General features: G+C 62.7%; 83 protein-coding genes (2 of these 83 running past the window's edge). 45 read left to right on the top strand and 38 right to left on the bottom strand.

The window, feature by feature from the left end:
- On the bottom strand, positions 1–597 hold the 5' portion of the coding sequence (ilvC, locus tag HAHE_RS01470; protein ID WP_338687940.1) for a ketol-acid reductoisomerase. 450 nt of this gene lie to the left of the window's left edge; the window shows 597 of its 1,047 coding nt (coding positions 1–597); its start codon is at positions 595–597; its stop codon lies off the left edge, out of view.
- Positions 598–714: 117 nt separating this feature from the next.
- Here ilvC and HAHE_RS01465 point away from each other — a divergent pair, with 117 nt between their 5' ends.
- Positions 715–1,263, top strand: a complete 549-nt coding sequence (locus tag HAHE_RS01465; RefSeq protein ID WP_425510998.1) for a class I SAM-dependent methyltransferase — start codon at positions 715–717, stop codon at positions 1,261–1,263.
- 97 nt (positions 1,264–1,360) lie between these two features.
- Positions 1,361–2,311 (top strand): bile acid:sodium symporter family protein, encoded by a 951-nt coding sequence (locus HAHE_RS01460; protein ID WP_338687936.1) that lies wholly within the window; start codon positions 1,361–1,363, stop codon positions 2,309–2,311.
- On the opposite strand, the gene HAHE_RS01455 is transcribed toward HAHE_RS01460, so the two are convergent.
- The 12 genes from HAHE_RS01455 to HAHE_RS01400 all read right to left on the bottom strand — a co-directional run bounded on the left by HAHE_RS01455 (position 2,312) and on the right by HAHE_RS01400 (position 20,139).
- Entirely contained in the window at positions 2,312–3,037 is a 726-nt protein-coding gene (locus tag HAHE_RS01455; protein ID WP_338687934.1) for a lysophospholipid acyltransferase family protein, read from the bottom strand.
- A complete protein-coding gene (locus HAHE_RS01450; protein WP_338687931.1) occupies positions 3,034–4,017 on the bottom strand; it encodes a phosphatidate cytidylyltransferase in 984 nt (327 codons plus the stop codon). Before HAHE_RS01450 ends, HAHE_RS01455 begins: the two co-directional genes overlap by 4 nt.
- Positions 4,004–4,699 carry a CDP-alcohol phosphatidyltransferase family protein gene (locus tag HAHE_RS01445; protein WP_338687930.1) on the bottom strand — a complete coding sequence of 232 codons (696 nt, stop codon included), beginning with the start codon at positions 4,697–4,699 and terminating at the stop codon, positions 4,004–4,006. Before HAHE_RS01445 ends, HAHE_RS01450 begins: the two co-directional genes overlap by 14 nt.
- Entirely contained in the window at positions 4,696–5,052 is a 357-nt protein-coding gene (locus HAHE_RS01440; protein ID WP_338687929.1) for a hypothetical protein, read from the bottom strand. Before HAHE_RS01440 ends, HAHE_RS01445 begins: the two co-directional genes overlap by 4 nt.
- A 146-nt stretch (positions 5,053–5,198) precedes the next feature.
- Positions 5,199–8,720 carry a WD40 repeat domain-containing serine/threonine protein kinase gene (locus HAHE_RS01435; RefSeq protein ID WP_338687926.1) on the bottom strand — a complete coding sequence of 1,174 codons (3,522 nt, stop codon included), beginning with the start codon at positions 8,718–8,720 and terminating at the stop codon, positions 5,199–5,201.
- Positions 8,721–8,859: 139 nt separating this feature from the next.
- Entirely contained in the window at positions 8,860–9,291 is a 432-nt protein-coding gene (gene ndk, locus HAHE_RS01430; protein ID WP_338687924.1) for a nucleoside-diphosphate kinase, read from the bottom strand.
- Positions 9,292–9,373: 82 nt separating this feature from the next.
- Complete coding sequence (locus HAHE_RS01425; RefSeq protein WP_338687921.1) at positions 9,374–15,484, bottom strand: hypothetical protein; 6,111 nt, start codon at positions 15,482–15,484, stop codon at positions 9,374–9,376.
- Between the two features lie 198 nt (positions 15,485–15,682).
- On the bottom strand, positions 15,683–16,315 hold the full coding sequence (locus HAHE_RS01420) for a PqiC family protein (RefSeq protein ID WP_338687918.1): 633 nt from the start codon (positions 16,313–16,315) through the stop codon (positions 15,683–15,685).
- A 28-nt stretch (positions 16,316–16,343) separates the two neighbouring features.
- Positions 16,344–17,990: an intermembrane transport protein PqiB gene (locus HAHE_RS01415; protein WP_338687917.1), complete on the bottom strand. Its 1,647-nt coding sequence runs from the start codon at positions 17,988–17,990 to the stop codon at positions 16,344–16,346.
- Positions 17,987–18,613, bottom strand: a complete 627-nt coding sequence (locus HAHE_RS01410; RefSeq protein ID WP_338687916.1) for a paraquat-inducible protein A — start codon at positions 18,611–18,613, stop codon at positions 17,987–17,989. Before HAHE_RS01410 ends, HAHE_RS01415 begins: the two co-directional genes overlap by 4 nt.
- Positions 18,610–19,293 (bottom strand): paraquat-inducible protein A, encoded by a 684-nt coding sequence (locus tag HAHE_RS01405; RefSeq protein ID WP_338687914.1) that lies wholly within the window; start codon positions 19,291–19,293, stop codon positions 18,610–18,612. Before HAHE_RS01405 ends, HAHE_RS01410 begins: the two co-directional genes overlap by 4 nt.
- A 33-nt stretch (positions 19,294–19,326) precedes the next feature.
- Complete coding sequence (locus tag HAHE_RS01400; protein WP_338687912.1) at positions 19,327–20,139, bottom strand: hypothetical protein; 813 nt, start codon at positions 20,137–20,139, stop codon at positions 19,327–19,329.
- 43 nt (positions 20,140–20,182) lie between these two features.
- Between HAHE_RS01400 and HAHE_RS01395 the strand changes: the two genes are divergently transcribed.
- The 3 genes from HAHE_RS01395 to smpB all read left to right on the top strand — a co-directional run bounded on the left by HAHE_RS01395 (position 20,183) and on the right by smpB (position 21,463).
- Positions 20,183–20,578, top strand: coding sequence for a DUF3147 family protein (locus tag HAHE_RS01395; protein WP_338687910.1), 396 nt, complete (start codon positions 20,183–20,185; stop codon positions 20,576–20,578).
- A gap of 179 nt (positions 20,579–20,757) precedes the next feature.
- On the top strand, positions 20,758–20,964 hold the full coding sequence (locus tag HAHE_RS01390) for a DNA-directed RNA polymerase subunit omega (RefSeq protein ID WP_338687909.1): 207 nt from the start codon (positions 20,758–20,760) through the stop codon (positions 20,962–20,964).
- 40 nt (positions 20,965–21,004) lie between these two features.
- Positions 21,005–21,463, top strand: a complete 459-nt coding sequence (gene smpB, locus HAHE_RS01385; protein ID WP_338687906.1) for an SsrA-binding protein SmpB — start codon at positions 21,005–21,007, stop codon at positions 21,461–21,463.
- An 11-nt stretch (positions 21,464–21,474) separates the two neighbouring features.
- Here smpB and HAHE_RS01380 read toward each other — a convergent pair whose 3' ends face one another.
- The gene (locus HAHE_RS01380; RefSeq protein WP_338687904.1) at positions 21,475–22,719 is read right to left on the bottom strand and encodes a hypothetical protein; all 1,245 of its coding nucleotides are present in this window, start codon (positions 22,717–22,719) and stop codon (positions 21,475–21,477) included.
- 111 nt (positions 22,720–22,830) lie between these two features.
- The gene (locus tag HAHE_RS01375) at positions 22,831–24,033 is read right to left on the bottom strand and encodes a reprolysin-like metallopeptidase (protein WP_338687901.1); all 1,203 of its coding nucleotides are present in this window, start codon (positions 24,031–24,033) and stop codon (positions 22,831–22,833) included.
- Between the two features lie 157 nt (positions 24,034–24,190).
- Between HAHE_RS01375 and HAHE_RS01370 the strand changes: the two genes are divergently transcribed.
- From HAHE_RS01370 to HAHE_RS01350, 5 genes are all read left to right on the top strand, one after another.
- Complete coding sequence (locus HAHE_RS01370; RefSeq protein WP_338687898.1) at positions 24,191–25,387, top strand: 1-acyl-sn-glycerol-3-phosphate acyltransferase; 1,197 nt, start codon at positions 24,191–24,193, stop codon at positions 25,385–25,387.
- Entirely contained in the window at positions 25,387–26,088 is a 702-nt protein-coding gene (locus tag HAHE_RS01365) for a TrkA C-terminal domain-containing protein (protein ID WP_338687896.1), read from the top strand. The genes HAHE_RS01370 and HAHE_RS01365 overlap by 1 nt, the downstream gene beginning before the upstream one ends.
- A gap of 64 nt (positions 26,089–26,152) precedes the next feature.
- Positions 26,153–27,586: an aldehyde dehydrogenase family protein gene (locus HAHE_RS01360; protein ID WP_338687894.1), complete on the top strand. Its 1,434-nt coding sequence runs from the start codon at positions 26,153–26,155 to the stop codon at positions 27,584–27,586.
- Between the two features lie 186 nt (positions 27,587–27,772).
- Positions 27,773–28,030: a 30S ribosomal protein S15 gene (gene rpsO, locus HAHE_RS01355; RefSeq protein WP_338687892.1), complete on the top strand. Its 258-nt coding sequence runs from the start codon at positions 27,773–27,775 to the stop codon at positions 28,028–28,030.
- Between the two features lie 184 nt (positions 28,031–28,214).
- Positions 28,215–30,356 carry a polyribonucleotide nucleotidyltransferase gene (locus HAHE_RS01350; protein WP_338687890.1) on the top strand — a complete coding sequence of 714 codons (2,142 nt, stop codon included), beginning with the start codon at positions 28,215–28,217 and terminating at the stop codon, positions 30,354–30,356.
- 283 nt (positions 30,357–30,639) lie between these two features.
- Here HAHE_RS01350 and HAHE_RS01345 read toward each other — a convergent pair whose 3' ends face one another.
- The 5 genes from HAHE_RS01345 to sufT all read right to left on the bottom strand — a co-directional run bounded on the left by HAHE_RS01345 (position 30,640) and on the right by sufT (position 34,206).
- Complete coding sequence (locus HAHE_RS01345; RefSeq protein ID WP_338687888.1) at positions 30,640–30,765, bottom strand: hypothetical protein; 126 nt, start codon at positions 30,763–30,765, stop codon at positions 30,640–30,642.
- Between the two features lie 18 nt (positions 30,766–30,783).
- Positions 30,784–32,004, bottom strand: a complete 1,221-nt coding sequence (locus HAHE_RS01340; RefSeq protein ID WP_338687886.1) for an RsmB/NOP family class I SAM-dependent RNA methyltransferase — start codon at positions 32,002–32,004, stop codon at positions 30,784–30,786.
- Positions 32,005–32,091: 87 nt separating this feature from the next.
- Positions 32,092–33,411, bottom strand: coding sequence for a UDP-glucose/GDP-mannose dehydrogenase family protein (locus HAHE_RS01335; RefSeq protein WP_338687885.1), 1,320 nt, complete (start codon positions 33,409–33,411; stop codon positions 32,092–32,094).
- An 83-nt stretch (positions 33,412–33,494) separates the two neighbouring features.
- Positions 33,495–33,656: a hypothetical protein gene (locus tag HAHE_RS01330; RefSeq protein ID WP_338687883.1), complete on the bottom strand. Its 162-nt coding sequence runs from the start codon at positions 33,654–33,656 to the stop codon at positions 33,495–33,497.
- A 4-nt stretch (positions 33,657–33,660) separates the two neighbouring features.
- Positions 33,661–34,206 carry a putative Fe-S cluster assembly protein SufT gene (gene sufT / locus HAHE_RS01325; RefSeq protein WP_338687880.1) on the bottom strand — a complete coding sequence of 182 codons (546 nt, stop codon included), beginning with the start codon at positions 34,204–34,206 and terminating at the stop codon, positions 33,661–33,663.
- 75 nt (positions 34,207–34,281) lie between these two features.
- Here sufT and HAHE_RS01320 point away from each other — a divergent pair, with 75 nt between their 5' ends.
- Positions 34,282–35,913 carry a hypothetical protein gene (locus HAHE_RS01320; protein ID WP_338687877.1) on the top strand — a complete coding sequence of 544 codons (1,632 nt, stop codon included), beginning with the start codon at positions 34,282–34,284 and terminating at the stop codon, positions 35,911–35,913.
- Positions 35,914–35,920: 7 nt separating this feature from the next.
- Here the strand turns inward: HAHE_RS01320 and HAHE_RS01315 are convergent, their stop codons facing one another.
- Positions 35,921–36,496, bottom strand: a complete 576-nt coding sequence (locus HAHE_RS01315; protein ID WP_338687875.1) for a hypothetical protein — start codon at positions 36,494–36,496, stop codon at positions 35,921–35,923.
- Between the two features lie 108 nt (positions 36,497–36,604).
- Between HAHE_RS01315 and HAHE_RS01310 the strand changes: the two genes are divergently transcribed.
- The gene (locus HAHE_RS01310) at positions 36,605–37,069 is read left to right on the top strand and encodes an NUDIX domain-containing protein (RefSeq protein ID WP_338687874.1); all 465 of its coding nucleotides are present in this window, start codon (positions 36,605–36,607) and stop codon (positions 37,067–37,069) included.
- Here the strand turns inward: HAHE_RS01310 and HAHE_RS01305 are convergent.
- Positions 37,059–37,631 carry a pseudouridine synthase gene (locus HAHE_RS01305; RefSeq protein ID WP_338687873.1) on the bottom strand — a complete coding sequence of 191 codons (573 nt, stop codon included), beginning with the start codon at positions 37,629–37,631 and terminating at the stop codon, positions 37,059–37,061. The two genes, HAHE_RS01310 and HAHE_RS01305, sit on opposite strands and share 11 nt — an antisense overlap.
- A gap of 118 nt (positions 37,632–37,749) precedes the next feature.
- Here HAHE_RS01305 and HAHE_RS01300 point away from each other — a divergent pair, with 118 nt between their 5' ends.
- Positions 37,750–38,571: a hypothetical protein gene (locus tag HAHE_RS01300; protein ID WP_338687872.1), complete on the top strand. Its 822-nt coding sequence runs from the start codon at positions 37,750–37,752 to the stop codon at positions 38,569–38,571.
- On the opposite strand, the gene ffh is transcribed toward HAHE_RS01300, so the two are convergent.
- From ffh to HAHE_RS01270, 6 genes are all read right to left on the bottom strand, one after another.
- The gene (gene ffh / locus HAHE_RS01295; RefSeq protein ID WP_338687871.1) at positions 38,568–39,986 is read right to left on the bottom strand and encodes a signal recognition particle protein; all 1,419 of its coding nucleotides are present in this window, start codon (positions 39,984–39,986) and stop codon (positions 38,568–38,570) included. The genes HAHE_RS01300 and ffh overlap by 4 nt on opposite strands.
- A gap of 81 nt (positions 39,987–40,067) precedes the next feature.
- Entirely contained in the window at positions 40,068–41,150 is a 1,083-nt protein-coding gene (locus HAHE_RS01290) for a polysaccharide deacetylase family protein (protein WP_338687870.1), read from the bottom strand.
- A gap of 87 nt (positions 41,151–41,237) precedes the next feature.
- Complete coding sequence (locus HAHE_RS01285; protein WP_338687868.1) at positions 41,238–43,463, bottom strand: hypothetical protein; 2,226 nt, start codon at positions 43,461–43,463, stop codon at positions 41,238–41,240.
- 13 nt (positions 43,464–43,476) lie between these two features.
- Positions 43,477–45,471 (bottom strand): BatA domain-containing protein, encoded by a 1,995-nt coding sequence (locus HAHE_RS01280; RefSeq protein WP_338687865.1) that lies wholly within the window; start codon positions 45,469–45,471, stop codon positions 43,477–43,479.
- A 16-nt stretch (positions 45,472–45,487) separates the two neighbouring features.
- Positions 45,488–46,378, bottom strand: coding sequence for a DUF58 domain-containing protein (locus HAHE_RS01275; RefSeq protein WP_338687863.1), 891 nt, complete (start codon positions 46,376–46,378; stop codon positions 45,488–45,490).
- Positions 46,379–46,436: 58 nt separating this feature from the next.
- Positions 46,437–47,540 carry an AAA family ATPase gene (locus HAHE_RS01270; RefSeq protein ID WP_338687861.1) on the bottom strand — a complete coding sequence of 368 codons (1,104 nt, stop codon included), beginning with the start codon at positions 47,538–47,540 and terminating at the stop codon, positions 46,437–46,439.
- 111 nt (positions 47,541–47,651) lie between these two features.
- On the opposite strand from HAHE_RS01270, the gene HAHE_RS01265 reads away from it, so the two are divergent.
- The 8 genes from HAHE_RS01265 (at position 47,652) to HAHE_RS01230 (ending at position 55,197) form a co-directional block, all read left to right on the top strand.
- Positions 47,652–48,299 carry a DUF1080 domain-containing protein gene (locus HAHE_RS01265; RefSeq protein WP_338687860.1) on the top strand — a complete coding sequence of 216 codons (648 nt, stop codon included), beginning with the start codon at positions 47,652–47,654 and terminating at the stop codon, positions 48,297–48,299.
- 156 nt (positions 48,300–48,455) lie between these two features.
- The gene (gene rpsM, locus HAHE_RS01260; RefSeq protein ID WP_338687859.1) at positions 48,456–48,824 is read left to right on the top strand and encodes a 30S ribosomal protein S13; all 369 of its coding nucleotides are present in this window, start codon (positions 48,456–48,458) and stop codon (positions 48,822–48,824) included.
- Between the two features lie 32 nt (positions 48,825–48,856).
- Positions 48,857–49,450, top strand: coding sequence for a 30S ribosomal protein S11 (gene rpsK, locus HAHE_RS01255; protein WP_343218194.1), 594 nt, complete (start codon positions 48,857–48,859; stop codon positions 49,448–49,450).
- Between the two features lie 22 nt (positions 49,451–49,472).
- Entirely contained in the window at positions 49,473–50,084 is a 612-nt protein-coding gene (gene rpsD / locus HAHE_RS01250) for a 30S ribosomal protein S4 (protein ID WP_338687857.1), read from the top strand.
- Positions 50,085–50,216: 132 nt separating this feature from the next.
- The gene (gene zwf, locus HAHE_RS01245; RefSeq protein WP_338687855.1) at positions 50,217–51,749 is read left to right on the top strand and encodes a glucose-6-phosphate dehydrogenase; all 1,533 of its coding nucleotides are present in this window, start codon (positions 50,217–50,219) and stop codon (positions 51,747–51,749) included.
- Between the two features lie 15 nt (positions 51,750–51,764).
- On the top strand, positions 51,765–52,850 hold the full coding sequence (locus HAHE_RS01240; protein WP_338687854.1) for a glucose-6-phosphate dehydrogenase assembly protein OpcA: 1,086 nt from the start codon (positions 51,765–51,767) through the stop codon (positions 52,848–52,850).
- A 137-nt stretch (positions 52,851–52,987) separates the two neighbouring features.
- The gene (locus tag HAHE_RS01235; RefSeq protein ID WP_338687852.1) at positions 52,988–54,712 is read left to right on the top strand and encodes a diflavin oxidoreductase; all 1,725 of its coding nucleotides are present in this window, start codon (positions 52,988–52,990) and stop codon (positions 54,710–54,712) included.
- A 59-nt stretch (positions 54,713–54,771) separates the two neighbouring features.
- On the top strand, positions 54,772–55,197 hold the full coding sequence (locus tag HAHE_RS01230) for a hypothetical protein (protein ID WP_338687850.1): 426 nt from the start codon (positions 54,772–54,774) through the stop codon (positions 55,195–55,197).
- Positions 55,198–55,201: 4 nt separating this feature from the next.
- On the opposite strand, the gene HAHE_RS01225 is transcribed toward HAHE_RS01230, so the two are convergent.
- Positions 55,202–56,080, bottom strand: a complete 879-nt coding sequence (locus tag HAHE_RS01225; protein WP_338687848.1) for an alpha/beta hydrolase — start codon at positions 56,078–56,080, stop codon at positions 55,202–55,204.
- Positions 56,081–56,235: 155 nt separating this feature from the next.
- Complete coding sequence (locus tag HAHE_RS01220; RefSeq protein WP_338687846.1) at positions 56,236–56,769, bottom strand: hypothetical protein; 534 nt, start codon at positions 56,767–56,769, stop codon at positions 56,236–56,238.
- Positions 56,770–57,340: 571 nt separating this feature from the next.
- Between HAHE_RS01220 and HAHE_RS01215 the strand changes: the two genes are divergently transcribed.
- The 9 genes from HAHE_RS01215 to HAHE_RS01175 all read left to right on the top strand — a co-directional run bounded on the left by HAHE_RS01215 (position 57,341) and on the right by HAHE_RS01175 (position 73,803).
- On the top strand, positions 57,341–59,935 hold the full coding sequence (locus tag HAHE_RS01215; RefSeq protein WP_338687844.1) for a glycoside hydrolase family 2 TIM barrel-domain containing protein: 2,595 nt from the start codon (positions 57,341–57,343) through the stop codon (positions 59,933–59,935).
- Positions 59,936–60,002: 67 nt separating this feature from the next.
- Positions 60,003–62,249: a hypothetical protein gene (locus tag HAHE_RS01210; protein ID WP_338687841.1), complete on the top strand. Its 2,247-nt coding sequence runs from the start codon at positions 60,003–60,005 to the stop codon at positions 62,247–62,249.
- Entirely contained in the window at positions 62,246–63,067 is an 822-nt protein-coding gene (locus HAHE_RS01205; RefSeq protein WP_338687838.1) for a heme-dependent oxidative N-demethylase subunit alpha family protein, read from the top strand. The genes HAHE_RS01210 and HAHE_RS01205 overlap by 4 nt, the downstream gene beginning before the upstream one ends.
- Before the next feature lie 222 nt (positions 63,068–63,289).
- Positions 63,290–65,800 carry a DUF1588 domain-containing protein gene (locus HAHE_RS01200; RefSeq protein WP_338687835.1) on the top strand — a complete coding sequence of 837 codons (2,511 nt, stop codon included), beginning with the start codon at positions 63,290–63,292 and terminating at the stop codon, positions 65,798–65,800.
- A 63-nt stretch (positions 65,801–65,863) separates the two neighbouring features.
- On the top strand, positions 65,864–67,267 hold the full coding sequence (locus HAHE_RS01195) for a DUF1552 domain-containing protein (RefSeq protein WP_338687832.1): 1,404 nt from the start codon (positions 65,864–65,866) through the stop codon (positions 67,265–67,267).
- A 123-nt stretch (positions 67,268–67,390) separates the two neighbouring features.
- Positions 67,391–68,809, top strand: a complete 1,419-nt coding sequence (locus HAHE_RS01190; RefSeq protein ID WP_338687829.1) for a sialate O-acetylesterase — start codon at positions 67,391–67,393, stop codon at positions 68,807–68,809.
- Between the two features lie 81 nt (positions 68,810–68,890).
- Positions 68,891–69,481, top strand: coding sequence for a LysM domain-containing protein (locus tag HAHE_RS01185; protein WP_338687827.1), 591 nt, complete (start codon positions 68,891–68,893; stop codon positions 69,479–69,481).
- A gap of 174 nt (positions 69,482–69,655) precedes the next feature.
- Complete coding sequence (locus HAHE_RS01180) at positions 69,656–73,120, top strand: hypothetical protein (RefSeq protein WP_338687826.1); 3,465 nt, start codon at positions 69,656–69,658, stop codon at positions 73,118–73,120.
- Between the two features lie 14 nt (positions 73,121–73,134).
- Complete coding sequence (locus HAHE_RS01175) at positions 73,135–73,803, top strand: hypothetical protein (protein ID WP_338687825.1); 669 nt, start codon at positions 73,135–73,137, stop codon at positions 73,801–73,803.
- Between the two features lie 9 nt (positions 73,804–73,812).
- Here the strand turns inward: HAHE_RS01175 and HAHE_RS01170 are convergent, their stop codons facing one another.
- Positions 73,813–75,228: a sulfatase-like hydrolase/transferase gene (locus HAHE_RS01170; protein WP_338687823.1), complete on the bottom strand. Its 1,416-nt coding sequence runs from the start codon at positions 75,226–75,228 to the stop codon at positions 73,813–73,815.
- A 42-nt stretch (positions 75,229–75,270) separates the two neighbouring features.
- On the opposite strand from HAHE_RS01170, the gene HAHE_RS01165 reads away from it, so the two are divergent.
- From HAHE_RS01165 to HAHE_RS01145, 5 genes are all read left to right on the top strand, one after another.
- Positions 75,271–76,989, top strand: a complete 1,719-nt coding sequence (locus HAHE_RS01165; protein ID WP_338687820.1) for an arylsulfatase — start codon at positions 75,271–75,273, stop codon at positions 76,987–76,989.
- Positions 76,990–77,007: 18 nt separating this feature from the next.
- Positions 77,008–78,483: an alpha/beta hydrolase fold domain-containing protein gene (locus HAHE_RS01160; RefSeq protein ID WP_338687819.1), complete on the top strand. Its 1,476-nt coding sequence runs from the start codon at positions 77,008–77,010 to the stop codon at positions 78,481–78,483.
- 204 nt (positions 78,484–78,687) lie between these two features.
- Positions 78,688–81,597 carry a hypothetical protein gene (locus HAHE_RS01155; RefSeq protein WP_338687816.1) on the top strand — a complete coding sequence of 970 codons (2,910 nt, stop codon included), beginning with the start codon at positions 78,688–78,690 and terminating at the stop codon, positions 81,595–81,597.
- Positions 81,594–83,087 (top strand): arylsulfatase, encoded by a 1,494-nt coding sequence (locus HAHE_RS01150; protein ID WP_338687813.1) that lies wholly within the window; start codon positions 81,594–81,596, stop codon positions 83,085–83,087. The genes HAHE_RS01155 and HAHE_RS01150 overlap by 4 nt, the downstream gene beginning before the upstream one ends.
- Before the next feature lie 14 nt (positions 83,088–83,101).
- A complete protein-coding gene (locus HAHE_RS01145; protein WP_338687811.1) occupies positions 83,102–84,358 on the top strand; it encodes an SGNH/GDSL hydrolase family protein in 1,257 nt (418 codons plus the stop codon).
- Between the two features lie 95 nt (positions 84,359–84,453).
- Here the strand turns inward: HAHE_RS01145 and HAHE_RS01140 are convergent, their stop codons facing one another.
- Both HAHE_RS01140 and HAHE_RS01135 read right to left on the bottom strand, forming a co-directional pair.
- Positions 84,454–85,902, bottom strand: coding sequence for a DUF1501 domain-containing protein (locus HAHE_RS01140; RefSeq protein ID WP_338687809.1), 1,449 nt, complete (start codon positions 85,900–85,902; stop codon positions 84,454–84,456).
- A gap of 1 nt (position 85,903) precedes the next feature.
- Positions 85,904–88,939, bottom strand: a complete 3,036-nt coding sequence (locus tag HAHE_RS01135) for a PSD1 and planctomycete cytochrome C domain-containing protein (RefSeq protein WP_338687808.1) — start codon at positions 88,937–88,939, stop codon at positions 85,904–85,906.
- Positions 88,940–89,016: 77 nt separating this feature from the next.
- Between HAHE_RS01135 and HAHE_RS01130 the strand changes: the two genes are divergently transcribed.
- Positions 89,017–89,778, top strand: a complete 762-nt coding sequence (locus tag HAHE_RS01130) for an AraC family transcriptional regulator (RefSeq protein ID WP_338687807.1) — start codon at positions 89,017–89,019, stop codon at positions 89,776–89,778.
- A gap of 4 nt (positions 89,779–89,782) precedes the next feature.
- On the opposite strand, the gene HAHE_RS01125 is transcribed toward HAHE_RS01130, so the two are convergent.
- Both HAHE_RS01125 and HAHE_RS01120 read right to left on the bottom strand, forming a co-directional pair.
- Positions 89,783–90,784: a hypothetical protein gene (locus tag HAHE_RS01125; protein ID WP_338687806.1), complete on the bottom strand. Its 1,002-nt coding sequence runs from the start codon at positions 90,782–90,784 to the stop codon at positions 89,783–89,785.
- Between the two features lie 13 nt (positions 90,785–90,797).
- Positions 90,798–91,871 (bottom strand): substrate-binding domain-containing protein, encoded by a 1,074-nt coding sequence (locus tag HAHE_RS01120; RefSeq protein ID WP_338687805.1) that lies wholly within the window; start codon positions 91,869–91,871, stop codon positions 90,798–90,800.
- 164 nt (positions 91,872–92,035) lie between these two features.
- Here HAHE_RS01120 and HAHE_RS01115 point away from each other — a divergent pair, with 164 nt between their 5' ends.
- On the top strand, positions 92,036–92,842 hold the full coding sequence (locus tag HAHE_RS01115) for a hypothetical protein (protein WP_338687803.1): 807 nt from the start codon (positions 92,036–92,038) through the stop codon (positions 92,840–92,842).
- Positions 92,843–92,994: 152 nt separating this feature from the next.
- Complete coding sequence (locus HAHE_RS01110) at positions 92,995–97,221, top strand: Ig-like domain-containing protein (RefSeq protein ID WP_338687800.1); 4,227 nt, start codon at positions 92,995–92,997, stop codon at positions 97,219–97,221.
- A gap of 154 nt (positions 97,222–97,375) precedes the next feature.
- Here the strand turns inward: HAHE_RS01110 and HAHE_RS01105 are convergent, their stop codons facing one another.
- Entirely contained in the window at positions 97,376–98,722 is a 1,347-nt protein-coding gene (locus HAHE_RS01105; RefSeq protein WP_338687797.1) for a sulfatase family protein, read from the bottom strand.
- Between the two features lie 181 nt (positions 98,723–98,903).
- Between HAHE_RS01105 and HAHE_RS01100 the strand changes: the two genes are divergently transcribed.
- Together HAHE_RS01100 and HAHE_RS01095 are read left to right on the top strand one after the other, a co-directional pair.
- Positions 98,904–102,284 carry a PVC-type heme-binding CxxCH protein gene (locus HAHE_RS01100; RefSeq protein ID WP_338687796.1) on the top strand — a complete coding sequence of 1,127 codons (3,381 nt, stop codon included), beginning with the start codon at positions 98,904–98,906 and terminating at the stop codon, positions 102,282–102,284.
- A gap of 27 nt (positions 102,285–102,311) precedes the next feature.
- On the top strand, positions 102,312–103,016 hold the full coding sequence (locus HAHE_RS01095) for a DUF1080 domain-containing protein (protein ID WP_338687795.1): 705 nt from the start codon (positions 102,312–102,314) through the stop codon (positions 103,014–103,016).
- A gap of 9 nt (positions 103,017–103,025) precedes the next feature.
- Here HAHE_RS01095 and HAHE_RS01090 read toward each other — a convergent pair whose 3' ends face one another.
- Positions 103,026–104,210: a DNA-binding transcriptional regulator gene (locus HAHE_RS01090; protein WP_338687794.1), complete on the bottom strand. Its 1,185-nt coding sequence runs from the start codon at positions 104,208–104,210 to the stop codon at positions 103,026–103,028.
- A gap of 482 nt (positions 104,211–104,692) precedes the next feature.
- Here HAHE_RS01090 and HAHE_RS01085 point away from each other — a divergent pair, with 482 nt between their 5' ends.
- The 5 genes from HAHE_RS01085 to HAHE_RS01065 all read left to right on the top strand — a co-directional run bounded on the left by HAHE_RS01085 (position 104,693) and on the right by HAHE_RS01065 (position 113,368).
- Positions 104,693–106,132, top strand: coding sequence for a C1 family peptidase (locus HAHE_RS01085; RefSeq protein ID WP_338687793.1), 1,440 nt, complete (start codon positions 104,693–104,695; stop codon positions 106,130–106,132).
- Between the two features lie 396 nt (positions 106,133–106,528).
- Complete coding sequence (locus tag HAHE_RS01080) at positions 106,529–110,260, top strand: hypothetical protein (protein WP_338687792.1); 3,732 nt, start codon at positions 106,529–106,531, stop codon at positions 110,258–110,260.
- Between the two features lie 8 nt (positions 110,261–110,268).
- Complete coding sequence (locus HAHE_RS01075; RefSeq protein ID WP_338687791.1) at positions 110,269–110,958, top strand: hypothetical protein; 690 nt, start codon at positions 110,269–110,271, stop codon at positions 110,956–110,958.
- Positions 110,959–111,009: 51 nt separating this feature from the next.
- Positions 111,010–111,927, top strand: coding sequence for an amidohydrolase family protein (locus tag HAHE_RS01070; RefSeq protein WP_338687788.1), 918 nt, complete (start codon positions 111,010–111,012; stop codon positions 111,925–111,927).
- Between the two features lie 259 nt (positions 111,928–112,186).
- Positions 112,187–113,368, top strand: coding sequence for a M24 family metallopeptidase (locus tag HAHE_RS01065; RefSeq protein WP_338687786.1), 1,182 nt, complete (start codon positions 112,187–112,189; stop codon positions 113,366–113,368).
- A gap of 10 nt (positions 113,369–113,378) precedes the next feature.
- Here HAHE_RS01065 and HAHE_RS01060 read toward each other — a convergent pair whose 3' ends face one another.
- On the bottom strand, positions 113,379–115,343 hold the 3' portion of the coding sequence (locus HAHE_RS01060) for a family 78 glycoside hydrolase catalytic domain (protein ID WP_338687784.1). It continues 813 nt past the right edge of the window; only the last 1,965 of its 2,778 coding nucleotides appear in the window; its start codon lies off the right edge, out of view — the gene reads right to left on this strand; it ends in the stop codon at positions 113,379–113,381.

Below are 115,343 nucleotides of genomic sequence, written 5' to 3'. Positions count from 1 at the left end.
GACGACCTGCTCACCGAAGAGATCGGTGACGGTCTCTTCCTTGAAGTTGGTTTCGAATACGCCGGCGCGGGTGCAACCAACGCCGCGGGCCCATGCGAGGGCGATCTTCTTGGCGTTGCCGGTCGCGTCGTTGTGGATGGCGATCAGGCCGGGCACGCCCTTGCCATCGACGAACTGCGAACGAACGGTGTGGCCCGGGCCCTTCGGCGCGACCATGATCACGTTGACGTCGGCCGGCGGCTCGATCGTCTTGAAGTGAACGGCGAAGCCGTGGGAGAAGAGGAGGGTCTTGCCCTTGGTCAGGTTGGGCGCGATGTCCTTGTTGTAGACTGCGGCGATCTTAGTGTCGGGCACGGCGACGAAGATCACGTCGGCGGCCTTGACGGCGTCGGCGGTGTCCATCACCTCGAAGCCGAGCTTCTTGGCCACTTCGCGCGACTTGGACTTCGCGTAGAGGCCGATGATGACCTTCATGCCGCTGTCCTTGAGATTGAGGGCGTGGGCGTGGCCCTGGGAGCCGAAGCCGATGACGGCAAGCGTCTTGCGCTTGATGGTGGCAAGGGACGCGTCCTTGTTGCTGTAGATTTTCGCGGCCATGGATTGGAGTCGTAAGTGGTTGGTGTCGCCCGCTTTTCCGCGCGGGCGGGGCCGCAGGCTGGACAAGAAGTCCCAAGTTTCAAGTTTCAAGTTTCAAGACCTTGACTAAGCGGCAGGATGGGGCCTGTGAAACGACCGACCCAATTGGCCCACGAGGTGATCGCGGCGGCGGTCGGCCCCGGTGACACCGTGGTCGATGCGACGGCGGGCAACGGCCATGACACGCTGTTTCTGGCAAGGCTCGTCGGGCAGGGCGGCAAGGTGGTTGCGTTTGATATCCAGGAGGAAGCTGTTGAGTCGACCCGCCGGCGGCTGGGGGACGCGGGAATGGAAGGGCATGTCACGCTTCACCGGGAGTCTCACACCGCGATGACGTCGAGGCTGGAACCGGGGGCGGCGGCTGCGGTGATGTTCAATCTCGGCTACCTGCCGGGCGGGGATCACGCACTGATCACGGAGGCCGGGGAAACCATCGAGGCGCTCGAGGCTGCGATGACCGTGCTCCGTCCTGGCGGGCTGATCACGGTGGTGTGCTATCCGGGGCATGCCGGTGGTGATGACGAGGCCGCGGCGGTCGTCGGGTGGGCGAAGCGGCACGGAGGGGTGCTTCACCCGCAGGCGCGGGAAGGGGCGCCGTTTCTGGTGGTGGTGGAGCGCCGGTCATGAAGCCGGCACCATTGGAGAGCTGCGGAAAGCCGGTTTCATAACCGGCGCTCCATTTCGAATGAATTGCGTGGGTCGTTGATCTCGGCTGGGATCGGGGATGCGGAAGTTGTGCCAGTGGATCGCGGCGGCGTTTCCTTTGTGGATCGTGCTCGGTTGCGGCTGGGCGTGGTTTCAGCCGGCGGCTTGGACATGGTTCCGTCCGTGGATCGAACCGGGGCTCGGTGTGATCATGCTGGGCATGGGGCTGACGCTTCGCTTCGCCGATTTCGCCGAGGTGGCGCGCCAGCCGAAGACAGTGGGCGCGGGCGTGGCGGCGCAGTTCCTGATCATGCCGGCCGCCGGATGGGTGGTTTCGAAACTCTTCGCTCTGGAGCCGGCGCTGGCTCTGGGGTTGATCCTTGTCTCATGCTGTCCCGGCGGAACGGCGAGCAATGTGATCTGCTACCTCGCGCGGGCGAATGTCGCTTTGAGCGTGCTGATGACGATGGCCTCGACCTTCGCGGCCATCGCGTTGACGCCGATCCTGACCAAGCTGCTCGCCGGGAAGGTGCTGCCGGTCGACGCGTGGGCGCTTTTCCGTTCGATGGTGGTGGTGGTCCTGATTCCGCTGGCGGTCGGGATCGCGGTGAACTCGGCAGTCGGTCGCACGCGGAGTCCCGAAAGAATCCGGGCCTGGGTCCACTCGATCGGGCCGGTGCTGAGCGTGGCGGTGATCGTGCTGATCGTCGGCTGCATCGTGGCGCTGAAGAAGGAGTTCATCGCCGCGGCGGCGGTGCCGTTGTTCGTGTCGGTCTTCGTGCTGCACGCCCTCGGATTCGGAGTCGGCTACGGAGTGATGAAACTCCTGCGGAGGAATGAAGCGATGTGCCGGACGGTTTCCGTCGAGGTCGGGATGCAGAACAGCGGACTCGGGGCGGCGTTGGCGACCAAGCACTTCGCCGAGTTCGCACTCGCTCCGGTGCCGGCCGCTATCTCGGCGGTGTATCACTGCATCATCGGCAGCGCTCTGGCGGCGTGGTGGGGGAGGAAAGCGCCGAAGGCGGAGTGATCAGTGGCTCGTGTCGCCGAGCTCACGGACGTCGTCCTCGAGGGTGTGGGCGATGTCCCGCCAGTCGGCCGCGGTGTTCGAGTGATGGGGAAAGGTTCTGGGCTGACCGATTACGAGTTGTAGATCGCCGTGGGAGGGCAGGCGCTTGCTGGAAGGCCAGGCTTCGAAGGTGCCTCGGATGTGGCAGGGGATGACCGGGATGGGGGTTCCGGCAACCAGCGTGCCGATCCCGGGCTTGAAGTGTCCCATGACGCCGGATCGCGAGCGGGTGCCTTCCGGGTAGATGAGGAAGCACTGGTCCTGCGATTGCAGGCACTCGCGGAGTCGGAGGAGTCCGTGGGGACCGCGCTGGTGACGCCAAAGTGGGCGGAGATTGAGGAAGCGGGAGGAGATCCACCCTTGGGTCGGGTTGGGGAAGAAAGTGTCGCCGGCGGCAAGTGGAGACAATCGGGCTCTGAGCGATCGTGGCACGGCTGAAGCGAGAAGCAGTGTGTCGAGGTGCGAATTGTGGTTGGCGACCATGACCACCGGTCCGCTTGCAGGAATGTTATCGGTGCCACGGATCGCCAGTTGGAACCGATGGGTGACTCCGAACCGGACGAAGGACCACGTGAGATGGTGGAGGACTGTTTCCCAGCGGCGAGGAACGCGGTCGGGCGGAACGAGGTGTTCGATCCACGAGGCGGGCGGAGTCGGCCGGGCGAGAGTGCGTGAGGCGGCGATCATGGCAACGGGTTGGTGAGGGGTCCGAATGAATCGAGCATGGCCAAGGTGATGGCGATGACGGGCGAGGCGAAGATGAGGCTGTCGCAACGGTCCAGCATCCCGCCGTGGCCGGGTAGCGAGTGCGACAGGTCCTTGAGGTGGAGGTCGCGTTTGATGGAGGAAACGACCAGGTCGCCGATCGTGCCGGAAAGCGACAACACGACACCGAGCGGAACGAGGATGGCGATTCTTCCGAGACCTTGGCCGTGGAAGAGGAGGTGACCGCTGAGGACGACGAATCCGGTCGTGAGAAGGATGGCTCCGAGGAGACCCTCGCGGGTCTTGCCCGGGCTGGTGTGCGGGCAGAGCTTGGTGCGTCCGAAGGCCTTGCCGGAAACGAAGGCGAAGACGTCGTTGAGTTCGATGCTGAGGATGAACCAAAGGGCGATGGTCGCGTTCGCGTAGCCGGTGCCGAGAAAACCGAGGTGTCCGGGCCAGAGACCGCAAAGCATGAAGCCGAGATTGGTGACGGCCAGCTGTCGGAGGTAGCCTTCGGGGCGGTCCTTCAGGAGGGCCGTGGCGGCGGTCAGGACGGCGACCACGGGGGCACTGAGAAGCAGCAGCCGGTGGTCGTGCCTGAGGATCGCGATTCCGATTGTGGCGAGTCCGGCGATGACGCAAAGCGAACGAACCGGATCCGCGTCGACACCGCAGGCTCGCGAGAGTTCGCGGAAGCAGACCCATCCGAGAATCACGATGGCGCAGGCGATACCGGCGGGGCCGATCAGGATCGGGATGACGGTTGCAGGCGTGATGATGGCCCAGGTGCGGAGCCGCAGCATCAGCTCGCGGTGCATCTTGTCGGACGTCGTGCCGAGACGATGGAGCGTCGCCGACACAACCCATCCGAGGGCGATGGCGGCGCAGGCGATGCCGGCGATCCAGAGCTGGCGGGGATCGATCGACTCGGCCGCCGATGCCATCCATTCACTCGCATTCATCGGGGCCGATGGTTTGGATTTCAGCGGCGGCGTTTCGCAGGCGCACGATGGTGGTGAAGACGGTGCCGCAAGTGATGAGCGTGAGAGAGGCGCCGATGATTCCGAATCCGCCGGAGCCGGTTGGCCAGACACCCGTCGGCAGGAAGGCGAGGAAGGCGGCAGCAAGACATAGGATCACCATCCGCGCGGGCTTGGCCATGGGTCCGCTGAAGTCGGCGGGCGCTCCGGCGAGGTGGACCTGAACCCGGGTGTAGGCGGTCATCAGCGACCCGAGTGCGGCGGCCATGCCGAGCATGGGATGACCTCCGACGGCGAAGCCGGCTCCGATGAAGATCGCGATGTCCGAGATGCGGTCGGGCACCTCGTTGTAGAGAAGCCCGACGCGGGAGGCGCGCCCGGTTTCCACCGCGAGCACGCCATCGAAGATGTTGCAGGCGCCGCGCAGAACCACGAGCAGGATGGCGCCGAGAAGCAGGAGGCGCTGGGAGACGGCTCCCGTTTCGTATCCCGAAGTCAGGGCCAACGCCACGCCGGCGCCGATGCCGAAGACCACACCCAGCACCGAGATGTGGTTCGGGGTGACGCGGCTGGCGGCGAGGCGCTTGAGCAGCCAGTTCCAGCAACCCAACTGACGCAAGGCGAGCGGGCGGCGGCTTTCGGTTTGTTGTTGGACCGTGATCATGACTTGCCCATGAGGAAGATTCCGGAAACGAGAAGGACCATCCCGGCGATGTTCACCGGCCGGATCGGAGTGCCGAAGGCGACGAGAGAAATGGCCGCGGCGAAGATGAAGGTCGTGGCGTAGACCGGGTAGAGGACCGTCAGGGCGCCGCCCTTGCGGAAGGCGGCGACGAACAGCACCATCACCGCGATGTAGCACGCGACGCCGGCGAGCAACCGGAGGTTGGTCAGGTAGCCCAGCGGTGTGTTGCGGCCGAGGGCGGCTCCGGTCTTGTAGAGAAATGATCCCGTGGCGCCGCAAGCGGACGCGGTCAGGATCATCAGGACGGAAAGGGGATGGGTGGTCTCGTGCATGGCTCGGCTTCCTACCCGTATCTTCCGGGTCGGATCGCCGAGGTTACATGCGGTTGGGAAGAGAGTTCGGGATTCGCCGTTTCAGCCCGGAACGACGTTCGGCACGGCCGGTTGACCGTTTCGAAGGGAGGAACCCGTTTCGACCGTCAGGGCTGGACGATGACCTTGAACAGGATCCGCATGTCGAGCGGTGTCTTGAACTTCTCCATGTTGGTCCAGTCGATCCCGAGTCTGTCGAACTCTTTGCGCACCGCCCGCAGGTCCCAGATGTAGAGTAACCCGTCGTGCCCCTCAGTGCCGATGAGGGCGCCATCGCTACTGATCGCCAGCGGCCACTGACTGTCGAAACTCGGCATGGTCAGGACATCCATCGGCGACGTGCGCGGATTGCGAACCTGCAGTTTGTCTTCCTCGTAGGAGAAGGCGACAGCGGTGCTTCGGGGGCTGAAAACCATTCGCGGCGGGCGCACATACATCTCGTTCGGGATCGTCAGTTCCGTCCTCTCCTTGAAGTTGTCATTGACGCTCCAGAAGCGGTAGTTCTTCGAGTCACCGGTGGCGAGCAGCACCCCGTTTCCCTCCATGTCGGGGGAAAACTCGACCACCGTGGTTCCCGGGGCATCTAGGAACTTGAACGGCTTGCCGTTGTCGGCGGACGCATCTCCGCTCGCGGGCAACGGATAAACGCTGACTCCGTTGGCAGCCTTGCCGTCAGCGATGGCGAGCCAGTGGCCTTCCGAGTCGATGTCGAAACGGGTGTCCGGGGGAGCGTTGTCGATAAGCCGTTTCGTTTCGTCACGGGTGTTGACGACCCAGATCCCGGTGTTGCTGGCGGTGACAAGGAATCGCCCGTCCGGAGTCAGGTCGAGTTGACGGCAGCCTTCAAGATCACTGAACCGTTGTTTCGGTCCGACATGCATCACGCAGGGGGTGATGCCGAAAGCCCGGTATCGGTTGAATGCATCGAGTTCGCGGCCGCCGAGCATGGAGGCTGTCAGGTCGGTGGTCGACAGGCTTCTGCGTACGATTCCTTCCTCCCCGGCGATGTAGAACTGCTTCTCGGAGAAGGCGAGACCCGCAGGCTTGGTCACATCGTTCTTGAAGGTGGCGAGGGGGGTTCCATCACGGCTCCAGATGATCACGGAGTCGTCACCGGCGGTGGCGAAGGCGAGACTGTAGTGGTCGTTCTTCTTATCAGTGCTCCTCGGCGACACATGGGAGTCCCACGCGGAGGCCACGATGCCTCCATGGCCACGATGGCCGACGGCGTGGTGGCAAACCTTGGAGTTGCGTATCGCCAGGGTGAAGAGTTCGCGGTTGGCCACCACCGGGCCGAGCCGGGTTGCGTCCGATGCGAAAGAAAAGTTTCCGGCGAGAGCATTGTGGGAACAGAGCTTCTGCCAGTGGCAGGTGTCCCATAGCATGATTTTCCGGTCCGACCGGGTTCCGGTGGCGAGATGACGTTCTTCCGGACCCCAGGCCATCCAACAGATTCGCGTCTGGTGCCCCGTCAGCGGTTCGTCGCTATTCGGCACGTCGGGTTCGCAGACCACCAGGGACTTTTCAGCGTCCGCGATGGCGAGATACTTTCCTCTCGGACTCCATTGAAGCAGCCAGGGTTCGGTGCAGGATCTGCTGCGTGGCTGCGAAGTTTCGTAGGGGGGATTGAAGATCGAGAGGCTTCCCTCCGGGACTTCGCCGGAAGGGCTGCTGAAGCCGACTGCCAGTTGTCCGGTTGCCTGGCTCAGGGAGAGCGAAAGGGGAGGTCTGGAAAGTGGAAGTGGTTCGTCCACCGGCTCGCCGGTCCAGTCCACGAACATGAGGGAGTCGGGCTTCCCTATCACCAGGCCCCGGTGCCCGGGCAGCAGGTCGTAGGAGTGGTGGGCGATCTCGGTTGCGGGGAGGGATACCTCACCCGATTGGAGATCGATGACTTCCAGCTTTGGATGAAGCGCGGGGTCCGTGGCAATGATGAGGTAGCGATCCCCTTTGCCCGCGAACGTCAATTGGCTGTTCCTGATGGGAAGCCCGGTCGAAACGGTGCCGACCAAAGATGGAGCGGACTTTTCTCCATCGGATCGCCGGAGGATCTCGATCTGCTCATTGCTGCGGGCGACCGCGATGAGCTGATGGTCTCTACTGAATGTCACAGGAGTCTGCGGGTTGGCGAGATCGACCCCGAGGTCGTTCTTCTCCATGTCGGTGCCGGCCAGGCAGGCCAAGGCCTCGTTTCGGAGATCTTCACCGAGTTCGATCTCCGATGCCTGCCGGATGCCGTCGAGAGCATCCCGAAGCCAGCCCTCGTCGCGTGCGGTCCGGTTGTTCCTTGCGGATAGGATGAGCTTCTCTCTCAACTCCCTCTTGATCTCGTCCGCCCTTTCCGCCGCTTCTCTGGCGAGGCGTTCGTTCTCAATCGCCTTCTCGGCAGCCTCTTTTGCGAGGCGTTTGTTCTCAAGGTAGGCCAATCGCTGGGCGACAGTGCCGACGATCAGGGCGAGGATGGCGAAGCTGGCAACGAGTACGCCGACCCGGTGTCGCCGGACGAACTTTCCGACTCGATAGCTGGTGCTTGGCGGCCCGGCGGTGACCGGCAGGCCTTCGAGGTGGCGGCCGGTATCCAGGCCGAGGCCTTGCGCGGTTTCATAGCGACGGGTCCGATCTTTCTCGACGGCTCGCATGACGATCCAGTCGAGGTCGCCCCTCAGCCTTCTTTGGAGTCGCGGCCCGTCGGTGTCGCGGCGCTTTGCGACCGCATCCCGCTTCTCCGGATCGAGAGTCGCCACATAGCTGGAAGGTCGCGGGGGTTCCTGTTCCCGGATCCGGCGGCACATCTCGTCGTAGCCGCCTTTGACCAACTGGTCGCGGCTGAGGGGAGCGGAGCCGGTCAGCAGTTCGTAGAGGATGGCGCCGAGTGAGTAGATGTCGCTGCGGGTATCGACATCGACCACGTTGAGCTCCGCCTGCTCGGGGCTCATGTATTCCGGGGTTCCGACAAGACGGCCGAACATGGTGAAGAAAGTCTGCTCGGTAAGCTCGATACCGATCGCCTTGGCCACTCCGAAGTCGATGATCTTCGGGCAGGGCTCACCGCTGTCGTCGGGATGGACGAGGATGTTGCTCGGCTTGAGGTCGCGGTGGATGATGCCTTTCTGGTGAGCGTGCTGCACGCCGCCGCAGATCTTCACGAACAAGCGGAGACGATCACGGATGGAAAGGCGGTGCCGGTCGCAGAAGGTTGTCAGCGGGAGGCCTTCGACCATTTCCATGGCGAAGAACGGGCGGCCGTAGTTGGTCGTACCCGCGTCGTAGACCTTGGCGATGTGGGGGTGGTCCATCAGGGCGAGTGCCTGGCGTTCGGCCTCGAATCGGGCGACCACCTCCCGGGTGTCCATGCCGGGCTTGATGACCTTCAGGGCGACCGTGCGCCGCACGGGTTTGTGCTGTACGGCGCGGAAGACGACACCGAAGCCACCTTCGCCGATCTCCTCGACCAATTCGAAGCGCCCGATCGTGTCGCCCGGCTTCTCCGCGATCTCGTCGATTGTTTCCTCCTGGGGTTCATCGAGCCCCTGGAGCCCGACAGCGAGACTGCATGCCGGACAGAAGTCACCCGATGGTGAGGACTGGCGCGGCGATCCGCAATCGGGGCAAACGGACGCGGCTTTCATAGGTTCCGGACTCTACGGAAGCCCCGGGGCCGACAACAAGGCCTAGAATCGGGTCGCAGCGGGTGCACGAAAAAGGCCGCTCCCGGAAGAGAGCGGCCTTTTGGAGAGATTGGCGTGCCGATCCGGGACCGGCGCGGCGTCAGAAGACCTCGCCGTCGTTGAAGAAGCGCTTGAGTTCGGCGGCGGCCGCTTCGGGGCCGTCGGAAGCGTGGCAGACGTTGCGCATCTTGGCGTCGCCTTCCTTGTCGCCGAAGTCGCCGCGGATCGTGCCGGGTGCGGCTTCCTTCGAGTCGGTCGGACCGAGAAGGTCGCGGACCTTGCCGATGACACCTTCGCCTTCGAGGGCCAGGGCGATCACCGGGGTCTCCTGCATGAAGGAGCGAACGTCCGGGAAGAAGGGCTTGTCCGCGATGTGCGAGTAGTGCTCGGCGAGGATTTCGTCGCTGAGGGCCATCATCTTCAGGCCGCGGATCTTGAAGCCTTCCGTTTCGAAGCGGGCGAGGACGGTGCCGACGAGGCTTTTGGACACGGCGTCGGGCTTGAAGAGAATGAGGGTGGTCTCGAGAGCCATGGGCGGGGAGGTAGGTGGCGGGGCCCCGGCTGGCAAGCCCTTTCGGGTGCCCGGGCGGGGGCGATTTCGGATGCGTCGGGCCTCAGGGGCGGGTCTGGACGGGGCCGAAATCCTGCCGCACATGGAATTTCTCGACGGTGACATCGGCCCGCAGCTGGCTGCTGTAGCTGCCGCCCGAGCCGATAAAGACCGAGTAATTCTTCTCCTTCATCGCTTCCGGAGCCATCCAGCGGACCGGGCCGATGCCGCTCGATTTGGTCTGGCCGTCCGGGTCGAGCAGCAGCGGCTCACCCGCTTCATCCTGATCGTAGCGCTCGAGCACGGCGCCGGTGTTGGAGGTGAGTCCGAGACCAAGGTTGATCTTGATGCCGCGAAGATACCCCGGCGTCTGCCTCGACGAGGTGTTCATGGGGTAATAGTAGGTCCCGTTGCGGGTGGAGATGCAGTGTTTGAAGCCGCCGTCGTCGCAGACGAACGTGAGTGCCGCCGAGAGTTGGCCGGTGCCATTCGGGTCGTCGAGTTCCTGCACCGCCGTGGTTCCGTCATAAACCACGGAGGTGGTCACGGGAGGAAGGCCGTTGACGTTGTCGTATTCGGTGCGCGTGGAGAGACGGCCGAGGGCGTCGTAGGTGTAGCCGACAATCGGGGTGCCGACGGCAGGATCGTTGAGGGCGACGAGGCGGCCGTCGTTGTCGCTGTCGAAATCGATGTAGTCGGGGCCGTCACCCAGCAACGTCAGGCTGCCCCGCTCGTCCCATTCGAGATTGCCGCCGGGCCACGTCGTGTACTGGCCCGCCTGATGGTCACCGGGCGGGTTGGCGGAGTCTTGGGTATAGCTGCCGGAATACCGTCCGCCCGTCGTGACGAGGCGACGGCCCGCGGTATCGAGAGTGTACGAAATATCGCTCTCGGTCTGGACGGCGCCGCCGAGTGTTTCTCGCCGCTGGGTGAGTGCGCTGGTGAGTCGTCCGAGTCCATCGTAGCCATAGGTTCTCGTCCGGGACGGGCCGGTGACATCGGCCGAGAAGAGGGTATGGGCTTCGGTGACGAGCTGGTCGGGCGAGTGCTGGATGAAGGTGTCGGCCAGGGTGGTGGTGCCATGGACCGCGGTCACCCGGACACAACTTCCGTAGGACGCGTCGCCGGGCGGCGAGGTGTCGCCTTCTCCTCGATAGGAGTAGGTGGTGATGACGCCGTTGGTTTGCTCCGTCTGGTAGATCCGTGTGCCGACGTAGCGGATCAGGTTGCCGCCGACGTCGGTCAGTTGCCCAAGTTCGTTGCGGGCTTCGCTGACCGAGGTCGAGTCGGGATAGGTGACGCCGGTGCGGCCGCGATGGTTGAAGGTGCGTGAGACGGTGAGGCCGTTGCTCGTTTCGCTGGTCGGATTGCCGATCGAATCCCAAGTCATCGTCACCAGCGACGAATCCTGTGACGCGCTGACGAGGCGGCCCAGGCCATCGTATTCGTAGAAGATGTCGCCGCTTGCGACGACGCCGGGAGGGGGGCTCGTGTGGCTGATCCGCTTGATGTGGGTCAAAGGATCGGAGAGCGGGTTGGTCGTGCTGCCGTCCCTGTGGCGAATGCTGCTGAGGATGCCCCGCGAGTCATAATCGAACTCCTCGTAGGTGCCGTCGGGGTAGTCGCAGCGGGTCAGGCGGTCGAGGCCGTCATAGGTGAAGCCGCCGGAGTAACCGTTCGAGTCGGTGAAGCTCAGCGGGACACCGGCGCGAAGGACGTAGCGCCCGTTTTCCCGAACCGCGCCGGTGTTGTCGATGTCGCATGCGGAGACCACGGTGTAGTCGCCAGTCGCGTCGGTGCCATCGTAAGCGAAGGTGACAGGAGCACGGCCGGGTGCGGTCTCGGAGGTGACGCGCCCGAGAGAGTCGTAGGTAAAGGTGCTCGCATTGCCCGCGCCATCGGTGACGGCTGTGACTCTGCCGAGAGCATTCCGGCTGATGGTGTGTACCAGTGCCATGTTGGGCGGAGGAAGGGTGACCTTGATGACATTGTTCACGGTACACAGCACGATGTCTTCCCGCCCATCGCGGTTGAAGTCGACCGTGCGGGCCGAGTTCGAGATCGAACTCAAGGCACCGTTGCTGTCGTAGGTGAAGGAGTCGAGCAGATCGCCGTTGAGCGTGACGTTCATCAGGAGTCCGGCGGGAGACCGGTCGAGCACAAGCGTTTCGGTATCGAACGGCGGGCTGTCACCGGGCGAGAAGCGTTCGGTCTCGATCACGTCGTCCTCCTGATAGACGTCGAAGAAGGCCCGGCAGGAGCCGTCACCGCAGCGGAAGGGTCGGTCGCGGGGGCAGGGTCGGGCAACGGTCGGCATCCTGTAACCGCTGCCGTCGTCCTTCTTCCTCGATCCGCTCACGTCTACCAATCGCCGGACCTCGGCCTTGATTCCCCGGGCTATGAACCTTCGCCTCAAATCGGTTCCGCCGCCGAAGTCCCAGTTCTCGTTGTTGCCGTATTCCGCGGTAGTCCGCGCCAGCAGCGTGTTGTTGGTGCTTCCCGGAACGTCGCTGGTTTCGCCATAGATCGAGGTCGTGATCCGGCCACCTTCGTCATAGCTGAAGACCGCTTCGTTGCCCATCGCATCGGTGACGGACGAACGACGATGGTAGCCGTCGTAGCCGTACAAGGTTTCCCCTCCGTCGGGGGCGAGGCAGGCTTCGCGGACGCAGGCGCCGAGCGTGTCGTAGTCGTATTCGGTGGTCACCGCGTCGGGGTTGCCGCTGCCGCCGGCGATCACGTGGTGAAGCAGTCCGCGTTCGTCATAGGTGAGGTCGACGGCGGAATCGGTGGCTTGGCCCCGGTTCGCGGCCGGGGTGCTGGCACGCCGGAGCTGGCCGGCATCGTCGTAGGTGAAGTCCGTCAGGGCGAAGCTGTCGACCGTGAGCGGGTCGGGCTCGAGGAGGCCGGTGTTGTCGGTGGGGCGATCCTCGTCCGCGATTCGAGACAGTCTCCCGCGGGAATCATAAACCCAGAAGGTCGAGTAGGCGGGGTTGGTGGGATCGAGAGCTCCGGTCGAGTCACGGTGTTCGATGTCGCACCGGACCAGCCGGCCCGACGCATCGTAAACGAAGTCGGTGGCGATGCGCTGTCCGGCGACGGGCGGTGACTGCGTCTTGGTGCAGACGTCGAGGGCGCTCCAGTCGAGCAACCAATCGTCGTTCATCGGATCCACGATCCGCGTGCAGCGACCCAGCGCATCGTATTCGAAAGCCGTGACGAGATTCCTGCCACCGGCGGTGCTGTCTTTGGTATACGACTGGAGGTAGCCGTCCGGTCCGTAGGTCAGTGTGTCGTGGAATTCGCCCGTTGCTCCGTTGCCGATGGTGATTTCGGTCAGACGGCCCAGCCCGTCGTGGAGGTAGATCGCTCCTCCTCCCGTGACCGGCGACTGGGCGGCGATGCAGTTGCCATTGGCATCGTAGGCCCACGTGAAGGTCTGACCGTGCGAAGTGGTCAGGCTGCTCAGCCGGGAGTATGGACCGGAGGTCTGGGTCCACGTGAACGTGTCGATCGGGCTGTCATCGACCGAACCGTCGCAGTCGTCGTCGACGTGTTCGGAAAACGCTCCGGCAGGCCCCATGTCGGCTCTAACCTGGTAAGCATCGTAGCCTTTCTTTCCGGCGTATAGGGAAGGGGAACCGAAGTCGTATCGGTTGGCATCAGGGTCGCCTTGCTTGTTCGACTTCAGCACCTCGACACGGCGTCGGGTGGAGTGACCGGGCGTAGCCGTGCCGAAGTCGTAGCGGTTGGCGTCGGGGTCGCCTTGTTTGTTTGATTTCAGAACCTCGACCCGGCGGCGGGTGGTGTGACCGGAGCTGCCGAAGTCGTATCGGTTGGCATTCGGATCACCCTGCTTGTTCGACTTCAGCACTTCGACGCGGCGGCGGGTGGTCGTGCCGGATGCCGAACTTCTTCCCGAGTAGTTTCCGCCGGGGTTCTTGCCGACCTTGATGTTGAGTCCTCCGATCGGATTGCCGGGGCGGCACGAGGGGCTGCTTCCCGGGTTTCTGCCTCCCTTGACCAGAAGCCCGCCAATGGGGTTGCCCGGCCGGGCGCACTCCGGAGTGCCGAAGCCGGGCTCGTGTCGCATGGTGATGCTGCGCTTTTCGCCAAGCGAGGAAACGAGCGTCTGAACGCGTGCGTTGCCGCGTTCGATGACCGGGCATCGGGGATTGAGATCCTGTTCGTAGGTGGTGAGCATCCCGGAACCGTCGGCAGCGATCATCGAACTGACGTTCGAGTCCGCGTTGTAGGTCCAGGTGGTTTCAAAGAACTCCGGGTCCGAACTGCGGAGCTTGCCAGGGAGCGGGAAATCAGAAGGGGCGACCGCGCTGCCAGGAGTGGGGTGAAAGCCGGTGTGCGACCGGCAGACGAGCGGGCGATGCAGGCGGTCGAAGTGGACCTCGGTGACGCGGCCGAGTTCGTCGTTGTCATAGACCACGTGGCGACCCGCGACGATCGAATGGCTGATCTCGGTTTTGGCCGGCAGCACATGCGCGCTGTGAGCAACAACCGAGTCAAACTCAAGCGCCCGCGAGTTGGCGGTCGCCGCGTAGGTGAATGATTCCAGTACCCGTCCGGCACCATCGGTGATGGACAGCAGGTTGTGATCAAGGCGGGAAATGCCCGTGCCGGTGGAGTAGGTAAACACGGTGTCGCCGGCGAGAGGGGCAAGCCCGGATTCCGTCGGGCAACCGATCGACTTCAGATCTCCTTCCGATCCGCCGCTCTCCAAGGCGCCGTAGTAGGTGAACGATACGCTCCGTCCGGTATGATCGGTGATCGAGATGATCCGATTCCCGGACCAAGCGACGCCGAGATCACGGCCGAAGCCGTCTTCGACCTCCTTGATTTGTCCGGAGGGGTCGTAGGTGCAGGTGAGTGTGTTGCCATTGGGGTCCGTGATCGTCTCGATCTTCCCGCTGGTCGTGGAGCCGTCGACGGGATGGAAAGTCCAGGTGCCACCGTTTGCGAACGTGAGCGTGAAGACATCGCCGACGAACTCGCCAACCCGCGAAAAGCCATCGGCGCTGTAGGTGCCGTCGTTCGCCCGCCGGAACTCGTCGTTGCGGCCGCTGCCGTCCCGCACCCGGAGAACCGGCGCGACGTTTGAAGTGGCGTCGATCGAGATGTTGTAGGCGAAGTCCCAGCCTGATCCGTGGCCGGAGCTTACTTCCGCCATCGAGCGATAGCACATCATCCAGGAAACCGGTGGCCCTGCCGGGCTTACGAGCGTGATGGCGTCATATTCGAGCGAGACCTCACCGGGCATTCCGTTCTGGCCCGGGCGCAATCGCACGGCGGACGAGTATTCCGGCGCGGTGAGGATGCAGTCGCCGTCGTCGTCCTGATCGCGCCGGGCATTCCCCCCGCTGCCCTTTTTCACCACCACGCCGACTCCCGGTACGGGGATCGAGGCGGCGAGCGGATTCAGTGACGTGTCGTCGAGTCCGTCGCAGTCGTCGTCCACGCCGTTGCGGGCGGCACTGTTTCCCGGGTGCTTCTTGATGACGACCCCGACACCGGGGACGGGGATCGATGCGCCCATCGGGTACGGCGCCGCAGGTGGCAGGGTATTTGGTGGCGCGTCGGAAGCGAAGCCGGTCTCGGTGATCGTGATTCCGATGTCCACGGGCGCGAGCACACTGCCGCCGCCATCGATGATCTCGGCCGAGAGAACGAGGGCGCCCGGCGCATAGGGACCGGGAAAGGTCGCGATCCATTCACCGGCACCATTGGCGACAAGCGCTGCCGAGGCCAGGCCGAGTCCGTCGATGTCGAGGGTGAGGAAGGAATTGTTGGGGATGCACTGGCCCCGGATCACGAGCGCTCCGCCGGTTGATGCAAGGATGGGCTCGGCAATTGAAAACACCTCGGCCTGCGGTTGGACGATTCGGTAGAAGGCCCGCGTTTTCGTCGGCAGCGGGTCGGTCCACTCACTCGATGCACCGGTCGAATCGACAATCGCGACCACGCTCCAGTCGCTTCCCGCTCCAAGAACCTCCGAGCGCTCGATCGAGTAGCGGAGGCCTGCTTCGGATGCCCAGCCCAATCGCACCTGCTGGCCCGGGAGTCCGCTGGCGAGTTGGAGGACGGGCGGGGAGGTGGAAGTGTCGCCAAGAGCACAAGAAACGAGAGTGGCGGCGATAAGCGCGCGCAAGTGGGGCTTCATGGATGGAGGGGGTTTATTGCCCCCACGGCTCATTGCGAACGTTTGCCGGATAAGGCGAACGGCGCATGGAGAGCTATGGGTATGACTCGCTTGTAGACCCAGCCGATTCGGCGGTCAATGGGACTGTTTCGAGCCACCGGCGCGGGGCGGTTGAAATCCGCTCGGCACTGGTCATGGCGCTTGAAAAGCACCACTCCGTTAGAGCGACGCAGCGATCTGGCTGGCGAGGCGGGCGAGAAGGCGTGACTCGGCGGCGGCGAGGGCATCGTAGCCGTCGGCCTGCATCGGTTCACGGCCCGACCAGGTCTTGGTGGTCGTCATCCGGCGGTCGGGCAGCGAGTAGACGCGCCACGCGGCTTCGATGAAAGCATCTCCGTCAGGCGTGCCGTGGAGTTGGCGGATGTCGATGCTGATCTGGTATCGCAGGTCGCTGTCGTCGGCCCACGGATAGCTGCGGACATTGCCGGTATTCATGCGGCGCCCCAGATTGGCGGCGACCACCGATGAGATGTTGTCCTCCAGATCACCAGCCCAGCGATGGGACTCGGCAAGCGCGAGTTGGTTGCCGCCTTGCTGGAAGACCATGTTGGGACGGTCGAGGTAGGCAGCGAGCGCCACGGGTCCGACTCCGATGCCGGTTCCGCCGCCGGATGGCGCGGGTCCTTCGGGAGTCAGAAGGTAATACTGCTTGGCGGGGGCGCAGGCGCTCAGGAAACCGAGCGCGATGAAAAGGGCGCAGCAATTTCCAATGACCAAGCAGCCATGCCAAAACGAAGAAATCCGGGCACTGGCGGGTTTGGAGTCGGAGCGGCTCGTTTTGGAACTTGGCATTGGAAATTGGATCATTGGGCGAGGAGCGTCAGCGACGAGCCTTCGGGATCGGGTCACCGGATGAGTCGCGTCCGAAAAGCAGCGAGTTCGGTTTCTCATCGATCGTGTTGGAAAGGGACTCGAAGGAGCGCAGGGCGGCACGCAGTTCGTCGAGCGTGCGGCGGAGATCGCCTTGGACCGCACCGCTGGGCCCAAGGGACTCGATCGATGTCTTCAGTTCAGCAAGCGTGTTGCTGAGGTCTTCGGGAAGTTGCTGGGTGGAATCAGCGGCTACGAAGGTCTGGATCTCGCCAAGTGTCTCCTCAAGCTTCGCAAGGCTCTGCCGCGACTCCGCCAGCGTCGTTGCCGCTTCGTCCGCGGCATTGCCGAACTTCGTAAGCGTGTCGTCGAGAGGAAGCGCTTCAATCTTTGCGAGGATGGAATTCAGCTTCGCCTCCAACTGGGCGAGGCCGGACGAGAGCGTCGGGATCACGTCATACTCGCCGCGTTTCTCGAGTTTGGCAGGTTCGGCGTCCGGGAAAATGTCGAGGTCGACGTAAAGCGCTCCTGTAATGAGGGAGCCGGTTGCCAGGCGCGCCCGAAGTCCCGCTTCCACGGCTTTGGCAAAGTCGATCGCATCGTCGGGCAAGCGGGCGGATGCCTGCCGGAATGCTTTGGTGTCGAGCTCGATCAGCACAGGAATCCGCTGGTCGCCGGGTTCGGCCAGGGCGAGCGGAATGTCGACCACCCGGCCAAGAGGGATGCCTCTGAACTCGACCGGAGCGTCACGTTGGAGGCCCCGCACGGATTGGTTGAACAGAAGCAGCAGCCTGCGGTCCGGTTCGAAGGTGGAATCGATGGCTGCCTTCTCGTCCGGATGGAGGGTGAAGACAGCACCGTTCTCCACCGGGGGAGTCGCGAGCAACTCGGTCGGAGTCGAGAAGCTGGCGCCTCCGCTGACGAGCGCCTGGACCGACGGGGTCTTGAACTTGAAACCCTCCGCGCCGGCGCTCACGTCGAACCCGCTGGTGTTCCAAAATCGGGTTCCGGTGCGGACCAGCGGAGCGAAGGATTCGCGGATGAAGACGTCGAAGCGGACCCGCCGGGCATCGACATCGAGGCTGCTGCGCTCGACCTGGCCGACGACGAATCCGCGGTAGTAGATCGACGAGCCGACGCTCAGCGACCCGGCGTCCTTGGCGACGAGGCTGAGGCGGAGTCCGGGCACGTTCGCGCCGGTGACCGGCGGCTCCTCGAGGCCGGTGAAGAATTCGGCGGCAGCTCCGCCTTCACCCGGGTCCAGTTCGATGTAGGCACCGGTGATGAGGGTTCCGAGGCCCGAGACCGTGCTGGTCGATACCCGTGGTCGCACGACCCAGAATCGGGTGCCGTCGCGCAGCAACTCGGAGTAGGTGGGCGCGATACGGAGATCCACGTCGACGCTTCCGAGGTCATCGGCGAGACGGACGTTCTCGACCATGCCGACCTTGACCGACCGGCAGCGGACTTCGGTCTTGTTCGCCGAGATGCCTTCGGCGGTTTCGAACGAAACGATGGCGAGTGGTCCGAGGTCGGATCGGTTCTTCCAGATCAACCAGCCTGCGAGACCGAGCGCGACAAGCGGCACCAGCCAGACACTGCTCAGACGGCGGCGCTTGCGGACGGTCGCTTGGAGTTCGTTGGAGGACTCGCTCATGGAGTGGGGGTGGCGCGGCGTTGGTCCCAAAGCAACCGCGGGTCGAAGGACATCGCCGACAGCATGGTCAGGATCACCACGGCCGCGAAGGATAAAGCGGCCGGGCCGGGAGTGATGGTCATGAGATTGCCGAGCCGGACGAGGCAGGCGAGGATGGCGACCACGAACACATCGACCATCGACCAGCGGCCGACGAGTTCGGTGATGTGATAGGTGAGCGCCATCTTTTTGTGAGTGCCGCTGAAGCGGCCGGTCGCTGCGAGACAGAGCCAGGCGAGTGCCGCGATCTTGAGGATCGGGATCAGCACGCTCGCCGTGAAAATGATGATCGCAACCGGATAGGAGCCCATTTCCCAGAAGGTGACGACGCCCGATAGGATCGTGCTCTGCTCACCGCCACCGAGTCCGCTGACGTTCATCACCGGGAGCGACATGGCGGGGATGTAAAAGGCGATGGAGCCGAGGAGGAAAGCGAGCGTGCGCGCGAGGCTGTCGGGTTTCCTGAGGTGCAGGCCGCTTCCGCAGCGCGGGCAATGCCCGGACTTCACCGGACTGAGCTTCCCGCAGGTGTGGCAGGAAGCGAGCCCGAGGTCGGCGGCGAAACGGACCGGTTCCGACTTCATCCCGCTCGGTCCACGGGTTCGGGTTTTGGAGCGGGATCGACGGCCAACTCGAGCCGGTCCCACAGTTCGCGGCGGTCGATGCCGGCGGTCGCGCCGGCGATGCAGATCACGAGGGCGACCAGTGACCAGAGGCCGATGTTGAAATGGATCTCGGCGAGGTGTCCGAGCTTCAGTAGCGAGACGATGAAGCCTAACAGGAAGACCTCGAGCATCGCCCAAGGCTCGGAGCGCTGGAACCAGCGTGCGATTTGCAGGGCGCCGGGCAAGGCGCGTCCGTAGAGCAGGGGAGCGCTCATGTAGAGAAGGCTGCCGACGAGGGCGAGAGGGGCGATGATCGTGAAGAAGATGCACAGCCAGGAAAGGAGCACGTCGCCATCGTGCGAGAGCGCCCGCGCGCAGCGGATCAGGCTCAGCTTGGTACTCGCGCCCGCCGCCGACATCGTGAGGAAGGGAAAGCTGTGGGCGAGCAGCATGAAGATCAGGGCCGCGATCGAGAACCCGGTCGCGCGCGACAGCGATCTCGGGCGGTTCTGATAGAGAAGCTCGCCGCAATTGCCGCAGTAGGCGCCTTCGCCTTCCCTCAACCGCGGCGCGGGCTGCACGGCATCGCAGAACTCGCACGCGACCTGCTCGTCGCGGTCCCTGCGGGGCCAGGGGAGTCCATGGTGGTGGCGACGCATGCTAGCCTGGAACTTTGAGCGAAGAGCTCGGAGTCAGAGAGATCGGGCGTAGGTATCGCAGCGGTTGTGCCAGCCCGCACGCCAGCGGGACTCGCCGCGGGCGGGAGGGGAGTTGGCGATGCGGCGGTCGAGCGCGCGTTTGGAGGAGGCCGCGAACTCGGCGGCGGCCGCTTGGCCCGACGGGACGTTCTTCATGCCCTGAAGCACCTGCAGGAGCCCCCAGCCCTGGCCGTTGTAGCGCTCGGTCGTATTGGTGCCGTCGCCCTTGAAATTGACGTAGTCGATCAGGGCATAGGTGCCGTTGGTGGTGGTGGCGACCTTTTCGTAGTTCGCCTTGATCCGGGCCCGGTCGGCGGCAGGGGCCGCGGCGAGGATCTTCGGCAGCGCAGCCTGCGAGCGGGCGATGATGAAGTCGGTCTGCAGCGTGACGTTCGAGGCGAGCCAGCGGCGCAGGCCGCTCATCTCGGCACCGTTGAATTGGGCCTGGAACTGCGCCTTGGTCGACCAAGGGGCGTCGGCGCGGGTGCCGATCTCGGGCACTTGCACGCCGTGTTTCCGGGCGTAGGCGACAAATTGCGGCCACGACTCGGTCCAGCGGCCGTTGAAGCCGGCGGGATACCAGATGAAGTGGCCGATGCCGAGCGACGGGAATTCCTCTCCGGCATTCCAGGTGGTGAGTCCATCGACCGTGCCACCGCATTCGTTCTGCCAAATCTTTTTCCCGATCGCGTTCTTCTGGGCGGCACTGAGCGAACTGCTGGCGGCCGGCGGGGCCTCGGGAGGAGCGGCGGGTCCGCACGAGGCGATGCCGAGCATGAGCAGGCAGGAGAAACGAAGCACTTGCATGCCTAACGCTTATCCGCAGGCTGGGGGGGTCGCAAGTAGGACCATGAGCAAGATTCCCTGGGAGAAAGTTTTCAGCTTCAGCGCGATGGATGTGGTGAAGCTGCTCGTCACGGCGCTGGTCATCCTGTTCGTCACCAAGATCCAGGTGGTGAACGACCGTCTTTCGGCCCTGCTGATCGCGCTGCCGTTCACCTCGCTGATCGCGATGGTCTGGATGAATGTCGAAAAGCAGTCCTCCGACCGCATCGCGAATCACTCCGAGGGGACCTTCTGGTTCGTCCTGCCGACCCTGCCGATGTTCCTGATCCTGCCATGGATGCTACGCTCCGGTTGGGGCTTCTGGCCGGCGCTGGGAGCCAATTGCCTGATCACGATCGGCTGCTTCTGGCTGACGGTGGTCATACTGCGCCATTTTGGCACGGATTTGATGCCAAAGTGAGGGTGAGGTCTGGAATCTCGGATTTCTGAGGATTAGGACCGGTTTCGGCTTGCCAAAAGGCTGGTTCTCTGGTTTCTCGCGCCCTCCGGTCGTGGAGGACCGGACGGCGCGGCATGTCTCCAGACAACATCATTCCCATCGAGCAGCCGAAGCCCCATTCCCGGTTTGCAGGCACACCCATGAAAAGCGATCTTGTCGAGAAGGCATCCGAAGTCGTCAGTGACCCCCTTGTTCTCATCAACATGGTTTCCAAGCGGGTCCGCCAACTCAACAGCGGCCGTTCGCCGCTGATTCCGACCGTTCCCAGCATGGGAGCCGCCGATATCGCGCTTCAGGAAATCATCGAGGGCAAGATCAAGCTCTCCGGTGAGGGCGTGAACATGTGAGCGGGTCAATCCGCGAAGCCCCCGAGGGGCCATCACGGCGATGAGCAACGAGATCGCCAACAACCGCAAGGCGCGTCGCGATTTTCATATCGGCGACACCTACGAGGCGGGCGTCGAACTCAAGGGCACCGAGGTGAAGTCGGTCCGTGCCGGCAAGGTGAACATTGCCGACGCCTTCGCCCGTCCCGAGGGCGGGCAGATCTTTCTCTACGGCTGCCACATCCAGCCGTGGGAGACCGCGGGGGCTTTCTTCCAGCACGAGTCGCGGCGCCCCAGGCGGTTGCTGCTCCACAAGAAGGAGATTGAAGCCCTCGAGCACGCGCTTCAGGCCAAGGGTTCGACGTTGCCCTGCCTGCGGATGTATTGGAAGAACGGCCGGGTGAAGGTCGAACTCGGTGTCGGCAAGGGCAAGTCGCATACCGACCAACGCCACGACCTGAAGAAGCGGGTCGAGCTGCGTGAAGCCCAGCGTGAGGTCGCGCGGTTCAATCGCCAGTAAGGCCGCGACGGTCAGTGACCGCCGCACTCGCAGCCCTCGACCCAGCGGGGCGCGACCGTTTCGGTCCGGATCTCGTCGTCACCGGCTGCCGCCAGCATCGCAGGTGCGGGAAGCGTGACCGCGGCTGGCGCCGGGTAGGCGGTGTCGGTCATGCGGTAGAAACAACGTCCTGAGGGTGGTGACGGGTCGGTCCAGGATTGCACGGAGCCGTCGCCATCGAATGCCACGGTGGTGGCCGATCCGAAGTCGAGATCCGTGCTCTTTTCAACCACGTAGGAGCGAAAGCTGGAGCTCGGCCAGTTGATCTGAGTGCCGGCCGGGCCGAGGGAAGGGTAGGTCGGACCGAGTGGCGGTTCAACTTGCCAACCGATGTCGACGAGGGCGGCGAGGTCGAGGTCGGTCAGGACCGTCAGAAGTCCCCCGGATGTCGTCAGCGACGGGCGCATGAGCACCGGGGTGGATGAACCGTGGGGCGTCGCGAACGAGCCGAAAGCGGGCTTGTTGGTGACACTCTGGTCGAAGTGTCCGTTGCCGGACTGCACGGCCGGCATGACTCCCGCCGCCCGCAGGGAGGCAGGGCCGGTGAACTGACCGCTGTTGATCAGGTTGTCCCATGAATCGCAGATCCCGATGCCCAGCACGTGGCCCAACTCATGGAGGGCGACCGAGACATAGTCGGTTCCGGACAGGTTCTGGGTCGTCGAGTAGTTGTAGTCGGTCGTGATGTCGAAACTGAGGAAGCCGACGTGCGGCGCATAGTCCGTGATCAGCTCGGCATCTGCTGAGGAATAGTCAGCGCCGGGATTTCCTCCCCGAGCCCGGATACGAGAGAACCAGGAGCTGAAGCCACTCCCGCTCCACCCGGCGTTGCCGGCTTGGCCGCGAACCGTGCCTCCGAGTTCACGGGCACCAGCGAAAACAACAATGGTATCATCCGGGACCACGAAGTTGGGAAGCGAGACGGTATTCCCGGTCTGGGGGTTCCTGACCGAAACCGTCCAGGTCGAACCGGGGAAATCGGCCGGATCGATTCTCAGCAAGGTGTCGGTCAGGATGGTCTCGTAGAGCGACGCGACCTGCTCGAGAATCGCCTTTCGTTCGCCGACCTCGAACCAGTCGTTGGTGTCGTAGGTGTAGTCGAACTCGATGGTGATGGCCGAAGCGCAACCCAAGGCGGGCAGGCATCCTGAGAAGAAACGGAGGGCCCGGAGAGTTCCCAGCCCCTGCTTGCGAAGTCGGTTGAAGATGCGTGCCATGGACTTTAATCCGGAACTTGGGTCACATTTCGGAGAAGGAAAATGGAAATACGGGGATCCGAATCAATTGCCACGAACTGTCGTTTTGGGAGTGGCCGGGTCCATTCATGATCAGGGAGCGACCGCGGCTTGGCAGCCGCACCCGCCGGTGGCGCAACTGGAATAGACCCGTTCGGGCGCCTCTGGTGGGGCAACACTCGCAACGGTTGCGGCGGCGATCTCGGGGATTGAAACGCCGACCCGCAGGAATGCCGAAGGCGCCCCCGAGTTGAGCCGGACCGAGACAGCGTCGGTGGTGTCGAAAAGGACCGTGCTCCCGCTGCCGTTGCTGCCGGCGGGCAGCCAGCCATCGAGTGTTGGCGACGTCTCGATCTCGAAGTCGAAGCCGTCTTCCACCGCGAGCGGGTTCTTCGCGAGGCTCCAGACCGGACCCGCGGCGGTGGCAACCGGTGGAGGGAACGAGTTCGGAGAGTTGGGCAGGGTGCCGTTCAGGAACTCGAAGGCATTGCTCAGTCGGTCGCCATCGTCATCGTCGTCGGGACCGCCTTCGATGCCGAAGCCGTCGGCCCATACAACGAAGTTCGACTCTTCAGGGATCACCTGCAGCATGTCGTAGCCGTCGAGCCACCAGTTGTTAGTGAAGATGGTGTTCTTCTGGCTCTCGATCAAACGCTCCCCGCTTCCGGAACCGCCGTACATCAGGTTGCTTGAGCTTGATGAGTAGTGGGAGAGACCCAGGCAGTGCCCGATTTCGTGCGCGATCACCGCGGCGGCGACGTCGCGCCCGCCATTGGTGTAGTTGTAGGGGCCGTCGGCGACGAGAAACGCACCGACGTGGATGGCGCTGCCGTTGTCGTCGACGAAGGCGAGACCGTTCGCGGCGTTGTCGGGTGTTTGGGAGAAGCCCGGAACGATTTCGACGAAGAACAGGTTGAGGACGATCGAGTCCGGATTCTTCGGTGGAGTCCCGGCATTGTCGACGATCTGGTCGAGGTGGCTCTGCGGTCGCGAGTTGCTGCTGTAGTTGTTCGGGGATCCGTCGTAGGCAAAGTTGTTGGTATAGCTCACCGGCGCCAGCCATGAGATTTCCACGCCGACCTGGGCCCAAGCCTGATTGATCCGGCCCTTGATGTAGGCTTCCGAAGCAGTATGGCCCATGAAGACCGCGGTGGCTCCGTTGGTCTTCGAGACAATGATCGGTTGGACCTCGACCCGGTGGGTGATGGCTTGGGGCGGATTGACCGTGAAGGCGCCATGCGACGACAGAATCGTGACGACTGAGCCCCCTACGGCACAAAGCAGAGATCTAAACATCGGATTTCCTGATGGTGAACGTTACTTTATCAATCGGGACCGGGGGCCGCGATTTCAAAAATGCACGCTAGGGGGTGGGGGTCGGTCCCGCTTTTCAGGCGCTTGTCATCCGCTGTTTTGGATTTCTCACGCGTGTCGTGTCGGCTAGTTAGAAGGGATGCGGCGACTGCGGAACGACCTTCCCTACACCTTCCGACCACCGAAGGTGCGATGGTGGGTGCGGCCGTTCCTGCAGTGGGCGAACCGGCGGCTCCTGCTTGAGAAGAAGTACCGGATCGGTTCGATCGATGAACGGGGCTTCGGGAAGGTGAAGGAGTTGGTCGATGCCGGAGATGCGGTGCTGCTCGCTCCGAACCATGCGGACCATTCCGATCCGCATCTGATGATGGAGATCGGTTCGCGGCATCGCATGCCTTTGCATTTCATGGGCGCTCGCGAGATCTTCGAGGTCAGTTCGCGGGCATCGTGGGCTTTGCAGTCGATGGGGGTGTTTTCCGTCGATCGCGACGGCCCCGATCTATCGGCGATCAAGACGGCGATCGGACTCCTCGCGGACGGTGTGCCCCTGGTGGTCTATCCCGAGGGTGAGATCTACCATCACCACGAGCGGCTTGATCCCTTGCATGAAGGTGTCGCTTCCATCTTGCTCAAGGCGGCGGGTCGGTTGTCCGACGGTCGTAAGGCGTGGTTGGTACCGGTCGGCATGCGGTTTCATCATGACCCTGCTGTCGAGAGCACTTTCGTCGGGCGGCTGAACCGGCTCGAGGATCGGATCGGATGGACGCCACGGCCGTCGATGCCGACACGGGACCGCACCATCCGGCTCGGCACGGGCTTGCTGGGACTCAAGGAGATCGAGTTCCTCGGTGAAGCGATCCGCGGCGAGTTGCAGGACCGGCTTTGCGGTCTTTGCGAAAGACTTCTCGGTGAAGTGGAAGAGCGGCATGGTCGGGATCCCAAGGCCGGCACGCCTCCCGAGCGGGTACGTGCGCTTCGCTACCGCCTTCGCCGGCGGTTGTTGGATGAGAAAGAGCCAGCGCTCGGTGAAGCGCGGGCCGCTCTACTGGATGACCTTGATCGTGTATTCACCGCGCTGCAGGCTCACAGCTACGTCGGTGACTACCTGCTTGCCGAACCGACGGTCGACCGGCATGCCGAAACCATCATGAAACTGGAAGAGGACCTGTTCGGGTTTCCAACCTACCCGACCGAGCGCCGTGCCGCGGTCGCTGCGGATGATCCGATCTGCGTGTCGGATCTGATCGAGAGCGGCGAGTTGACGAAGAAAGAAGGCGCCGGTGTGCTCACGGGGGTTTTGGAGAAACGGCTCACTCGACTGCTCGCATCGCTATGATGGTTTCGATGATCGCATTGGCGACGATCGTGGTAGTCGCGCTTCTGATCGTCCAACTGGGGGCGAATGCCCTGGCATTGACCGGGATGTCGCAGGCGGCGGCGCGCTTTCAGGCGGCGTCGGCCTTCTTCGGCGTCGGATTCACCACGCAGGAGGCCGAGATGGTCGTGAATCATCCGGTACGCCGCCGGATCATCCTGCATCTCATCATCGCAGGGAACGTAGGGATCACGTCGGCGCTGGCGACACTCATCGTGACGCTGATGAACAACGACCCGGAAGGAATGGCGGGAGGTGTCCTGCTGTTGTGGATTTTGGGGGCGCTCGTAGGTGTCGGCCTGTTGCTCAATGTAGGTTTTGTCAAAAAGCCGATGGACAGTCTGATGCGGAGCTTGCTGAAGCGGCTCGGCGTGGTTCAGGCCCTCGACTATGATGTTCTGTTAAGGGTGAAGCAGGGATTCAGTGTCGCCGAAGTCGAACTGATTGAGGGGCATCCGTTCATCGGCAAGGCACTGGGGCAGTCGAGGCCGGGAGACCAGGGGATTGTGATTCTGGGGGTTTACCGGAAAGACGGCAGGTTCGTGGGCGCGCCGGGCCGCGACGAGGTCTTGGAAGAAGGGGACCTCATCATGGTCTACGGCTCGGATCACGATGTGGGACGCCTGAGGTCGGGGTATCGCGACGGCACCGTGTCGGCCTGACTTGGCCGATTTCCGTTCAAAGACTGCTTTCGCGTGGCGACAGCAGGCCATAGCTTCGGACGACATGCTGGAACCGAGCTATCCCTACTATCTTGCGAACCGGCCGGAGCGCCCGAACAAGGACCTGGAGGTCGCCGACAAGTTCACGGGCGAGGTCGCCACGAAGGTGGCATTGGCTGATCGGGAGGCGATCGATCAGGCGATTGCAGCCGCCGCCGATGCGGTGCCCGCGATGGGGGAGATGAGACCCTACGAGCGGCAGCAGGTCCTACAGCACTGCGTTGACCGGTTTCGGGAGCGACAGGAGGAACTGGCGATGGCCCTGTGCATCGAGGCAGGCAAACCGATTCGCGACAGCCGCGGAGAAGTCACCCGCCTGATCGATACCTTCAGATTTGCGGCGGAGGAGTCGGTCCGCCTCAACGGCGAGGTCCAGAATCTCGAAATCTCCGAACGGGCCAAAGGCTACCGCGGGATGTGGAAACGCGTGCCGATCGGAGCGTGCGCTTTCATTTCGCCATTCAACTTCCCTCTCAACCTGACGGCTCACAAGGTCGCGCCGGCGATCGCGGTCGGCTGTCCGTTCGTATTGAAACCGGCGAGCCTGACGCCGGTGGGTGCGTTGATGATCGGAGAGATTCTGGCTGAATCGGACTTGCCGCCCGGGGCGTTTTCGATTCTGCCCTGCAGCCGCGAAGCCGCCGACGCGCTGACCACCGATGAGCGTCTGAAGCTGCTCAGCTTCACGGGCTCTCCGGAAGTCGGCTGGAACCTCAAAAGCAGGGCGGGGAAGAAGAAGGTGGTTCTCGAACTCGGTGGCAACGCGGCTTGCGTCGTCGACTCGGATGCCGATCTCGACGATGCCGTTCAGCGGATAGTCTTCGGTGCGTTCTACCAAAGCGGCCAGAGCTGTGTTGGTGTCCAGCGGGTGATGGTGCACGAGTCGATCTACGACGAATTCCGCAATCGCCTCGTCGCGGCGACGCGGGAATTGGTGACCGGCGATCCCAAGGAGGAGGGGACCTTCGTCGGTCCCATGATTTCGGAAGCCGAAGCGGAGCGGATCGACGATTGGATCGGGTCGGCCAGGGAGGAAGGAGCCACGCTCCTCTGTGGAGGGACGCGCAAGGGTGCCTTAATGGACGCGACCCTGCTTGAGGATGTCCCCGCTTCCTCGGACCTCAACCGCAGGGAGGTCTTTGGCCCGGTCGCGGTCCTGTCGCGTTTCAGTGCTTTCGATCAGGTGCTGGATCAGGTCAATGACAGCGATTTCGGCCTTCAGGCCGGTATCTTCACCCGCGATCTCTACAAGGCTCTGCAGGCGTGGGATCGGCTGGAGGTCGGAGGGGTGGTGATCGGCGACGTCCCTAGCTGGCGGGTCGATCACATGCCCTACGGAGGGGTCAAGGACAGCGGTCTGGGAAGGGAAGGCGTCCGTTTCGCGATGGAGGAGATGACCGAAATCCGCAATTTGGTGATCCGGGAGGCCCAAGGCTGATCGGGGAGGGCGGCGACGGTTGGAGGCTCCGATCGTCAGGAATCGGGTTGAATGTCTGAGGAATGCCGCCAATTCAGGGGTGCTCAGGGTGATTCTGTCCTTGCAAAACGAAGGATTTCCGCTTTTCTCCGCCGTCCCGACCAAGGGCGGACCGGCCAAGGAGGCTGGACCGAACCAGAAAACACAATGAGCGAAAGCACCATCAATCCCGCGGACTTCAAGGTCCACGAAACCGATACCGGCAGCGCCGATTACCAAGTCGCGCTTCTGACCAAGCGGATCAAGCACCTGACCGAACACCTGGGCGAGCACAAGAAGGACAACTCTTCTCGTCGCGGCCTCCTCAAGCTCGTGGCACAGCGCCGGAAGCTTCTTGATTACCTGAAAGCCCATTCCGAAGAGCGCTACCAGAACTTGATCAAGGGACTCGGCCTCCGCCGCTAACACCTTTCCTTCGAAACGGCCACGGGAATCCCCCGTGGCCGTTTCGCTTGAATACGGGGCCTCCGAAGGTTCGGACCCTCGTGGACAGACCCGCCAACCCCTTTTCAATTCCAGGGGCTGTCCGAAGCATCCGAAGTCCCCGGCACTCCGTCGGGGCGACACGCAAGACAGCAAACCAAGACAAATGAACATCCATACGATTACGAGCCAGGTCGGCTCGAACCCCATCACCTTCGAAACAGGCAAGCTCGCCAAGTTGGCCGACGGCGCCGTCGTCGTGACCTGCGGTGAGACCGTGGTGCTCTGCACCGCCGTTTCGCAGACCAAGATCCGCGAGGGCCAGACCTGGTTCCCGCTCTCCGTCGAGTACAAGGAGAAGGCCTCGGCCGCGGGCCAGTTCCCCGGTGGCTACTTCAAGCGCGAAGGCCGACCGACCGAAAAGGAAATCCTTACCTGCCGGATGACGGACCGCCCGTTGCGTCCGCTTTTCCCGAAGGGTTACCTCTACGACACCCAGATCGTCGCGCTGCTCCTTTCGGCCGACCAGATCAACGACTCCGACGTCGTCGCTATGAACGGTGCATCCGCCGCCCTGGCGATCTCCGACATTCCGTTCGCCGGCCCGATCGGTGCGGTCCGTGTCGGACGCGTGAATGGCGAGTTCGTCATCAATCCGACCTTCGAACAACGTGAGGAGAGCGACCTCGACCTGATCTACGTCGGCAACAAGACCGACGTCATCATGATCGAAGGCGCCGCCAACGAGCTTCCCGAAGACGACTTCATCAAGGCGCTTCACTTCGCCCAGGAGAGCGTGACCAAGCTGGTCGAGGCCCAGGAGGAACTCGTCAAGCTGGCCGGCAAGCCGAAGCGCGAGTACACCGTGACCGTCGCCAAGGACGAACTCCTCGAAGTCGGCTACGCCGTCGCCGGCGACCGCATCGAGGACGCGATCTACGCGCCGTCGAAGGTCGAGCGCGGCAAAAAGGTCGGCGCCCTCCGCGACGAGGTTGAAGCTGCGATCAAGGAGAAGTACCCGGAGACGACCGACTTCGAGATCGAGCAGGTCTTCGAATACATTCAGAAGAAGGCCTTCCGCCTCTCGATCATGGAGAAGGGCATTCGTGCCGACGGCCGCCAGGTCGGTGATCTCCGTCCGCTTTTCGCGGAAGCCAACTCGCTGCCGCGCGTTCACGGATCGGCGATCTTCGCCCGCGGCGAAACCCAGGCGATGGGCATCTGCACTTTGGCGCCGGCCGACGAGAAGCAGTTCTTCGACAACTACGCCGGTGGTGAGGACAGCAAGCGCTTCATCCTCCACTACAACTTCCCTCCGTTCTCGGTGGGCGAGACCGGCCGCATGGGTGGCCTGAACCGTCGCGAGATCGGTCACGGTGCCCTTGCTGAGCGCTCGATCGCTCCGGTGATTCCCGACGAAGAGGACTTCCCCTACGCGATGCGCGTTTCTTCGGAAGTCATGGAGTCGAACGGCTCGACCTCGATGGCGACCGTCTGTGCCGGCACGATGTCGCTGCTCTGCGCCGGTGTGCCGCTCAAGGCTCCGGTCGGCGGCATTTCCGCCGGTCTGGTGACCGAGTGGAATGAGGACGGTACGATGAAGGCGCACAAGGTGCTCCTCGACATCATCGGTTCCGAGGACTTCTACGGCGACATGGACTTCAAGCTTTGCGGCACCGACGCCGGTGTCACGGGCTTCCAACTCGACCTCAAGCTGCCGGGCCTTCCGCTCAGCATCCTCGAAGAGGGTGTGCGTATCGCGAAGGACGGCCGCACCAAGGTCATCGCCAAGATGACCGAAGCGGTCAACGGCCCGCAGGAACTGAGCCCGCACGCTCCCCGCATCGTGTCGGTCAAGATCCCGGCCGACCGCATCGGCGAGCTCATCGGCCCTGGCGGCAAGAACATCAAGGGCATCCAGGCCGAGTCCGGCGCCGACATCAACATCGAGGATGACGGCACCGTGCACATCTACGCCGCCAAGGAGGAAGGTCTCCAGCGTGCGAAGGAACTCATCGACCGCATCTTCGCCGAGATCGAGGTGGGCAAGGTTTACACCGGCCCGGTCGTTTCGGTGACCAACTTCGGTGCCTTCATGGAAGTGCTCCCGGGCAAGGACGGTCTCGTCCACATCTCGGAACTTCAGGAAGGCCGCACCGAGAAGGTCGAGGATGTCGTCAAGAAGGGTGAGAACATCACCGCCAAGTGCATCGGCGTCGATGAGAAGGGCCGCGTGAAGATGAGCCGCCGCGCTTATCTCCGCGACCAGAAGGCCGAGCAGTCTGAAGAGCCGGCAGCCGCCGAGTGATTCGGACCGATTCGATTCCAGCCGTCACCTCGAAAGGGGTGGCGGCTTTTTCGTCGGCTTTGGCGGGATGGATCCGGGTCGGAGGGTGCTGAACATCCAATATCCAACAAGGAATGCTCAATTTCCAATGGGTTGCAGACGTCGCTCAGCGTGACGCGCCCCATTTCTCGTCGAGAGGAACATTCAACATTCGGCAAGGATCGCTCAATGACCAAGGGGGCGCGTGGTGATCCGATGACGCAGGCACCCGAAACGGCTTTTTCACCTGCGTCGCGTCAGGAGCCTACTGCCCGGACTCATCCAGTCGGGAGAACTCCGCGGTCGTGCTGAGGTAGTAGATCCCGCCGAGCGTGCCGAGGACGGCCACGAGCAGAAGAATGGCAATGAGCATGCCGAGGCAGGACTTCATGGGCGGAGTCTCACGGCTTCAGTCTGAAGTTTCAAGCAAAGCCGCGAAAGCGCCATCGGTGCCGTCGCGGTGCGGCAGCGCCTGACGGGTTTCGGCAAGCCGGCACTGCGGGTGGTCCCCGACGAATGCCGCGATCTGGGCTTCGTTTTCCTCGGCTTCGATGGAGCACGTGGAGTAGACGATCCGGCCGCCCGGTTTCAGGCATGGCAGGGCGTTCTCGAGGATTCTGCGCTGAATGGCGACGAGTTCTTCGATGTTGGAAGTCTGCAGTCGCCATCGCACATCGACCCGCCTACGCAGCACGCCGGTGTTCGAGCAGGGAACATCCAGAAGGATCGCGTCGAACGCTCCGTGCCAGCGCTCCGGCGCGGGACGTGTCCAGTCGTGGCATGCGACTTCTCTGGCCGTGATGTGAAGCCGTTCCAGGTTTTCGCGGAGTCGGGGAAGGCGTTTCTCGTTCGAGTCGCTGCAGGTCAGCCACTCCCCTGAGCCTTGGGCGGCCGCGATCAGGAACGCCTTTCCTCCCGGGGCGGCGCAGGCATCCAGAACGAGCTCTTCGGGTTGTGGTGCGAGCAGTTCGACGCAGTGGCGGGTTGCGGGGTCGGTGATGTAGATGGCACCCGAAGCGATAAGGTCGTTCGGGATGGGGCCATCGATCTCGAAGTAGCCGTTGGGGAGATCGGTGCCGGATTCACAACCGGAGCTTCTCTCGCAGAGAGGATTGATCCGCGCGATTGTCGGTGCCGGACGGTTGTTGAAGGCCATCAGTTCGGATGCGGCTTCCGTGCCGAACTGCCTTTTCCACCGGTTGTAGAGCCAGTCGGGATGCGAATGGGCGACCGCCGGAGGAAGAGCGGAGGTATCGAGCAGCTTCGAGCGTGATCCTGCGGCGCGACGCATCACGGCATTGATCAGTCCGCGAACCGGGGCCTTGCCGAGTTCGACGGTTTCGAAGACGGCGGCGTGATCCGGGAGTTGTAGGATCAGCAGTTGGCAGAGTCCGACCCGGAGGATGTCGCGGGTTTCATGGTCGAGCTTGCCTTTCCGGAGTTCACCGATCCAGTGGTCAAGCAACCGCCGGTTCCGAAGGACGCCGATGACGATCGCATTGAGGAGCGCCCGATCGGGGGCGGACAGATTGTTCCTTGAGGCGTGACGCTCGATCAGGCTGTCGGCGTAGGCGTGGCCTTTCGCCCAAGCCCTGAGGATGGATACGGCGGCGCGGCGGGGTGACTTCATGGCATGGTGCCGGACGCCTACGGAGCCGGCCGGAAAGTCCGAAGTTGAAGTCTCGTCGCGCTGCGGGCAAGACCGGGGTCAGTGCCTTCAGACGATCGCGGCGCGACCGATCGATTCGTACTCGAGGCCGGCGGACTTGGCATCCTCGGGGTCGAGCAGATTGCGGCCGTCGAAGACCAGCGGTGTCCGCATGCGTTTGGCAATCTCCGTAAGGTCGGCGTTCGCGAACTGCGGCCACTCTGTGGCGATCACCAGGGCGTCCGCTCCGTCCAGCGTGCCATACATGTCTTCGGAGAAAGTGATCTCACCGGTGAGTTCGCCAAAACGCTTGGCGGTTCCGATCGCCTCCGGATCGGTCGCGGCGAGTGATGCGCCCTCCTCTAGCATTCGCTTGGCCAGCTTGATCGCGACCGACTCGCGGACGTCGTCGGTGTTCTGTTTGAAAGCGAGTCCCCAGAGCGCGATCTTCTTGTCACGGAAGACCCAGAGCTTTTCGCGGATCTTGTTGAGGAAGCGATCCATCTGTTCCGCATTGATCCGCTCGACTTCCTTGAGCAGCCCGAACGGTTGTCCGAGTGCCTCGGAAATGGCGATGAAGGCCTTGATGTCCTTCGGGAAGCAGGAACCGCCGTAGCCGAGCCCGGCATTCAGGAAGGCGCGGCCGATGCGCTTGTCCATGCCGATACCCTCGGCAACTTTCTCGACGTCGGCATTGGACGCCTCGCAAACATTGGCGACTGCGTTGATGTAGGAAATCTTCAGGGCGAGGAAGGAGTTTGCCGCGTGCTTGATGAGTTCGGCCGAGTTGATGTCGGTCACGAGCACCGGGGCGACGAACGGCTCGTAGAGTTTCTGCATCAGCGACAGGGCTTTGTCGTCGTTCGAGCCGATGACAATACGGTCAGGATGGAGCAGGTCGTCGACCGCGCAACCTTCACGCAGGAACTCCGGATTCGAGACAACTCCGAACTCGACCCCATCCGGAGCATAGCGCCGGACCGTCTGGGCCACCTTTTCGCCGGTCTTCACGGGGACGGTCGACTTGTCGACAATCACGCGGTAGCCGATCTCGGGGGTGAGGCACTCGGCGATTTCCCGAGCGACCCTTTCGATGAAACTCAGGTCGACCGATCCATCCGGCTGGGGAGGGGTCGGGACCGCGATGAAGATCACGTCACCGAATTTCACGCCTTCCTCCGTGGAGGTGGTGAACTTCAGTCGTCCGGCATCGACATTCGATTTAACAAGATCCGCAAGACCTGGCTCGTAGATCGGAATCTCGCCCTTCAGGAGCATGTCGATCTTCTCCGGGTTGATATCGACACAGGTGACGTGGTGGCCGACTTCGGCAAAGCAGGTTCCGCTGGTAAGCCCGACGTAGCCGGTGCCGATCATCGTAATGTTCATACGGGTCTGATGGGTGAAAGGGGTGTTGGCGCGGGGGTCCTAGCAAGCCCGGATAGTGCGAACAAGTCTGGCTTCGGAGGTATTTAGTGACCGTTCCGCCACGCGAGCAAGGCGAGAGCCAATCCCGCTACCACGACCGCGCCGAGCACCAGCAAGGCCAAGCCGAACATGCCGCTGAAGGCCAGCGCCATCGCCATCAGGATCATGCCGAGGGCGGCGGCGGTGAAGATCCGGCTGGCGCCCACGGCATCAGATCATGCCGAGCTTCATCTTTCCCTCCTCGGAAATCATGTCCTGGTTCCACGCGGGGTCCCAGACGAGCTCGACCCTTGCGTCGTCGACACCTTCGATGGTCATGATCTTCGCTTGGGCGTCCGCCGCGATCACCGGGCCCATGCCGCATCCGGGGGCGGTCAGGGTCATTTTCACTTCGACGACTTTCCTGCCGTCCTGATCGTCAACACGGCAGTCGTAGACCAGCCCGAGATTGACGATGTCGACCGGGATTTCCGGATCGTAGACTCCCTTGAGCTGCGCCCAGACCTGGTCCTCGACCGGGGCATCCTTGAGCGCGTCCGCCGCAGCTTGCTTTTCCTGTTCCTCCTCAAGGTCGACGCCGAGGGCGTCGGCGTCCTGCGACGAGATCCGGGCGAGCCCGGCCGAGGTCGCGACGGTGAAGGTGCCGCCGAGGCGCTGGGTGATGAAAACGGGGGTGCCTGCGGGCAGGTTGACCGAGTCACCGCTGGGAATCTGGATCGCGTCGATGTCGCGGGTGAGCGTGATCTCCTCTTGCATGGGGAGGAGTGTAGGTCGGAGGCACCCGGGTGCAAGCGGCTTGCGACGGCCCGGATTTCAAGCATGCTTGTGGGGATGAGTCGGAGATCGAGAAAGCGCCGCGGGAAGCCCGCAAGCAAGGGGTCGTGGTGGTTGCGCGCGGTAATTGTGCTGCTGGTGCTGGCCGTGGTGGCGATGGGCGGCGGTTACCTTTGGCTTCGGTCGTGGCTCCACAGCGAGGACTTTCGGACGATGCTTTCCGCCGAAGTCGGAAAGGCACTCGGTGCCGAGGCTGAATTCGGGACCTTTCGTTGGGAAGGGACGACCGTGGATACGAAGTCGTTCGATGCGTCAGGCGGAGCGGTGGTCGGGGAGGTCGATGCCCGCGGCCTTTCGATGAATATCGGACTCGACCGTGTGGGCGAACGGGTGCTCGAACTCCAGACCGCACGAATCAATGAGATCAAAGTCCGGCTGGATCTCCGGGATAAACCTGATGCCGGCCGACAGGAACCGGTGCCTCCGCCGGTGACGCCTTCCGCCCCGAAGGAACCGAAGTGGTATGACCGGTGGGTTCCGAACGAGTTTGAACTCACGGGATTGGACGTCGGGCGCTCGTCGGTCGAACTGATACTCGGGGACGGCCCGATCGAGTTCTCGGGAACCGCGTGGAGTGTCGAGCCCGGGCGTTCGTCCGGCAGCTACGAGGCGATCGGTTCCGGCGGCGAGATCCGATTCCCGTGGGAGTTCGTTCCGGAGTTGAGACTGAACGAAGCCCGGCTTCGCTACCAGGACTCGACGGTCTTTCTGACCGAGTCCGACTTCCGGGTCTACGAGCGAGGCTACGCGACCTTGGTCGGTGAAGCCTCGGTCGGCGGGAGCGGTGGGTATGCATTCACCGGAACGCTCACCGATGTCATGGCCGACGAGGTCGTGACCGAGGACTGGAGGCAACGGATCGAAGGCAAAGTGGAGTCGGACTTCTCGGTGGTGGGAAAAGAGAACGGCCCTTCGGTCAGCGGCCGGGTTCGGCTCCTCGATGGAGTTCTCACAGGATTGCCGGTGCTTGATTCACTGGGGGCCTACGGGGGCAATCCGCGATTCCGCCGGCTGGCATTGAGCGAGGCCTCAGCGGATTTTCATTGGGAGGACGGTTCCCTGCTGCTCACCGATATCAAGATCGGCAGCGAAGGGCTGATGAGGGTCGAGGGTCTGCTCCGGGTCGAAAAGGATGACCGGATCGACGGGCGCTTCCGCGTCGGTCTGACGCCCGGCACCTTGGCGAGAATTCCGGGAGCGGAGACCAAAGTGTTCCTACCCGGCGAGCGGGGGTTGTTGTGGGCTCCGCTTCACGTCACCGGCACGCTCGACGATCCTGAGGAAGATCTGACCGACCGCCTGATCGCCGCGGCTGGATTGCGGATGTTCGAGGTGCTGCCGGAAACCGGGGAGCGGGTGCTGAAATACACCGAGAGGGTGATGAGCGAGGATGTCGCCGACCGAATCGCGGGAACCGGTGGCGTGATCGAGCAGGGAACCGACCTGATCGATCGCGGCAGGGGACTCCTCGACGGAGAAGGGGATGTTCTCGATGAGGCCGAGGACGTCATCCGGCGAGGCACCGATGTCGTCGGGGAAGTAGGCGGCCTGCTGGATGTGATCCGTGGGAAGGACAAGGAAAAGCCCGCGCCACGCACTCCGCCGGAGTCGCCGCGCGAGCCGGAGTAAGGCGGGCTTATTTGATCGTCAGTCTGCGGCCCTTGCCGGTCTCCCAAGCCTTTTTGACGCTGCCGTAGAGCGCATCGAGGTCGCGTAGGTCGAGGATCCGGTATTCGATGGTCCCAGCGTGGGTGGTATCGGGGTACTTCTTCTGCGCCATGTTGTGGACTTCGGTCCCCGCGCGCTGGCCGACACGCTCGATCAGATCCCGGCCGCGATCGACCACCGCACCGAGTCCGTCGCTGCCCATGGCATCGGTGACCGGCTGGATGTGGTAGAAACGGGCGAGAGCGCGACCGGTGGTGTCGATGGTCACCTCGTTGACGATCAGTGAGCCATCGAGAACATACTGGTGCATGCTGATATTGCAGATCCGATCGAGCGCCACCATGTAGTGGCCGCCCGAGAGACTCGCCTGCCAGAAGCGGCGTCGGTCTTCCTCGTCCTTGATGTTCTCGTTCTCTTCTTCCTCTTCGTCAGTGTTGTTGTTGTTCGGCTGACTCGGCGGGTTGCTGTTGAAGGCGCTGTTCTGTGCGAGAGCGACGGTTCCGGTGGTCAGGAACAGGGCGAGGAGGAGATTGAGGATTCTCATGATGGGGCAATGGACACCACGAACCGGCAGAATGCCAGTCCGCGCTGAGGATGTTTTGGAAAACTTAAGTATTGAGGTAAACCCCGGATGGGCGGATAAGTTTCGGGCGTGGTCCGCTTCCGACCCAACGTCGCCGCCCTGATGACCCGCGATGAGGGGCAACTCCTCATTTGCGAGCGGTGGACCGTGCCCGGTGCCTGGCAGTTTCCCCAAGGTGGTGTCGATCCGGGCGAAACCTCACTCGAGGCGCTGCACCGCGAGGTGAAGGAAGAGATCGGTCTGTCGCCGTCGCACTACGAGGTCATCCGCTCCAGAGAGGGCTACCGCTACCTCTATCCCGAGGAAGTGCGTTCAAAGAAGGTCCGCAAGCACGGTTGTCAGGGGCAAGAGCAGGTCTACTACCTCTGCCGCCTCTTGGACGGTGCGCCGGAGGTCGATGTCAACCAGCGTCCGCGCGAGTTCGCGCGTCATCGCTGGATTCCGCCGGAGGAGTTCGATCTCGATTGGCTGCCGGAGTTCAAACGGGACGTCTACCGGCAGGTCATGAAGGACTTTTTCAGGATCAAACTCTGAGACCGAGACGCCGGCGTTCGTCGGTAGCGGCCTCGTGCCACGTTCCCGCTTCGAGATCTCCCAGTTCCAGCCGGTCGATGGCGGTACGGATCAAACGAAGCGTCGGGAATCCGACTGCGGCGGTCATCCGTCGAACCTGCCGGTTTTTTCCTTCGGTCAATGTGAGTGAGATCCAGGTGGTCGGGATCGAGGCCCGGTAGCGAATCGGTGGATCGCGCGGGGGAAACTCCGGTTGAGGGTCGGGACGGATGGCCTTGGCTGGGAGGACGCGATGGCCGCGGATCACGAGCGTTCCCTCCGCGAGGGTCTGGAGAGCTTTCTCGTCCGGTTCACCCTCGACTTGAGCTAGGTAGGTCTTCGGCGCCTTCGAGGCTGGGTTCATCAGGCGGTCCACCAAAGGTTTCTCATCGCTCAGCAGAAGCAGACCTTCCGAATCCATGTCGAGGCGGCCGATTGGCCAGACCGACTTTGGAAAGCCAAAGTCCGCCAAGGTCCGTTGCCCGGGTTGATCGGGCGTGAATTGGCAAAGTACGCCGTAGGGCTTGTGAAAAACGAGCAGCACGCGCCGAGCGGAAACCGAAGCGTTCGCACAGGCAATCCCGGGCTCAATCGATTTGCCTGATGTTTGTTGAAAAACCTTCGATTCGGTGGATTCCCGAATCTCGTGCTACACGACCGGGATGAAAGTGATCCGGACGAAAAAGGGGAAGTCGCGGCGGAAGCCGATGCTGATCGCGGTCGTCGCCGGCATCGGATTGGTCTCCTGCGGAGGAGACACGATGCACAACGGGCGTCTGCCATTCTCGCTGCTCGAGGGCCCGCCACGGGCCGAGGCGAAGCGGAAGGTTTCGCTACGAGGCGCGCCCGAGGGAATGGAGCGGGTGGCCGAACATCCGGGCGGCGCCGTCACGGCCGAGCGGAAGGGAAGGATTCGATACGGGGACGTTGTCGCCTTCTACATGACCCACGACGAATCGCTGTCGGCGCTATCGAAGGGAACGATCCAGAAAGTTCCCTATGAGCTGTTCCGATACGGCCACGTGGCGTTGGTGGTGCCCGATCCGGCCGGGACCGGGGAGCCGAAGCTGCTGCAGGTCGCAATGAAACAGGCGGTGAATGCCGACGAGGGACTCGGGTATCTCGATGGCAAACGCTGGCATGCTTATCGCCCGCCATCGGGGAGCGTGAATGTGAATCGTCTGGGCGAGTTCACCCGTACGGTGGTGGAGCGGGCTGACGACCCGAAGGAGGCTTATGATTACGGGGGTGTGCTCGGTTGGAAGAACCGGCCTTGGCAGCCGGAGTCGGTGGCGGATGTCGGGGAGAGCTACAGTTGTGCCACGCTCGTGGTCGCGGGTCTTCACTACGCCGGATATGAACTTGATGCCGTCCATCGTGGTGGACGACTGGACGTGGTGACGCCTCGCCAGGTGATCGAAAGCCGCGGCTGGGCGAGGGCGGATTCGTCCGAAACGCTCGGAAAGGCGTTGGGGTGGCGCTAACGCTTCTTGTCGCCGAGGCCCTTCATCAGGCTGTCGAGGTCACCGAGGTCGGGCATGCCGCCGCCCATTCCGGGGAAGCCTCCACCGCCGCCGAGAGCTCCGAGGCCGCCCATCATCTTCTTCATCTTCTTCGGCGAGCGCATCATCTTGCGCATCTCGCCGAACTGCTTGAGCAGCCGGTTGACCTCGACAAGTGTCGAGCCCGAGCCGTTGGCGATCCGTTGGCGGCGCGATCCCTTGATGATCTCCGGTCGGCGGCGCTCGTCGGGAGTCATGGAAAGTACGATGGCTTCCGTACGCTTGAGCCTTTTCGGATCGAAAGCGGCGTCGGGGAGCTGCTTCTTCATCTTGCTGAAGCCGGGCATCAGCGAAAGAAGACCCTTCATGTCGCCGAGCTTGCCGATCATCTTCATCTGGTCGAGGAAGTCGTAGAAGTCGAACTTGCCGGAGGCGAGGCGCTCCATCGACTTCATCGCGTCCTTCTCGTCGATCCGCGTCGCGACCTGCTCGACCATTCCGACGACGTCGCCCATGCCGAGGATCCGGTCGGCCATGCGGTCCGGATGGAACTCGAACAGCTGGTCGAGCTTCTCGCCCTCGCCGGCATACTTGATCGGCTTGCCCGTGACCGCACGCATCGAGAGCGCCGCGCCACCGCGGGCGTCACCGTCAAGTTTGGTGAGGATGATGCCGTCGATGCCGACCGCTTCGTCGAAGTGGCGGGCGACCGAAACGGCGCCCTGGCCGGTGGCCGCATCAGCGACCAACAGGGTCTCCTGAGGCTTCAGGAAGGCATGGAGTTGCTTGAGCTCCTCCACCAAGCGTTCGTCGATTTCCTGGCGGCCTGCGGTATCGAAGATCACGACGTCGCCGTCCTGGGAGTCGGCCCATGCAAGCGCTTCCTTGGCGACCTTGACGACATCGGACTCGGAGGCGTCGGGCGTGTAGACGGGTACACCGACCTGTCCGGCGACGGTCGCCAGTTGGTCGATTGCCGCGGGTCGGTAGAGGTCGCAGGCGATCAGCAGCGGCTTGCGTCCCTCGCGCTTCAGGCGGTTGGCGAGTTTGCCGGCGGTGGTCGTCTTGCCGGCGCCGTTGAGCCCGCAGAGAAGGATCCGGCCGGGCGAGTCGAGGTTCAGCGGGACCTGGTCGCCACCGAGCAGTTCGGCGAGTTCGTCGTGGAAGATTTTGACGATCTGCTCGCCCGGCTTGATCGACTTGAGGACGTCGGCCCCCATGGCCTTTTCCTTCACGTGGGCGATGAAGGTCTTCGCCACGGTGAACTCGACATCCGCCTCCAGCAACGCCAGCCGGATCTCGCGGAGGGCGTCGGTGATGTTCTTTTCGGAAATCTTCCCGACACCGCGCAGGTTGCGGAAGGTCTTGTCGAGGGAATCGGAGAGGGATGAGAACATGGTGGAAAGTGATCGGTGGGCGGGGCAATGAACCGCCAAGACGCCAAGGACGCCAAGGCTGGAATTGCGGCATAGGAAGTTTCAGTCCCTCGGGACGTAGGCGACCTCGCGGTCGATGCGGAAAGTCCAGCGGAGGGGCTCGGGTGCGGGCTCGCCGTCCGAGTCCTTCCAGGTCACCTCGACCTTGCACAGGGGCAGGCGAAGGTGGCGGTTGGTTTTCCAGCTGACCGTCTTGGAATCGGCGTCCCAGCTCGCGGGAACCGTGCCGAAACCGCCGATCTTCATCACAAGCGACTCGGGATCGAGGTCCTCTGCTTCGGACAGGTCGGCAGAAATCACCGGCAGACGGTCGCCGATCAGGGCGCCGGGGCGGGGTTCGACCGGGTAGGGAGTGCTCGCGGCGACGGCCGCGATCGCTCCGGCGGTGTCTCCGGCGGAAGGCGTCACGAATCTCACGGCTTGGTCGAAGATCGGGTCGTGGGTCCCGAGCACGACGTAGCGGGGCAGGGTGAGATTGTCCGTATCCCGCTTCACCTTGCCGGGGATGACGGTGAACAGGTGACCGTAGCCGAACTCTTCGGCGAGGGTGAACATTTCGGCGGTGTGGTAACCGCCGGGGTAGGCGTAGGTGGTCACGGCATCTCCGAACTTCGACTCGAGGAAGCGCTTCGACTCGCCCATCTCGTCGCGCAGGAACTTGTCGTAGGCGTCGGGCCCCTCGCGGCGGTGCGTCTTGACCGCTCCCGGATACGGATGGCTGACCGAGTGGCTGCCGACGGTGCCGCCGTGCTTCTTCATCTCCTTGATCATCTCCGTGGTCAGCGCTTTGCCACCGCCGTCGACGTAGTTCTTGTAGAGGAAAAGGGTGAACGGGTAGCCGAACTCCTTCAGCACGGGAAAGGCGTCGGTGTATGTCGATTTCCAGCCGTCATCGATGGTGATCACCACCGATTGCTTGGGGATCTCCTTCTCGCCCCGCTTCCATGCCTGGAAATCCGCCATCGGGATGACCGGCAGGTTCAGCTCGCGCAGGGTTTCCATCTGTTTGCGGAACTTGTCCGTGCGGATGCGCATTTCGGTCTCCGGCTCCGACTCGGAGAAGTCGTGGTAACCGAGCACCGCAACCCGGACGCCGTCGTCGACCGCCGGGGCGGGAGCCGCCATCAAGGATCCGACAAGAAGCAAGCAACAGGGGATGAACCGCATGAGTTCAGTGTGCCCTGAAAATCCCCAAACTCAAGCGGGCACACCTCAGAAGGTGCCGTTGAGCTTGCGGCCGGTCCAGAAGATCGAGAGCAGCAGGACCACCACCGCGATGGTCACCCACTGGGTCCACAGCGGCAGTCGGTTCTCGATCGGACGGGGCTCCGGCAGCGCCTCGATCTCGCGGATCAGGTCGGCCAACTGCGCGGGCTCGATCATCCGGCCGCGGGCGATGCGCGCCATTTCCTCAAGGACTTCGGGGCGGGCGGGTTGGCCGACTTTCTCGAGTTCGACCCCTTGGGCCAGCAGCGTGGTTTCCACGGCCTCGCCCTCATCGCCGCCGATCTTGGCCGCAAGCTTCCATTCGCCCGGCTGAGTGATCCGCAGACGGCCGCTGAAGGAGCCCCAGGCGCTTTCGTTTTTCTCAAGGGAGACCCGCTGGCTCGAGCCGTCGGGCAGGGTCGCATCAACCACCACGCGTCCTTCTTCGAGCGGAGCTCCGTTCGGATCGAAGGCGTTGGCGTTGAGCGTGACGGTATCGCCCGGGTTCGGACGCTCCGGAGAGTAATAGAGGCGGATGCGTTGGCCGGCGGCCATGTTCCGCTGGTAGGACATCCAGCGGGCGACCTGGCCCCAGAAGCGGTAGTGGTATTTGTCCTCCACGCCGCGCCGCCAGCGCCAGGCGGAATCGATGCCCATGTAGAGCACCTTGCCGTTGCCGGCGGTGCCCGTGACGATGATCGGGGTGGGGCCGAAATTCGTCCTGCGGTTGGCGTGAACGGCGAGGACCTCCGCGCCGCCCTTGGCCTTGAGGACAGCCGAGTGCCAGTAGAAGCCCGGGAGCGAACGCCAGACGTCGGGATTTCCTTCCTCGGTGTCGGCCAGAAGCGTCAGGAGCGAGCCGCGGCCTTCGCCAGTGAGCTCCAGCGGAGACGCGATGGTGTCAATGATGCCGCCCGTCTGGTCCGCATCGAGCACGACCGGCATCAGTTCACCGAGCTTCGTCTCGATCAGCGAGCGTTGGTTGCCTTTCGGCCCGGGCAGGAAGACCACTCCGCTTGCCTGGTTCTCGACGAGGCCGGCGATCATGTCGCATTGCTCCTCGGTGAGTTGGCCGGGGTTGTTGCCGACGTCGCCGATCATCACCACGTCGTAGCGGGCGAGTTCCTCGGGTTCCGACGGGAACTCCTGAATGTAGTCGGGGCCGTCGCCCATCCCGAGGGTCGGGTGGAAGAGCATGCAGGAAAGATCGACACCCGGGTCGCGGGAGAGCGCGTTGCGAAGGTAGCGGTATTCCCAGCGCGGCTCCGACTCGATCACCAGCACCTTGATCGACTCCGGTCTGCCCGAGAGGGTAAAGCGGCGGGAGTTGTTGGTCTCGATGCGCTCGCCATCGGCCAGCGGGACGGTCAGCTCCAGCGTGTTGGATCCTTCGTTCTCGATCTTCCAGAGGATCGACTCGTACGTCGATTCGCCGGGGGGAAGTACGACTTCCTTCGTACGTTCGCGACCGTCCTTGTCGCGGAGTCGGACGACAGTCCTCACCTCGCGCTCAAGAGAGGATCGGATGGTGAACGGGATTTGGACGTTCTCACCGACAATGCCATAGGTTGGCGCCGTGACGGACAGCAGGTCGAGATCGGGCAGGCGGGTGCCGCTTCCGGTGGGGATCGTGAACAGCGGAACGCCCCGTTGAAGCAGCTTCTGAGCGGCCACGACCGGTGGCTGGCCGAGGTTGAAGTCACCGTCGGAGAACAGCACCACGGCCCGCAGGTTGTCCTGCTCCTCAAGCAGCTTGAGAATGGGTTCGCTGAGATCGGTGCCGGCGAGCTGTCCCTTGTCCTCCGGGGGTAGGGCGATATCGCGCTCGATGAGTTCGTTGGAGCCGTCGCCGGCAAGCGAGGCGCGGAGCTCGTCGGTAACCACCGCTTCGACCCAGTCAGTCCGGGTGACGATGGGGCGGGATATATCGATGTCCGCAGGGACTTCGGCGTCGAGGGTGGTCATCGAGCCCGAGGCGTCGGTCAGGATCGCGACCGACGGTTTGCTCTCGGGATGAAGCACGGTCCGCCACTCCGGCTTCCACAGCAGCAGCACCGCGACCAGTGCGATGAGGAAGCGCAGCGCCTCAAGAAATCCGGTGCGGCCCTTGTGCGGGCTGCGGCCCCAGGCCAGCACGCACAGGGCGCCGATGGCCACCAGCGTGATGATGCCGATCCCGAGTGTCAGCGGGGTGGGCGAGAAGTGCAGGTGCTGGAACAGGGTGAAACTCACTGGATGGGAGTGGTCAGCGGAGCGATGAGGGCTGGGCGCCTGCGGTCGGCTTCTCGACCGTCGTCACGGGTTTCGGCAGGCATAGCAGCGCCTCGGAAAGCAGGAAGAAGAGCATTGCGACGAGGAAGGCCCGCCAGACGTCGCGCGAGATGTTCTCCTGTCCGGATGTGCTGGTGTCCTCGAACAGGGAATAGGTGGTGCCCTCGAGGAGGGTTTCGAAGGCCTTTGCCTCGATCTGGCCCTCGAGATCCTCAACGGCGGGGCGGTTCACCGCGCGAATGCGGTCGCCGAAGCGGTAGACCCCCGCCACGAACTCGGGTTCGGCGCTGGCTTCATCGGTGTACTCGTCGAGACGCTCGCGGACCTCGTTGGGGCCGGGCTGGGCCTCGGGAGATCCAAGTTCAACGACGTAGCCGCTGTCGAAGCGTCCGGCACCGGCGAGGACCGCTCGCTGGGCCACCGGAAGGAGGACATCGGCGTCGGCGAGGTTGGACCACGAGTAGTCCGGTTGGGATCCGACGAACCATGCGGTCCCGCGGCCAACGACGCGCCGGACCAAGAATGGCTCGGTGTCGTCCCAGCGGGCGAGAATGGTGCTCTCGCCGGTAGGGACGCGGCGCTTTACGGCACGCAGTCGGTCAGCCGGGATCGGGGTACCGTCGATGCCGTCGCGGAGCAGGCCGTCATTGCGGTTCCAACTGTCGAGAATGAAGAACTGCTCGGCGGGTGGGCGGCTGATCGGTGACCACGCCACTCCGAGAAACTCGGCTGCGGAATCGCCTTCGGGAGCGAGGAACACGACGTGGCCGCCATCGTTGATGAAGCGATCGAGTTCTTCGGCCACCGGGCCTTCGGGCAGCGGAGCGGTCCAGAAGACGGTGGCGATCCCCTCGGTGAGGAAGCTGGCGAGTGCCGCTGGATCGATCCGCTCGGCCGTCTGCCCGCCAAAGCCGCCCGGAGCGGAGGCGAGAAGCAGGTAGTCGGCGGACTCGCCGGTCGACGCCACGACCGCGGAACGCACGGGAAGCGCCGGTCCGTAGGCAAAGTAGCCGACATTGTCGCGTGGATTGCCGTCGCCCGGAATCGAGACCCAGCCGCTTCCGCTGCGCTCGGTATCGGGCACCGGCATGGAGCGGAAGAAACGCAGCTGCTGGCCGGGGATGCGCACGGTTTCGGTCGACCGGGTGCCGTTCAGGGTGGTGGTGACCGGCAGATTGAGCGGAGTGAGCGCGTCGCCCGAGCGGGTGATCTCGAGTTCCAGTTCGAGGCGTTCGCCGGCGCGACGCGACGAGACGACCCGGATCGACTGGTTGCCGGCGCTCTTTCCGGAAAGCGACAGGATGCGGATCCGGGGTGGCTGGGGCAGGTTGGTGAGAGCGGCGCGCACGTTGCTCCAGCGATCGTCTCCCGGAGCCCAGTTGGAACCCTGCAGGTCCGAGGCGATCCACAACTCGTTCCGGCCCGGCGTTTCGGCGAGGAACTCGGTGGCACCGGCCAACAGGTCGGGAAAGTCGGCGGCGGTGTCGGTGGTGGCGGTGGCCGAGAGTTCCGGAAGGACCTCCGGGGACAGGATGTCCTGAGGTTTTCCCGATGCGCTGTCGATCAGCACCAGGCGCGTGCCGCCGAGGTCGGCGATCGCGTCCCCGATCCGCTGGATCGCCAAGGCGCGCCGCGGCACACCGCCGGACTCCGGGTTCGACTCCATGCTGGCCGAACGGTCGAGGATCAGGACCACGACGTCCGGCTTGCCGGCGCCAAGACCGAGAAAGCTGCTGATCACCGGCAGGGCGGCGGCGGCGACCAGCGCCGCGATGCCGAGAGCGCGGCAGGTGAGGATGAGGATGTGCCGCAGTCGCTTCTTGCCGCGCGACTCGCGGGTCGCCTTGAGCAGGAACTGCATTGCCGCCCATTTCACCGTCTTGTGGCGGCGGCGGTTGAGCAGGTGGATGATGATCGGAGCCGAGGCCGCGAACATGCCCCAGAGCATCCATGGCTGTAAGAAAGTCATCGTGCTCCGGTGGTGTTCATTTCCCCTTCGGCAACCGTGCCGTGAGGAATTCCCTCAACAACGGTTCGAGGGGGGTGTCGGTGGGGACCAGTTGGTAGTCCGCGTTGGCGTCGTGGCACTTGTCCTTCACGGCGGCCATGAAGTCCTTCAGGGCCGAGTGGTATTCCTCGGCGACGAGCGCGGGTTCTACGACGAGTGCCGTACCATCCTCCATGTCGACGAAGCGGTGCGGACGCTCGAAGTCGAACGAGAGTTCCTGCGGATCCATCAGATGGAAAACCGAGATGTCGTGCTTGCGGTAGCGGAGGTGCTGGAGTGCGTCGGCGAGGCCTTCTGGGTCCGTGAACAGGTCCGAAAGGATGACGACGAAGGCACGCTGGCCGATCTTCTCCGCGATCGTATGGAGCGCGGGGACCAGGCCGGTCTCGCCCTCGGGTTCGAGGTTCTTGAGGGTCTCGAAGATCCGTTGTAGGTGCGCCGCCCGCCTGCTGGGCGGGACTTCCAAATGGAGCTTCTCCGTGCAGAGCGAAAGGCCGGCGGCGTCGCCTTGGTTGACCAGCAGATAGGCGAGCGAAGCGGCGATGCGGCGGGCGTATTCGACCTTCGACTCACCGTGGCCGGAAAAGGCCATCGAGCCGGATGCGTCGACGACGAAGTAGGCACGGAGGTTGGTATCGGCCTCGAACTCCTTGATGTAAAACCGGTCGGAACGCGCGAAGGCCTTCCAGTCGAGCCGGCGTGTATCATCGCCCGGGACGTATTTCCGATACTCCGCGAACTCGACCGACGAGCCACGGTTCGGCGAGCGGTGCTTGCCCGCCACGTTGCCGATCATCGGCATGCGACTCTCGACCGGCAGCGCGCCGAGGCGGGTCAGCAGGTCGTGGTCGAGGAACTCGTAGCTCATGGGTCGTCAGTCGTCGGAAACGCCGGTGGACGGGCGGCATCGCCCGCTCCGGAGCGACTCAACTTTCCGCCATCTCCTTGATCAGGCGCTCGACGACCTTCTTCGAACTCATGCCTTGGGATTCGGCGGCGAAGTTGGTGATGACCCGGTGGCCGAGGACGGATGCGGCGACGGCCTCGATGTCCTCGAGGCTGGCCATGTAGTTGCCGTGGAGCGCCGCGCGGGCCTTGGCTCCGAGGATCAGGTATTGGACGGCACGGGGGCCTGCGCCCCATGCGACGTAGTCGCGGATCCAGTCGGGGGCTTCGGTCAGTGCGGGGCGTGTCTTGCGCACGATCGCCACGGCGTAGTCGTAGAGGTGTTCCGGGACCGGAACGCGACGCACGAGCGACTGGTAGGCCATGACTTTCTGGCCATCGAGAAGATGGTTGAGCTCCGGACGGGCGCTGCCGGTCGTGGCGCGGGCGATCTGCTTTTCCTCCTCGGCGTCCGGATAGTCGACCTCGATCAGGAACATGAAGCGGTCGAGCTGCGCTTCGGGAAGGGGATAGGTGCCTTCCTGTTCGACCGGGTTCTGGGTCGCGAGGACGAAGAACGGAGGTTGCAGGTCGTAGGTGTGACCGAGAACGGTCACCTTGAGCTCCTGCATCGCCTCAAGCATCGCCGACTGGGTTTTGGCGGGAGCGCGGTTGATCTCGTCCGCCAGAACGATGTTGGCGAAGACCGGGCCTTTCACGAATTCGAACTCGCGTCGGCCGCCGACGCCGCTTTCCTGAATGATGTCGGTGCCGGTGATGTCGGCGGGCATCAGGTCGGGCGTGAACTGGATGCGGTTGAAGCTGAGATCGAAAGTCTGGGCGACGGATGAAACCAAGAGGGTCTTCGCCAGTCCCGGCACACCCATCAGCAGCGCGTGACCGCGGGCGAAGAGACAGATCGCGAGTTTCTCGATCACGTCTTCCTGGCCGATGATCGCCTTGGAGAGCTCCGCCTTGAAAGCCGCGTAGGTCTTGCCGAGATCATCGATCGCCGCGACGTCGTCGGGAGGGAGCTGGAATTCGGAGGAGGCGGGTGCCGGTTCGGGAGCCGGTGCAGGCGCCGGATCGGAAGTAGGGGTGGGCACGGGTTCGGGCGCGGGCGAATCGGTCAGGGTGTCGTCCATGGATATGGGGAATTCGGCTTCAAAGCGACGCTAGGGTCGGGCTTCGTTTTGTCGAGTCATGAGAATCTTCGCCGGACTTGCCACCCGGACGGGGTGCGGTGAAGGTGCGGCATGTTGATTCGTTTGCTGGTTGCGATGGCGTTGGTTTCGGTGGCTACGGCCGAGGAAAGCAAGTGGGTGTCCTTGTTCGATGGCAAGACCCTTGAGGGCTGGACCTCCTCCAATGGCGGCAAGCCCGGCAAGGGGTGGGAAGTGGTCGACGGTAGCATCCACCGTGCCGCCAAGTCCGGCGACCTGATCTCCGCCGAGGAGTTCGACGATTTCGAGTTGGAGTTCGAGTGGCGCGTGTCACCCGGAGTGAACAGCGGACTGAAATACCGGGTCCGCAAGACGCCCGCCGGGTGGATCGGTCCGGAATACCAGATCCTCGACGATGCGAAGCACTCCAACGGCAAGAACCCGAAGACCTCGGCCAGCGCGATGTATGTGATGTTTCCGGCGAGTGAGTCGAAAGCACTCGCGCCGGTGGGGGAGTGGAACCGGTCCAAGATCGTGGTCTCGGGCAAGAAACTGGAGCACTGGCTCAACGGGAAACTCGTTGTGGCGGCCGAGGTCGGATCGGAAGCTTGGGCGGCGGCGAAGAAGTCGAGCAAGTTCGCGAAAATCGAGGGATATGGGGAACCGGGACCGGGCAAGATCCTGCTTCAGGATCATGGCGGGGAAGTTTGGTTTCGATCGCTTCGCATTCGAGCACTCTGAAACACTCCTCGGGATGGCGGGGAAATCGGTCGGAAAATTTCGATTTCCCGCTTGTCAGCCCCCAATCCTCTGCTAAACAGCCCGCCCGCTCCGCACCGGTGCGCGACCTGTCGTCGCCATCCGCCGCGTGGCGGCATCCGCTCACCAACGAGTCCCATGGCACGAATTTTCGGCATCGAAATCCCCAACGAAAAGCGCATCGAGGCGTCGCTCCGTTACATCTACGGTATCGGAACAACCACCGCGTCGCGCATTCTTGAACACGCAGGCATCGACCCCAACCTCCGGACCGGACAGCTGTCCGAGGACCAGTTGGTAAAGATCGGCACCGTGATCCAGAGCGAGGGGATCATCATCGAGGGCGACCTCCGCCGTGAGAAGCAGGCCCAGCTCAAGCGCCTGACCTCGATCAACTGCGTGCGCGGCATCCGCCACAAGCGAGGCCTTCCGGTCCGTGGCCAGCGCACCCGCACCAACGCCCGCACCCGGAAGGGCAAGCGGAAGACCGTGGGCGTGAAGAAGTAAGGGCGACACTGAGATTCTAGCATTCACCGACGATGGCTGACGAAGAAACCAAGAACGAAGCTCCTGACACTGGTTCGGAGGAAGCGGCTGCCGCCCCGAAGGCGGAGACCCCGAAGACCGAGGAGACTCCCGCGGCACCTGCTGCCGAAGCCAAGGGCGAGGAAGCAAAGCCTGAGGATGGCGGCGCTCCGAAGAAGGAGGAGAAGCGCGACATTTTCGCCGAGATCGCCGGCGCCGAAGAGGGTCAGATCAAGATCCACAAGGCCAAGGGATCGAAGAACATCTCGAAGGGCATCGTCCACGTGACGGCCACCTTCAACAACACGATCGTCAGCGTCACCGACGCCAGCGGCAACACCATCGGCTGGTCGAGCGCCGGCAAGATGGGCTTCAAGGGTTCGCGCAAGAGCACGGCCTACGCCGCCCAGGTGGTTTCGCAAGACGCCTGCCGCCAGGCGATGGGCCACGGCCTCAAGGAGGCTGAAGTCCGCGTCAAGGGTCCGGGTTCGGGCCGTGAGTCGGCCGTTCGTGCCGTCCAAGCACTCGGCGTCGATGTCACCGGCATCCGCGACGTCACCCCGATCCCGCACAACGGTTGCCGTCCGAAGAAGGCCCGCCGCGTTTAATTTCCCCACACTTTACTGAATCATGGCTCGTTACACCGGACCCCGCGCGAAGATCAGCCGCCGCTTTGGCGTCGCTCTCTTCGGTTCCTCGAAGGCCCTCGAACGCCGCAACTTCCCGCCCGGGCAGCACGGTCTCCGTGCCGGCCGGAAAAAGAAGAGCGATTACTCGATCGCGCTTGGCGAGAAGCAAAAGCTCCGCTTCCAATACGGCGTTCTCGAAAAGCAGTTCCGCGGTTATTACGAAGAGGCCGCACGTCGCCGGGGTGTTACCGGTGAGATCCTGCTCCAGCTTCTCGAGCAGCGCCTCGACAACGTTTGCTACCGCCTCGGCTTCGGCAACACCCGCGCCGCCGCGCGCCAGCTCGTCAATCACGGCCACGTTCTCGTGAACGGCACCAAGGTCGACGTTGCCAGCTATCAGGTGAAGCCCGGTGACAAGATCAAGATCGGCTCGAAGCCGTCGGCCCAGCAGCTCGCGCTGCGCATGATGGACCTGACCCAGTCGGTTCCGCTGGTTGACTGGCTCACTCTCGATCGCGAGACGATGGAAGGCATCGTCGAGCGCGTCCCCGAGCGTTCCGACATCGATCCGCTGGTCAACGAGCAGCTCATCGTCGAGCTCTACTCGCGCTGATCCGGAGGACATTTTTTCGACGGCGCCCGGGGGAAACCCCGGGCGTTTTCGCGTTCATGGCTTGCGTGACGGGAATTCATTGCCATTTGGCTTTTCCAGAGCTGCAAGATGAGCGAAACCGCCTGCCCGTCCATGAGCAATCCCTTCCGCGAAGATCTCGTTTCACGAAACCGTCCCCAGCCCTGCACGGTGGTTATTTTCGGCGCCACCGGCGACCTGACGCACCGCAAGCTGGTTCCGGCACTCTACAACCTCGCGGTGGACGGCGAACTGCCTCCCGGTGTGAAGATCGTCGGCTTCGCGCGTCGCGACAAAAGCGATGCCGAATTCCGTGCCGGACTCGAGGAACTCAACCGCAAGGTGTCGCGCTCCGGCCACGACGACGAGATCTGGGACCGCTTCGTCGAAAGCATTCATTATCACAAGAGCGAGTTCACCGATGACGATGGTTACCGGCGTCTTGCCGAGCGCCTCGACGAGATCGATCGGGATCGCGGAGGCAAGGGCAACCGCCTGTTCTACATCGCCAGTGCTCCCGAGTTCTTCGATGACATCCTCGAACACCTGAAACAGGCGGGTCTCAACGAGTCGGCCGAAGGTTGCTGGTCGCGGGTGATCGTGGAGAAGCCGTTCGGTACCGATCTCGCGACGGCGCAGCACCTCAACCAGGTGGTCAACCGGACCTTCGAGGAAAAGGACACCTACCGGATCGACCATTACCTCGGGAAGGAAACGGCGCAGAACCTGATGGTGCTCCGGTTTGCCAACGCGATCTTCGAGCCGCTCTGGAACAGCCGCTACATCGACCAGATCCAGATCACCTGCTCAGAGAATCTCGGCATGGAAGGCGGACGGGGAGGTTACTACGACAAGTCCGGTGCGTTGCGGGACATGGTGCAGAACCACCTGTTGCAGCTTCTCAGTCTCGTGGCGATGGAGCCGCCGACCGACCTCAGCGCGGACGGTGTGCGGGACGAGAAGGTGAAGGTGATCCGCTCGCTGCGTCAGTGGGACACCGCCAAGAAGGTCGCGGAGAATGTCGTGCGTGCCCAATACACCGCCGGCCATGTCGATGGGGTGAGCGTTCCCGGCTACTGCGAGGAAGACCGCGTGGATCCCGAGAGCCAGACCGAGGCGTATGTCGCGCTGCGTCTGATGATCGACACGTGGCGTTGGAGCGGCGTGCCGTTCTACATCCGCATGGGCAAGCGTCTGCCGAAGAAGGCGACCGAGATCTCGGTGCATTTCAAGGCGCCGCCCTGCGTTCTCTTCAGCGCGCTTCCGGGTGGTGTGCCCGGTGGTAACGTGCTGGTGATCCGGATCCAGCCGGACGAGGGAATTTCGCTGCGCATGGTTTCCAAGATCCCGGGCACCAGCCTGCGTCTCGAACCGGTGAAGATGGATTTCCACTACGCGACGAGCTTCGGCAAAGGCAGCCCGGAAGCCTACGAGCGGCTGTTGCTCGACGCGATGGCGGGCGACGCGACCCTGTTCGCGCGGCGGGATGAGGTTGAGGAGGCATGGCGTTTCATCGACCACATCGAGCGTGCGTGGCACGAAAGCGATTCCCCGCCTCCGATGGCCGAGTTTGTTGCCGGCACGTGGGGGCCGAAGGAGGCCGACGATCTTCTCACGGCCGACGGTCATTCCTGGCGCAGACTCTGATCCCTTGCAGCGACGATGAGCGAAACCCTTTCCATGCATCCCGAACTGGGTCGCGAAGTCCCGATCGGCTCGATCGATCGGGAACTGCACCAACTGTGGGAGGAGGACGATGCGCGGACCAACGCCTCACTGATCAATCTCGCCGTCTACTCCGAGGAGCCCGACGCGCTGGTTCGAAATTCGGCAGCCGTCCGTGAGCTGACTCGCGAGCATGCCTGCCGGGCGATCCTGATCGGTATCGACCGTGAGGCCGAGGAGGCCTCGATCCGGGCGTGGATCACGGCGCATTGCCATCTCAGCCACGGTCAGAAGTCGGTTTGCTGCGAGCAAATCGCTTTCGCGCTCACCGGTCGGGCGACGGGCCGGCTCCGGAACACCGTTTTCGCTCACCTGAATTCCGATCTGCCGCTGATTCTTTGGTGGCAGGGGGAGCTCAGCCCGATTTTCAGCGAGCGCTTCTACAGTCTCGTCGACCGATTCGTCTTCGATAGCTCGTCGTGGAAGGATCCACTCGATTCCTTCAGCCGGATCCTCGAGGCAAGCGAGACGTCGAACCGACTGGTTGTGCAGGACCTGTCGTGGACCCGCTGCTACCAGTTCCGTGTTTCGGTCGCGGCGCTGTTCGACGACCCGGTGGCTTCCGAGTCGGCCGGGGCGATCCAATCGGTGAGAATCGTCCATCACCCGGACCATCGGTTGACCGCCCTGCAGCTTCTGGCCTGGCTCGCGGTTCAAGCGGGTTGGCGCGACGGGCTTGAGCTGCATCTGGCGGACTCCCGCCGGGGCGGGAATGGGGAGAGTTTCTCGTTTGAGTCGGCCACGGGCCAGGCGATCACGGCCACTTTGGTGCCCGATGCCGACGGTCCGCCGCTCGGAAGGCTCGAAATTGAGGCCGGTGAGGTTCGTATCGATGTCGTCCGCGATCCCGGCAGCAGCCATCTTCTCCGCCGTCTCGAATGCGGAGGACACCGCTCCGAATCTCCGGCACCGGTGGATCCTGACGGTTCGGTCGAACTCGTCGGTGAGCAGCTTTCCCGCGGTGGCAAGAACTCCTTGTACCGCAAGATCCTGCCGCGATTCCTTGAACTCCTTTCCTGCTGATATTGGCATGTTTCCGGCTCTCCCGCCCATGCCCCACACGCCCCTCCATGCGGACTCCCGTTGGCATGAAAGGGGCTTGAACCCCTACCGGCGAGGTCGCATGTTCCGCGGCCCCGGACGCCGGTTGATTTCCTGACATGATCCGACTTCCCGACGACGCACCGTTCACACCCGAGCAACGTGCCTGGCTTGAGGACTTCCTCAGCAAGGCCCTCGCCGGAGTTGCCATCCCGAGTGCCCCGACCGGTCCCGCAGTGCCGGTGACCATCCTGTGGGGTTCCCAGACCGGCAATGCCGAAGGGCTTGCCCGCAAGCTGGGCAAGCGGATGAAGAAGGGCAATTTCGAGCCCGAGATCTTCGATATGGCGGAGTACGACCGCGAGCGGCTCCCGAAGGAAAAGAACCTGCTCATCATCACGTCGACCTACGGTGATGGAGAGCCCCCTGATAATGCGGCGGACCTCTACGAGTGGATTCTCAGCGACGCCGCCCCGCAACTCGGGGATGTCTCGTACTCGGTGCTGGCGCTCGGTGACACGAGCTATCCGGACTTCTGCAAGTGCGGTATCGATTTCGACCAGCGCCTCGCCGCCTTGGGAGCGAGCAAGATCCAGGACCGGGTCGACTGCGATGTCGACTTCGACGACGAATTCAAGGCTTGGTCGGAGGGGGTGATCGGAGTCCTTTCTCCGGAGTTCGAGGTGGTGCCGGGTGCGGTGTCGGCTCTCGACCAGCAAGAGGAAGGCTACTCGAAGAAGCGCCCGTTCCCGTCGACGATCCTCAACAATTTCAACCTCAATACCGGCGGGGCCAAGGAGACCCATCACGTCGAGCTCTCCCTCGAGGGTTCCGAACTCGTCTACGAGGTCGGTGACGCGCTCGGCGTGGTCCCGGCCAACCCGCCCGAAGTGGTCGACGAGATTCTCGCGAATCTGCCGTTCAAGACGGACACCGAAGTGCCTCTGCCTGACGGCACCGAAGGTCCACTCCGTGATGCGCTGATCTATTCCTACGACATAGGTACGATCAACAAGTCGCTCATCCAGAAATGGCAGGAGCGCAGCGGTTCGCCGTTCCTTCGCTCGCTGGTCGAGGCTGACGACAAGAAGGCTTTCGAGGACTTCTCGTGGGGTCGCGACCTGATCGATCTGGTCGTCGATCATCCGGCCGACTTCGCCGATGGCGAGGACTTCGTCGGCATCCTGAAGAAGCTGCAGCCGCGTCTTTACTCGATCGCTTCAAGTCCGAATGCCCACCCGGGTGAGGTTCATCTCTGCGTCGGGATCGTACGCTACGAGAGTCATGGTAGAAAGCGTGGCGGAATCTGTTCCACCTTCCTTTCCGATCGTTCCGACGGCACCACGCCCGGTGTGTTCGTTCACAGCAACAAAGCGTTCCGTTTGCCCGAGAGCGGCGACACGCCGCTGATCATGGTGGGACCCGGAACCGGTATCGCTCCCTTCCGTGCGTTTCTCGAAGAACGCAAGATCAGTGGGGCGAAGGGCGCGAACTGGCTGTTCTTCGGCAACCCGCACCAGTCGACTGACTTCCTCTACGAAGACGAACTCACCGCCTTCAAGGAGGACGGAACGCTGCAGCGTCTCGATCTCGCCTGGTCTCGCGACCAGAAGCAGAAGGTCTACGTGCAGAACCTGATGACCGAAAACGGCGCCGAGCTCTGGAAGTGGCTTGGGGAGGGTGCCGCCTTCTACGTCTGCGGTGATGCGTCGCGGATGGCGAAGGATGTCGATGCGGCCCTGCACGAGATTGCGGAGAAGCACGGTGGCATGGATGCGGAAGCGGCTGCCGAGTTCGTCAAGCAGCTCAAAAAGGACAAACGCTACCAGCGCGACGTCTACTGAGCGGCTCCCGGAGCCGTTTTCGATGGCGCTTTGGCGAAAAGTGGCGATGCTTTCGCATCATGAAGGCATATTTCCCGTCCGCTTTGTTCGTGGCTTTGCTTGCGGTTGGCTGCGAGAAGGAGGAAGCGCCGAAGGCGACGATCGTTCCCGAGGAGGAGACGGCCGAGATGCCTCCTGTGGAGGCTGAGCCGACTCCCATGCTGGAGGCGCCTGTGGCCGATGGGGAGGTGGTCGAGTCACGCCCGACACCTGGCGAGCGTCTGGATCGGGCGATCGAGGCGACCGGACGCGGGCTTCAGACGGCGGGCGAGAAGACCGCCGACGGAGTCGGAACCGCCGCCGAGAAAACCGAGGAGGCCCTTCATACTGCAGGTGAGAAGACCGAGGAAGGCGTGAAAAAGGCCGCGGACGCCACCGGCAAGTTCCTCAAGAAGGTGGGCGAGAAGATCGAGGATGCGGCGACCCGAGAAGAGTCGTCCGAGTAAGGCCTCAATCACGCCATAGCCAGCGCAGCGTGTCGGGGAAGATCGACCCGCCGTGCGCGCCGCTGTGGCCGCCTTCGCCCCAGACGGTCTTGTAGTCCCACTCGGCGAACTTCAGGGCGGCGGCCATCTGCTGGTTGGCCAGCCACCAGTTGCCGTGCGCGTTGTCGAGATCACCCGAGCCATCCTGCAGGAAGATCTTCAACGGCTTCTTCTCGGTTTTCCGAATCAGGTAGGGGTAGTGATAGCCGCCACGGATGTTGGTGAAGCTGCCGATGTGGCTCACCACCTTGCGGAACAGGTCGGGACGTTCCCAGGCAGCGGTGAAGGCGCAGATTCCGCCGGAGCTGTTGCCGCAGATCGCGTGTTTTGAAGGATCGTCGGAAAGCTTCACCGACTTCGAAACCTCGGGCAGGATCTCGGTCTCTAGGAACCGCGCGTAAGTGCCGTCCGGCGTGTCGTATTCGACACTGCGGTTGCTCTTCATGTCCTTGGGGGTGTTCCAGCCTTGGGCCGAATCGAGGTGGTCTCCGAAAACACCCGGATTGATCATCACGGCGACCGTGACCGGCATCTCTCCCTTGTGGATCAGGTTGTCGAATACGACGGGAACGCGGAACTCTCCCTTCTCCTTCACAAAGGCATGGCCGTCCTGAAACACCATCAGCGCCGCGGGTTTGGTGCCGTCGTATTGGGCCGGGACGTAGACGAAGTACTCGCGGATGGTTCCCGGATAGATTTCCGACTTGCAGAGGTGGCGGGTGACCTTGCCCACCGGTACTCCTTGCTGACGAACCGAGTCGGGGTGGACGGGGTAGGACTCCTTGGAAAGGGCAGGAAGGCTGAACAAGGCGGCCATCAATGGAACGACGAAGATCGAGCGCATGGTAGATCAACGCCCTGCCGACGTGCGGTCCTTCATGGATGGCACACTCCTACCGTCCGAAGTGCGCAAAAAGGCCGAGAGGTTGGGGGGCAACCTCCCGGCCTCCCGGGGTTGGGGGGCGATCCCGGGAAACACACACATTGAAAGGGGCCGGATCAGCGTCCCGGGCCACCGCCGCCGGGAGGTCCTCCTCCAGGAGGTCCGCCGCCGGGCGGTCCGCCTTGAGCCCCACCGCCGCCGGGGCCTCCACCGCCCGGGCCGCCGACGCCGAGCTCGTCGGAGTCGATCTTGCCGTCGCCGTCCTTGTCGATCTTGGCGAGGGCTGCCGGGGCCGCCTCAATTTCACTGCTCGAGAGATCACCGCTTCCGTCGGTATCGATTGCCGAAAGCAGTGGCGAGGGTGGTGGGGGAGGCGGAGCCTGTCCTTCGTCATCGCGATTACGGCGACGCTCGTGGCGGGGCGGCTCGGGACGAAGTTCCTCGGCGCTCAGCGCTCCGTCGTCATCTTCGTCGAGCTTGAGGAGAGACTTGGTGGCGTCGCGGATCTCGCGTTTCGACAACTCCTGATTGTGGTTTTTGTCGATTGCCATGCCGACCGGGTCGGGGGGCGGTCCCGGTGGCATGTTCTGAGCCAACGCGGGGAACGCGAGCGTCAGCAGCAGGGTGGGGATGATCGGATTGGTGGTCATGGCGTTTGCTTCAGTGCTGCCGCGACTGAAGACGGAGATTGTAAGCTGCGGATGGGGAGAGGGGTCATTCTTGTAAAAGTTTTGTTAAGAAAGCCGTGCTGTCGGAGAGGTTTCAGCCGTGAAATGGAGGATCGTTGGAGCTGACCGGTTTCATGATTTGGACGTGTCGCGCCTTCGAAACCGCCCGGAAATCCGGCTGTTCGAGGTCGGCGGGTAGTGTTCAGAATGTCAGATTTCGAGCCGGTCGGGCCGGGTTAACCCTTGCGGCTCTTAAGGTTCGGAGGATTCGAACATTCGGGGTTGTTATGCTCTCACCGACGAGGCGTGTCGTGAATGGGAGATTTATAAGCGCGAATGCGAGACTCAGCATGCTAGACGGAGCCGGATTCTGAGCTTATTCCCTTGCGTGTAATTACGGGCAGTTTCCCCGGTCATTGGATTCCCTCGTTTTGGGTTTACGAGTTCCAATGACCGGGGGACGTCGTGAAAAGCCGGGTGGGGAGAGAATGGGCCGGTCGCTCCGACGAACTTGAATGGCCTCCCTTGGTAGCACTCCCCGATTCCGATGTTGTTGAGCCGCCTGACTTGCCTCGTCGCGTTCGTCTTTTCAGGAATGCTTTCCGCCGCCGGAGATATTCCGCGCCAGAAGCTCAACTTCGATACCGATTGGAAGTTCGCCTTGGGGGATCCCGAGGGCGCCCAAGCGACCGACTACGACGCTTCCGCGTGGAGGGAGCTTGATCTCCCTCACGACTGGAGCGTCGAAGCCAACTTTGACGCCGACGCTGCGGCCGGGGCTCCCGGCGGCTATTTGCCATCCGGGGTCGGCTGGTATCGGAAGGCGTTCCTCGTTCCTGACAACATCGCCGGCCGCCGCGTGTTCATCGAATTCGACGGGATCTACATGAACGGCGAGGTCTGGATCAACGGTCACCACCTCGGCAAACGGCCCTACGGCTACATCGGTGTCGGCTATGATCTCACACCTCACCTGAAGGTCGGAGGCAGAAACGTCATCACCGTCAAGGTCGACGACCTCAAGCAACCCTCGGCGCGATGGTATGGCGGAACCGGCATCTACCGGCACGTGTGGCTCACGATCACGCAGCCTGTGCGTGTCGCGCATCACGGAACCTATGTGCGCACCCCGCAAGTGACGAGGCAGTCTGCCCGTGTCGCGATCGATACGACCGTGATCAACGGTGAGGAAGAAGAGATGCTCGTGGAGGTCGATCAGGGAATCTATCCGCCGGGTAGCGACTACTTTGTAGCGGCCGGCTCGAAAGAGGTGTCGATCCCGGCCGGGTCGGAGATGACGGTGGCCCAGTTTCTCGACCTCAAAGAGCCGATGCTCTGGTCGCCCGAGTCTCCGAATCTCTACAAGGTTCGCACCACCTTGCGGGTCGGCGCCAAGGTTTTGGATGTCTATGATACTCCGCTTGGCGTCCGGACACTGCGCTTCGACGCCAACGACGGTTTCTTCCTCAACGGTGAGCCGGTGATCCTGCGCGGAATGTGCAACCACCAAGACCTTGGTCCTCTCGGCACGGCGCTGTGGGACCAAGCGCTTGAGAGGCGCCTCCGTATGCTCAAGGACATGGGATGCAACGCGTTGAGGACGTCCCATTACCCGCAGTCCCCGGAGTTCATGAGGATGGCGGACGAGATGGGCTTTCTTGTGGTGAACGAGACCTTCGACGAATGGCGACGGGGTTGGAATTTCGTCGACGGCCAACTCGTTTCCAGTCGGAACGACCGCGGCAAGGCACGCTACGGCTACAACCAGTATTTCACCGCGTGGTCCGAGCGCGATCTGACCGATCACCTGAAGCGCGATCGCAACCATCCCTGCGTGATCATGTGGAGCATCGCCAATGAGGTTCCCGAGGCGCAGAAGTTCGGGGAGATCGAAACCGTCAAGGTGCTCCGGGACCTCGTCCGGGAAATTGATCCGACCCGACCGGTGACCGCGGGAATCAACCACATCCACACGGCTAACGAGACGGGCTTTCTCGAGGAACTCGATATCGTCGGCTACAACGGCGGCGGTGGGTCGTGCTTTCTGTATGAGAAGGACCACGAGCGGTTCCCGAACCGGATCATTTATGCGTCGGAAGTGCCGCACTCGCTCCAGACCCGCGGTGAATACCGAACGCACACCAACTACCGGGAGAAGCAGCACGAGATCCCGAACCTCACCGAAGAGGAGGTATTCCCGGAGACGGACGCATGGTATGAATCATCGTATGACAATGCCGGCGTGCGGATCAATGCGCGCGACTCGTGGCACCTGACGAAGACACTTCCCTACGTCCTCGGGGAGTTCCGTTGGACCGGCTTCGACTACATCGGCGAGTCCGGCGGTTGGCCGCGGGTTCTGGGGAACTTCGGCATCATCGATCTCTGCAATTTTCCGAAGGATACCTACTACTTCTACCAGAGCCAGTGGACGGACACACCGATGATCCACATCCTGCCCCATTGGAACTGGCCGGGGAAGGAAGGGACGGTGATTCCGGTCCACGCCTACACCACCGGCGACGAGGCCGAGCTGTTCCTCAACGGTGAGTCACTGGGTGTTCGAAAGTTCGGTGGGGAGAATCCCTACCACCTTGAGTGGATGGTGCCGTACGCGCCCGGCGAGCTGAGGGCGGTGGCTCGCAAGGGAGGGGACGAGATTGCCGAAACGGCGATCCACACGGCCGGCCCGCCCGCCCGGTTCCAGCTGGAGGCCGATCAGGTCGAACTCGATCCGCGTCGACGCGACCTCGCTTACCTCACCGTGCGCATTGAGGATGCCGACGGGAACTTTGATCCGAAGGGCGAGCGGTGGGTTTCCCTCCAGGTGCGCGGTCCGGCCCGCATTCTCGGCGTGCACAACGGAGACCCCCTGAGTCATCACCCGTTCAAGTCGAACACCGTCCGCACCTTCAACGGGCTGGCCCGCGTGATTGTCGCGTCCACGCCAGGCGACGATGTCGTGCAGCCCAACGAGAAACGCGAATCCGGCGAGATCATCGTCCGTGCAAGCGTCCGCGGCTGGGAGTCGCGCGAGCTGCGGCTCAAGCGCGTTCACCAGGGTAAGCCGGAGTCGGTCTTCAAGCCCGACAACAGCGGGCCCCGCGCCACCGACGTCTACGACGAGGGCGTGCCTCCCGTCGATTGACGCGAGATTCCGTTCAATCCCTGCTATCCTTGAATCGTCTTCCTCTCCAATCCACCACCCGATTCCCATGAAACGCATTCTCTCCGCAGTCTTGGCGGCAACGGCCGTGGCGCCGCTCCTTGCCGAGGACGTCTTCCCCGGTGCCGACGAAAGTTCTCCCTCCAGAGCCCACTACTTCAGTTGGATCAACAATACAAACGAAGGTCCGACCATCGAGCAGACCGAGGCGAACCTCGCCTTCTTCCAGTGGCTCCACGACGAGTATGGCATGGTGCTCGACATCTATGCCTTTGACGCGGGCGCGGTCGACGCCCCGCGGTACTACGGCTCGCCGGATACGCGCAAGTTCAAGGGCCAGTTCCCGAACGGCTTCGGTCCCGTCGCCGAGCAGGCGAAGGGGTTCGGCGGTCGGTTGGGCGTGTGGCTCGGGCCGGACGGCTTCGGCGACACCGATGAGGAAAAGCAGGCGCGTATCGATTTCCTTTCGTCGCTTTGCCGGGATCACCAGTTCGAGTTGTTCAAGATGGATGCTGTCTGTGGCCAGCTTCGCGATGAGAAACAGCCGGCGTTCATCGAACTGATGAAGGAGTGCCGCAAGCACAGCCCGGACCTGATCCTGCTGAACCACCGGCTCAATCTCGGGCCTGCCGAGCAGTACGCGACAACCTTCCTGTGGCAGGGGGCGGAGACCTACATCGACGTGCACATGTCGAACAACATGACCGCTCCGCACAACCGGGCCAAGGCGCTCGGCCGTGGGCTACCTCCCGAACTCAAGCGGTTGGCCGAGGACCACGGCGTCTGCCTTTCCTCGTGCCTCGACTACTGGGAGGACGATCTCGTTCTGCAGGCCTTCAACCGGTCCATGATCCTGGCGCCGGAGCTCTACGGCAGCCCGTGGTTTCTGCGCGACGACGAGTATCCGAAGCTCGCCCGCATTTTCAACCTGCACCGCCGCTACCGCGATATCCTGGTGAAGGGAATGGTGCTGCCTGAGGACAAATACGGCCCCTTCGCGGTCTCGCGGGGCGATGGGAAAACGCGACTGGTGACGCTGCGCAATCTCACGTGGGAGCCGGTGACCTATGAGATCGCGCTCGATGAAAGCATCGGCTTCTCGGACGTCGGAGTTCGCGAGGTGCGCCTGTTCCATCCCTACGAGGAAATCCTCGGCAAGGACTTCAAGCCGGCCGACTCGGTCAAAGTCACGGTCTATCCGTTCCGTTCCCTGTTGCTGCTCGCGACGACCGAAGGCTGCGACGAACCGTCGTTGCCGAAAGGGCCCTACCGCGTGATCAAGAATGTCGAGGGCTCTGAGCCGGTCATCGAGGAGCTCGAACCGATCCCGCTGAAGAATCCATGGCACCGGAAACTCGCCGACCTCGAACCGGTCGATCTGCCGGCCGATTGGGAGGCTCTCTACGAGGCGACCATGTTTGCTGCCGACAACAACGCTCTCGAGGTGAGGAGCCTGCGTCGCTCGGGTCAGTCAGAGGTTGCAGCGGTTTCGAAGGCGAGGGAGGAGTTCCTCGATCAGGCCTTGGTACGCAGCCGTGCGATCAGCGACGAGTTCCTCTTCGATGGAGATGAAGCCACCGTGTTCGACGCCTTTGCGAGAGCGGACCTCCGACTGAACGAGGAGGGGTGCTTTCGGGTCGATTTCGGCAGCCCGACCGAGCTGACGCAGCTGGTGCTCCGCACCCAGGCCTTGGACAAAACACTGATCCGGAACGCGATCCAAGGCTCCGAGTTCAGCGAGGATCTCCGGTCGTGGCACTCGGCCGAGGAGATGATCCAGGATGGAAGCGTGATGAACGTGTTCCCGCCGACCGGCAAGTGGCGCTACTTCCGGATGCGTTTGGCGCCTGAGAGGGTGGCGGAAGTCGAAGCGTTGAACGGCGAGACCCAGCTTCCCCGCGACGGTTGGCGTGCGAACAACCTGTTCGCGCACCCGGCGGCGGTGCCGGCGGTCCGCGCATGGTCGGCCAAGGTGACTGTCGATGAAATCACGCCGACGTCCTACCTCTGCGTGGCGGTCGAAGGTGAGCATGGCATCGAAGGTTGCTATGCGGCGATTCGCATGGGCGACCAGCTGATCGGTGCGCCGGATCGTGCGGCGTCCTACCCGGGCAATGCCTGGGAGTACCCGGTCCGCAAACAGAAGTCGGGCTACACGTACTTCTTCCCGCTCGACGAATCGCATGTCGGCAAGGAACTCGATGTGGTTCTGCTCGGCATGAAGGGCGGTGGCGAGGACCTGCAGCCGAAGGTCTGGCTGACCGCACGCGAGTTGCCCTACACGGTGGCGCGATGAGTGATGCCGGCGACGAGCCGTTCTGGCGGCGTCTGTTCGCTCCGGGAAGCTTCGAGTGGGCTTTCAAGATGCGGGCGGGCGACGCGCGTTCGTTCTTCGCTCCCGCCGATCCGGATGGGCGTTTGTTGCGCGAGAGGGCGGAGCGGCTCGACCGGCATCCCGAGCGCTACGCGGGCTCGACCGAAGAGGGACGGCCGCTGATCGCCGAGATGTGGAAGCTCGCGGCGGGGTGGGGGCAGGTCGATGCGCCGGGTGATGGCGATGCCGGGATCCACGCCTTGTCCCGACAATGGGAACCGGACCTGCTCGTCATGGACCACGCGCATTCCTCGATGGTGGCCGGAGCCGTGTGCTTCCCGTCTTCATGGTCGCTTCGGCATGCACTGGGCAAACCCGTCGAGGAAATCCACGCGTTTGTGCCGCAACTCAACCCGCAGATCGGAGAACGCATTCGCCGGTTTCTCGCGAGCCTTTCTCCGGGGAAGTCTTTCCGTCGGGAGAACTGGGGCCTGACCCGCTCCGGCGAGTACGACTACCACCCCGACCTGGGCCGTCGTCGTCTCGACGAGTCCGTCGGCCTTGACGAGGTATTCCTGCGGGTCGAGCACCAGCTTTTCACCGGCATTCCCGGCGGGGTGCTGATGGGGCTCCGGATCGAAGTCTGTCCGCTTCTCGAGTTATCGGAAGATCGCGAGGTTTGGAGCTGTCTCAGCGAGAAGCTCCGCACCATGCCGGACGATGTCGCCGGATACAAAGGCATCGCCGCAGCACAGAGGGCGATCGTCGCGCAGATGGAGGAAACCGGGAAGCTCTCCTGATTCGCAGATCCGTCCCGGATCCCCGTCGGGCCTTGGATTAGCGCTGTGGGGGTGCTTGAACGGAGTGGCGTGATTGGGCGTTTGATAACCGGGAATACGCGCGAGTTCCGTTCTATTTCGGATAGGTGAGGTTTCGGCAGCGGGTAGAAGTTTCGCAAGTCGTGGAGAGAGGCCGGAATGCGATCCGGTCTTCACCTGCCGCGCTGGATTCCATCAAGCCGCATGAGGACCACCGAACTGATCCGACTTTCCTGCAGGGCGACCTGTCTTCCGTTGGTGGCGTCGATGACCTTACCGGTGCTGGCCGAACAGGCACTCAAGATGCCTCAGGACATCGAGTATCTGCTCGAGGATTACTGCTTCACCTGTCACGAGGACGGAACGGAGAAGGGCGACGTGCGGCTCGACAATTTGGGTGAGCTTTCCCTCGAGGCCCGACTCGACATGCTCAACCGGGCGCACGAGCAGGTGTTCCTCAGCCAGATGCCGCCGCCGGACAAGAAGAGCCAGCCGACGGATGAGGAGCGTGCGAAGCTGATGGCATGGATCTCTGGCGAGCTGGATGCCCATGGAGCGGGCAAGCTTGAGGAAAAGCTCCGCTATCCGGCCTACGGGAACGCGATCGATCACGACGCGCTGTTTAGCGGCGAAGTCGAGGAGGCGGCCTACACGCCCGCGCGCCGCTGGTTGGTCAGTCCGCAGATTTTCAACGAGCGGGTGCTCGATGTCTTCGAACTGGAAGGCAGGGACCGGATGCGCCCGCTGTATGGTGTCACCAATCCATTCCTGCTCCCGGACAACTCGGGCGTGCGCTACTACGACAATGGCATCCTCGACGGCGGCCATCTGTTGGTCATGCTCAAGAATGCCGACTGGATTTCCGCCAAGCAGATCCGCGCGGCCCGGGTGAAGAAGGGGGAGATCAAGGCTGATGAATTTCCCGACCAGAAGGACCGCTGGGCGCCGCGCTCGACGCCCGAGGCCTTCGAAACGGTGATTCTCAAGGATGGCGCTCCGAACGACGCCGAACTCGAAGCTGCCATCCGCAAGCAGTTCCAGTTGGTGCTGCGCCGGGATCCGACAACCGAGGAACTCTCGGAGTATCTGGATCTGGCGCGTTCCGCGGTCGAGCTTGGCGGAAACACCGAAGGACTGCGCCAAATGCTCGTGACCGTCGTGTTGGATTCCGAGTTCCTCTACCGGCTTGAGTTCGGTGCCGGGGAAGAGGACGGGCATGGTCGCAAGAAGCTGTCCCCGCGCGAGGCGGCCTTCGCGATCTCCTACGCGATCGGCGACCGGGGTCCGGATGCGGAGCTGACCGCCGCTGCGGCCGAGGGACGTCTGGAGACGAGGGAGGATTACCGTCGGGAGGTGGCCCGGCTGTTGGAAGACCCGGAGTACTATCGTGGCGAGGTCGACAGCTCGCTCGATGGCAAGCACTACAAGTCGAACGAGACTGCTCATCCGAAGATCATCCGCTTCTTCCGCGAGTTTTTCGGCTATCCCGCCTCACTTCGGGTGTTCAAGGACGGTGCCCGTAGCGAGGGCAAATACAGCAACCCCGACCGCGGCACTCAGGGAACCCCCGGGTGGCTCACGCTCGAAGCGGACCGGATCGTTACATGGCATGTCGAGAAAGACCGCGACGTCTTCAAGACGCTTCTGACGTCGGACGAGTTCTTCGTTTACCACAACATGGAGAACGAGCAGGGCGACCAGACGATCAGCGAGTGGCGTAGCGTCTATGAGCGCCTGAAGGACACGCCCTGGCGGACGGAACCCCAGAAGGTTCTAGATGAGCATCTCGAGTTCCTCAAGACGATCAAATCGATGAGGATCGTCGACAACTCCAAGCCCGGCGAGATCGTGAACTACATGCTCTTCTTCGAGGAGCACTTCGGGAAGGGCATCACGCCTTTCACGCGGATTCCATGGAGCCACGGTTACTACTACCACCACGCTCCGTTCTACAGTCTGCCGCCAACGCCGAGCATCTGGCGATACGGTAGCTGGAAGTCGTCCAAGGTTCCCGAACTGGAGTCGGAGGATTTTTGGGACTACCCGACCCACCAGCCTTTCCGGATCGCGAACCGCAAAGGAATCCTCACCCACCCGGCGTGGCTGATCGCGCACTCCACGAACTTCCATGCCGACGCGATCCGACGGGGTCGCTGGATTCGGGAGAAGCTGCTCGCAGGCCGGGTTCCGGACGTGCCGATCACCGTGGATGCGCAGGTGCCCGAGGATCCGCACCGGACCTTCCGGCAGCGGGTCGAGGACGTGACCGCCGACTCCGCGTGCTGGAAGTGCCACCAGCACATGAACCCGCTCGGGTTCGCCTTCGAGATGTACGATGACTTCGGTCGATACCGCCTGGAGGAGATCATGGAGCATCCCGACAACCTCCTCGAGAAGGGCAACGGCAAGACGACCTTCGATGTGTACAAGACCGCGCCGATCGTGACCACCGGCGAGCTCGACGGAACGGGCGATCCCGCGCTCGACGGGGAAGTGGAGGATGCCTTCGAGATGATCGACCGTCTCGCCGAATCCGACCGGGTGCGCCAATCGATCATCCGGCATGCTTTCCGCTTCTACATGGGGCGCAACGAGAAGCTCTCGGACTCCCGCACGCTCATTGACGCCGACAAGGCCTACCTCGAAAGCGACGGCAGCTTCAAAGCCGTGATCCTCTCCCTTCTGACCTCGGACTCTTTCATCTACCGCAAGTAACCCTTCCGGGCGCGGCCGGCATGGCCTGTTCCCGAACCATGCCGACCGGCACTTCCATACACCATGAACACACGACGTGATTTCCTGAAGACCGCCTTCATCACCATGGGCGGGCTCTCCCTCCCGGGCGGGATGCAACGCCTTTCCGCCGCCCCGACCGGATCGGGCAAGGCACCGATGCGTTTCATCTTCATGCACCGTGGCAACGGACTGTTCCCGAAGGTGATGGTGCCGCCGTCCTTCGGTCCGGAGGAGATGAAGAAGGAGAACGCCAAGGAAGCGTTCGAGGTCGATCTCGACGGTCACGAGCTTCCTGACTGGATGAGTCCGCTCGAGGCGCACAAGGACAACCTGACGATTCTGCAGGGCCTCTCCGGCAAGATGTGCACGGTCGGTCACCACTCCTGGTGCTCGTCGCTCGGTGTCTACAAGGCCAACGAGCGGCCGAGCTCGATCAAGTGGGCGACCGTCGACTTCGAACTCGCGAAGCTTTTCCCGTCACCGATGGAGCACATCGAACTCGCGTGTTTCCCGACCGGTGGCGGCAATGCCCGCGGCAGTCTCGATGGTATTGCGAAAGGCTTTTCGGCCCGTGGTCCGCAGCAGCCGAACTATGCCTTCGGCTCGCCGAAGATCGCGGTCGACGAGATTTTCAAGTCGGTCTCGGCCAACGAGGACGACCAGGTGCGCTACCAACTCGAGCGCAAGGTTCTTGAGTTTGCCGCGGGCAACCACTCTGAGATCGCGCGCCAACTTGACGGGATCGAAAGGCAGAAGGTCGGGAACTACGCCGAGTCGATCGAGGATATCCGCGAACGCAACCGCAAGGTCGACATGATGGCGGACGCGGTGCGCCGTCACGCGCCGAAGCTGGATGCGAAGTATCTCGCCGAGGAACTCTCGACGCTCGATCGTCAGGTCGGACATACGGAAGTGCTCCTCTCCTCGCTGATTTCGGGGCTGACGAATGTGGTCGCCTTCACGGTCGATGAACTCGGCCACGAGTACACCGGTATTCCCGGACTCGAGGGCGAAAAGGTCAACATGCACGACGTCGGCCACGGCAAGGTGATTGGTGGCGTCAATGCCGAGGAGATCCGGAAGCGCAGCGAGCACCACCACATGAAGCTTGTGGACATGATCGTGACCCGTCTGAAGAGTGTTCCCGAAGGCGACGGCACGATGTTCGACAACACGATGGTATTCTACTTCCCGGACGGGGGAGAAACCCACCACAGCCACGGCACCGAGTTCCCGTTCGTCGTCATGGCCGGCGACAACGCCAAACTCAGCATGGGCCGCCGCTACGTCCGTCTGCCGTACTGGGGGAGCGAGAACCACAAGACGCTCGGCAACTTTTACACCACTATCCTCAACGCCTACGGCAACCCGATCAAACACTTCGGTGTCCTCGATCCGGCGCTGATCGGCGACCAGACCGGTGCCATCAAGGAGTTCCTGATGTAAGGCGCTCTGTAGCGCCCCAGCCGCGTCTCCGAATACCTGACCTCCGGGTGAGGTCGGAGCGGCGCAGAGTCGGTTCGCATTGGTGGACGGCGTGCGTTACTCTTCCCGACAATGAAGCATCCCATGAAACGATCCATCATCCTCGGCAGCCTCTCCCTCGCCGTCCTCTCTTCACCGGTCACGGCACAGGAAGCCGATGCGAAACCCGTGAAGGTCTACATCCTCGCCGGGCAGTCGAACATGGTGGGGATCGGTCAGGTGACGGGTGGAGGAAGCCGTTGGGGATCCGAGTTCATCGACCCGACCGTCTCGGTTTACGAAGGCGAGTATGACCCGAAGGCGGACTACGATTCGTTGAAGCCGGTCAAAGAGGTGAAGCTGGAGAAGTTCGGTGGAGTCAGTCCGACTCCCTATCCGGGCGGAGGGACGCAGGTCGTTCGCGGATCGATCGAGATGAAGGCAGCCGGTGTGTACGAGTTCCGGCCGGGCTACGGTGGCTCGACCCACAACATCATGGTGGTCGACGGTAAGGAAGTGCACCGCAAGGAGGTTGGCAAGGAGTCGGTCCACACGCCGATCAAGCTGGAGGCCGGCAAGAAGGTGCCTTTCAAGATCACCTATCTCACGGGCGATGCCGGAGGCTTGGGCTGGTACGCCCGGCTCGACATTCCCGGCACGCTTTCCACCGTGGTGAAGGAGAACGGCAAATTTCCGTTTCTCGTGGATGGCGAGGGCAACTGGACCGAGCGCAACGACGTCTGGTACAAAGGCGTGGTGACGGCCACTGCGGACAAGTGGCTGAGTGTCGGCTGCGGGGCGGGCGGCAACAACATCGGTCCCGAGCTCGGCTTCGGTCATATCGTGGGTGACTTCCACGATGAGCCGGTTCTCATCCTTAAGGCGTCGCAGGGCAATCGCTCGCTCGCTTGGGACTTCTTGCCGCCGGGCAGCGAGCGCTACGAAGTCGATGGCACGGTCTATGCCGGCTACAAGGATTCGCCGGCATCGTGGGAGAAGGGAAGCGAGCCGGAGAAGATCAACTGGTATGCGGGCAAGCAGTACGACGATTGCTTCGGTGCCGCGAAGGTGGTTCTGCAGAATTTCGACAACGAGTTTCCCCAATGGAAGGGACGTGGCTACGAGATCGCAGGCTTTGGTTGGTGGCAGGGCCACAAGGACCAGGGCAGCGAGGTTTACGCCGCGCGCTACGAGCAGAACCTCGTGCATCTGATCAAGACGCTGCGGCGCGAGTTCCAAGCTCCCGAGGCTCCGTTTGTGGTTGCGACCATCGGCTTCGGCGGTTGGGAAATGGCGGGTGATGCTGTGACCGTCGCCAATGCGCAGCTCGCGGTGAGTGGCGAGAAAGGGAAGTATCCGGAGTTCAAAGGCAACGTGAAGACGGTCGAGACGCGCGACTTCTGGCGCCCGGTCGACCAGTCGCCCAAGGCGCAGGACTTCCACTACAACCAGAATGCCGAAACCTACATGCTGGTCGGGCAGGCGATGGGCAACGGAATGCTCAGTCTGCTGCAGGGCGATTGAGAGGCATCCGGTCTGAAGTTCTCAGGTGGTATCGATTCGTCTGAATAGGGCGCGGCAGATCCTCGTCTGACCGGCCGAGTCATGAAAGTGATCGGCTGCATCTGGATCCTACTGGCGGGCATCGCGACCGCGTTTCCCGAGTCGCTTGAAACGCTGCGTCGGCAGGTTCAGGAACAGGAACGCCAGATCAAGCGTCTGGAGATCGAGAACGCCCGGCTTCGCTACATGTTGACCGAGGCGGATGAACCGAAGACGGACCCGCTGTATGGCGCCAAGGTCTCGGGCAAGCCGGCGGCGGCGAAAGGGGGCTCGGAGGGGAGGGCACACGTGGTCCGCGAAGGTGACACGCTTTCGAAGATCGCGTCCACGCACGGCGTCGAACTCGATGCGGTGCTCGAGGCGAACCGGATTCCCGACCCATCCCGGATCGCCGTAGGCCAGCGGATCGTGATGCCGGGCCCTGATGCCAGTCTGTTGCCGAAGCTCGAGCGGGCGGAGCGGCGGACCCACGTGGTCCAATCCGGCGAAAACCTCTACCGGATCTCGCTGAGGTATGGGGTGGATCTGGACGATCTGCTGGCCGCGAATCCGGCGGTCGATCCGCGACGTTTGCGAGTCGGACAGAAGATTTCGGTTCCGACAGCGGAAACAGCGCTGGCGGCAGGCCGCTGACGCGGTGGAGCGAGCCAACTCGGCCCTAGAGAAGGGTGGAAGGAGGAATTTGAGGATTGGTGCCGTCGCGAACTACCCCCACTGAGGGATGGAAAAAGTCGGGGTTGTATGACATTTTTTTCATGGCGCCGTTAACCTTTCGCGGATTGGAGGTATATTGTAACTGCAAAACCCATGAAAAAACCTGTCCGACAACTTCAGGGCGGCTTCGCCTTGATCGTCACGATTTCATTGATGCTTCTGCTGACTTTGCTGGCGGTGGGGCTTCTTTCCCTTTCTACGATTTCCCTCAGGGGATCCTCGCAGGGTTCAGCCCAGGCGGAAGCCCGGGCGAATGCCCGGATGGCCTTGGTGATGGCGATCGGCCAGCTCCAAAAACATGCGGGAGATGACCGCCGGATCACGGTCGCGGCCGATCAGTTGTCCGCTGACCGCGATGGTAGCGAAACTTCGGCTTCAATCGGGCGACGGTACTGGACGGGTGTCTATGACGCTTGGGCGGACGAGACCACCGCGCGTCCCGAGCCCAGTTTCCGGTCGTGGCTGGTCTCCGATCCGACCTTCGGGGATGAAAGTCTCGCGAGTCAGACGTCGGGCGGCGACTCCATGATCCGCTTGGTCGGGGAAAACAGTGCGGGCGAATTGGAAGAGGACTGGATCGATGCACCCCGGGTCGGGGTGAAGAAAGGGAACCGTTTGAGCGGGAACATTGCTTGGTGGACCGGGGACCAAGGGCTCAAGGCCATGTTGGCGACACCTCCGGCCGAGCCGGCGGTGAACTTGTCGGAGATTCGCGGTCGCATGCAAGCCGCGCCGAGTCACCCGGTAGACGTTGCCGAGTTGGCCGGCGGCGGGCAGCCGTTTCGGGATTTCGACCGTGCGGATCCGCGTCTGGAAGCCCTGACCGACTGGCCGCAATCGTCGCTTCTCGCGTCGGATATCGAGTCACCGAAGGGGCTCTTCCATGACCTGGCGACGCGAACCAGCGGGCTGCTGGTCGACGTCCGGCGGGGCGGCTTTCGCAGCGACCTGTCGATGAAGCTCGAGCTCGAATCGAGAAGCCGGACTCCGGAACCGCTCTTCAGGGTCAACCGCGAGACGGGAATCACTTTCGACGAACTCAAGACCTTCTACCAGCTTCCCAACGAGCTTGAGCCGATCCGGGGCACCTACACCACGGGCGGGCGCATTCCGGGCGGGACGATGGGTCTCGTGCTGGGCGCGAATCCTCGGGAATGCGAGCAGGACGAAAGCTTCCACTTCAAAATGCCCGCCCTGATCAGCCAGCAGGTTGCCTTTTCGCTCCGGACCCGGCCCCAAGGCAGCGGCCGGAACCAGGTGGACCGGCTGTATCTGGTCTTCGATCCCATCCTGACTTTCTGGAATCCTCACGATGTTCCGCTGGTGATCCCCCAGTCGGCGTGGATGTCGTTCAACTTCTTCCAGTTTCCCTACACGATCAACATCACCGCGGGCCGCCAGACCTGGGAATGCCCCCTGACGTCGTCACTGTCCGGAGTGTTCACCAACAACAACTCCGACATGAACTTCGGCGCATTGCGGGTGGGCGATGTCGAACAGCTCATCTTCAAACCCGGCGAGGTGATCAAGGTGTCGCAGACCGGAGACATGCAGGTCGAGGGCAACAGCCCGAACCGTGCGATGCAGGCTCGGAAGGGCTTCAACTACGGTGGCGGGATCGCACGGCCGATGCGGGACAAGAACGGCGCCTACATCGACCTGAACCCCCGGGACACCATCTCTTACACCATCGAGCCCAACGGCCTGACCTGCGGCAAGACCTCCCGGAGCGGATCGACGCTCTCTGGCAACAACATGCACTCGCGGCACTTCGGCATGAACTACAACGAGGCGTTTGTCGGCAGCGAGCGGCCGAATGCGGGCGGTCTCGGCTTCGGCGGCATGGTGATCGATTTCGACTTCGGCAACGAACGCGTCCAGCCCGGATCGGTCCGGCAATCGAACACGCCTGGAACCAAGCCGTCGGGTGAGCGCATCTACGCCGACCGGCGGCAGTATTCGGACGTGTTCCCGAAGTTCGGTGTGTCGGAAACTCGGCGGCTCTCGGCGGCTCAGATGCGGGCGGCCAAGGCGCCCATCATGATGTATTCCTATGATGCGAAAACCGAGAGGGACTCGCTCACGGGAAGTCGCAGCATGCTCCGGCTCAATCCGCGCGCCCACCGGATCGACTTCTACGACCTCACCGAATACGAGCGCAGGCTGAAAGGATGGGAAGTCCGTGTCGACGCCCTGAACAGCTGGGTCAACCGTCGCCTCGAAACCAGCGCCAACGGAAATGGCTTCTTCGGCGGCAGCTACGATGCGGCGGACGGCAACAGTTACGTCATTACCCATGCGATTCCACGCGAGCCGATCCATTCGATGGCCGCGCTGCAGCACTCGACCGCCAACGGCTTCCTGCTGCAGGCGCCCCAGCAAGGCTACACGGCCCTCAACGGCCGACAGCCGATGATGCCGCTGATCGCCCACGCGATCGGCAACTCGCTCGCCCCATCGGTGCTCTCACCTTACGAAACCAGCCGTCTGACCACGGGGAGCCGGCCGGTGGCGGACCATTCGTATCTCGCCAACCTCGAGCTCTGGGACAGCTGGTGCTTTTCTTCCGTCGCGCCTCAGGAGCGCAACACGTATGCCCGTCGCCGGGCGCAGCGTAATGTGGCGGACGACTTCCTCACCGGGGAGCAATCCCTGCCGGTTGCCCACTACAAGCCGAACATCGGCAATGAGGACACCGCCCGATTGCTCGCCCGCATGTTCGACCGCAACGGTCCGAAGGCCGAGGCGGTCGACCTGATGGCGTCGCTGATCCGGGTCGAGGGCATGTTCAATGTGAACTCGACTTCGGTGGAGGCATGGAGGGTCTTGCTCTCAAGCCTGCTCGATGAGGAGATCGTGACTCAGAACGATTCCGGAGACGAGCAGTCGACCCCGGCCGGCGACGGTGTGCCGGTGGCTTCCCTTGTCGTGCCGAACGATCTGATCGCGGACGGCCAGGGTGCGGTTCCCGCGCGCGATCCCGCCCAGTGGGTCGGGCGCCGGGTTCTGAGCGAGGAAGAGATCGGCGAACTGGCCGAAGCGATCGTTCGCGAAGTCCGTCGCCGCGGGCCGTTCCTTTCGCTGGCGGATTTCGTCAACCGCAGGGTCGGGTCGGACGAGGAGCTGGCGCGAGCGGGTGCTATCCAGGCGGCTCTTGATGCCGATGAGGTCTCGATCAACGAGGCCTATCGCGGAGATCGCAGTGTGGCTGCGATTGCGACGAACGGCCTTCCCTTCCCGGCAGCCGAGGAGGGCGCGACTGCGGCAGGCATTCCGGGCATCGTGAAGCAGGCGGACATCCTGACACCGATTGCTCCGATTCTGTCGGCCCGTTCCGACACCTTCGTCATCCGCGCCTACGGGGAGTCGGTCGATGAGACCGGCAAGGTGGTTGCCCGCGCATGGTGTGAGGCGCTGGTCGAGCGCGGCAGGGACTACGTGACCGGACAGAGTGATCCGGATGTTCGGCCGGACCAATTGAGGGAAGCCGTCGACGAGGAGTTCGGCCGTCGATTTTATCTCAGGTCGTTCCGTTGGTTGACCCCGGCCGAGGTCTGAGCAAAAGCTGCTTCATGAGATTGCTTACGAAGACCTTTGCGGTCGCGACCACGTGTCTGGCGACTGCTTGGGCGGCGCCGGGGAAGGTGACGGTGCGCTACGTCGCCCAGACCGCGCCGAAGGATCTCGGAATGCTGGTGATGGCCGCCGCCGAGGGAGAACGGAGCGAGGCCTTCGATTTACCCCTCAACAACCTTTCCGAGCCACTGGAGGCCCCGGCGAGAAGCTTCCAACTCCAGACGCAGGAGAAGTCAGTCAAACTCGCCGGAGTCGCGCTGCCGGAGGACGGCAAAGCGTTCATCATCCTTTTGGTTCCGGCCAAGAAGGCGGGCTTCGAGCCGGTGGTCATTCCCGACGAAAGCGATTCCTTCCGGCCGGGCGATTTTTATCTCCACAACGTCTCCAGTCTGCCGATCGGAGGCAAGGTGGGCACTACCGAACTCCTGATTCCGAGTCGGACCGGTAAGGTGGTTCGTCCGAAGGGCGCTCGGGAGAACCGCTTCTACGACGTGATGATCGGCGTGAAGGAGAAAACCGGCTCAAGGCTGATCACGAGCTCGCGATGGCCGCTCAACGAGCAGAACCGGACCTATGTGTTCTTCTTCGACAATCCGACACGCGGAGATGTCGACTTCCGGGCCGTCGATGAGTTTGTTCCCCCGAAGGAAAAGGCCAAGCCGTAGGCCGTCGGTTCAGTCGACGAGATCCATCCAGTCGGGATAGGTTGGGCGGTCTTTGGTATTGCGCTGACCGTCGCCTTTCGGCGCAGGAGGGCACTTGTCGAGAACCGACTGAAGTTCGGTGCGCTGCTTCGCTCCGGTATCGCTTTTCGACAGGTCGTTCGTCTCCCGCAAGTCGTTCGGTACCTCGAAGAACCGGCCGTCGCGGTAGAGTTTGAACCGCTGGTCGCGGACGAACTGCCCGGGCTTTTTGCCCCAGTACGGCTGATAGTGGCAAAGCACCCACTGGCGCGGGTTGCCGGGCTCGCCGCGGAGGCGGGGAAGAAAACTCCGTCCGTCAACCGGATCGTTTCCCCCCGGTTTCATCCCCGCCGCCTCCAGCAGCGTCGGATAGAAGTCGGTGAATTCGATGGGGTCGGGATACACCGCACCTTTCGGAGCCGTGCCGGGCCATGAAGCGACGAACGGGACATGCGTGCCCATGTCGGTCATCCCGCCTTTGCCTCCGGTGATGTCCATTCCGTTCCACCGCGAGGTGATGCGGGTGTGGGTGCCGTTGTCGGCGGTGAACATCAGGATCGTGTTCTCCGCGAGGCCGAGTTCGCGAAGCTTGGCGTCGATACGGCCGACGATCTTGTCGGCGTATTCGACCATTGCCACGAAGTTTTCCTTCTGCGCCGCCGCTCCCTTCGGTTCCTTGTTCGCGGCGTGGGTTCGGGGCGCGTCGCCGATCGTGTCCGGAGTCGGAACGAAGGGATCGTGGACCAGCACCATCGGGTAGTAAGCGAAGAACGGCTGTTCCCGGTTGCGCTCGATGAAGTCGCAAAGAAAGTCGCAGAGCAGGTCGGGCCCGTACTTGCCCTGGTTCTCCTCCATCGTGACGAACCTGCCGTTGTGCTCGAGGGGCGGACTCCAGAATCGTTCGCCGCCCTTGCCACCACCTTTGCCGGTCGTGACCTGCCACAGCATCCACTCGTCGAAGCCGGCCTTGCCCGGGCGCATCGGATCATCGTGACCCGGAAGCTTGTTGTAGAGTCCGTTGAGCTGCCACTTGCCGGCGATGGCGGTCTTGTATCCGGCCTCTTTCATGAGGTGGCCGAAGGTCCTGTCCGCAGGATTCAGGTATCCGAAGTGGGTGTAGTTCCGGAAGTTGTACTGCCCCGTCATCAGCTTGACCCGGCTCGGCGTGCAGATGGGTGTGGAGTAGCAGTGCTCGAAACGGATGCCCTCACTCGCGAGACGGTCGATGTTCGGTGTCCGGTAGTCCTTGGCGCCATAGCACCCGAATGCCTCCCAGCTGACATCGTCCGCCATGATCAGGATGATGTTCGGCTTTTCGCCCGGCGGTCGGGCGGCGTTCGCGAAGCTTGAGACGAAGGCGAGCGCGAGACAGGCGAGGCGGGACGTTCTGAGGCGGAGCAGGGACATCGGGGCTGAAAGAATGGTGTCGGAGACGGGCGTTTTGGTGTCGTGATCGAACTCATCTCAAACGTCCGGAGAAAGGGCGAACTATCGTCACGGTTGGCAGGATTGGCCGCCGTCTTTGGCCTGCTTTCTCTCCCGGTGGCGCTGGCCGTGGAAACGGCACCACGCCCGAACATCATCGTGATCATGTCGGACGACATGGGCTACTCGGACCTCGGATGCTACGGGAGCGAGATTTCCACGCCGACCCTCGACCGGCTCGCTGCCGGTGGCTTGCGATACACACAGTTCTACAACACCGGACGCTGCTGTCCGACCCGTGCGTCCCTTCTCACGGGGCTGTATGCCCACCAGGCCGGCATCGGTCAGATGACCAACGACGGAGGTCAGCCTGGCTACAAGGGGGATCTCGGTCGCGATGCGGTGACGATGGCGGAGGTGCTCAAGGCGGCCGGCTACCGGACCTACATGGCGGGCAAGTGGCACGTGACCAAGCAGCTCAAGCCCGACGGGGACAAATCGAACTGGCCGCTCCAGAGGGGTTTCGACCGCTTCTACGGGACGATCATCGGTGCGGGCAGTCTTTTCGATCCGTGGACCCTGACCCGGGGCGAGAAGGCGATCACGCCGGACAACGACGAAGAATATCAACCCGGGCAGTACTACTACACCGATGCGATCAGTGACTACGCCTCGCGCTACGTGAAGGAGCACGCCGAGACATCGAAGGAGGATCCGTTTTTCCTCTACGTCGCTTTCACGGCAGCGCATTGGCCGATGCACGCGCTCGACAAGGACATCGCCAAGTACAAGGGGAAGTATGACGGCGGCTACGAGCCGATCCGCAAGGCGCGCTACGAACGGATGAAGGAACTCGGGGTGATCAAGGACTGGAAGCTCAGTCCGGCTCCACAGTCCTGGAAGAGCTTTCCGGACGAGCATAAGGCATGGGAGGCACGCTGCATGGAAGTCTATGCCGCGATGGTCGACAGCATGGATCAGGGGATCGGGCGCCTTGTGAAAACCCTCGAGGAGACCGGGCAGCTCGAGAACACTCTCATTCTCTTTTTGCAAGACAACGGAGGTTGCCACGAGGCGATGGGCCGGAAACCGCGGAAGAATCCCGCGAAAGGAGTTGAGCCGATGGGCAAGGACGAGCTTCAGACGGCGATGATTCCAGCCAGCAGTCGTGCCGGTCGCCCGGTTCTGATGGGGCCGGACGTCATGCCGGGGCCGTCGGAAACCTACATCGGCTACGGCCGGAACTGGGCGAACGTCTCCAACACGCCGTTCCGGGAGTACAAGTCGCACAACCACGAGGGAGGGGTATCCACTCCACTGATCGCCCATTGGCCCAAGGGGATATCGGCGAAGAATGAGCTGAGGCAGCGACCGGGTCACCTGATCGACATCATGGCGACTTGCGTCGAGCTCTCGGGCGCGACTTATCCGAAGGAGTTCGCGGGTCAGGAAATCCAGCCGATGGAAGGCAGAAGCTTGGTGGCGAGTTTTTCGAAGGATGAGGACCCCGACCGCGTCCTGCTTTTCGAGCACTACGGCAAGGCGGCGATCCGCAAGGGGAAGTGGAAGCTCGTCCGGCTGGGCTACAAGAAGCCGTGGGAGCTCTACGACATCCACAACGACCGAACCGAGCTGAACGATCTTTCCGAGACGAAGCCGGAACTGGCCAAGGAACTTGCCGGTCTGTGGGAAAAGCAGGCCAACAGGACGCGCGTTTACCCTTTGCCGAAGGGTAAGAAGTAACGAAGCTCACGCGCTATCATGAGACTGGTTTCGAGAATACTCCGCTACGTCCTGCCTGCCATCGCTGTGGCGGTTCTGCCGCTTGCCGTTGCGGCGGAGACGGGTCTGCCGAAAGTCCTGCTGATCGGCGATTCGATCTCAGGAGGGTATCAGAAGGAGGTGAAGCGTCTGCTCGATGGCAAGGCGGTGGTGGTGAAGAACGAGGGCAACGCCCAGTACACCGGGACCGGGGTGAAGAAGATCGAACAGTGGCTCGGCGACGGCGACTGGGACGTCATCCATTTCAACTGGGGACTGTGGGACATGTACGGCTGGGAGTTCGCCAATGAGGATCGCAGTCCGCAGGCCTATGCCGAACGTCTGGAGAAGTTGGTGACCCGTTTGGAGAAGACCGGCGCGACTTTGATCTGGGCGACGACGACGCCGGCGTGCCCGGAGCCGGAAGTCACCATGAAGAATCGCTTTAAGACGGAAGTGAAGATCTCGCCCGATCTGGAGAAGCGGTATCTCGATGCGGCGGGCGGCGTGATGAAGAAGCATGGTGTCAGGATCAACGACCTGCACTCGCTGATCCGTCCGGACTTGGAAAAGTATGCCACCGGGCCGGACAACGTCCACTTCACTGGCGCAGGCTATGGTGTGCTGGCCCGCCAGGTCGTGGCAGAGATCGAGAAGGCGATTGCCGGATCGGAACCGCGCAAGGTCCGCAGCTTCGCGTCGATGCAGAAGGAGCTGCAGCCGAGCAAGATCATCCCTTACAAGACGGTCGGAGATCGGGAGCTGACCCTGCATCTCTTCCATCCCGACGGGTTCAAGCCGGGCGACCGTCGGCCGGCCTATGTGGTGATCCACGGTGGCGGATGGGTCGGTGGTGATCCACGAAGGTTTTATCCCTACGCCCAGAGTCTGGTGCCCGAGGGATACGTCGGAATCAGCGTCGAGTATCGTCTGGCGAAGCCGGGCACGGGCGTGACGGTATTCGACTGTGTGAAGGACGGACGGGCGGCGATCCGATATATCCGGGCCCACGCGGCCGAGCTCGGGATCGATCCGAAAAAGATCGGCGTCGGCGGCGGATCCGCTGGCGGGCATGTCGCCCTCGGGACCGCACTGTTCGATGACTTCGACCATGCCGACGAGGACCTGTCGGTGTCGTGTCGGCCCGATGCGCTGGTGCTGCTCTTCGCGGTGCTCGATACCTCATCGAAGGGCTACGGAAATGCCCGGGTCGGAAAGGACTGGAAATCGATCTCTCCACTGCACCGGATCCGCTCCGGGATGCCGCCCACGCTGGTTTTCCATGGCGACCGCGACAACGTGGCGCCGGAGCCGATCCTCATGGAGTTCGTGAAGCGAATGAAGGACGAGGGCAACGTCTGTGAGTTGGTGCTGGAGAAGGGTGGCAGGCACGGGCACATCAACAACGATATGGGCCTTTTCGATGACGCGGCAGCGAGGACCCTGAAGTTCTTCCGCAGTCACGGACTTAAGTGAATCGGGTGTCGTCGAGGGGCTGACTTGGCGGCAGTCTTCGTTGGCGCAAATCGGAGAGAAGAATCCGCAAATCCGTCAGGCGGGAACGTCGATCCGTGAAAGCCCGGATGCGGCCGGGTGGTAGCCGTTGCCGAAGCGTCGTCCGCGTCATTCGGGCTTTCTCCCGGAGCGATCCCCCCGGGCGGCGACCCATTTTCAAAATCCATGACCACATCCCTTCGACTCGTCTTCGCGTGGGTCCTCTCGGTTCCGTTTGCGGCTGTTGCCGATGAATCCCCGAAACCTCCTCCGGCCGTCGAGTTGGGGGCTCCGTTCACCCATCAGGCCGTGTTGCAACGCGACATGAAACTGCCGGTCTGGGGCTGGGCGAAGCCCGGTGTGAAAGTCGAGGTCTCGTTTGCCGGGCAAAAGAAGCAGGCAACCGCGGGGAAGGACGGCAAGTGGATGCTCGAACTTGATCCGCTCGAGGCCAGCTCGGAGCCACGGGACATGGTCATCACCGAGAGCACGGGGGATTCCCGCACGTTGCAACAGGTGCTCGTCGGGGAAGTCTGGATGGCGTCGGGACAATCGAACATGCAGTGGGTCGCATCGAAGTGCGATGTCGGCCGCGTGCTGATGGCCCAAATCGCCGAGCGGGTGGCCGCCGGCGAGGAAAAGGAACCGCTCATCCGTGAGACGAAAGTGACCGACTACTTCGCGTGCCTGCACCCGATCGAGCACGCGACGGGTGAATGGCGCCCGGCCGACGGCGACTCGAGTGCGATTGCTTATGCTTTCGCCTACGAACTGCATCGTGAACTCGGTGTGCCGGTGGGCATCTTGAACTGCTCGTTCAGCCAGACCGCGATCCAGGCGTGGACTCCACGGGACGGGTTCGCCGGTGCAGATGACGAGTACACGCATGCGATCCGCCGGAAGGTCATGGAGACCGATCCGACGTCAGCAGAGCACCGGAAAGCATGGGATGCCTTCTATCACTCGATCGAGGACACCCTTGCCGAGAATGCCAAGCGAGTGGCGAAGGGAGAGGAAGCGGAAGGGATTTCGATCAAGACCCCCGGGAACATGGCCGGCAACCGTGACGCCACCTGGCTTTTCAATGCCCGTCTGAATCCGATGATTCCCTACGCGATCCGCGGGGCGATCTGGAACCAGGGTTACGCCAACATGAGCGAGGGACTGGTTTACTACCACAACCTCCACAGCATGATCCGGGGCTGGCGCGGGTCGTGGGAGCGACCGGAGCTCCCGGTCTACTTCCATCAGTTCTATTGCCCGGGGCAGAAGGGCGAGTGGGACAACAGCCCGAGCATCGATGGTCCCGCCGAGATGCGTCTCGGAACCTGGATGGCCCGCGATATTCCGAATACCGGAATGGCCAGCCAGATCGACATCACCGGCGCGATCCACTACTCGAACAAGACCCTCCCCGGGCAGCGTCTGGCGCTCCACGCCCTCAGGAACCAGTATGGCAAGGATGTCGCCGCCGACGGCCCGATGTTCGAGTCCTACAAGGTCGAGGGCAACAAGGTCATCGTGACGCTGGCGAATGCCGACGACGGCCTTGTGGTCGGGGAGACCGCCACCAACAGCAAGGATGGTCTGGCGATCCCGACCGTGATTCCTGACGGAGCGAAGCAGGTGAAACTGTTCTACGTTGCTGACGAGAATCGCGTCTGGCATCCGGCGGAGATCGAGATCGACGGCAACAAGGTGATCGTCACCTCCGCGGCCGTGAATTCCCCGAAGGGCGTTTCTTATGGCACCGGGGGAGTGGGTCCGCAGCCCAACCTCTACAACCGCGCGATGCTGCCGACGACCCCGTTCATCCAGTTCGAAGGCAAGCAGGTCACCAGCGACATGTGGCCTGATGAGAAATTGAAGATCGCGGGTGAAACGATCGACCCGAGCACCGTCGGCAAGAGCTACGAATATCGGAAGATGCCTCTTCTTAGCACCCAGTTCCGCGACAATGCCGTGCTGCAGGCCGGCGTGCCCGTGACGATCTGGGGCTCGGCGGTGCATGACTGGGGCTACGAAGCCGAGGGCGAGGCGGTCGTTCAGTTCAGCTTCGCGGGCGTCGAGAAGACGATCCCGGTGACCAAGGGAATGAAGGAGTGGAAGGTCGTGATGCCGGCGATGGAAGCCAGTGCCGAGCCGAAGACGCTGAAGGTGACTTTCACCATCGACGGCGAGCTCGCCCACGAGCGCGTCTGTGAAAACGTGGTCTTCGGTGATGTGTTCTACGTCGCCGCTCCGCCGCTGGCTGCGAAGTTGGATGCGCCGAAGTCCGGCTCCGGGCTCGTGCGTATGATGACCCGCAAGGCAAAGCGCTTCACTTTTGACAGGCCGAGCCGCTTCAGTGTCTGTGTCTCGACCACGCCGGAGAACCGCTTCGCCTGCGTTTGGGAAAACGCCGACGGATTCGCCGCAGCGCTCGGGCAGAAGGTCGCCAGCAAGACCGGCAAGCCGGTCGGGGTCATTTTCATGCAGACCGGTATGGAGGGCGGCAAGGGCAAGGAGGCGGAGAACCCGATCGAGCTCAAGAGCTGGATGAACCCCGAGGATCTCAAGATGGCTCCCAGTCTGATGGAGGACTACAAGGATCTCGCCGCCGTGCGACCGGGCAACGAGTACTACGACGCCAATGCCCGACGCTACATCGACGCATGGAAGTCCTACTGGAACGAATACGTTCCGGAAATGATCGCGACCAAAATGGTGCCCGACGGTGTGCCGTGGGGAACCTATCCCATGCTTGCCTCGGAGGTCACGAGCGAGGCATCCGAGGCCTACAATGCCCTCGTCCATTCGTTCACGCCGGGCGCCTTCAAAGGCATCATCTTCCTCAGCAGCGAGAAGATGGTCGAGGCGGACGAAGGAGCGAACTACGGGTCCGAGCTGTCCGCTCTGGGCAACTCCTTCAAGAAGCGCTTCGGTGGTGGCGACCCGCACTTCTTCTACACCATCCCGAGCGCTGAGCTGGCTGCGAAGATCACGGGGCCGGAGTCGATCGAGGGCATGAGCCACGGGGTTGTCGTGGGTGCTTGGGATGACGCGGTCGCGCTCGAAAAGTTGATCGATGCGGTGGTGGCGGACGTTTCACCATGAAAGCCACACCGATGACCCGATTCCCGATTCTTCTCTCCTTGCTGCTCATCCTTCCTTCGTTCGCGAAGGAAGGACCCAAGCCGAACATCGTGCTGGTGATGACCGACGACCAAGGCTACGGCCCGGTCGGGCGCCACGGCCACCCGTGGATCCGCACGCCGAATCTGGACGCTCTCTACGACAAGAGCACGCGCTTCACCCGCTTCTTTGTCAGTCCGACCTGCGCGCCGACCCGCTCGGCGATCATGACTGGCCGTCACCCGATGAAGAACGGGGTGACGCACACGATTCTCGAAAGGGAGCGTATGACGCTCGATGCGACCACGCTGCCCGAGGTTCTGAAGACGGCGGGCTACACCACCGGGATTTTCGGCAAGTGGCACCTTGGTGATGAAGAGGAATACCAGCCGAGGAACCGTGGCTTCGATGAGGAGTTCATCCACGGTGGGGGAGGAATCGGGCAAAGCTACAACTGCTCCTGCGCGGATGCGCCGGGAAACAAGTACTTCGATCCGGTGCTGCGTCACAACGGCAGATTCGTGAAGACCAAGGGCTACTGCACCGACCTGTTCTTCACGGCGGCGATTGGCTGGATGAAAGAGCAGGCGGATGCGGAAAAGCCGTTCTTCGCCTACATCTCGACCAATGCGCCTCACGGTCCGTTCATCGCTCCGCCGGAGGACGAGAAGTATTTCCAGGATCTCGGCTTCGGTAAGGCACAGGCGGGGTTCTACGGCATGATTGAGAACATCGACGTCAACATGGGCCGGATGATGAAGCGCCTGGAGGAGTGGAAGCTGCTTGATGACACGGTGGTGATCTTCATGTCCGACAACGGGATGACCGGCGGTGGATCGGGGAATCCGAAGAAGCCGCTCGGCAAGCTGCCGGACGGCACCCCGATGGAGTTCTACAACGCGGGGATGAAGGGGCTGAAAAATTCAACGGAAGAGGGGGGAGTGCGGGTGCCGTTTTTCGTGCGCTGGGACGGTCACTACGAGGCGGGTCGGGACATCGGAACGATCGCCGCCCACCTCGACATCCTACCGACCTTGGCGGAGCTTGCGGGCGCGAAGGTCCCGGAGAAGCAGGTGGAGGGCCGCAGCTTGCTGCCTTTGTTGAAGGATCCTGACGCGACGTGGGAGGACCGAATGTTCTTCAACCACATCGGACGCTGGCCGACCGGTGCCGACGTCGAGAAGTTCAAGTGGAAGTCGTTCGCGGTTCGCAACCAGCGTTTCCGGATGGTCGGAAAGGATCAGCTCTACGATATGGAGAAGGATCCTGCGCAGACCACCAACGTGATTTCCGAACACCCGGAAGTCGCCGTGCGGATGGCCGCCGCCTACGAGGATTTCTGGAAGGAGGCAGTGCCACTGATGGTCAACGAGAAGGTGCCGATGTCGAAGACGCGCCCTTTCCACGAAGACTACCGGAAACAGGAACAGGAGGGCGGAATTCCGATGTGGGAACCGGCGTCCATCCGATGAGGGTTTCGCGTGGTATGCCCCGGTGTTTGGTTGCCGGTCTGATGCTTGCCGGGGTCTCGTTCGCCGCTCCCGGTGACGGTCTCGACGGGGCCAACGGCCACATCTTCAAGGTGGATGCGGAGGGCAAGCATTTTGAACTGCTCAAGGAGACCGAGTACGACCCGAAGACGGACATCGGCAAGTCGCGCTTCACCGTCCACTGGTCGGACGCGACGGTCGTGACCCGGCTTGAGGAGCTGAAGAATTTCGCCGGCATCACCGAACCGGTCGCTGCGGCATTCTACGGCATCGACAAGCCGAACCAGCAGGCCTTGGAAGCGGGCGAGGCATTCGAAGCGAGGGTCGCTGTCCTGCATTCCGGCTCGGACCTCCAAGCAGCCGGGAAGTCCCTCGAAGGAAAGCAGGGGGTGGTCGGATGGTTCGCTCCCTCAGATGGGGAGAAACCGCGTGGCGGTGTGATCGAGATCAAGGGAAAAGCTGTCCCGGTGTCGCTGCGGCAACGATTCAGCCGGATTTATCACCATCAGCCCTTGAAGTCCGCCGATCTTGCTACGGGGTTCTGGAAGGCGACGCTTCAGGGTTCCGAGGAGGACGGAAAGTTCGTCGTCGCGAGCATGGAGGTCGAACCGTTGCCCGACCCGAGGAAAACCGACGATCCAAAACTGCCGCGCGTTCTGGTGATCGGCGACTCGATCAGCATGAATTACCACGACGCGGCCAAAGAGGCGCTTGAGGGCGTGGCCAACTATCACCGCAACGAAGGGAATGCCTTCTCGAGCGCACACGGCGTAGCCAATTCCGAGCTCTGGCTGGGTGACTACAAGGAGCCGGGATTTCAGTGGGACGTCATCCAGTTCAATCACGGTCTGCACGACCTGAAGCAGACCTACGACAAGGCGACCGACACCTTCGGTGAATACGCGGTGCCGCTCGACGACTACAAGGCCAACCTTGAGAAGCAGATCGCGATCCTCGAGAAGACCGGCGCCAAGCTGATCTGGTGTGCGACCACCCCCGTGCCGAACGACAACAAGAGCCAGTATGCCCGGCGGAAAGGTGCATCGGCGGAATTCAACGCCGCCGCGTTGGAAGTGATGAAGCGGCACCCGGAGATCCTCATCAACGACCTCTACGGGTTGATCGGCGGATCACCGGTGTTCGATGGATGGCGGAAGCAGAACGACGTCCATTTCTACAAGGCCGAGGAGAAAAAGGTCCTCGGTGATGCCGTTGCCGGCGCGGTGAAGCGTGCGCTCGGCAAGAGCGGTTGAGCACGTTGTGAATCGGACCGCGCGGCTCCGACCGCGCATCTTCTTCCGAACCTGTGGTGCGCGGTCGGAGCCGCGCGGTCCTTTTCTCTCAAGGCTCAGGCAAGGATGTCCTTCACCACGTGGCCGTGGACGTCGGTGAGGCGGTAGTGGCGGCCCTGGAATTTGAAGGTGAGCTTCTCGTGGTCGACGCCGAGCAGGTGGAGCAGTGTGGCATGGAAGTCGTGGATGTGCACCGGGTCCTTGGTCACGTTGAAGCCGATGTCATCGCTCTCGCCGTAGCTGATCCCCGGTTTCACTCCGCCGCCGGCCATCCAGACGGTGAAGGCATACGGGTGGTGGTCGCGACCCCACTTCGGGCGGTTGCTGATGTCGCCTTGGAGGAATGGCGTGCGCCCGAACTCGCCGCCCCAGATGACCAAGGTGTCATCGAGCAGGCCGCGTTGCTTGAGGTCGGTGATCAGCCCGGCCGACGGCTGGTCGGTGTCGCGGCACTGGTTGTAGAGCTCGGTGGTCAGCGAGTTGTGCTGGTCCCATCCGGCGTGCATGAGTTGGACGAATCGCGTGCCGCGCTCGACAAGCCGGCGCGCGAGCAGGCAATTGCGGGCAAAGGTTCCGGGCTCGTGGACCTGCGGTCCGTAGAGGTCGAGCGTGGCCTTCGATTCTCCGGAGATATCGGCCAGTTCCGGCACGCTGGTCTGCATGCGGTAGGCCATTTCGTACTGCGCGATGCGGGTCGCGATCTCCGGGTCGCCGAAGTCGGCAAGCTTGGCCTCGTTGAGCTTCGAGATCCCGTTGAGCATCTTTCGCCGCAGGGTGCCGTCGACACCCTTCGGGTTGTTGAGGTAGAGCACCGGACTGTTTCCCGCGCGCAGTTTGACGCCTTGATGGCGGGAAGGAAGGAAGCCGGAACTCCAGTAGCTGTCGTAGAAGATTTGCCCGCACGAGGTGTCCTTCGTCACCGAGGTCATCACGACGAATGTCGGTAGGTTCGCATTCATCGTTCCGAGCCCGTAGCTCAGCCATGAACCGACGGTCGGACGGCCGGGGAGCTGGAAGCCGCTGAGGAAGAAGTTGATCGCGGGTGCATGGTTCACCTGCTCGGTGTGCATGCTCTTCACGAAGCACAAGTCATCGACGACTTTCGCCGTGTGCGGCATCAGCGAGCTGACCCACGCACCGCTTTCGCCGTGCTGCTTGAACGCCTCGAGCGGAGCGAGCAGCTTCCGTTTGTCGGCGGCGGCCGACATGGTGCTGAACCGCTTGCCTTCCATGTAGCTCGGTGGAACCGGCTCGCCATGCAGTTCGGCAAGGCGCGGCTTGTGGTCGAACAACTCGACGTGGCTCGGTGCGCCATTCTGGAAAAGATAGATGACCCGCTTGGCCTTCGGGGCGAAGTGCGAGACCGCTTCCATCACCTTCTCCTCGGAGGCGAGCGCATCCTCCCCGAGCAGTGAGGCGAGGGCGGCGACTCCGATGCCGGTGGCGCTCTTGCCGAAGAAGTGGCGGCGGTTGATCAGATACTGGCGTTCGAGGCGGGGATCCATGCTACTCCTTGGTGAGGGTTTCGTCGGTGTTGAGAATGGAAAGGCAAACGGCGGCGAGCGCGGCGTGTTCGACCGGATCGAGCTCCGGGTCCGCGGGCGTTTCGCCGATGGATAGGAACTCGCGCGCGGTCTCGGGATCGAAGGCGGATCGGGCTTCGCGATAGCTGTCCATCAGGACGGCGGACTCGATCTCGCTCGGCGGGCGGAGAAGAACGATCTCGAATGCCCGGGCAAGGGTGCGGGCGGGGTCATCGGAGCGGCCCTCGGAGGCTCGGCTGGCCAAGGCGCGTGAGGCTTCCGCGAAGATCGGGTCGTTCAGCGTGGCGAGTGCGTGCAGCGGACTGTTGGTCCGGCCGACGCCGACCTCACACATCTCGCGCTTGGCGTTGTCGAAGAACATCGGCGGCGCGCTGATCCTTCGCCAGAAGGTGTAGAGGCTGCGGCGACGGAGCTTCTCCCCGGTGTCGGGCGTGTAGCTCTTCTTGCGCCGGCCGAAGGTGACTTCCGCCCACAGACCGGGCGGCTGCCATGGGAAGACCGGCTCGCCGCCGATCTCGGGCACGAGCAATCCGCTTACGGCGAGCGCCTGGTCCCGGATCATCCATGATGGCAGGCGGAAGCGCGGGCCTCGGGCGAGCAGCCGGTTGTCGGGATCGGCCGCCAGGAGTTCCGACGTGGCTCGCGACGACTGACGGTAGGTCCGGCTGGTCACGATCGTTTTCAGGAGGTGCTTCGTATCCCAACCGCTTTCCATGAACTCGACCGCGAGCCAATCAAGGAGCTGCCCGTGTTTCGGGATCTCGCTCTGAACGCCGAAGTCTTCCGGTGACTTGATCAGTCCGATTCCGAACAGGTCCTGCCAGAAGCGGTTGACGGTCACCCGCGCCGTCAGCGGGTGGTCTCGGGAAACGAGCCAGCGGGCGAGGTCGAGCCGGTTCGGCGGGCGACCCTCGACGTTCAAAGGAGGCAGGGTCGCCGGTGTGTGGGCCTCCACCTTCTCGCCGGGCTGCTCGTAAGATCCGATCGCAAGGATGAAGGAGTCGCGGCGCTTTTCCCGGTCCGCCATGATCATGACCTTGGGCACCGACTTTGTCAGCTTGTCCCGCTCGACGCGAAGGCGGGTCACTTCCGCCAGAAGTTCGGCATAGGCGGGGTGGCTCTCGAGATAGGCGCTCCGAACGAGGGCCGCCTGTTCTTTCGAGCGGTTCGCGACTGGGATGCGGATCGCTGTCGCGAGCGAAGGGTCGGCCCTATCCACTGCGGGTGGGGCGGTGTCGGTGATCGAGATCCGGAAGCGGCCGAGCAGGTGCTTCTTGTAGCGGGACTGGTGCCGCAGACGGACTTCAAGCGTGGAACCGGCCGGGATTAGAACGGGTTCCGGAAGTCGGAAAACTGCCGCGTGGTCGCGGTCGATCGGCTTGCCCTGCCACACCGCCCAACCGGTCGCGGGGTCGCTGTCGAGAGCGGCGGAGACCGGCAATCCCCGTTGCTCGATCGTCGCTTCGGCGGCCTTGATGGGAAGCTTGCTCCGCTTGCCGTCTGGTCCGACAACAAACAGCTCGAACCCGGTCAGGACGAAATTGCCCGAGTCCGACTTGGCGATTCCGCCCTGGGTCATCGACTTGTGTCGGAGCGCCTCGAGCCGGAGGGCGGCCAAAGGTCCCGGGGGGGCGGTGAGCGTGACTCCATAGTCGCCCCGGTCCGGCACAGGACCAACGACGAGCGCGGACTTGTCCTCAAGAATCCGGAAGTCGGCGTGGGGGCTGTCGATCTTCTCGATGTCGAGCGTCTGCCATGACGAATCGGAGGCGGAAGTGCCGCTTGTCCGGGCATTCTCCCAGTTCGCCTGTCCCGGGCCGACCTTGACTGCCAGGATCTTAAGCTGGCTTTCCAACTCAGGGATCCGCTTCGCAAGTTCCAGCTCACGTTCGGCCTGCGATTCGGAGGGCGCGGAGATGACCGGCGGGGTCTGTGGATTGCCACCCGATCCGTCCACGGGGGTCTGGTTGAAGAAGTCGAAGAGGCCGTAATATTCCTTCTGGCTGAGCGGATCGTACTTGTGGTCGTGGCAGCGGCAGCAGTTGAGCGTGAGCCCCATCCAGACCGTTCCGACCGTCTCGGACATGTCCATGACGTAGTTGACCCGGTTCTCTTCGGGGATGCTGCCACCTTCACCGTTGATCGCATGGTTCCGGAGGAAGCCGGTGGCGAGCTTCTGCTCGTGGGTGGCATCGGGGAGAAGGTCGCCGGCGATCTGCCAGACGGTGAAGTCGTCATAAGGCAGGTTGCGGTTAAAGACGTCGACCACCCAGTCGCGCCACGGCCACATCGTTCGCTCGTCGTCGCCTTGGAAGCCGTTGGTGTCGGCGTATCGAGCGGCATCGAGCCAAGGCCACGCCATCCTTTCGCCGAAGGCCGGGTCGGCGAGGAAGCGGTCCACAACCTTTTCCCAAGCGTCATCCGCGGGGTCCGAGACGAACGCTTCGACTTCCTCCGGGGTGGGTGGCAGACCGCGAAGGTCGAACGAAAGGCGTCGGATCAGGGTCCGTCGGTCGGCCTCCGGCGAAAGCTCCAGGCTATCCTCGCGAAGCCGCTCGGAAACCAGATCGTCGATCGGGTGACCAGATCCCTCCGGAACGTCGGGCCGCTCGGCTCGGACGAAAGTCCAGTGCTTCTCGTACTTCGCGCCACCCTCGATCCAGCGCCGGATCAGATCCTTCTCGTCGTCGGAGAGCTTCAGGTGCGAAGTGGACGGAGGCATGACCACCTCCGGGTCCTTCGACATGATCCGCTTCCACACGGAAGACTCGTCGGGCTTGCCGGGGACGATCGCAGGGCCGTCCTCGAGTTCCGCGTAGGCCCCTTCCGGGGTGTCGAGCCGGAGGCCGGCCTCCCGGGTGTTCGCATCGAAGCCATGACAGGCGAAGCAGCGGTCGGAGAGGAGCGGACGGATGTCGGAGTTGAAACCCGGGACGTCAGCGGCGGGCGAAAGCGGGCTGATCGCGAGCAGGGCGAATGGGACGGCCGGGAACTTCATGACAATCGGAAACAGCATACGACAGGGAACTCCCGAAAAAATAGAGCAATGACGGCAATTTGTTGTAAAATCCGCGCATGAAATTGGTGGATCAAAAAGCCCTTCGGACGCTGTACGACGGCGACGAGGCGTTGCGTGAGGTGTTTGACGTGCTCCCGGTGTGCCACTTCTCGGCCAAGGACTATCGGGGAATTGAGGAGGGGGAGGCGGGGCCTTTTCTCACCGCCAACCGCCGGTTTTTGGCCGACAAGGGACTGAGTGAGGTCGCGCAGATCCGGGGGAGAACCGACTTCGAGTTCTACCCCGAGGAACTCGTGCACCAGTATCTCGCCGAGGACTGGCGGGTCTTCCGGATGGGACAGCCGCTGGTGTCGCAACCGTGGTTGGTGGTCGAGCCGACGGGGCAGGCGCTGATCTGGACTTCGAGCAAGTTCCCGGTATTCGACGGGGACGACCGGCCGATGGGAATCGTGTGCGTGATGTATCCGGCCAAGGAAGACGATGGCGGCTACATCGGCTCCGGCCGGCTCACCGACGTGCTGGTGCACATCCAGTCGAATCTCGACCAGCCGCTGCGGCATGCCGAGCTGGCCTCGATGATCGGGCTCTCCGGAAGCCAGCTCTCACGGCTGTTCCGCGCCAGCTTCGGCGAGAGCGTGGGGCAGTACATCAAGCGGGTGCGGCTCCATGCGGCGGCGAGCCGCCTGCTGACGACCGAGTCGAGCATCGCCGAGATTGCCGCACACTTTTCCTACTACGACCCTAGTCACTTCACCCGCGAGTTCCACCGTTTCCACGGCATGTCGCCCCGCGATTACCGGCGGATGCGTTCGAAGTGACGGTTCAGATCCGCTCGAGTTTGATCGGGTAGGTGTTTCCCGAGTTGAACTGCGCGACGTAGATGCTGCCCTCGCCATCGACGACGAGGTCGTGCGGGTGCAAGAACACCGGCTCTTTGTGAGCCATCTTCGCCAGCTTGCCGTCGTCATCGTATTCCGGGGCGGTGCCGCCGGGGTTCGAGAGCACCTTGAAGTCCTTGTCGAGAATCGAGAGGAAACCGCGTGAGTCGCGGTCGGCCGGCCAGTTGTCGGCGAGGTGGGCGACGTAGTAGTGATCGCCGACCCGCTGAATCTGCCGCGGGTTTCCGCCGGGAAGGGGAATGCGCAACTTCTCACGGCCGTCGTCGTCCAGCTTGAGCAGGTACTGCCTGTCGCTCATCGCGATCAGCAGGCCGTCGTCGTAGATGCCTCCGTGCGGACCCCAGTGCTCGATGCCGCCTTTCTGTCCTCCGAAGACCGCCTCCTGTTTCCCATCCTTGGAAATGCGCTGGATGAAGTCCTTGCCGTAGCCGTCGAGGACGAAGAACCGTCCGTCCGGCGGGTGAAGTGTCCATGACGGGCGGTACTGCCCGGCATTCTCGTAGTGTCCGGATGTCTCCGGCCAGTTCCATTCGTCGAGCATCTCGCCATCGAGCGTGCTCTTGAAAACCGCGTTGCGCTTGAGGTCGGTCAGGTAGAGGACCTCGCGTCGCCCCTCGCGGACGATGGATAGCCCGTGCGCTCCCGGGAAAGTCGTTCCCCACTTGTGGACCAGCTTCCCGGCCTTGTCGTAGACGATGACGTTGTTGTCGGTGTGGTCGGTGAAGAGGATGATGTGGCCTTCCGCATCCTCGACGATCCCGTGGCAGTTGTTGACGGGTGTCTTGTCGCCGAGAACGCCCCACCCGGGAACGATTCGGTAGCGGAATTCGCCGTGGCCGAGAATCGGGGGAAGGGGAGTCCTTGCCTGTGCAAGGCCCGTGACCAGGCCGAGCGTGGAGGTTTTCAGGAAATTACGGCGTCTCATGGTGGCATTGGTCTCAACGGTGGCTGGCAGCCGGGGCGAGGGTGCCGCCTTCGACGAACTCGGCCTTGGTCAGCGTCTGGCGTAGGTCTTCCCGACCGTTGCTGACGTTGGCTGCCCAACGGACGATCCGACGGATCACCGGTCGGCTGTCCCAGTAGATGTGGGAGACGGTCGGCTTGAACCAAAGGAAATTCGGATCCGGATCCATGCAGATCACCGAGACGTCGTCGGGGACCTTCAGTCCCTGGCTCGATAGGAACTGGGTGGCCGCGAAGAACATCGGGGCCTCATCGACGATAAGCGCCGTAGGCGGGGTGATCTGGAACAGCCGGGCGAGACCGCGGTGGAAGCCGTCCGGCGTTTCGTCCCAGTCGGGCAGATGGTAGGCTGAAGGTTCGATTCCATGGGCGGCGACCTCCTCAAGGAACGCCCGCTCGATGGCGCCGGGTGCCGGCAGCCGGCGTTCGCGACGGGAGAGCATCACGATCCGGCGGTGGCCGAGCTGGAATGTCCTTCGTACGGCCTCGACGACAGCGGGCTGCTTTTCCGGGCCGACTCCGGCGATCGGCAAGCTCCGCCTGCGGCCGTAGAGGGCGATGGCTGGAATGCCTTCCGAGGCGAACCATTCGAGGACCCCTTTGGAGCCCGACATGATCACCCATGCATCGGACTCGGTCCTGTCGACCATCCGCGAAACCCGTGCCGGATCCCGTCCGAGCTCAAGTAGCGTCTTCGGTGCGAATGTCGCGGCGTGGCCCGACTCCTGAAGCTGGTGAAGGAGATCGACCATGTAAGGGAGATTGCGGTCGGCCGCTTCCGATGTGGCGATGGTCACGCGAAGCGCCCGAGTCGAAGCTGATTCGTACTTCGGACGGATGCGGCGCCTTCTTCGAGGTCCTCCGGAGATTAGAAGGCCTTCGTCCTCGAGGATCATCAGTGCCGCATCGATGAGTTTGCCGCTGACCCCGATTTCGGCGGCCAGGCGCGACCTTCCCGGCATGGTTCCGGTCCATCGACCACGCGCCAATTCGTTGCGGAGGAAGTCCGCAACCTGGCGGCTGCCGGAGCTGACGTGGAAATCGGCCATCGAAAATCTACGTAGAAATCTGTCCTAAATGGGGGCCAGATGGCGAGAGGTATTTCTCTTTCGTATCGGCAGTTCCCCGTCTTGTTTCCAACCCGCACGGCGAAAACCCAAGTCCCGCGCCCCTACCGTCTGCGAGTGATCGTTGTCGGAATCGCAAAATAGCCATGAAACCGACTCCTGCCTCCCTGCTAGCTGTCCTGCCATTTCTGGCCGCTATCGGCTCCGCCGATGCTGCAGTGGTTTTCGCGGACGACTTCGAAGCGGGGACGTCCGGGATCACCAGCCAGCAGTCGGTCACAGCGACTCAGGATGTTCTTACCTACAACGTTGCCAACACCAGCCGGGTCTTCAACGGTTCGCTCTGGGTTGATACCACCAATGGATTCGGTTCCGACCGGCAGGGTCTCATTGATGGAGGAGCCGGGGGGACCGATCTAGGAAACTTCACGCCGGACGGGGCCGGGCCTCAGGCTTACGGTTTCCGCTACACCAACTCCGGTCTGACGTCGGACGTCGGAGTGATCGGCAGCCTGGCGCTTGGAACGACCATTACTGTTTCCTTCGATGTGTTCATCGACGGATGGAACGGTGGATCCGCCTACAACTGCTATCTGACCACCTTCGATGGCGGCGCACGGACCGAAATGAATGGCGGTGGCGCCATCCAAGGCACCACTTCGATGCTGGCGAGCATATCCGGCAACGCGGCGGGTGGTGCCTACCAGACCGTCAGCTTCAGCTACGTCGTTGGTAACGACGTCATTGATGCCAACGGCGCGGCGGCAGGTGTGAGCACCACATTTGACAATGCGGTTCTCGGAGATGACATCGCCATCCGGTTCCAGGGCGCCACTTCCTTCGCCAGCATCGACAACGTCTCGGTCGACATCTCTCCTGCGGTTCCCGAAGCCCGCGTGGTCTTTCTGGGAGCCATTGGTGTCTTGCTCTTGCTCCGCCGACGCCGGGGTTAAGCACCTGGATCGTCTCCACGCATCCCGCCGGCGTGGACGCCATTGGGAACAGCGGCCGCCAGTCCGCATGGCCCGCCGCGCCCTTGGGCTTCCCCAGTCTCCTCTCTGCTTCTCGTTCAACACCAGCATCCCGACCTGAAACACCAGCATTCATGAACCGGATTCCCACGCCACCGACCTTGGTCGCCGCATTCGCCGGCCTCACCCTGTCCGCAACTCCGGCCACAACGGGCGTGAGCTTTTCCGAAAGCTTCGAAAGTCCCGTGGTCGCGGGCTTCGATGACAACACCGTCCCCGGCGGAGGCAACTGGATCGGTGCTTCAAACGGCTTCGGCTCAAGCAATCGCGGACTGTTCAACGAAACCGTAGCGTGGCCTGCGACTCCGCCCTTCGGCACACCGTACGGGGATCAGGCGTACTACCTCAATTACACCAACTCCGCTCTCACCACCGCGCAAGGCGCCACGGGCCTGACGGTCACCCAGGACGTGACCTATACCCTTACGTTCAACATCGCGGTCACCGAGGGCACTGCGAGTTCCAACTACTTGGTCGAGTTGGTCGCGTTCGGTGCGTCCGACGACAACTCGTCCCGCACCAACGGTCAAAGTGGTCGTCCGGGAACCGTCGTGGGCACCGCCTCCGGCTCCGTGACGACCACGGACATGTCGGCCACGGCCTTCATTACCTACACGCCGGACGGAACGAGTCCTGATCTCGGGAAGGAACTCGGGATCCGGTTGGTGAAAGCCAGTGGCAGCGTGCTCTACGACAACATCCGCCTGTTGTCCGGTCATGATCTGAATCCCGATCCCGGTAATGGCGAGGACCTTTCGGCCGGTGGCGATGTGAACCTCAGCTGGACCAACATGCCACCCGAGGCACCTGCGTCCGACACCTATGTCGATGTCTGGTTCGGCACCACCTCCGGCGCTCTTTCGCAGGTCGTCGACGGTCAGATCCTGTCTTCGACCCTCGTCAGCGCCCCCATGGCGGGAACCTACTATTGGCGTATCGATTCTTATCCCGACGGGGATCCGAACGGCACTCCGGTTGTCGGCGACGAGTTGTTCTTCACGATTGCCGATACGGATGGCGACGGCTTCCCCGATGAATACGAGTTTCTCCATACAGGAACCAATACCGGCCTGAATCCGGGGGACGACCTCGAGAATGGCGGTGCGGGCGACGGCCTCACCAACATGGAGGAATACAACTACGGCACCGATCCGAACAATGCCGATACCGATGGCGACAGTCTCGAGGACGGTCCGGAGATCAACGGCACCGCCGGACTGCGGCCGGTGACCAATCCACTGCTCCCGGATACCGATGGCGACGGGCTGAGCGACGGGGTGGAATCGAATACCGGCACCTGGGTCAGCTCAGCGGACACCGGTACCAACCCGGTCGATCCCGATTGGGACAAGGACGGGCTTGCGGACGGCGTCGAAACCAAGACCGGCTCTTTGGTCGACAAGAACGATACCGGAACCGATCCCTACGTTTCCGATACGGACGCCGACGGGGCGGGGGACTACTACGAAGTCTATGCCTCGTTCACCGATCCCCATGTCGATACCGACGTGCCTCCGATTCCCTATCCATTGCCCGATCCCGACGGCTCGACCGGCGCGACGAACAAGCCGGTGAAGGTCTACATCATGTCAGGTCAGTCGAACATGGTCGGAATGGGAACGGTGAGCGGCACGGGTGACGGCACGCTTGAGACCATGGCGATGCGCCAGAACCGGTTCCCGGATTTGGTGGACGGATCGAACGCATGGACGACCCGTCAGGATGTTCGCTATCGCGGAGTGATTTCGGACATCGGCAACGCCCAGCTTTCGCCAGGTGGTCTCGATTCGAAGTTCGGTCCCGAACTCGGATTCGGCTACGTGATGGGCTGGTATCACGACGAACCCGTGCTGTTGCTCAAGTCATGCATCGGGAACCGGAGCCTCGGCTGGGACGTGCTTCCATCGGGAAGTCCCTCGTATCAGTACGACGGCAACAACTACGCGGCCTATGGCGACGCCACATTGAAGTGGGCGATCGGTGACTCGCCGGCGACGTGGGCTCCCGGGAGCTGGTATGCGGGCAAGGAGTTCGACCGTTACTTCACCGACGAAAGCGAATGGGCCCATCCTGACCCGGCGGCCACCAACGTGGTGGACGTGCTCGACAACTTCGCTGCCGAGTATCCCGACTGGGCCACGCAGGGATTCGAGATCGCCGGCTTCGTCTGGTGGCAAGGCGACAAGGATCGCTATGACATGGGTCACGCCACCCGCTATGAGGAAAACCTGGTCAACCTGATCAATTCGCTGCGCAGCTACTACTCGAACCGCTACCCGGGCAAGGTCGCCAACAACGCGCCCTTTGTTCTGGCGACCCTTGGCCAGACGGCAATCGGCGACAGCTCGAGTCTGGCGGACGAGGCGATTCTCAACGCGCAGCTGGCGGTGGACGGAGACTCCGGGCTCTATCCTCAGTACGAGAACAACGTGAAGACGGTCTACTCCCATCCGCTCAGCGAGGGAGGAGCCTCGAACAGTCACTACAACGAACGGGCCGGGACCTACATGCTGGTCGGGGACGCTCTCGGACGCGCGATGGTCGGGTTGGTCGAAGCGTCCGCCGGACCTGACGAGCTTGCGCCGGTCGTGATCGGCAACGACCCGGCGATCGGCGCCACGGAGGTGTCGGCAGGAGTGAACATCGTGGTCAATTTCAACGAACCGATCACCGTCGAAAGCGGCAACATCACCCTCCATCCCACCGACGGTTCCGGTGATGTGGTAATCTCCGTCACCGACGCCTCGCAGGTCACGGTTTCGGGAAGCACCCTGACGATCAATCCGACGGCGAATCTCGCGACGAGCAAGGAGTATGCGGTTCTGATCGATGCCACCGCGATCGACGATCTCGCGGGCAACAGCTTCGCGGGCATTCTCGTCGATACCGAGTGGCGCTTTACCACAGCGGCACCGGACCTGACCGCGCCGACGCTTTCCGCGACGGACCCAGCGAACGGTTCGACCGTGGTGGTCGACACGGCTCTCGAGGCAACCTTCAGCGAACCGATCGCCCTCGGCAGTGGCGCGATCACCTTGAAGAACCTGACCGACGGTGCTGCAGGTGATGTGGTGATTCCGGTCACCGACGGCACCCAGGTATCGGTATCCGGAGCGGTTCTTACAATTCAGCCAACAGGCGATCTGCTCGGCGGCAAGGACTACGCCGTCCGCATTGATGCGACGGCTATCGACGACCTTGTCGGCAACAGCTTTGTCGGTGTCGCGGATGACCTGACGTGGTATTTCTCCACTCCCGAGCCGCCTCCGGTCGGGGTGGTTTTCTTCGATAACTTCGAATCCGGTGCCAACCCGAGCGCACTTCCCGCGACTTCCGGCAGCTACTCGGACACTCCTGATGTGGACTCCGACCAGAGTAACGGCTTCACCTCAGGAGCCTCCAACACGGCCCTCTGGGCCAGGGCAACCGAGGGTTTCGGGGCTTCCCGGTGCGGGCTTGTCGACGATTCCGCCGAGGCTTTCGCCGATCCGGTTGGTGATCAGGCTTTCGCCTTCCGCTACACCAACTCGGGCCTGACGACTAAGTTCGGTGTGATCGGCAGCCTGACCGCCGGGACCACCTACACGGTTTCCTTCGACGTTGTCGCCGACTCCGGTGGCACGCCCTACAATGTCCAGTTCGTCACCTTCAACGGTGCCGGAACCCGCAATGACGTGCGCAGCGACTCGTTCGTTAGCAAGGTGCTCGCTTCACAAAGCGGCAATGCGGAAGGCGACGGCTCTTACAAGACGGTGAGCTTCGAGTTTACTCCTGACTCCTCCCTCGATGCCTCGGTGATGGGGCATGACCTCGCGATCCGCTTCAAGGGCTCGACGACCTCTGCTACCATCGACAACATCCAGGTCAGCACCTCGGGCGGCGGAGGCGGCGGCAACGATTTCTCCGACTGGATCGCCGGCTACGACGTCGGTGGTCAAACGGGCTTCGAGGACGATCCGGATGGTGACGGGCTCAGCAGCGGGCTTGAGAATTTCCTCGGCACGGATCCGGGCGCCTTTTCCGGTGGACTGGAATCCGGGGCTGCCGCGGGAAACACCTTTACCTTCACTCATCCACAGAACGCGTCACCGGCCGACGACCTGAGTGCCGCCTACCGGTGGACGCAGGACCTCGCCGGCTTCAACTACGGAGGTGCGACCGACGGCTACGGCACCCAAGTCGACTTCACCGTGGAGGAGGACACGCCAATCGCGGGATTCACGACGGTGACCGCGACGGTTACCGGAACGGCGGTGAGCAAGTTGTTCGTGGACTTGGAAGTGATCCAAGTCACCCCGTGAGGATCACGAGCGACTCAGAGTGAACTTCGAAGCGGCGGTTTCCCGGAAGGGGAACCGCCGCATTCGCTTGGAGGGTGGCGGACCTCATTCCGTGATCCCAATCACAACTGTCAGCTGGAGGGATCGGGAACGCGAAGTCTGACGGCCTGCGGCTTCACGGCTCGTCCGGCATCGGTTTCCACGGCACGGCACCCGCTTTCCGGATGTGCGCCATGAGAGCTTCCTTGAGTTGCTTCGCCACCTTGCCGGTCGCGGGCTTCGGATCCTGCTCGAAGGGGTCGGCTTCGAGATCGACCATCTGCATCGGTTCGAACGGGTGGTTCTGGAGCAGCTTCCACTTGCCTCTACGGATGGCATAGTAGGCTCGTCCTCCGTAACGGTCGCCACCTTCGCGCCTCACCCAGATCATGGTTCGATCCGGGTCGCCGACGCCCCCGTCGAGCCAGACCGAACGCAGGCTCTGGCCGTCGCTTTCCGGTTTCCCGGCTCCGGCCAGTTCGCAAAGGGTCGGGACGAGATCCATCGTCATTCCCAGAGCGTCGGTGGTCTTGCCGGCAGGGATCTTGCCGGGCCAGACGGCGCAGGTCGGCACCCGGATGCCTCCTTCCCAGTGGTCCTGCTTGCCGCCCCGAAGGTCGCCGTTCGATTGGGCGTGGGGAATGGATCCGCCATTGTCGGATGAGAAGATGACGAGGGTTTGGTCCTTGATGTTCAGCTCGGTGAGGCTGTCGAGCACCCGTCCGATCTCATGGTCGGTGTGTTCGACGAAGGCCACATTGGCGGCCCTCTTCGGGTCGAGGTCCGGTTCGCGCTTCCGGACCTTTTCCAGCCAGTCCTTTGGGGGTTGGATCGGGAAATGGGGCGCGTTGTAAGCGAGGTAGAGGAAGAAAGGAGTGTCCGGCGCCTTCGCTCGTTCCCCAAGGTAATCAATGGCCCAATCGGTGAAAACCTCGGTCGCGTGTCCCTCGGGATCGACGGTCTCGTCATTGAGCCGCATCCAGTTCACGCCGCCACGACGATGGGTGTAGTAGTCGTCCATCATGTCGCCGAGGAATCCGTGGAAGTGGTCGAAGCCCTGTTCGTTGGGAACGTTCGGAGCCGTGTAGCCCAGATGCCACTTGCCGACCATGCCGGTGTGGTAGCCCGCCGATTTGAGCATTTCCGGAAGCGTCGGGCCGGGCGGGCGGAGATAGCCCCAGCTGCTGTGGTCCCACTGCCGGATCACTCCGGGCGCTCCGGCGAGATCCGGGTAACGGCCGGTCATCAGCGATGCGCGGGTCGGCGTGCAGACGGTGCAGTTGGCATAGAACCGGTTCATCCGGATTCCCTCCGACATCAGCGTGTCGATACGGGGCGTCCGCATGTCCTTGGCTCCGTAGCAGGTGAGGTCGCCATAGCCGAGATCGTCGAGGAGAATTACGATGGCATTCGGCTTGGGGGCGGGTTCGGCGGCATGGCACCACGTGCCGGCGAAAAGGAGGGCGAGGATGCATCGAATCATGAGGTCCAGCCTAGGGGACAGGTGAGGCAGGGCAATGGACAAGTGGTTCCCGAAGCTCTCCTTTGCCGCGCTCTTATGCGGCATTTTCACGTCATATCCGACGATGCCGGATCTGGCTGAAAGAGGCCCTCGCGCGCGCGCGTCACCGATCTGTTCATCCTTTGATTCCGACAAGCCTTCCATGATTTCGCCACTCGTCTCCCGCTGGATCACACCGACCCTTGTCCTGACTCTCGCCTACCCGGTTCTCGCTCTTCCCAAGGCCGATCAGGACGGCGCCGCCAAGATCGAGGGCACGGCCAATACCGATCCCGTCGAACCGGTGGACCCGGACAAGGCGATCCTGTCCACGATCCTCTATCCCGAAGGCATGGTGGCGGGAGTCTTCGCTCGGGAGCCCGACGTGATGAACGCGACGGCGATTTCGATGGACGAGCAAAACCGGCTGTTTGTCGCGGAGACGCATCGCTTCGACCGCGGCATCGAGGACAACCGCCGCAACTGGCACTGGCTCCGGGACGAGGTCGCACTCAAGACGGTGGAGGACCGGCTGAAGCTCTACGAGAAGTGGGCCGACAAGAAGGAGCCCGGGTATTACACCAAGTATGCCGAGAAGATCCGGGTGCTTGAGGACAAGGACGGCGACGGCAAGGCCGAGAAGTCATGGCTGTATGCCGACGGCTTCAACGATCCGCTCGACGGGACCGCCGCCGGGATCCTGGCCGCGAACGGAAAGGTCTATTTCGCATGCATTCCCCACGTCTGGATGCTGCAGGACAAGGATGGCGACGGTGTCTCGGATGTCCGCACGTCCTTGCAGGACGGTTACGGCATCAGCGTCAGCCTGAGCGGGCACGACCTCAACGGCTTCGCCTTCGGTCCGGACGGCCGGATCTATTTCACCATCGGTGACCGCGGCTACGATCTTCACACCGCCGACGGCCGGCATCTCTACGACCAGTATGGTGGAGCGATCTTCCGGATGGAGCCGGACGGCAGCGGGTTGGAAGTCGTCCACTACAATCTGCGGAACCCCAAGGAGATCGCCTTCGATCAGTACGGGGTTGCCTTCTCGGTGGATAACAACGCCGACATGGGTGACAAGGCGAGGGTCGTGCAAATGGTGGAAGGTGCGATGTCGGGATGGAATCGCGGCAATCAGAGTTTCCGCAACTGGCCGCACGCGATCGACGTGACGTCGCGCCACGACACACCGTGGATGGCGGAGCTGTGGTGGGAGATCGAGGCGGAGAACCGCCCGAACGCGTTGCTTCCCCCTGCCGGGCATCTGAGCGTTGGGCCTTCGGGGCTCGCCTACAATCCGGGCACGGGACTGGCGGAGAAATGGGACGACCGGTTCTTCGTCTGCGACTACCGCGGTGGCCAAAGCGAGGTGATTTCCTTCGAGATGGAGCCGAACGGGGCAGGCTTTCGGATCGCCGAGAGCGAGACGTTCATCAAAGGGTTCCTCAATACGGACATCGAGTTCGGCTACGATGGAAAGGTCTATGTCAGTGACTTCACTGGCGGCTGGAAGACCTATGAGTTCGGCACGGTCTTCGTCTTCCACGATCCGAAAGAAACGTCCAAGCCGGTGGTCAAGGAGGTCCGCTCCCTGTTTGCCGATGGCTTCGATCAGCGATCGGCCGATGAGCTTGCCGGATTGCTGAAGCATCAGGACATGCGGGTGCGCCAGCGTGCGCAGTTCGCTCTGGCCGAGGATGCGTCCAACCGCGGCCGCTTCGTCGCCGCCACGGAGACCGGGAATTCCATGGTGACCCGCTTGCACGGCGTCTGGGGGCTGGGGCAATTGGCTCGGCTCAAGGCAGATGCGGAGTCGGTCGAGGCCCTGGTGAAGCTTGCGAGCGACGACCAATGGCGGGTCCGCGGGCAGGTCGCGCAGGCGCTCGGAGATGCGAAGGCCCAGGCGGGACGCGACGCGCTGAGCTCGCTGCTTGGAGATGCGAATGCCAACACCCGGATGCTTGCGGCCATCGCTCTGGGCAAACTCGGCCATCGGGAGGACGTGGCGAAACTCGTGAAGATGCTTGAAGCCAACAAGGACGGTGACCCCTACCTCCGGCACGGAGCCGTGCATGGCATGCGCCTGATCGCGGAGGCCAACAAGACCGCCGAGGACATCCTGAGTTTCAAAGATCATCCGTCGCGCGAGGTCCGGCTCGGGCTGATCATCGCACTCCGTTGGTTGGGAGATGCGGGTATCGAGTACTTCCTCGCCGACAAGGATCCGGCTCTGGTGATCGAGACGATCCAGGCGATCAACGACAGTTACATCGAAGGTGCCCGTCCGGCGCTTGCGGCGGCGACCCATCTGATTGGCAAGTCGACCAAGGCGATCGACTACCGGATCATCAATGCGATCATGCGGATCGGCAAACCGGAGGGCGCGCTGAGTTTGCTCGCCTTGGCGGAGGACGATGCCGTGCCCGAGCAGACGAGGGTCGAAGCGCTGTTCCAGCTGGGTCGTTGGGAAAAGCCGCCGGGTGCCGATCCTACCACCGGGAAGGTCCGCCCGATCACGGGTGATCGGAATCTGGATGGCGTCCGGAGCAAGATCGCTGACGGCCTCAAGCGCTTGTTCCGCAACGCGGTGGGCCTGGTTCTCGCCGAGGCGCTGAAGACGGGAGAGATCTTCGATGTGGCTCCGGCACCGGAAACCCTGCGCCAGCAGTTCCTCAGCGATGACAACCTTCGTGACATCCGGCTCGCGGCCCTGAAAAGCATGCGGAAGCACGCCGGGGACGAACTGGTGCCGACACTCGGGCAAAGTGTCCGTTCCAAGGATCCTGAAGTGCGGAAGGCGAGCCTCAAGGCGCTCGCTGAAGTCGCGCCCGAGGTGGCACTCGGGGAGGTGAAGCGCATGCTTGCCGGGAAGGATGTCTTTGATCAGCAAGTCGCGCTTGCGGAGCTTGCGAAACTGAAGGGGCCGGAGGCTGCCAAGGTTGCGATGGAGATGCTGCTCGGGGTCGCGGAGCTGCCACTCGCCATCCAGTTGGATGTCATCGAGGCCGCCGCGAAGCGCCCCGAGCCCGAGGTAAGGAAGGCGCTTGAGGACTATCGCTCGCGAATCCCGCAGGATGATCCTCTCGCGGCGTTCCAGCTGACCCTTGAGGGTGGCGATGCCGGCAAGGGTCGCCAGGTTTTCTACAACCACGGAGCCGCACAATGTTCCCGTTGCCACAAGGCGCTGCCGAACCGGAACGGAGGCGTCGCCGGGCCCGACCTGCGTAGCATCGGCAAGGCGCACGACGCCGCCTACATCCTTGAGTCGATCATCGAGCCCGGCGCACGGATCGCCTCGGGCTATGGCATGGTTTCGCTGACGATGAAGGATGGAAACGTGGTGGCCGGCCTGTTGCTTGAGGATGCGGACGACTTCGTCGCGCTCGCTGATCCGGTCGACGCAAGCCGCAAGGAATACCCGCGGAAGGATGTCGCGTCGGTCTCAAGTCCGGTTTCGACCATGCCGCCAATGGCTCAGATTTTGAGCAAGAAAGAGGTCCGCGACTTGATCGCCTTCCTCGGATCGATGAAGAACTGAGCCTGCTGCCTCCATCCACCGTTTACCATGAAACCGCTTCCGCTTCTCGCCGCCCTTTTGATCTCACCTTCCGCATTCGCCGCTGATGGCGTAACCACCAAAGGAGTGATCGGCCCCGAATCGATGGAGCGTCCGGAAAACGCGACGCTTCTGATTTCCGAGGACGGGCACGCCTTGGTTCCCGAGAAAGACGACATCCCGAGCAAGTGGGTGTTCGAGGATGGTGTGCTCACCGCTTCGCCGAAGTGGGACAGTCTGGTGACAAAGGAGAACTACAGTGACTTCCGCTTACACGTGGAATTCAACGTCAACGACAACGGAAAGACCGACAATCCGGAGGCGAACGGGAATTCCGGGATCTACATCCAGAAGCGCTACGAGGTACAGATTCTCAACTCGTTCGGGGTTTCCGAGGAGGACTACAAAGCGAGCTACTGCGGGAGCATCTACAAGATCAAGAAGCCCGACCAATTGGTCTGCAAGAAGGCGGGGGAATGGCAGAGCTACGACATGGTCTTCCGCGCGGCGCGCTTCGACGGGGACAAGAAGACGGAGAACGCCCGCATCACCGTCTATCAGAACGGCAAGTTGATCCACGATGACTTCGAGATCCCGCGCAAGACCGGCGCGGGCCAGAAGGAGGGACCGGAACCGGGGCCGATCAAGTTCCAAGGACACGACAACCCGGTGCGTTTCCGCAACGCGTGGATCGTGCCTCTCGAACTCGACTGAGGACGCGCGCTACTCCTGAAGGAACACCTTCTGGTGCTCTTCCCGGAACTGGCTCGGGGGAATCCCCTCGACCCGCGAGAAGACCTTGTAGAAGTGGTCCGCATTGCGGAAGCCGGCGTCGAGGGCGACGTCCTTCATCGGCGCGTCGGTCTCGACGATCCGGCGCTTGGCACGCTCGAGGCGCAGCCGGGTGATCTCCCCGGCGATGCTGGTGCCGACAAACTGCCTGAACTTCCGCTCCAGCGAACGACGGTTGGTCGCGACCGCGGTCACCACTTCCTTCACCTCGATCCGGTGATGGCTGTTTTCGGCAATGAAGCGGAGCGCCTTGGTGACCATCGGATCGTCCGCGGCATAGACGTCGGTCGATTGACGCGGCACCAGCTCTGCCGGTGGAACGAGAATCGGACTTGAGGGAGCGACACCGCCACGCATCAGGTCGTCGAGCAGTTCCGCGGCCCGGTAGCCGATCCGGGAGAAGCCGAAGTCGATGCTGGAAAGGGTGGGAGGGGGGCTGTCGCAGACGATCGTTTCATTGCCGGCGCCGATGATCGCGACGTCCTGCGACACATGGAGTCCCTTCGACCGGCAGACATCGATCAGATACCGGCAGTAGATGTCCTGGGTGACAAAGACGCCGATCGGCGTCTTCCACGAATCGATCCAACGGTTGAGACGTGCGATGAAACGCTCCCAGCCCGGGGCCACGCCCTCCACGCTGACCCGGGGAAAGCGGTGGTGTGAGGCCGTGAAGTCATGACTGCGCAGCGCCTCGCTGAACCCGTTCCACTGTCTTTGGGAGTCGATGTCGCGCTGGTGCCCGAGGAAGCCGAACTGTCGGAAACCGCGGCCCATCAGGTGCTCCGCTGCCATCCGTCCTGCGAGTGCCGAGTCGGCGAATACCGAGGGCACCCCTTTGGCGGGGGTGTTCATCCAGACGTTGACGATCGGAATGCCGGCCTGCTTCGCCGCCTTGGCCATGTCGGGGGTCACCCGGGCGAGAATGCCATCGAAGGGGAGTTTGCCCGAACTGGTCAGCATGCGGTCCGGTGCCGGGTGGATCTGGCACTCCCAGCCGGCCTTTTGGGCGTAGGCATGACAGCCGGCGAAGGTCTCCTGATGTCGATTGAACCCCCAATCCATTTCCAGTGAAATGGCCACCTTGAGTTTCCTGTTTCCCGCTTCGTTGTTCATGGGCTGCCGCATGCCCGGGCCATGGTTTTCCGGGGCGCTGGGGGGCATCGTTGCCCAGCAATTGGGGGAGCACAAGGTCGGATTGACGTAAAAAAGCGAGCTAAGCGCGCATATGGAATGATCAGGACCGAATTGAGTGATTCCAAAGACGATTTTTGCCCGCTTTTCGGTTCGGATCCTGCGGCGGAGATGGTCCCGAAACGTGGCTCCAGCGCTTATGAAACCTTATGAACACCAATGTCTTTGGTGGATGGGTGTGGGCGTGCAGATGCGAGAGAAAGCCGGAAATCCGAGAATGAAATGGATGGTTCCGATGGCTCTCCAGATAGAGCTTTAATGGCCTCTGACAAGTCTTGTATCATCCCGAATAAACCAAGGTAGGGATCGGGGACGTGTCGGAAAAACGAACTCCTTTGTCGCATCATGGGTCTTGAGCGGACTTGCTGCGACCTGTCAGATTCCAGCATTCATCTTAGGTCGCAATGACACCTGAAGAAGCAGCCCTTGCCCGCAGACCCGCGAACGCCCCGGCCCCGAGCAGCGAGGGCAGCCTGGACCCCGAGGTCGTCGAAGAGATTCGCGCCGGCTACCGGATGGTGGAGGCCGACCGTCTCCGGCACAACGCGGTGACCAACAACGCGATCGATGACTTGGCCCTCAACCGCCAGGCGTTGAGCCAGGTCGACGACCACTTCAGTCACCGCATCAGAAGCCGTGGCGTGACGAACCAGAAGAAATCGGGCCGGTGCTGGATGTTCGCGGCGCTGAACGTGATCCGGCCGCAGGTGATTCGCGACCACGGCATGGAGGAATTCGAGTTCTCCGTCGCCTTCCTCCAATTCTGGGACCGGATGGAGCGGGCCAATCTTTTCCTCGAGTCGGTCATCGACCTCCGGGACATCGACTACCTTGAGCGGGACTGGGAGCTTCTGAACCGCTGGGGCATGGAAGACGGCGGATGGTGGAACTATCTCGCCGCACTGGTGGAGAAATACGGAGTCGTTCCGAGCAGTGTGATGCCCGAGACCCACGGCAGCTCGAATACCGCGACCATGAATCTGGTTCTGCAGCGGTTGATCCGAACCTACTCGGCAAAGCTTCTCAACCGTCATGCCGATGGCGGAACGATGGCCGAGCTGCGAGCCATCAAGTCCGAGGCACTCGCTGAGGTTTACCGCTTCCTCGTGATCAATCTGGGTGAGCCGCCGACGGAGTTCGAGTGGCGTTACCGTCGGACGACGAAGCCGGACCGCTCGGATCCCGAGGCGGAGATGCGGACCGTGACGGATCCCGCCCTCGGCGAGTCCGAATCCTTCACTCCGAAGTCATTCCGGAAGCGCTATGTCGGTTGCGCGATGTCCGACTTCGTTTGCCTCTACAACGATCCGAAGAACGAACTGAACCGGCACTACCGCTTCGATCGGGCCCGCAACATGGTCGACTCGGAGAACATGGGGTTCGTCAATGTCGACATGGACGTGATCCGGCAGGCGTCGATCCGCTCGATCAAGGCCAATGAGCCTCTCTGGTTCGCCGTCAACATGGGCTACGACCAGTCGAGGGAGCTCGGAATCATGCAGGACAAGCTGCTCGACTACGAGGCGCTGTTCGGCATCGACCTGACGCTCAGCAAGGCTGACCGCGCTCGCTTCCACTCCGATGTGTCGAATCACGCGATGGCGCTGATGGGTGTCGATCTCGACTCGGAAGGTCGCCCGAAAAAGTGGCTGGTGGAAAACAGCTGGGGCAAGGAGCAGGGAGACGAGGGGTTCTGGAGTCTCCACGACGACTGGTTCGACGAGCACGTTTACACGGTGATCGTCCACCGGCGCCATGTGCCGGATGAGGTGCTCGCCTACTTTGAGGAGACTCCGACCGTTCTGCCGGCGTGGTATCCCGGTGCCGCGGGAGTTCTCGCCTGATTCCTGCTGATCTGCGATCTGAAGGCGGGACCCCTTGGAAAAGGGGTGGAATTCCGCGCCGATCGAATCGGGGTAATCTTGCTGGTGATTTGGGGGTTGGCGGCTGCGAGTCCCTGATTGCGGGACTGTTATGTTCATCCTCAGAGGCGCCGATGCGTCCGGGAGTCGCTAAAATGCGGATATTGAGTAGGCGCAAAAAGATGAATGAAAGGCGGGAATAGGAGTCCGTGGTTGGCCTTTTTGGGATGCGGAGAGGGGTGAAATGTAGTTTCTTAGCGTGAATACAAGGTGGTGACGACCATGAGATTTTCTTCACGCATCCGACCCCGAATCTCTCAAACCATACATCTTTGCCGCAAGCGGGATGCAGGTTTCGCGCTGGTCGTGACCGTCAGCATGATGGTCCTGATTGCACTGGTAGCAGTCGGCCTGCTCGGTCTCGCCTCGATCACGGTCAGTTCCTCAAGCCGCGCGACCGCCCAAGGCGAGGCGCGGGCGAATGCCCGGATGGCGATGATGATGGCTCTTGGTCAACTGCAGGAGGCCTTGGGGCCCGACCAACGCGTTTCCGCTAACGCGTCAATTCTGGCGAGCGCGGACTCAGGTGATGGAGCGGTTCCCAATCCCCATTGGACCGGAGTCTGGAGCTCCTGGAAGGCAGGGCAGAGCGACACCTCGGCCGTCGACGGCATCAGCTATCACGCCACGATTGACGGTCGCGGCATCGGCGGCATGAAGCCGACCTACGACAAGCACCGCGAGGATCACTTCCATTCTTGGCTGCTGTCTCTCACGCCCGGCGAACTCGAGGATCTCGCCTCCGCGGAGAACATCGATCTCGACGGCCTGTTGCTGCCCGAAGAAGACACCGAAGCTGCCTTGCTTGTGGGCGAGGGGTCATTGGGCGATAACTCCGATCCGCTGGACTTCGTCAGTGCGAGGTTGATCGAAACGGATACCGGGAGCTACGCATGGTGGGTTGGCGACGAAAGTCAGAAGGCGCGGGTGATGGACGACCGTTTTGAGACGGATCCGAAGGCCCCCACACTTGCCGAGCGGTTGTTCCGCCAGCAGGCGGCGGGTTCCACCGGGACCAAGGCGGTTGACGGTCTCGAAGGAGTGACCGCCGAGGGTGAGGTTCAGCTCGGAAGTCTGCCATCGCTGCAGACGATGGATCTCGTCGATGGTGCCGCCGGGGCCCCGTCGGAGGGATTCCATTCGGTGACACCCTATTCCTACAGCGTGCTCGCGGACGTTCGGGAGGGCGGTCTCAAGCGCGATCTCAGCACGCTGCTGGAGCGGCCGATCGCGGACGACCGGAGCGGCATGCCGCGCGAGACGGGCGATGATTTCATGCTCTACAAGTTCAACACCAAGGACCAGTGGATGGGTGGCCCCGACAACCAGGAGTGCGTGCCGATCCACGACCTTGCGGCTTACTACCAGCTCTATGATTCCTACCGCGATGGTTGGAACGAGGGGTTGCTCTACTCGTCGAATCTGATGAGCGACGGCTATCAGGTCGTCTCGACCGACTTCGGGGAAAAGAATCCCGAGGGACAGAAGAAGTATCTCAAGGCCTACACCAATCTCTACCGCCAGCCGGTTCCGATCAAAGTCCAGTTCCTGTTGAGTCTCTTCGCCGAGGAGATCAACCCGAAGCCCAAGCCGACCCGGGCGAATCCCAATCCGGACAGCCACCTGTTGCGCATCGGGATCACGCCGGCGATCACGCTCTGGAATCCGACCAATGTTCCGTTGGTCATGCGCTGCGCGTCGGATCCCAACCTCTACGCCCAGATGACGCGCATGGGCAATCTGCCGATCCGGATCAAGTTCAGGAAGAACGGTGACCCGTGGAGCAAGCCGCAGAACATGTCGTGGCTGGCCTGCGGCGACGGCGGCGGCAAGGCCCACATCTTCAACATGTACTTCTCGGGCAAACGTCCGATCCGTTTCGAACCCGGCGAGGTGAAGACCTTCTCGTTGCCCTTCAGCGGGGACGTCAGCGGTATGAAGAAGAACGGCGACGGGCACATCAACATGTTCAAGGACGAGTTCCTCTTCAAGACGGACAAGTACTACGAAGGTCACGAGGCCGCGCCGGGCTGGGATCCCGAGTCGTTCATGTTCTTCAACCGTTCGGCTGCGCCGGATACCGGGGTCAGCGTGATCGATAGCAAGTTACCGTTCAGTTCCGGCGACCGGATCTCCTTCGAGATTACCGGCGACAACTCGCAACTTCCGAATGGCGACGGATCGAAAGGAGCGGCCTTCTTCTTCCACTTCATCCAGACCAACCACCAGAGCTACGCCGGTGGCGGAACGTGGTGGCGCCGCAACTACCAGTTCAACTCGCGCAATGGTGGCGGGGGGCAGCAGGTCGGCTTCAACGAGACGCTGATCGGCAAGGGATTTCCGCGCGGGAGTGCGACGATCACTGCCGCCTCGCGCAGCGGATCGAACATCATTGCCCGCTCCGACCGCAAGGAGGGCTGGCCGTTCATGCAATTCTCCCTGATGGCGGGAACCGAAACCAGCGAGGGTTCGAACGGGGGAGTCGCCGGTGGCCGGAAGTTCGCCAGCCGGCCTTTCCTTCACTCGAGTGCGCTTTCCGCTCCATTCATCGACGATCACTCGGGCAACGCCCTCTACAACGTTGGCTGGAACTGGTGGGTCGAGGAAATCAACGACGTGTTCGAGGCTCCGGTGCAGGTCAGCGTCGATGACCAGGGCTACTATGGCGGCGGTTACACGCCGGAATCGGGCGTCACGAATGTGGTCCAGCAGGAGGTGCCGCTCGTTCCGCCGATCTCGATCGCGGCCCTGAGTCATGCGCACCTCGGCGGATTCAGCATCGCGCGGGACGAAGTCGGAGGGAAGCACCTCAACCAGAATGTCACCGCCACCGGTCAGGCCGGTCTGTTCCCGCATACGTTGCAGGCGATCGGCAACTCCTACGCCCACCCGCTGATTCCGGCCGACCGTGCGTTCGTGAGCGACTTCCAGCGAACCTTCAATGCCGACAATGGCGCGAGTCGCGTGACCCTCGCCGACCACTCGTATCTCGCGAACAAGGCGCTCTGGGATGACTATTTCTTCTCGTCGATCACTCCCGAAAGCGCGAGTGCCAAGGTGTTCCAGACGCGTGCCAACAAGCCCGCCGAGAGAATCGCGTCGGAGTTTTTCTTCGGAGAAGAGCCGCTGCCCAATCGCCGCATGGTCCCGTACATCGGAGGCCTGAGTCCCAACGGTCTTACCGATCTTTTCAGGACCGACGAGCAATGGCGCGGAGGATTGGCGGACAGGATCGCCGCGCACCTGATTGTCGAGGGGGCGTTCAATGTGAACTCCACCTCGGTGGACGCATGGAAGGTGTTCCTTTCGAGCCTGCGCGGGAAACCGGTCGCGTATCTCGATAAGGAAGGCTCGATGAACGGAGGCACCGAACTCGAGGAGACGAGCACCAGTGACGGGACCCCGGTCAACGGATTCAATGTCCCGGCAGGTCGGCCGATCGACCGCAGCCCGAATGATCCGAGCGAACCGGACCAATGGCTGGGGGCACGTGAGCTCAGCGATCAGGAGATCGAGGAACTGGCCGAGGCGATGGTCCGCCAGGTGAGGGAACGCGGCCCGTTCCTCTCGTTGTCCGAATTCGTCAACCGCCGCCTCGATTCCAGAAACGGGGAACTCTCCGCCAAGGGTGCGCTGCAGGCCGCTCTCGACGACCCGAAGGTTTCGATCAACCAAGGGTTCCGGAACCAGAAACGGGAACTTGAGACCGGTGGCATGACCCCGGCCTTCCGTGAAGCGCTTGAGGGGCCGGTGGCATATGGAAGTGCCGCCTATGTCGACCAAGCCGACGTGCTCCGTCATCTGGGTGCCCAGCTGACGCCTCGTGGTGACACCTTCGTGATCCGGACCTATGGCGACTCCCGTGACCCGAGCGGCAAGGTTCAGGCCCGCGCATGGTGCGAGGCCGTCGTGCAGCGGTTGCCCGAGTATCTTGATGCCGAGGATCAACCCGAAACGGAACAGGCCGAGCTGGCCGTGGAGGCCAACCGGCAGTTCGGCAGGAAGTTCGAACTCGTTTCCTTCCGCTGGCTGACGCCTTCGGAAATCTGATGATCGTCATGAATCTGATTTCGCGACTCGCCGTCCTTGGTGCCGTCTTCTGTGCCGCTGCGCCTTTCGCGTTCTCACAGGATGTGTCGAAGGTCAGCCTCCGCTTCGTATGCTTCCCTAAGTCGGTCGAGCCGCTGAAGGTCGAGCTGTTGATCGGGGAGGGGAAGACGGAGGAACTGGAGGTGTTCAGCAACGAGTTGTCGAAGACCTACTCCGTTCCCGCGCAATCCGCGTGGGTCATCGGCGAGACGACGCTCAACGAAGATGACGAACCGGTGTTCAAGGTGCTGGGGAAAGCCACCGCGCTGTCAGCTTCCAAGCAATTGGTCCTGATCGTGAAGAAGGGGGCGGATAACTCCGACGGTTTCGAGATGGTTGCAATCGAGGATGGAGCCAACGGCTTCGGTGGCGGCGAGATGCTGTTTGTGAACGCCGCCGGCGTGCGTATCGGCGGCGTGGTCGGCACTAGGAAGTTCGCCCTTCGCCCTGGCGAACACGCGATCGTCGAGCCTAAGGCGGACAAGGGCAACGGGCGCCTGTGCCACGCATCCCTGTTCTACGAGCAGGAAGAAAAGCCCGTGCCTTTCTTCAGTTCGACGTGGCCGGTGAGCGAATACACCCGGGCGATGCTCTTCGTGTATCACGATCCGTCGTCGAGGAAGTTGAGGCTCCATTCGATCCGCGATTACCTCGAGTGATCCCTGGCAAACGTGTTGCGAAGGCAGGCCAGCGTGATGCGTAGTGGGAGTATGAATGCTCTCCGAATCGGATCGGCGCTTTGGTTGATCGGTCTCATGGTCCGGGCCGAAGTCATCGACACCCACGTGCACCTGTGGGATCTGTCGAGGCCGGAGGGGATCTATTGGATCAAGGAGGACGACAAGGTGCTTCGCCGTTCGTATACGCCTGCGGATTTCGAGAAGCTGGCGAAGGAGAATGGCGTCGGCGGGGTGGTGGTCGTGCAGGCAGGTCAGAGTCTTCCGGACAACCAGTGGAATCTCGATGTCACCGCGAAGAACAGGTCGTTGTTCCGCGGCGTGGTCGGGAATCTGTCGGAAGTGATCGGCAGCGATGAATTCCGCCCTCTGTTCGATAAGCTCTGCGAGGATCCGCGCTACGTCGGCTACCGGCTTTCCGGTCGCCTCCGGGAAGATCTCGACGAAGCGTTCTACCGTGACCTGAAGCTGACCGCCGAGCGTGGGCGAACGGTGGACTTCCTTGTCGGCAAATATGATCTCGAAGACGTGAAGGAGATCGCCACGGCAGTGCCGGAGCTGAAGATCATCATCGATCACTTCGGCAACGTGGTGCTCGACGGCGAGCCGCTCGATCCGGCGTGGGTTGCCGAGTTCCGCAAGGTGGCCAAGTGCCCGAACGTGCGCTGCAAGGTCTCCGCCCTCTATGGCCGATTTCAGAGTCCGCCGGCGCCTAAAGTTCTGTCCGCCTACAGGGAGATCCTCGATCTGGCATGGGACTGCTTTGGAGAGGACCGTTTGATCTACGGAAGTGATTGGCCGGTCACGCGGCGCACGGGCGATTACGCATCGGTATTGGATCTGACCCGCAGCTACTTCCGGGATAAGGGTGACGGGGTCCTTGCCAAAGTCATGGGGAGCAATGCCGCTGGTTTCTACGGGGTTCCGCTGCTTGGTGAAGATAGCAAATAGGTGGTCTCAAGGCGCATTTTCTCGTCTGTTCCGGGTCCGCAAATACGCGTCAAAAAGCCGCATGGAACGACTCTGATTTCGTTGTCGTGCGGAGGGTTGCAGAAGATCATGGCGTGCCTGCGGAAAAGATGAGTTCAGTGGTTAGATCGCCTGATATTCCGATATTCCAAGGGTTTGCAGTTCAAAGACAGATGGCCATGCGGGTGCCGTTGTGGTCAGTATCCCCGCGACCCGCAATGGGTCGCACCCCTCCAAATCCATGTTGAACCGAAAAAAAGGCGCCGCAAACGGCAGCGCGGCGGAGACGAGTTCTATCCTTTTCCATGCGGATGCGAGCGATCCGGACATGCTGTACTTCAGCCGCTTCTCCGCATTCGATCCCTATCTTGCCTTCGGTGTCGACGGTCGCAAGGTCGGCCTCTCCAGCAGTATGGAGTACGGCCGAATGCAGGATGAGTCGGCATTCGATGAAGTGCTCCTCCTGCCCGAAGTCGAAAGCGAGGCCGCCAAGCGGTTCAAGCTGCCGAAGGGTAAGAAGCCGGACGAGACGCAGATCGTGCGTCACCTCGCCAAAGTCTATGGTGTGAACGAGTTCCGGGTGAGCCACCGGTTCCCCGCAGGGCTGGCTTTCGCACTGAGCGAGGCCGGACTCAAAATTACTCCGGATGAAAACGGCGGCCTGTTTCCGGAGCGTGTCCAGAAGACCGCGGAAGAGGTCGAGGCATTGCGCAAGGGCAACGATGCCAGCGCCGCCGGTTTCCGGATCGTCGCCAAGACGCTGGCCGAATCGAAAGTCAAACGCGGCAAGCTGATCCACCAAGGGCGGGTGCTGACCTCCGAGCGTCTGCGGGAACTCATCAGTCAGGCGGCGCTAGAGAAAGACGCCATTGCCCAGCACACGATCGCGGCGGGTGGCGACCAGGCTTGCGAATGCCACAACGCCGGCTCCGGACCGATCCGGCCCAACGAGCTTATCGTGGTGGATATCTTCCCCCGGCGAACCGAGGACGGCTACTGGGGCGACATGACCCGCACTTTCCTGAAGGGAAAGGCGAGCGACGCGCAGAAGAAGCTCGTCCGGACCGTGAAGAAGGCCCACGGAATGGGTATCGACATGATCAAGCCGGGTGTGTCAGGAGGTAAGGTCCAGCAGGCGATCGAGCAGTTCTTCGCCAAGGAGGGCTACGAGACGATCAAGAACTCCACCGAGCCGGAAGGATTCTTCCATGGTCTCGGACATGGAATCGGCCTCGAGGTCCACGAAGCGCCGTTCATGCGGCTCGGTGCGAAGTGGCGCTTCAAGAAGGGGATGGTCGTGACGGTCGAGCCAGGTCTCTACTATCGCGGCATCGGAGGCGTCCGCATCGAGGACACGATCCACGTGACCCCGGGCGGCAACGAGCTGATCTCGAAGGCTCCCTACAAGTGGGAGATCCCGTGACCCGGATTCACTAGGGAGTGGTCACCTTGAAGCTGTAGCTCCCGCTGCCGATTTCGATGCCGAGTCCGTCACCGCGGTCGGTGAAGCCGATGTCACTGCGGTCCTGAAGAGGCTTGTCGCTTTCGGTGATGATGTCGCCGGCTTTGGCGGGCAGTTCCACCTTCGCGGTGACTCCGACCGGGATGGTGATGTCGAATTGGCGGACCTTGCCGTCGATCGACCAGTCCGAAGTGATGGTGCCGCGGATGGTTTCATGGGAGCTCTTCACCCACGTGAGATCGCCGACCACCTGGGGACGGATGACGGCGCGGTCGAAACCGACGGCGTCAGGCGCGCATTGGATGCCGCCGAGCCAGCGGAAGAACCACTCGGAGACCGAACCGAACATCGGGTGGTTGTTCGAGTAGGTGCCGTCACTTCCGGCCCAGTGTTCCCATAAGGTGGTGGCACCGTTTTCCAGCATCCACTTCCACGACGGGAAGGTGTCGCGATCGGCGAGCGAGTAGGCGAGGTCGGAACGAGCGTTGGCCGAGAGTTGCTCCAGAAGGATCCGCGTCCCGTAAATGCCGGTGCTCAGACGCGGGCTGTCCTCGGGGGCGGTGAGGTTGTCGATGAGGCGCGCGAAAACATCCTTCCGTGCGCCTTCGGGCGCGGCGTGGAATCCGAGTGCGAAGCACAGCTGGGACTGGGAACCGTCGGCAACCACGCCCTTTTCGCTGAGGAATGCTTCGGCCCAGGCTTTCCGTGACTCCTCCGCCCATGCCTCGAGTTGCTTGGCGTCGTTACCCCGCTCGATGATCTTCGCCAGGCGGGCCATGCGCAGGGCGGTGTCGATGAACATCGGTGTCGAGACCGCCGGGCCGCGGCCCTTGTCGAGGGCTTCGTGGTCTCCGAGTCCGATGGTGACGAGGTTGTCCTTCCGGCGTCCCGCTTCGACCTCGAACCACTTCATCGCTACCGGGAACTGTTCCTCGATCAAACTACGATCGCCGTAGTGCTGATAAAGTTGCTCGAGCAGCAGCGGGTGGACCATGGCCCAGCCGACGCCGCAGTAGTCGACACCGACGAAGGGTGCGGTGTCGGTGAGGCGTCCGTCGGGAAGGGCGGAGTCGGCCCAGTCGCGGACGGTCTTCGCGTAGAAGCTCGCCATGTCGAAGTTCATCAGGTAGGCCTCGCTGGTCGCCACGATATCGCCGCCGTAACCGAAGCGCTCACGGTGCGGGCAGTCGGACTGCACGGTCACGACATTGGCGAGGAAGGTGCGGCGGCACATCTCCTGGATGCGATTGAGCGACTCGTTCGAGCACGAGAACGAGCCTGTGTCCGCGAGGTCGGTGCGCATCGGGAATGCCTGACAGGTGTCGGCCAGCACTTCCGACAGTCCGGTCACTTCCATGTAGCGGAAGGAGTGGAAGGTGAAATCGGGGCGGTAGCGCTCGCCTTCGCCGCGCGCGATGTAGACGTCCTGCTGCCAAGCGATCTCGGGAGCGCCGGGACCTCCGACGGACATCGGTTTGCCGTCGGGTCCCTTGCGGGTGCCCTTGATCTGGCCGCAGACGCTGGTCATCGGATTGAGGGTACCGTCCTCGTGGAGCAGTTCACCGAAGCGGAAACCGATCCGGGTGCCGGCCGGGGCGTTGATCGCGATCTCGGGGATGCCGGTGAAGATGGTTCCGAAGTCGACAATGTGGACGCCTTCCGACGGGGAGGTCACCGCTTTGGCGGGCAGGGCTTCAGCCAACCGCACGGGTGGCATGAGCAATGGCTGAAGAGGTTCGAGCGGTTCGCCGGCGACCTTGACGGGTTGCCATTTGGCGTCGTCGAAGCCGGGCTTGCTCCAGCCATCGACGGCAAGGCGCGCGTCCCGCTCCTCGCCGAGGTAGATGCTGTTGCGTAAGGTCGGTCCGGGAGCGGTTTTCCATTCCTCCCCGGAGGTCACGACCGTTGTCGTGCCGTCCGAGTGCTCGGCGACAAG

The organism is Haloferula helveola (assembly GCF_037076345.1).
GTDB classification, from domain to species: Bacteria; Verrucomicrobiota; Verrucomicrobiia; order Verrucomicrobiales; family Akkermansiaceae; genus Haloferula; species Haloferula helveola.
This window is presented reverse-complemented; position numbering and strand designations above follow the sequence as displayed.

Coding starts and splice junctions, on each gene's coding strand:
- HAHE_RS01390 (WP_338687909.1), top strand. CDS start 20,758: ATGAAAAGCGATCTTGTCGAGAAGGCATCCGAAGTCGTCAGTGACCCC.
- HAHE_RS01160 (WP_338687819.1), top strand. CDS start 77,008: ATGAGACTGGTTTCGAGAATACTCCGCTACGTCCTGCCTGCCATCGCT.
- HAHE_RS01220 (WP_338687846.1), bottom strand. CDS start 56,769: ATGACCACCAATCCGATCATCCCCACCCTGCTGCTGACGCTCGCGTTC.
- HAHE_RS01410 (WP_338687916.1), bottom strand. CDS start 18,613: ATGAAGTCGGAACCGGTCCGTTTCGCCGCCGACCTCGGGCTCGCTTCC.
- HAHE_RS01465 (WP_425510998.1), top strand. CDS start 715: ATGGGGCCTGTGAAACGACCGACCCAATTGGCCCACGAGGTGATCGCG.
- HAHE_RS01360 (WP_338687894.1), top strand. CDS start 26,153: ATGCTGGAACCGAGCTATCCCTACTATCTTGCGAACCGGCCGGAGCGC.
- HAHE_RS01150 (WP_338687813.1), top strand. CDS start 81,594: ATGAAAGCCACACCGATGACCCGATTCCCGATTCTTCTCTCCTTGCTG.
- rpsK (WP_343218194.1), top strand. CDS start 48,857: ATGGCTGACGAAGAAACCAAGAACGAAGCTCCTGACACTGGTTCGGAG.
- ffh (WP_338687871.1), bottom strand. CDS start 39,986: ATGTTCTCATCCCTCTCCGATTCCCTCGACAAGACCTTCCGCAACCTG.
- HAHE_RS01380 (WP_338687904.1), bottom strand. CDS start 22,719: ATGGCACGCATCTTCAACCGACTTCGCAAGCAGGGGCTGGGAACTCTC.
- HAHE_RS01235 (WP_338687852.1), top strand. CDS start 52,988: ATGATCCGACTTCCCGACGACGCACCGTTCACACCCGAGCAACGTGCC.
- rpsD (WP_338687857.1), top strand. CDS start 49,473: ATGGCTCGTTACACCGGACCCCGCGCGAAGATCAGCCGCCGCTTTGGC.
- HAHE_RS01130 (WP_338687807.1), top strand. CDS start 89,017: ATGAAATTGGTGGATCAAAAAGCCCTTCGGACGCTGTACGACGGCGAC.
- zwf (WP_338687855.1), top strand. CDS start 50,217: ATGAGCAATCCCTTCCGCGAAGATCTCGTTTCACGAAACCGTCCCCAG.
- HAHE_RS01085 (WP_338687793.1), top strand. CDS start 104,693: ATGACACCTGAAGAAGCAGCCCTTGCCCGCAGACCCGCGAACGCCCCG.
- HAHE_RS01065 (WP_338687786.1), top strand. CDS start 112,187: ATGTTGAACCGAAAAAAAGGCGCCGCAAACGGCAGCGCGGCGGAGACG.
- HAHE_RS01345 (WP_338687888.1), bottom strand. CDS start 30,765: ATGAAGTCCTGCCTCGGCATGCTCATTGCCATTCTTCTGCTCGTGGCC.
- HAHE_RS01225 (WP_338687848.1), bottom strand. CDS start 56,080: ATGCGCTCGATCTTCGTCGTTCCATTGATGGCCGCCTTGTTCAGCCTT.
- HAHE_RS01340 (WP_338687886.1), bottom strand. CDS start 32,004: ATGAAGTCACCCCGCCGCGCCGCCGTATCCATCCTCAGGGCTTGGGCG.
- HAHE_RS01280 (WP_338687865.1), bottom strand. CDS start 45,471: ATGACTTTCTTACAGCCATGGATGCTCTGGGGCATGTTCGCGGCCTCG.
- HAHE_RS01145 (WP_338687811.1), top strand. CDS start 83,102: ATGCCCCGGTGTTTGGTTGCCGGTCTGATGCTTGCCGGGGTCTCGTTC.
- HAHE_RS01100 (WP_338687796.1), top strand. CDS start 98,904: ATGATTTCGCCACTCGTCTCCCGCTGGATCACACCGACCCTTGTCCTG.
- HAHE_RS01230 (WP_338687850.1), top strand. CDS start 54,772: ATGAAGGCATATTTCCCGTCCGCTTTGTTCGTGGCTTTGCTTGCGGTT.
- HAHE_RS01365 (WP_338687896.1), top strand. CDS start 25,387: ATGGTTTCGATGATCGCATTGGCGACGATCGTGGTAGTCGCGCTTCTG.
- HAHE_RS01080 (WP_338687792.1), top strand. CDS start 106,529: ATGATGGTCCTGATTGCACTGGTAGCAGTCGGCCTGCTCGGTCTCGCC.
- HAHE_RS01300 (WP_338687872.1), top strand. CDS start 37,750: ATGAAAGTGATCCGGACGAAAAAGGGGAAGTCGCGGCGGAAGCCGATG.
- HAHE_RS01265 (WP_338687860.1), top strand. CDS start 47,652: ATGTTGATTCGTTTGCTGGTTGCGATGGCGTTGGTTTCGGTGGCTACG.
- sufT (WP_338687880.1), bottom strand. CDS start 34,206: ATGCAAGAGGAGATCACGCTCACCCGCGACATCGACGCGATCCAGATT.
- HAHE_RS01195 (WP_338687832.1), top strand. CDS start 65,864: ATGAACACACGACGTGATTTCCTGAAGACCGCCTTCATCACCATGGGC.
- HAHE_RS01395 (WP_338687910.1), top strand. CDS start 20,183: ATGAGCAAGATTCCCTGGGAGAAAGTTTTCAGCTTCAGCGCGATGGAT.
- HAHE_RS01205 (WP_338687838.1), top strand. CDS start 62,246: ATGAGTGATGCCGGCGACGAGCCGTTCTGGCGGCGTCTGTTCGCTCCG.
- HAHE_RS01170 (WP_338687823.1), bottom strand. CDS start 75,228: ATGTCCCTGCTCCGCCTCAGAACGTCCCGCCTCGCCTGTCTCGCGCTC.
- HAHE_RS01155 (WP_338687816.1), top strand. CDS start 78,688: ATGACCACATCCCTTCGACTCGTCTTCGCGTGGGTCCTCTCGGTTCCG.
- HAHE_RS01175 (WP_338687825.1), top strand. CDS start 73,135: ATGAGATTGCTTACGAAGACCTTTGCGGTCGCGACCACGTGTCTGGCG.
- HAHE_RS01185 (WP_338687827.1), top strand. CDS start 68,891: ATGAAAGTGATCGGCTGCATCTGGATCCTACTGGCGGGCATCGCGACC.
- HAHE_RS01115 (WP_338687803.1), top strand. CDS start 92,036: ATGAAACCGACTCCTGCCTCCCTGCTAGCTGTCCTGCCATTTCTGGCC.
- HAHE_RS01135 (WP_338687808.1), bottom strand. CDS start 88,939: ATGAAGTTCCCGGCCGTCCCATTCGCCCTGCTCGCGATCAGCCCGCTT.
- HAHE_RS01070 (WP_338687788.1), top strand. CDS start 111,010: ATGAATGCTCTCCGAATCGGATCGGCGCTTTGGTTGATCGGTCTCATG.
- HAHE_RS01415 (WP_338687917.1), bottom strand. CDS start 17,990: ATGAGCGAGTCCTCCAACGAACTCCAAGCGACCGTCCGCAAGCGCCGC.
- HAHE_RS01335 (WP_338687885.1), bottom strand. CDS start 33,411: ATGAACATTACGATGATCGGCACCGGCTACGTCGGGCTTACCAGCGGA.
- HAHE_RS01075 (WP_338687791.1), top strand. CDS start 110,269: ATGAATCTGATTTCGCGACTCGCCGTCCTTGGTGCCGTCTTCTGTGCC.
- HAHE_RS01120 (WP_338687805.1), bottom strand. CDS start 91,871: ATGGCCGATTTCCACGTCAGCTCCGGCAGCCGCCAGGTTGCGGACTTC.
- rpsO (WP_338687892.1), top strand. CDS start 27,773: ATGAGCGAAAGCACCATCAATCCCGCGGACTTCAAGGTCCACGAAACC.
- HAHE_RS01275 (WP_338687863.1), bottom strand. CDS start 46,378: ATGAGCTACGAGTTCCTCGACCACGACCTGCTGACCCGCCTCGGCGCG.
- HAHE_RS01270 (WP_338687861.1), bottom strand. CDS start 47,540: ATGGACGACACCCTGACCGATTCGCCCGCGCCCGAACCCGTGCCCACC.
- HAHE_RS01090 (WP_338687794.1), bottom strand. CDS start 104,210: ATGAACAACGAAGCGGGAAACAGGAAACTCAAGGTGGCCATTTCACTG.
- HAHE_RS01425 (WP_338687921.1), bottom strand. CDS start 15,484: ATGAAGCCCCACTTGCGCGCGCTTATCGCCGCCACTCTCGTTTCTTGT.
- smpB (WP_338687906.1), top strand. CDS start 21,005: ATGAGCAACGAGATCGCCAACAACCGCAAGGCGCGTCGCGATTTTCAT.
- HAHE_RS01095 (WP_338687795.1), top strand. CDS start 102,312: ATGAAACCGCTTCCGCTTCTCGCCGCCCTTTTGATCTCACCTTCCGCA.
- HAHE_RS01400 (WP_338687912.1), bottom strand. CDS start 20,139: ATGCAAGTGCTTCGTTTCTCCTGCCTGCTCATGCTCGGCATCGCCTCG.
- HAHE_RS01440 (WP_338687929.1), bottom strand. CDS start 5,052: ATGCACGAGACCACCCATCCCCTTTCCGTCCTGATGATCCTGACCGCG.
- HAHE_RS01180 (WP_338687826.1), top strand. CDS start 69,656: ATGAAAAAACCTGTCCGACAACTTCAGGGCGGCTTCGCCTTGATCGTC.
- HAHE_RS01140 (WP_338687809.1), bottom strand. CDS start 85,902: ATGGATCCCCGCCTCGAACGCCAGTATCTGATCAACCGCCGCCACTTC.
- HAHE_RS01290 (WP_338687870.1), bottom strand. CDS start 41,150: ATGGCGGCTCCCGCCCCGGCGGTCGACGACGGCGTCCGGGTTGCGGTG.
- HAHE_RS01350 (WP_338687890.1), top strand. CDS start 28,215: ATGAACATCCATACGATTACGAGCCAGGTCGGCTCGAACCCCATCACC.
- HAHE_RS01370 (WP_338687898.1), top strand. CDS start 24,191: ATGCGGCGACTGCGGAACGACCTTCCCTACACCTTCCGACCACCGAAG.
- HAHE_RS01240 (WP_338687854.1), top strand. CDS start 51,765: ATGAGCGAAACCCTTTCCATGCATCCCGAACTGGGTCGCGAAGTCCCG.
- HAHE_RS01435 (WP_338687926.1), bottom strand. CDS start 8,720: ATGAAAGCCGCGTCCGTTTGCCCCGATTGCGGATCGCCGCGCCAGTCC.
- HAHE_RS01320 (WP_338687877.1), top strand. CDS start 34,282: ATGAGTCGGAGATCGAGAAAGCGCCGCGGGAAGCCCGCAAGCAAGGGG.
- HAHE_RS01315 (WP_338687875.1), bottom strand. CDS start 36,496: ATGAGAATCCTCAATCTCCTCCTCGCCCTGTTCCTGACCACCGGAACC.
- HAHE_RS01125 (WP_338687806.1), bottom strand. CDS start 90,784: ATGAGACGCCGTAATTTCCTGAAAACCTCCACGCTCGGCCTGGTCACG.
- HAHE_RS01190 (WP_338687829.1), top strand. CDS start 67,391: ATGAAACGATCCATCATCCTCGGCAGCCTCTCCCTCGCCGTCCTCTCT.
- HAHE_RS01105 (WP_338687797.1), bottom strand. CDS start 98,722: ATGATTCGATGCATCCTCGCCCTCCTTTTCGCCGGCACGTGGTGCCAT.
- HAHE_RS01375 (WP_338687901.1), bottom strand. CDS start 24,033: ATGTTTAGATCTCTGCTTTGTGCCGTAGGGGGCTCAGTCGTCACGATT.
- HAHE_RS01420 (WP_338687918.1), bottom strand. CDS start 16,315: ATGCCAAGTTCCAAAACGAGCCGCTCCGACTCCAAACCCGCCAGTGCC.
- HAHE_RS01210 (WP_338687841.1), top strand. CDS start 60,003: ATGAAACGCATTCTCTCCGCAGTCTTGGCGGCAACGGCCGTGGCGCCG.
- rpsM (WP_338687859.1), top strand. CDS start 48,456: ATGGCACGAATTTTCGGCATCGAAATCCCCAACGAAAAGCGCATCGAG.
- HAHE_RS01110 (WP_338687800.1), top strand. CDS start 92,995: ATGAACCGGATTCCCACGCCACCGACCTTGGTCGCCGCATTCGCCGGC.
- HAHE_RS01200 (WP_338687835.1), top strand. CDS start 63,290: ATGAGGACCACCGAACTGATCCGACTTTCCTGCAGGGCGACCTGTCTT.
- HAHE_RS01460 (WP_338687936.1), top strand. CDS start 1,361: ATGCGGAAGTTGTGCCAGTGGATCGCGGCGGCGTTTCCTTTGTGGATC.
- HAHE_RS01455 (WP_338687934.1), bottom strand. CDS start 3,037: ATGATCGCCGCCTCACGCACTCTCGCCCGGCCGACTCCGCCCGCCTCG.
- HAHE_RS01405 (WP_338687914.1), bottom strand. CDS start 19,293: ATGCGTCGCCACCACCATGGACTCCCCTGGCCCCGCAGGGACCGCGAC.
- HAHE_RS01445 (WP_338687930.1), bottom strand. CDS start 4,699: ATGATCACGGTCCAACAACAAACCGAAAGCCGCCGCCCGCTCGCCTTG.
- HAHE_RS01450 (WP_338687931.1), bottom strand. CDS start 4,017: ATGAATGCGAGTGAATGGATGGCATCGGCGGCCGAGTCGATCGATCCC.
- ndk (WP_338687924.1), bottom strand. CDS start 9,291: ATGGCTCTCGAGACCACCCTCATTCTCTTCAAGCCCGACGCCGTGTCC.